The organism is Kosakonia sp. R1.Fl (genome assembly GCF_023516815.1).
GTDB lineage: Bacteria > Pseudomonadota > Gammaproteobacteria > Enterobacterales > Enterobacteriaceae > Kosakonia.
Genome location: NZ_JAMGSQ010000001.1, coordinates 3,329,297 through 3,443,481, shown reverse-complemented (window position 1 = coordinate 3,443,481; position 114,185 = coordinate 3,329,297). Strand labels below are relative to the sequence as shown.

Annotated in this window: 116 protein-coding genes, 3 tRNA genes, 1 pseudogene and 1 riboswitch (2 of these 121 running past the window's edge); of the genes and pseudogenes, 34 read left to right on the top strand and 86 right to left on the bottom strand. The window is 52.8% G+C overall.

The genetic code is table 11. The annotated features are described in order from the left end of the window. The 4 genes from M8Q36_RS16325 to mntP form a co-directional block, all read left to right on the top strand. Positions 1-392, top strand: partial view of a PTS mannose/fructose/sorbose transporter subunit IIC gene (locus M8Q36_RS16325; RefSeq protein ID WP_249881571.1) — the 3' end only. Its footprint begins 409 nt before the window's first position; only the last 392 of its 801 coding nucleotides appear in the window; the start codon falls outside the window, past its left edge; it ends in the stop codon at positions 390-392. A 12-nt stretch (positions 393-404) separates the two neighbouring features. Then, positions 405-1,256 (top strand): PTS mannose transporter subunit IID, encoded by an 852-nt coding sequence (locus tag M8Q36_RS16320; protein ID WP_249881570.1) that lies wholly within the window; start codon positions 405-407, stop codon positions 1,254-1,256. A gap of 55 nt (positions 1,257-1,311) precedes the next feature. After that, entirely contained in the window at positions 1,312-1,770 is a 459-nt protein-coding gene (locus tag M8Q36_RS16315; protein WP_249881569.1) for a DUF986 family protein, read from the top strand. A gap of 196 nt (positions 1,771-1,966) precedes the next feature. Beyond that, a riboswitch (yybP-ykoY riboswitch) is annotated at positions 1,967-2,141 on the top strand. A 6-nt stretch (positions 2,142-2,147) separates the two neighbouring features. Next, a complete protein-coding gene (gene mntP, locus M8Q36_RS16310; RefSeq protein ID WP_249881568.1) occupies positions 2,148-2,714 on the top strand; it encodes a manganese efflux pump MntP in 567 nt (188 codons plus the stop codon). Here the strand turns inward: mntP and rlmA are convergent. The 6 genes and pseudogenes from rlmA to mgrB all read right to left on the bottom strand — a co-directional run bounded on the left by rlmA (position 2,711) and on the right by mgrB (position 6,055). After that, positions 2,711-3,526 carry a 23S rRNA (guanine(745)-N(1))-methyltransferase gene (gene rlmA / locus M8Q36_RS16305; RefSeq protein WP_249881567.1) on the bottom strand — a complete coding sequence of 272 codons (816 nt, stop codon included), beginning with the start codon at positions 3,524-3,526 and terminating at the stop codon, positions 2,711-2,713. The genes mntP and rlmA overlap by 4 nt on opposite strands. A gap of 140 nt (positions 3,527-3,666) precedes the next feature. Further along, entirely contained in the window at positions 3,667-3,876 is a 210-nt protein-coding gene (gene cspE / locus M8Q36_RS16300) for a transcription antiterminator/RNA stability regulator CspE (RefSeq protein ID WP_001062678.1), read from the bottom strand. Between the two features lie 12 nt (positions 3,877-3,888). Next, positions 3,889-4,030, bottom strand: a pseudogene (locus tag M8Q36_RS16295) (DUF2627 domain-containing protein). Between the two features lie 511 nt (positions 4,031-4,541). Beyond that, positions 4,542-5,531, bottom strand: a complete 990-nt coding sequence (locus tag M8Q36_RS16290) for an MBL fold metallo-hydrolase (protein WP_249881566.1) — start codon at positions 5,529-5,531, stop codon at positions 4,542-4,544. Between the two features lie 18 nt (positions 5,532-5,549). Beyond that, positions 5,550-5,837, bottom strand: coding sequence for a YebO family protein (locus M8Q36_RS16285; protein WP_200550661.1), 288 nt, complete (start codon positions 5,835-5,837; stop codon positions 5,550-5,552). Between the two features lie 74 nt (positions 5,838-5,911). Further along, entirely contained in the window at positions 5,912-6,055 is a 144-nt protein-coding gene (gene mgrB / locus M8Q36_RS16280; RefSeq protein ID WP_017456969.1) for a PhoP/PhoQ regulatory lipoprotein MgrB, read from the bottom strand. Between the two features lie 161 nt (positions 6,056-6,216). On the opposite strand from mgrB, the gene M8Q36_RS16275 reads away from it, so the two are divergent. Next, the gene (locus tag M8Q36_RS16275; RefSeq protein WP_249881565.1) at positions 6,217-6,456 is read left to right on the top strand and encodes a YobH family protein; all 240 of its coding nucleotides are present in this window, start codon (positions 6,217-6,219) and stop codon (positions 6,454-6,456) included. 51 nt (positions 6,457-6,507) lie between these two features. On the opposite strand, the gene kdgR is transcribed toward M8Q36_RS16275, so the two are convergent. Then, positions 6,508-7,299 (bottom strand): DNA-binding transcriptional regulator KdgR, encoded by a 792-nt coding sequence (gene kdgR / locus M8Q36_RS16270; protein WP_017456967.1) that lies wholly within the window; start codon positions 7,297-7,299, stop codon positions 6,508-6,510. A gap of 177 nt (positions 7,300-7,476) precedes the next feature. Here kdgR and M8Q36_RS16265 point away from each other — a divergent pair, with 177 nt between their 5' ends. Next, entirely contained in the window at positions 7,477-8,850 is a 1,374-nt protein-coding gene (locus tag M8Q36_RS16265; RefSeq protein ID WP_249881564.1) for an MFS transporter, read from the top strand. Positions 8,851-9,038: 188 nt separating this feature from the next. Here M8Q36_RS16265 and htpX read toward each other — a convergent pair whose 3' ends face one another. The 4 genes from htpX to msrC all read right to left on the bottom strand — a co-directional run bounded on the left by htpX (position 9,039) and on the right by msrC (position 13,462). Continuing rightward, complete coding sequence (htpX, locus tag M8Q36_RS16260; protein ID WP_044489388.1) at positions 9,039-9,920, bottom strand: protease HtpX; 882 nt, start codon at positions 9,918-9,920, stop codon at positions 9,039-9,041. A gap of 193 nt (positions 9,921-10,113) precedes the next feature. Next, positions 10,114-12,162: a carboxy terminal-processing peptidase gene (gene prc / locus M8Q36_RS16255; RefSeq protein ID WP_249881563.1), complete on the bottom strand. Its 2,049-nt coding sequence runs from the start codon at positions 12,160-12,162 to the stop codon at positions 10,114-10,116. Positions 12,163-12,181: 19 nt separating this feature from the next. Further along, the gene (gene proQ, locus M8Q36_RS16250) at positions 12,182-12,868 is read right to left on the bottom strand and encodes an RNA chaperone ProQ (RefSeq protein ID WP_131409613.1); all 687 of its coding nucleotides are present in this window, start codon (positions 12,866-12,868) and stop codon (positions 12,182-12,184) included. 96 nt (positions 12,869-12,964) lie between these two features. Next, positions 12,965-13,462 carry a free L-methionine (R)-S-oxide reductase MsrC gene (msrC, locus tag M8Q36_RS16245; protein WP_249881562.1) on the bottom strand — a complete coding sequence of 166 codons (498 nt, stop codon included), beginning with the start codon at positions 13,460-13,462 and terminating at the stop codon, positions 12,965-12,967. A 132-nt stretch (positions 13,463-13,594) separates the two neighbouring features. On the opposite strand from msrC, the gene yebS reads away from it, so the two are divergent. The 5 genes from yebS (at position 13,595) to M8Q36_RS16220 (ending at position 19,651) form a co-directional block, all read left to right on the top strand. Beyond that, on the top strand, positions 13,595-14,878 hold the full coding sequence (yebS, locus tag M8Q36_RS16240) for a membrane integrity lipid transport subunit YebS (protein ID WP_249881561.1): 1,284 nt from the start codon (positions 13,595-13,597) through the stop codon (positions 14,876-14,878). Beyond that, positions 14,847-17,480: a PqiB family protein gene (locus tag M8Q36_RS16235; RefSeq protein ID WP_249881560.1), complete on the top strand. Its 2,634-nt coding sequence runs from the start codon at positions 14,847-14,849 to the stop codon at positions 17,478-17,480. The genes yebS and M8Q36_RS16235 overlap by 32 nt, the downstream gene beginning before the upstream one ends. A gap of 78 nt (positions 17,481-17,558) precedes the next feature. After that, positions 17,559-18,998, top strand: a complete 1,440-nt coding sequence (rsmF, locus tag M8Q36_RS16230; protein WP_502825475.1) for a 16S rRNA (cytosine(1407)-C(5))-methyltransferase RsmF — start codon at positions 17,559-17,561, stop codon at positions 18,996-18,998. A gap of 116 nt (positions 18,999-19,114) precedes the next feature. After that, the gene (locus tag M8Q36_RS16225) at positions 19,115-19,354 is read left to right on the top strand and encodes a YebV family protein (protein ID WP_017456958.1); all 240 of its coding nucleotides are present in this window, start codon (positions 19,115-19,117) and stop codon (positions 19,352-19,354) included. 105 nt (positions 19,355-19,459) lie between these two features. Then, a complete protein-coding gene (locus tag M8Q36_RS16220; protein WP_017456957.1) occupies positions 19,460-19,651 on the top strand; it encodes a YdfD/YebW family protein in 192 nt (63 codons plus the stop codon). Here the strand turns inward: M8Q36_RS16220 and pphA are convergent, their stop codons facing one another. Continuing rightward, complete coding sequence (gene pphA, locus M8Q36_RS16215) at positions 19,652-20,296, bottom strand: protein-serine/threonine phosphatase (protein WP_249882790.1); 645 nt, start codon at positions 20,294-20,296, stop codon at positions 19,652-19,654. Between the two features lie 176 nt (positions 20,297-20,472). On the opposite strand from pphA, the gene M8Q36_RS16210 reads away from it, so the two are divergent. Further along, on the top strand, positions 20,473-21,420 hold the full coding sequence (locus M8Q36_RS16210; protein WP_249881558.1) for a VirK/YbjX family protein: 948 nt from the start codon (positions 20,473-20,475) through the stop codon (positions 21,418-21,420). Positions 21,421-21,704: 284 nt separating this feature from the next. On the opposite strand, the gene M8Q36_RS16205 is transcribed toward M8Q36_RS16210, so the two are convergent. The 4 genes from M8Q36_RS16205 to yobA form a co-directional block, all read right to left on the bottom strand. Continuing rightward, the gene (locus M8Q36_RS16205; RefSeq protein WP_249881557.1) at positions 21,705-22,295 is read right to left on the bottom strand and encodes a hypothetical protein; all 591 of its coding nucleotides are present in this window, start codon (positions 22,293-22,295) and stop codon (positions 21,705-21,707) included. Positions 22,296-22,979: 684 nt separating this feature from the next. Next, entirely contained in the window at positions 22,980-23,318 is a 339-nt protein-coding gene (locus tag M8Q36_RS16200) for a YebY family protein (protein WP_175274182.1), read from the bottom strand. Positions 23,319-23,336: 18 nt separating this feature from the next. Beyond that, entirely contained in the window at positions 23,337-24,206 is an 870-nt protein-coding gene (copD, locus tag M8Q36_RS16195) for a copper homeostasis membrane protein CopD (RefSeq protein WP_249881556.1), read from the bottom strand. 3 nt (positions 24,207-24,209) lie between these two features. Further along, the gene (gene yobA / locus M8Q36_RS16190) at positions 24,210-24,584 is read right to left on the bottom strand and encodes a CopC domain-containing protein YobA (protein ID WP_249881555.1); all 375 of its coding nucleotides are present in this window, start codon (positions 24,582-24,584) and stop codon (positions 24,210-24,212) included. A 137-nt stretch (positions 24,585-24,721) separates the two neighbouring features. Here yobA and M8Q36_RS16185 point away from each other — a divergent pair, with 137 nt between their 5' ends. Together M8Q36_RS16185 and exoX are read left to right on the top strand one after the other, a co-directional pair. Further along, complete coding sequence (locus M8Q36_RS16185; protein WP_017456949.1) at positions 24,722-24,952, top strand: DNA polymerase III subunit theta; 231 nt, start codon at positions 24,722-24,724, stop codon at positions 24,950-24,952. Positions 24,953-24,963: 11 nt separating this feature from the next. Next, positions 24,964-25,626 (top strand): exodeoxyribonuclease X, encoded by a 663-nt coding sequence (exoX, locus tag M8Q36_RS16180; RefSeq protein ID WP_249881553.1) that lies wholly within the window; start codon positions 24,964-24,966, stop codon positions 25,624-25,626. On the opposite strand, the gene ptrB is transcribed toward exoX, so the two are convergent. The 4 genes from ptrB to M8Q36_RS16160 form a co-directional block, all read right to left on the bottom strand. Continuing rightward, a complete protein-coding gene (gene ptrB, locus M8Q36_RS16175) occupies positions 25,608-27,683 on the bottom strand; it encodes an oligopeptidase B (protein WP_249881552.1) in 2,076 nt (691 codons plus the stop codon). The genes exoX and ptrB overlap by 19 nt on opposite strands. Before the next feature lie 78 nt (positions 27,684-27,761). Further along, positions 27,762-28,421, bottom strand: a complete 660-nt coding sequence (locus M8Q36_RS16170; protein WP_249881551.1) for a tellurite resistance TerB family protein — start codon at positions 28,419-28,421, stop codon at positions 27,762-27,764. Between the two features lie 94 nt (positions 28,422-28,515). Continuing rightward, entirely contained in the window at positions 28,516-28,866 is a 351-nt protein-coding gene (yebF, locus tag M8Q36_RS16165) for a protein YebF (RefSeq protein ID WP_249881550.1), read from the bottom strand. A gap of 59 nt (positions 28,867-28,925) precedes the next feature. Next, positions 28,926-29,264 (bottom strand): YebG family protein, encoded by a 339-nt coding sequence (locus tag M8Q36_RS16160; RefSeq protein WP_249881549.1) that lies wholly within the window; start codon positions 29,262-29,264, stop codon positions 28,926-28,928. A gap of 131 nt (positions 29,265-29,395) precedes the next feature. Here M8Q36_RS16160 and purT point away from each other — a divergent pair, with 131 nt between their 5' ends. Beyond that, complete coding sequence (gene purT / locus M8Q36_RS16155) at positions 29,396-30,574, top strand: formate-dependent phosphoribosylglycinamide formyltransferase (RefSeq protein WP_249881548.1); 1,179 nt, start codon at positions 29,396-29,398, stop codon at positions 30,572-30,574. Between the two features lie 216 nt (positions 30,575-30,790). On the opposite strand, the gene kdgA is transcribed toward purT, so the two are convergent. The 3 genes from kdgA to zwf all read right to left on the bottom strand — a co-directional run bounded on the left by kdgA (position 30,791) and on the right by zwf (position 34,992). Then, entirely contained in the window at positions 30,791-31,432 is a 642-nt protein-coding gene (kdgA, locus tag M8Q36_RS16150; RefSeq protein WP_007371596.1) for a bifunctional 4-hydroxy-2-oxoglutarate aldolase/2-dehydro-3-deoxy-phosphogluconate aldolase, read from the bottom strand. Between the two features lie 38 nt (positions 31,433-31,470). Continuing rightward, positions 31,471-33,282: a phosphogluconate dehydratase gene (gene edd, locus M8Q36_RS16145; protein ID WP_249881547.1), complete on the bottom strand. Its 1,812-nt coding sequence runs from the start codon at positions 33,280-33,282 to the stop codon at positions 31,471-31,473. Positions 33,283-33,516: 234 nt separating this feature from the next. After that, a complete protein-coding gene (gene zwf, locus M8Q36_RS16140) occupies positions 33,517-34,992 on the bottom strand; it encodes a glucose-6-phosphate dehydrogenase (protein WP_020454115.1) in 1,476 nt (491 codons plus the stop codon). A gap of 342 nt (positions 34,993-35,334) precedes the next feature. Here zwf and M8Q36_RS16135 point away from each other — a divergent pair, with 342 nt between their 5' ends. Continuing rightward, positions 35,335-36,204, top strand: a complete 870-nt coding sequence (locus M8Q36_RS16135) for a MurR/RpiR family transcriptional regulator (RefSeq protein WP_017456940.1) — start codon at positions 35,335-35,337, stop codon at positions 36,202-36,204. Between the two features lie 126 nt (positions 36,205-36,330). Beyond that, entirely contained in the window at positions 36,331-37,773 is a 1,443-nt protein-coding gene (gene pyk, locus M8Q36_RS16130; protein WP_017456939.1) for a pyruvate kinase, read from the top strand. A 50-nt stretch (positions 37,774-37,823) separates the two neighbouring features. Here the strand turns inward: pyk and lpxM are convergent, their stop codons facing one another. The 3 genes from lpxM to znuA all read right to left on the bottom strand — a co-directional run bounded on the left by lpxM (position 37,824) and on the right by znuA (position 41,214). Then, the gene (gene lpxM, locus M8Q36_RS16125; protein ID WP_249881546.1) at positions 37,824-38,795 is read right to left on the bottom strand and encodes a lauroyl-Kdo(2)-lipid IV(A) myristoyltransferase; all 972 of its coding nucleotides are present in this window, start codon (positions 38,793-38,795) and stop codon (positions 37,824-37,826) included. A gap of 130 nt (positions 38,796-38,925) precedes the next feature. Continuing rightward, the gene (gene mepM / locus M8Q36_RS16120; protein ID WP_249881545.1) at positions 38,926-40,254 is read right to left on the bottom strand and encodes a murein DD-endopeptidase MepM; all 1,329 of its coding nucleotides are present in this window, start codon (positions 40,252-40,254) and stop codon (positions 38,926-38,928) included. Positions 40,255-40,269: 15 nt separating this feature from the next. Then, positions 40,270-41,214 carry a zinc ABC transporter substrate-binding protein ZnuA gene (znuA, locus tag M8Q36_RS16115; protein WP_249882788.1) on the bottom strand — a complete coding sequence of 315 codons (945 nt, stop codon included), beginning with the start codon at positions 41,212-41,214 and terminating at the stop codon, positions 40,270-40,272. 78 nt (positions 41,215-41,292) lie between these two features. Between znuA and znuC the strand changes: the two genes are divergently transcribed. Together znuC and znuB are read left to right on the top strand one after the other, a co-directional pair. Next, on the top strand, positions 41,293-42,048 hold the full coding sequence (gene znuC, locus M8Q36_RS16110) for a zinc ABC transporter ATP-binding protein ZnuC (RefSeq protein WP_200550640.1): 756 nt from the start codon (positions 41,293-41,295) through the stop codon (positions 42,046-42,048). Further along, complete coding sequence (znuB, locus tag M8Q36_RS16105; RefSeq protein WP_065368190.1) at positions 42,045-42,830, top strand: zinc ABC transporter permease subunit ZnuB; 786 nt, start codon at positions 42,045-42,047, stop codon at positions 42,828-42,830. Before znuC ends, znuB begins: the two co-directional genes overlap by 4 nt. 39 nt (positions 42,831-42,869) lie before the next feature. Here the strand turns inward: znuB and ruvB are convergent, their stop codons facing one another. The 3 genes from ruvB to M8Q36_RS16090 form a co-directional block, all read right to left on the bottom strand. Then, complete coding sequence (gene ruvB, locus M8Q36_RS16100) at positions 42,870-43,880, bottom strand: Holliday junction branch migration DNA helicase RuvB (protein ID WP_249881544.1); 1,011 nt, start codon at positions 43,878-43,880, stop codon at positions 42,870-42,872. 8 nt (positions 43,881-43,888) lie between these two features. Continuing rightward, positions 43,889-44,500, bottom strand: a complete 612-nt coding sequence (gene ruvA / locus M8Q36_RS16095; protein ID WP_249881543.1) for a Holliday junction branch migration protein RuvA — start codon at positions 44,498-44,500, stop codon at positions 43,889-43,891. Between the two features lie 98 nt (positions 44,501-44,598). Then, a complete protein-coding gene (locus M8Q36_RS16090) occupies positions 44,599-45,480 on the bottom strand; it encodes an SDR family oxidoreductase (RefSeq protein WP_249881542.1) in 882 nt (293 codons plus the stop codon). Between the two features lie 95 nt (positions 45,481-45,575). Between M8Q36_RS16090 and M8Q36_RS16085 the strand changes: the two genes are divergently transcribed. Beyond that, positions 45,576-46,394: a helix-turn-helix transcriptional regulator gene (locus M8Q36_RS16085; protein ID WP_249881541.1), complete on the top strand. Its 819-nt coding sequence runs from the start codon at positions 45,576-45,578 to the stop codon at positions 46,392-46,394. Between the two features lie 26 nt (positions 46,395-46,420). On the opposite strand, the gene ruvC is transcribed toward M8Q36_RS16085, so the two are convergent. The 4 genes from ruvC to aspS all read right to left on the bottom strand — a co-directional run bounded on the left by ruvC (position 46,421) and on the right by aspS (position 50,089). Beyond that, on the bottom strand, positions 46,421-46,942 hold the full coding sequence (ruvC, locus tag M8Q36_RS16080) for a crossover junction endodeoxyribonuclease RuvC (RefSeq protein WP_020454125.1): 522 nt from the start codon (positions 46,940-46,942) through the stop codon (positions 46,421-46,423). 37 nt (positions 46,943-46,979) lie between these two features. Next, positions 46,980-47,720 carry a YebC/PmpR family DNA-binding transcriptional regulator gene (locus tag M8Q36_RS16075; protein ID WP_045511314.1) on the bottom strand — a complete coding sequence of 247 codons (741 nt, stop codon included), beginning with the start codon at positions 47,718-47,720 and terminating at the stop codon, positions 46,980-46,982. A 145-nt stretch (positions 47,721-47,865) separates the two neighbouring features. Continuing rightward, the gene (gene nudB, locus M8Q36_RS16070; RefSeq protein WP_020454127.1) at positions 47,866-48,309 is read right to left on the bottom strand and encodes a dihydroneopterin triphosphate diphosphatase; all 444 of its coding nucleotides are present in this window, start codon (positions 48,307-48,309) and stop codon (positions 47,866-47,868) included. A gap of 1 nt (position 48,310) precedes the next feature. Continuing rightward, positions 48,311-50,089, bottom strand: coding sequence for an aspartate--tRNA ligase (aspS, locus tag M8Q36_RS16065; RefSeq protein ID WP_249881540.1), 1,779 nt, complete (start codon positions 50,087-50,089; stop codon positions 48,311-48,313). A 266-nt stretch (positions 50,090-50,355) separates the two neighbouring features. On the opposite strand from aspS, the gene M8Q36_RS16060 reads away from it, so the two are divergent. The 5 genes from M8Q36_RS16060 to cmoB are packed head-to-tail and all read left to right on the top strand — an operon-like array spanning position 50,356 to position 53,933. Then, positions 50,356-50,922: a hydrolase gene (locus tag M8Q36_RS16060; RefSeq protein WP_249881539.1), complete on the top strand. Its 567-nt coding sequence runs from the start codon at positions 50,356-50,358 to the stop codon at positions 50,920-50,922. After that, positions 50,919-51,737 carry a DUF72 domain-containing protein gene (locus M8Q36_RS16055; protein WP_249881538.1) on the top strand — a complete coding sequence of 273 codons (819 nt, stop codon included), beginning with the start codon at positions 50,919-50,921 and terminating at the stop codon, positions 51,735-51,737. Before M8Q36_RS16060 ends, M8Q36_RS16055 begins: the two co-directional genes overlap by 4 nt. 52 nt (positions 51,738-51,789) lie before the next feature. After that, positions 51,790-52,185 carry an MAPEG family protein gene (locus M8Q36_RS16050; RefSeq protein ID WP_017456923.1) on the top strand — a complete coding sequence of 132 codons (396 nt, stop codon included), beginning with the start codon at positions 51,790-51,792 and terminating at the stop codon, positions 52,183-52,185. A 39-nt stretch (positions 52,186-52,224) separates the two neighbouring features. Next, the gene (gene cmoA, locus M8Q36_RS16045; protein WP_249881537.1) at positions 52,225-52,965 is read left to right on the top strand and encodes a carboxy-S-adenosyl-L-methionine synthase CmoA; all 741 of its coding nucleotides are present in this window, start codon (positions 52,225-52,227) and stop codon (positions 52,963-52,965) included. Then, positions 52,962-53,933, top strand: a complete 972-nt coding sequence (cmoB, locus tag M8Q36_RS16040; protein ID WP_249881536.1) for a tRNA 5-methoxyuridine(34)/uridine 5-oxyacetic acid(34) synthase CmoB — start codon at positions 52,962-52,964, stop codon at positions 53,931-53,933. The genes cmoA and cmoB overlap by 4 nt, the downstream gene beginning before the upstream one ends. Positions 53,934-54,015: 82 nt before the next feature. On the opposite strand, the gene cutC is transcribed toward cmoB, so the two are convergent. Then, a complete protein-coding gene (gene cutC / locus M8Q36_RS16035; RefSeq protein ID WP_249881535.1) occupies positions 54,016-54,759 on the bottom strand; it encodes a copper homeostasis protein CutC in 744 nt (247 codons plus the stop codon). A 43-nt stretch (positions 54,760-54,802) separates the two neighbouring features. Further along, complete coding sequence (locus M8Q36_RS16030) at positions 54,803-55,366, bottom strand: VOC family protein (protein ID WP_249881534.1); 564 nt, start codon at positions 55,364-55,366, stop codon at positions 54,803-54,805. Positions 55,367-55,512: 146 nt separating this feature from the next. Here M8Q36_RS16030 and argS point away from each other — a divergent pair, with 146 nt between their 5' ends. Next, positions 55,513-57,246 carry an arginine--tRNA ligase gene (gene argS / locus M8Q36_RS16025; RefSeq protein WP_160269675.1) on the top strand — a complete coding sequence of 578 codons (1,734 nt, stop codon included), beginning with the start codon at positions 55,513-55,515 and terminating at the stop codon, positions 57,244-57,246. Between the two features lie 60 nt (positions 57,247-57,306). Here argS and bglB read toward each other — a convergent pair whose 3' ends face one another. From bglB to flhB, 5 genes are all read right to left on the bottom strand, one after another. Then, entirely contained in the window at positions 57,307-58,446 is a 1,140-nt protein-coding gene (gene bglB / locus M8Q36_RS16020) for a beta-galactosidase BglB (protein ID WP_249881533.1), read from the bottom strand. A gap of 10 nt (positions 58,447-58,456) precedes the next feature. Then, entirely contained in the window at positions 58,457-60,031 is a 1,575-nt protein-coding gene (locus tag M8Q36_RS16015; RefSeq protein WP_249881532.1) for an MFS transporter, read from the bottom strand. 292 nt (positions 60,032-60,323) lie between these two features. Next, positions 60,324-60,746 (bottom strand): flagellar protein FlhE, encoded by a 423-nt coding sequence (gene flhE, locus M8Q36_RS16010; RefSeq protein ID WP_160269671.1) that lies wholly within the window; start codon positions 60,744-60,746, stop codon positions 60,324-60,326. Next, positions 60,746-62,824 carry a flagellar biosynthesis protein FlhA gene (gene flhA / locus M8Q36_RS16005; RefSeq protein WP_065368177.1) on the bottom strand — a complete coding sequence of 693 codons (2,079 nt, stop codon included), beginning with the start codon at positions 62,822-62,824 and terminating at the stop codon, positions 60,746-60,748. Before flhA ends, flhE begins: the two co-directional genes overlap by 1 nt. Next, on the bottom strand, positions 62,817-63,968 hold the full coding sequence (gene flhB / locus M8Q36_RS16000; RefSeq protein WP_175274196.1) for a flagellar biosynthesis protein FlhB: 1,152 nt from the start codon (positions 63,966-63,968) through the stop codon (positions 62,817-62,819). Before flhB ends, flhA begins: the two co-directional genes overlap by 8 nt. A gap of 289 nt (positions 63,969-64,257) precedes the next feature. On the opposite strand from flhB, the gene M8Q36_RS15995 reads away from it, so the two are divergent. Next, entirely contained in the window at positions 64,258-64,908 is a 651-nt protein-coding gene (locus tag M8Q36_RS15995; RefSeq protein WP_249881531.1) for a CPBP family intramembrane glutamic endopeptidase, read from the top strand. 78 nt (positions 64,909-64,986) lie between these two features. On the opposite strand, the gene cheZ is transcribed toward M8Q36_RS15995, so the two are convergent. The 17 genes from cheZ to flhD all read right to left on the bottom strand — a co-directional run bounded on the left by cheZ (position 64,987) and on the right by flhD (position 82,529). Continuing rightward, positions 64,987-65,631: a protein phosphatase CheZ gene (gene cheZ, locus M8Q36_RS15990; protein WP_017458305.1), complete on the bottom strand. Its 645-nt coding sequence runs from the start codon at positions 65,629-65,631 to the stop codon at positions 64,987-64,989. A gap of 10 nt (positions 65,632-65,641) precedes the next feature. Further along, entirely contained in the window at positions 65,642-66,031 is a 390-nt protein-coding gene (cheY, locus tag M8Q36_RS15985) for a chemotaxis response regulator CheY (protein ID WP_007371559.1), read from the bottom strand. 17 nt (positions 66,032-66,048) lie between these two features. After that, entirely contained in the window at positions 66,049-67,098 is a 1,050-nt protein-coding gene (locus M8Q36_RS15980) for a protein-glutamate methylesterase/protein-glutamine glutaminase (protein WP_017458306.1), read from the bottom strand. Beyond that, positions 67,095-67,964 (bottom strand): protein-glutamate O-methyltransferase CheR, encoded by an 870-nt coding sequence (gene cheR, locus M8Q36_RS15975; RefSeq protein WP_017458307.1) that lies wholly within the window; start codon positions 67,962-67,964, stop codon positions 67,095-67,097. The genes M8Q36_RS15980 and cheR overlap by 4 nt, the downstream gene beginning before the upstream one ends. Positions 67,965-67,983: 19 nt before the next feature. Then, positions 67,984-69,582 carry a methyl-accepting chemotaxis protein IV gene (gene tap / locus M8Q36_RS15970; protein WP_249881530.1) on the bottom strand — a complete coding sequence of 533 codons (1,599 nt, stop codon included), beginning with the start codon at positions 69,580-69,582 and terminating at the stop codon, positions 67,984-67,986. Between the two features lie 41 nt (positions 69,583-69,623). After that, the gene (gene tar, locus M8Q36_RS15965) at positions 69,624-71,288 is read right to left on the bottom strand and encodes a methyl-accepting chemotaxis protein II (protein ID WP_249881529.1); all 1,665 of its coding nucleotides are present in this window, start codon (positions 71,286-71,288) and stop codon (positions 69,624-69,626) included. 86 nt (positions 71,289-71,374) lie between these two features. Further along, on the bottom strand, positions 71,375-72,337 hold the full coding sequence (locus M8Q36_RS15960; RefSeq protein WP_249881528.1) for a Csu type fimbrial protein: 963 nt from the start codon (positions 72,335-72,337) through the stop codon (positions 71,375-71,377). Beyond that, positions 72,337-74,730, bottom strand: a complete 2,394-nt coding sequence (locus M8Q36_RS15955) for a fimbria/pilus outer membrane usher protein (protein ID WP_249881527.1) — start codon at positions 74,728-74,730, stop codon at positions 72,337-72,339. Before M8Q36_RS15955 ends, M8Q36_RS15960 begins: the two co-directional genes overlap by 1 nt. Then, complete coding sequence (locus tag M8Q36_RS15950) at positions 74,706-75,470, bottom strand: fimbrial biogenesis chaperone (protein WP_249881526.1); 765 nt, start codon at positions 75,468-75,470, stop codon at positions 74,706-74,708. Before M8Q36_RS15950 ends, M8Q36_RS15955 begins: the two co-directional genes overlap by 25 nt. 14 nt (positions 75,471-75,484) lie before the next feature. After that, positions 75,485-75,958, bottom strand: coding sequence for a Csu type fimbrial protein (locus tag M8Q36_RS15945; RefSeq protein ID WP_249881525.1), 474 nt, complete (start codon positions 75,956-75,958; stop codon positions 75,485-75,487). A 91-nt stretch (positions 75,959-76,049) separates the two neighbouring features. Continuing rightward, the gene (locus M8Q36_RS15940) at positions 76,050-76,619 is read right to left on the bottom strand and encodes a Csu type fimbrial protein (RefSeq protein WP_249881524.1); all 570 of its coding nucleotides are present in this window, start codon (positions 76,617-76,619) and stop codon (positions 76,050-76,052) included. Between the two features lie 420 nt (positions 76,620-77,039). Then, complete coding sequence (cheW, locus tag M8Q36_RS15935; RefSeq protein ID WP_200550617.1) at positions 77,040-77,543, bottom strand: chemotaxis protein CheW; 504 nt, start codon at positions 77,541-77,543, stop codon at positions 77,040-77,042. A gap of 22 nt (positions 77,544-77,565) precedes the next feature. After that, positions 77,566-79,617 carry a chemotaxis protein CheA gene (cheA, locus tag M8Q36_RS15930; protein WP_249882786.1) on the bottom strand — a complete coding sequence of 684 codons (2,052 nt, stop codon included), beginning with the start codon at positions 79,615-79,617 and terminating at the stop codon, positions 77,566-77,568. Between the two features lie 10 nt (positions 79,618-79,627). Beyond that, positions 79,628-80,587, bottom strand: coding sequence for a flagellar motor protein MotB (motB, locus tag M8Q36_RS15925; RefSeq protein WP_017458317.1), 960 nt, complete (start codon positions 80,585-80,587; stop codon positions 79,628-79,630). Beyond that, a complete protein-coding gene (motA, locus tag M8Q36_RS15920; RefSeq protein WP_017458318.1) occupies positions 80,584-81,471 on the bottom strand; it encodes a flagellar motor stator protein MotA in 888 nt (295 codons plus the stop codon). The genes motB and motA overlap by 4 nt, the downstream gene beginning before the upstream one ends. 126 nt (positions 81,472-81,597) lie before the next feature. Continuing rightward, positions 81,598-82,176: a flagellar transcriptional regulator FlhC gene (flhC, locus tag M8Q36_RS15915; RefSeq protein ID WP_017458319.1), complete on the bottom strand. Its 579-nt coding sequence runs from the start codon at positions 82,174-82,176 to the stop codon at positions 81,598-81,600. A gap of 2 nt (positions 82,177-82,178) precedes the next feature. After that, positions 82,179-82,529: a flagellar transcriptional regulator FlhD gene (flhD, locus tag M8Q36_RS15910; RefSeq protein WP_017458320.1), complete on the bottom strand. Its 351-nt coding sequence runs from the start codon at positions 82,527-82,529 to the stop codon at positions 82,179-82,181. Positions 82,530-83,306: 777 nt separating this feature from the next. Here flhD and uspC point away from each other — a divergent pair. Further along, positions 83,307-83,732 (top strand): universal stress protein UspC, encoded by a 426-nt coding sequence (gene uspC / locus M8Q36_RS15905; protein ID WP_249881523.1) that lies wholly within the window; start codon positions 83,307-83,309, stop codon positions 83,730-83,732. Positions 83,733-83,764: 32 nt separating this feature from the next. Here the strand turns inward: uspC and otsA are convergent, their stop codons facing one another. The 8 genes from otsA to azuC form a co-directional block, all read right to left on the bottom strand. Beyond that, positions 83,765-85,189: an alpha,alpha-trehalose-phosphate synthase gene (gene otsA, locus M8Q36_RS15900; RefSeq protein WP_200550614.1), complete on the bottom strand. Its 1,425-nt coding sequence runs from the start codon at positions 85,187-85,189 to the stop codon at positions 83,765-83,767. Next, complete coding sequence (gene otsB, locus M8Q36_RS15895; protein WP_249881522.1) at positions 85,164-85,970, bottom strand: trehalose-phosphatase; 807 nt, start codon at positions 85,968-85,970, stop codon at positions 85,164-85,166. Before otsB ends, otsA begins: the two co-directional genes overlap by 26 nt. A gap of 186 nt (positions 85,971-86,156) precedes the next feature. Further along, positions 86,157-87,137, bottom strand: a complete 981-nt coding sequence (araH, locus tag M8Q36_RS15890; RefSeq protein ID WP_249881521.1) for an L-arabinose ABC transporter permease AraH — start codon at positions 87,135-87,137, stop codon at positions 86,157-86,159. Between the two features lie 14 nt (positions 87,138-87,151). Continuing rightward, on the bottom strand, positions 87,152-88,666 hold the full coding sequence (araG, locus tag M8Q36_RS15885) for an L-arabinose ABC transporter ATP-binding protein AraG (protein ID WP_249881520.1): 1,515 nt from the start codon (positions 88,664-88,666) through the stop codon (positions 87,152-87,154). A 70-nt stretch (positions 88,667-88,736) separates the two neighbouring features. Then, positions 88,737-89,717 (bottom strand): arabinose ABC transporter substrate-binding protein, encoded by a 981-nt coding sequence (locus M8Q36_RS15880; protein ID WP_020454158.1) that lies wholly within the window; start codon positions 89,715-89,717, stop codon positions 88,737-88,739. Positions 89,718-90,034: 317 nt separating this feature from the next. Then, a complete protein-coding gene (locus M8Q36_RS15875) occupies positions 90,035-90,592 on the bottom strand; it encodes a DJ-1 family glyoxalase III (protein ID WP_249881519.1) in 558 nt (185 codons plus the stop codon). Between the two features lie 117 nt (positions 90,593-90,709). After that, positions 90,710-90,961, bottom strand: a complete 252-nt coding sequence (locus M8Q36_RS15870; protein ID WP_017458328.1) for a DUF2766 family protein — start codon at positions 90,959-90,961, stop codon at positions 90,710-90,712. Positions 90,962-91,083: 122 nt separating this feature from the next. Further along, positions 91,084-91,167 carry a stress response protein AzuC gene (azuC, locus tag M8Q36_RS15865; protein ID WP_017458329.1) on the bottom strand — a complete coding sequence of 28 codons (84 nt, stop codon included), beginning with the start codon at positions 91,165-91,167 and terminating at the stop codon, positions 91,084-91,086. A 213-nt stretch (positions 91,168-91,380) separates the two neighbouring features. On the opposite strand from azuC, the gene M8Q36_RS15860 reads away from it, so the two are divergent. Next, positions 91,381-92,805 (top strand): MFS transporter, encoded by a 1,425-nt coding sequence (locus tag M8Q36_RS15860; protein ID WP_249881518.1) that lies wholly within the window; start codon positions 91,381-91,383, stop codon positions 92,803-92,805. A gap of 52 nt (positions 92,806-92,857) precedes the next feature. On the opposite strand, the gene M8Q36_RS15855 is transcribed toward M8Q36_RS15860, so the two are convergent. Next, positions 92,858-93,496: an RpiB/LacA/LacB family sugar-phosphate isomerase gene (locus tag M8Q36_RS15855; RefSeq protein WP_017458331.1), complete on the bottom strand. Its 639-nt coding sequence runs from the start codon at positions 93,494-93,496 to the stop codon at positions 92,858-92,860. A gap of 237 nt (positions 93,497-93,733) precedes the next feature. On the opposite strand from M8Q36_RS15855, the gene yecR reads away from it, so the two are divergent. Both yecR and ftnA read left to right on the top strand, forming a co-directional pair. Next, positions 93,734-94,066, top strand: coding sequence for a YecR family lipoprotein (gene yecR / locus M8Q36_RS15850; protein WP_044489679.1), 333 nt, complete (start codon positions 93,734-93,736; stop codon positions 94,064-94,066). Positions 94,067-94,272: 206 nt separating this feature from the next. Further along, positions 94,273-94,770, top strand: a complete 498-nt coding sequence (ftnA, locus tag M8Q36_RS15845; RefSeq protein ID WP_017458333.1) for a non-heme ferritin — start codon at positions 94,273-94,275, stop codon at positions 94,768-94,770. A gap of 39 nt (positions 94,771-94,809) precedes the next feature. Here the strand turns inward: ftnA and M8Q36_RS15840 are convergent, their stop codons facing one another. Beyond that, the gene (locus M8Q36_RS15840) at positions 94,810-95,049 is read right to left on the bottom strand and encodes a YecH family metal-binding protein (protein WP_249881517.1); all 240 of its coding nucleotides are present in this window, start codon (positions 95,047-95,049) and stop codon (positions 94,810-94,812) included. 66 nt (positions 95,050-95,115) lie between these two features. Beyond that, positions 95,116-95,457: a PM0253 family protein gene (locus M8Q36_RS15835; protein ID WP_249881516.1), complete on the bottom strand. Its 342-nt coding sequence runs from the start codon at positions 95,455-95,457 to the stop codon at positions 95,116-95,118. Between the two features lie 240 nt (positions 95,458-95,697). Here M8Q36_RS15835 and tyrP point away from each other — a divergent pair, with 240 nt between their 5' ends. Then, complete coding sequence (gene tyrP, locus M8Q36_RS15830) at positions 95,698-96,909, top strand: tyrosine transporter TyrP (RefSeq protein ID WP_249881515.1); 1,212 nt, start codon at positions 95,698-95,700, stop codon at positions 96,907-96,909. A gap of 414 nt (positions 96,910-97,323) precedes the next feature. Here the strand turns inward: tyrP and M8Q36_RS15825 are convergent. The 6 genes from M8Q36_RS15825 to uvrY form a co-directional block, all read right to left on the bottom strand. Continuing rightward, positions 97,324-97,410 (bottom strand) — tRNA-Leu (locus M8Q36_RS15825). Positions 97,411-97,423: 13 nt separating this feature from the next. Further along, positions 97,424-97,497, bottom strand: a tRNA-Cys gene (locus M8Q36_RS15820). A gap of 54 nt (positions 97,498-97,551) precedes the next feature. Continuing rightward, a tRNA-Gly gene (locus tag M8Q36_RS15815) sits at positions 97,552-97,627 on the bottom strand. A 149-nt stretch (positions 97,628-97,776) separates the two neighbouring features. Next, positions 97,777-98,325: a CDP-diacylglycerol--glycerol-3-phosphate 3-phosphatidyltransferase gene (pgsA, locus tag M8Q36_RS15810; RefSeq protein WP_017458337.1), complete on the bottom strand. Its 549-nt coding sequence runs from the start codon at positions 98,323-98,325 to the stop codon at positions 97,777-97,779. A gap of 56 nt (positions 98,326-98,381) precedes the next feature. Beyond that, positions 98,382-100,214 carry an excinuclease ABC subunit UvrC gene (gene uvrC, locus M8Q36_RS15805; protein ID WP_249881514.1) on the bottom strand — a complete coding sequence of 611 codons (1,833 nt, stop codon included), beginning with the start codon at positions 100,212-100,214 and terminating at the stop codon, positions 98,382-98,384. After that, entirely contained in the window at positions 100,211-100,867 is a 657-nt protein-coding gene (gene uvrY / locus M8Q36_RS15800) for a UvrY/SirA/GacA family response regulator transcription factor (protein WP_017458339.1), read from the bottom strand. The genes uvrC and uvrY overlap by 4 nt, the downstream gene beginning before the upstream one ends. 358 nt (positions 100,868-101,225) lie before the next feature. Between uvrY and M8Q36_RS25605 the strand changes: the two genes are divergently transcribed. After that, positions 101,226-101,336, top strand: coding sequence for a hypothetical protein (locus M8Q36_RS25605; RefSeq protein ID WP_435367363.1), 111 nt, complete (start codon positions 101,226-101,228; stop codon positions 101,334-101,336). After that, positions 101,333-101,557, top strand: coding sequence for a DUF2594 family protein (locus M8Q36_RS15795; RefSeq protein ID WP_175274209.1), 225 nt, complete (start codon positions 101,333-101,335; stop codon positions 101,555-101,557). The genes M8Q36_RS25605 and M8Q36_RS15795 overlap by 4 nt, the downstream gene beginning before the upstream one ends. Positions 101,558-101,624: 67 nt before the next feature. Here M8Q36_RS15795 and sdiA read toward each other — a convergent pair whose 3' ends face one another. From sdiA to M8Q36_RS15735, 12 genes are all read right to left on the bottom strand, one after another. Then, entirely contained in the window at positions 101,625-102,347 is a 723-nt protein-coding gene (sdiA, locus tag M8Q36_RS15790; RefSeq protein ID WP_020454170.1) for a quorum-sensing transcriptional regulator SdiA, read from the bottom strand. A gap of 285 nt (positions 102,348-102,632) precedes the next feature. Continuing rightward, positions 102,633-103,385 (bottom strand): L-cystine ABC transporter ATP-binding protein TcyN, encoded by a 753-nt coding sequence (tcyN, locus tag M8Q36_RS15785; RefSeq protein ID WP_249881513.1) that lies wholly within the window; start codon positions 103,383-103,385, stop codon positions 102,633-102,635. Further along, positions 103,382-104,050, bottom strand: coding sequence for a cystine ABC transporter permease (gene tcyL / locus M8Q36_RS15780; protein ID WP_020454172.1), 669 nt, complete (start codon positions 104,048-104,050; stop codon positions 103,382-103,384). Before tcyL ends, tcyN begins: the two co-directional genes overlap by 4 nt. Positions 104,051-104,071: 21 nt before the next feature. Further along, the gene (gene dcyD / locus M8Q36_RS15775; protein WP_249881512.1) at positions 104,072-105,058 is read right to left on the bottom strand and encodes a D-cysteine desulfhydrase; all 987 of its coding nucleotides are present in this window, start codon (positions 105,056-105,058) and stop codon (positions 104,072-104,074) included. 109 nt (positions 105,059-105,167) lie between these two features. Next, entirely contained in the window at positions 105,168-105,968 is an 801-nt protein-coding gene (tcyJ, locus tag M8Q36_RS15770) for a cystine ABC transporter substrate-binding protein (RefSeq protein WP_017458346.1), read from the bottom strand. Between the two features lie 83 nt (positions 105,969-106,051). Beyond that, positions 106,052-106,603 carry a flagella biosynthesis regulatory protein FliZ gene (gene fliZ / locus M8Q36_RS15765; protein ID WP_017458347.1) on the bottom strand — a complete coding sequence of 184 codons (552 nt, stop codon included), beginning with the start codon at positions 106,601-106,603 and terminating at the stop codon, positions 106,052-106,054. A gap of 62 nt (positions 106,604-106,665) precedes the next feature. Further along, on the bottom strand, positions 106,666-107,385 hold the full coding sequence (locus tag M8Q36_RS15760; RefSeq protein WP_007371523.1) for an RNA polymerase sigma factor FliA: 720 nt from the start codon (positions 107,383-107,385) through the stop codon (positions 106,666-106,668). 99 nt (positions 107,386-107,484) lie between these two features. Further along, on the bottom strand, positions 107,485-108,609 hold the full coding sequence (locus M8Q36_RS15755) for an FkbM family methyltransferase (RefSeq protein WP_249881511.1): 1,125 nt from the start codon (positions 108,607-108,609) through the stop codon (positions 107,485-107,487). 40 nt (positions 108,610-108,649) lie between these two features. Beyond that, positions 108,650-109,759 (bottom strand): Gfo/Idh/MocA family protein, encoded by a 1,110-nt coding sequence (locus M8Q36_RS15750; protein ID WP_249881510.1) that lies wholly within the window; start codon positions 109,757-109,759, stop codon positions 108,650-108,652. Positions 109,760-109,769: 10 nt separating this feature from the next. Beyond that, a complete protein-coding gene (locus tag M8Q36_RS15745; protein ID WP_249881509.1) occupies positions 109,770-110,942 on the bottom strand; it encodes an ATP-grasp domain-containing protein in 1,173 nt (390 codons plus the stop codon). Next, positions 110,939-112,093, bottom strand: coding sequence for a DegT/DnrJ/EryC1/StrS family aminotransferase (locus tag M8Q36_RS15740; protein WP_249881508.1), 1,155 nt, complete (start codon positions 112,091-112,093; stop codon positions 110,939-110,941). The genes M8Q36_RS15745 and M8Q36_RS15740 overlap by 4 nt, the downstream gene beginning before the upstream one ends. Positions 112,094-112,318: 225 nt before the next feature. Then, positions 112,319-114,185 carry the 3' portion of a glycosyltransferase family protein gene (locus M8Q36_RS15735; RefSeq protein ID WP_249881507.1) on the bottom strand. The gene runs 1,574 nt beyond the window's last position, so the window shows 1,867 of its 3,441 coding nt (coding positions 1,575-3,441); the start codon falls outside the window, past its right edge — the gene reads right to left on this strand; the stop codon is at positions 112,319-112,321.

The following is a 114,185-nucleotide window of genomic DNA, read 5'->3' as shown; positions in this document are numbered from 1 at the left end:
CCTGGATCCACGTCTCTTCCCTGTTTCTGCAAGCTATGCGTATCGCTATCCCGGCGGTCATTGTTGCTATCTCTGTCGGTACCAGTGAAGTACAGAGCATGCTGAGCGCCATTCCTGAAGTGGTGACCAGTGGTCTGAATATCGCCGGTGGTATGATCGTGGTAGTAGGTTATGCGATGGTCATCAATATGATGCGCGCAGGCTACCTGATGCCGTTCTTCTATCTCGGCTTCGTGACGGCGGCATTCACCAATTTCAACCTCGTCTCGCTGGGTGTTATCGGTGCAGTTATGGCGATCCTCTACATTCAGCTCAGCCCGAAATATAACCGTTCAGCAGGCGGCGCTGCTCCGGCTGCGGGTTCCAACGATCTTGATAACGAACTGGATTAACAGGTGAACGACATGGTTGATATGACAAAAACTCCGACTGAGAAAAAACTCACCCAGAGTGACATTCGTGGCGTGTTCCTGCGTTCTAACTTGTTCCAGGGGTCATGGAACTTCGAACGTATGCAGGCATTGGGCTTCTGCTTCTCAATGGTGCCGGCGATCAAACGCCTGTATCCGGAAAATAACGAAGCGCGCCGTCAGGCCATTAAACGTCATCTGGAATTCTTTAACACTCATCCATACGTTGCAGCGCCGGTACTGGGCGTTACGCTGGCGATGGAAGAGCAGCGTGCAAACGGCGCAGAGATTGACGATGGTGCGATTAACGGTATCAAAGTTGGTCTGATGGGGCCGCTGGCAGGTGTCGGTGACCCGATTTTCTGGGGTACGGTGCGCCCGGTATTTGCAGCGCTCGGGGCGGGTATTGCCATGAGCGGTAGCCTGCTCGGGCCATTGCTGTTCTTCTTATTATTCAATATTGTCCGCCTGGCGACACGTTATTACGGCGTGGCGTACGGCTACCGTAAAGGTATCGATATTGTTAAAGATATGGGCGGTGGTTTCCTGCAAAAACTGACTGAGGGGGCGTCAATTCTCGGCCTGTTTGTGATGGGGGCGCTGGTTAACAAGTGGACGCACGTGAACATTCCACTCGTAGTATCAGAAATTACCGATCAGACCGGTAAAACCAACGTCACGACCGTGCAAACCATTCTCGATCAGTTAATGCCTGGCCTGGTGCCACTGCTGCTGACTTTCGCCTGCATGTGGCTACTGCGTAAGAAAGTTAACCCGCTGTGGATCATCGTTGGCTTCTTCGTCATCGGGATTGTAGGCTACGCCATTGGTCTTCTGGGTCTTTAATATGTGATGTGATGACCGGGGGCTTGCCCCCGGTTTTTTTATGTAAGGAGAAACAATGACGATTACGGATATCGTATTGGTACTGTTTATCGCCGCCCTGCTGGCTTTCGCCATCTATGATGAGTTCATCATGCCGCGCCGCATGGGTACTACGCTGCTGGCGGTCCCCCTGTTACGCAGAAGCCGTACCGATGGGGCTATTTTTGTCGGCTTACTGGCGATACTCATCTATAACAACACCGCCAATGGCGGTTCACCATTAACCTTGTGGTTATTATTTGCACTGGCTTTGCTGGGCATTTATCTATTCTGGATCCGCGCCCCTAAAATCATCTTTAAAATGCGTGGTTTTTTCTTTGCTAATGCGTGGATTGAATATAGCCGTATAAAAGAGATGAATTTATCGGAAGATGGTGTGCTAGTAATGCAATTAGAACAACGACGTTTGCTTATTCGCGTACGAAATATCGACGACCTGGAGAAGATATCTGCCGTTTTACTTAAAAGTCAGTAAGTTAGAATTTTATAACGCGGAAATTGCTCCGCGTAAATAATCATCAGATTTATAGCCTTTGCTATATTGATGGACTAATGTACTTATATTTATTAACGTAATTTTCACCAATAAATCTAAATGCTAATCGTTATCGATAAGTAAACAACATTATATATTGCTGTTGTTGTTTTATATTCTCAAAATATGTTAAGGTGCGTCCGTCGTTGGGGAGTAGCCGATTTCCATTCCTTTGGAAATGTACGTGTCAACATACTCGTTGCAAAACGTGGCGCGTACGGACTGAAATCATCAGTCAGGCGAGACCATTGGCACATCAACTGCTGTTTACTGGGGGCAGAGATGTGTTATATGGAACTCCCGGTCAGGACGCTCACATGAATTTATCTGCCACTCTTCTCCTCGCTTTTGGCATGTCGATGGATGCTTTCGCTGCTTCTATCGGTAAGGGCGCCACCTTACATAAACCAAAATTTTCTGAAGCATTGCGTACCGGTCTTATCTTTGGCGTGATTGAAACCCTGACGCCGTTGATTGGCTGGGGGCTGGGGTTGCTGGCCACGAAATTTGTCCTGGAATGGAATCACTGGATAGCGTTTGTACTGCTGGTATTTCTTGGTGGCCGGATGGTGCTTGAGGGAATACGCGGCGATGACGACAGTGAAGCGGAAACACCGCATCGCCATGGGTTCTGGTTGCTGGTAACCACCGCAATTGCTACCAGTCTCGACGCAATGGCTGTTGGCGTTGGCCTCGCTTTCCTGCAAGTCAATATTCTCGCAACTGCGCTGGCGATTGGTTGCGCCACGCTGATTATGTCGACAGCAGGGATGATGATTGGCCGTTTTATTGGCCCGCTTCTTGGAAAGCGAGCCGAAATTCTCGGTGGCATCGTGCTGATTGGCATTGGCGCGCAGATCCTGTGGAACCACTTTGCCGCTTAGCTTTCCCGCTGTAAGCAGTGGATCGTAAAATCGGTCTGGCAGTGGAATTGTTCCATTGCCGCTAACGTTTCCCACACTTCCGGTTTTGCCCGCCAGGCAAATGGCGTCATTTGCAATAACGCAACGGCTTGCTGACCCGTCAATGTCATCTCATAAGAGAGTGAATGCTGTTCCAGCAGTCTGAACCCTGCGATATCGCCGCTGTTTTCCGCATGCAGATGCACCTCATCATAAATAAGCCCCTTTAATTCCATCAGATGTCGCGGTCCTGGCGATGCGGTGATGACAATACCTTCTGGTTTCATTACACGCGCCAGTTCTTGCGCTTTGCAGGGTGCATAGATACGCACCAGACCGTCAATACAGCCATCGTCAAAAGGCAAGCGGTGGCTGGAGGCAACACAAAACATGATCGCCGAATAGCGCTTTGCCGCCGCCCGGATCGCCGCTTTTGAAACATCCAGCCCTAACATTTGCGCACCATGCTGCTGAGCAATCGCGGCAAATGCCTGGGTGTAATACCCTTCCCCACAGCCAATATCCAGCACCGCATCGGCTAACGGCGGTAGCCGCGCATGCAAAATGTCACCAATTGCATCGCGCAATGGCTGATAATGCCCCGCATCGAGAAAAGCGCGGCGCGCTTGCATCATCTCCGCACTGTCACCAGGATCCTTCGAGCGTTTATGCTGAACAGGCAAGAGATTGACATAACCCTCTTTCGCAATATCAAACTGATGCCGCTGCGCGCAAAAGAAGGATTTATCTCGACGGTGTAAAGGTGCGTGGCAGAGCGGACAACTGAAAGCCATAAAAACTCCGGGGCGTTCTTAAAGGGCGAAAGTTTACCGCCATTTGTTATGCCGTGGAAATTAAAAAGCCCCGCACTAAGGCGAGGCTTTATGTCTGACATTGATGCGCTACATGCGCTTCAAGCTCAGGGGTGTCGAAATCAGATAGCAGTTACGTTAACTGCAGCCGGGCCTTTCTGGCCGTCCTGAATTTCAAACTCAACGTTCTGGCCTTCGGCCAGAGTTTTGAAGCCGTTACCCTGGATTGCAGAGAAGTGTACGAATACATCTTTGCTGCCGTCAGCCGGAGTAATGAAACCAAAACCTTTAGACTCGTTGAACCACTTAACTTGACCTTTAATCTTTGCCATTTGCAAAATTCCTTAATGTATATACTTCGCCCGCAGGCATTGACTGAGAAAACTGAGACATTACTGCTTGAGGCACTAATATAAGGTTCGGCAGAGAAGCTGTATTCAACGAAACGTGTTTACTCAGGACTTCTTTACTGAAAATGCCACACATAAACAGAACTGTACCTCGATTGACCCAAAACGTGTTATCACATAATACGTAAATTATGGCAAGCCATTTTTAAACATGTCTGGATCCGTCGCACAAATTCTATAGTCATCAAGACTTGTTGTGCACGATTATGCATAACGTTGAACGCTATAACAGCCGCTCTGAACACCAATACCAATACTCAAAGCAGCCAATTTATTACTATAGCTCAATAAGTTCCGTTGTTCCATGTCAGTTCCCTCCCCGCTATGCATATAGCGTATATCGTAAGAACTTTTTGCGCATACTTATGCTTTTTTCACAGACTAGGAAGATTCTTAAACAAATATACGCGCCAGAGAAACTATTACCTCAAACCGCTATGGATATTTCTTGTGCAAATAAGCAAAGTAGTGCACCAAAATAATGAAATTATGATGACACTGCCTCATAAAAAGGCAAAGAAAACGTTTCGATAAAAATAAAACAACATGATTATAAAAGAACTCCTCTTTTTGGCGGGCAGTCTGAATTAACAAAGGGGTAAATACTGGCCAATTTTTAAGATCCGAAAGTTATCATTCTCCGCAGCCGTTTCGCTTAATGCCCACTGTAACTCTTTTACAGGTTCATCAAGCGATTCGTCCGCCAGCTCAAAAACGCCCCAATGAATGGGAACAGCAAGTGGTGCACCCAGTTGCTGCCATAGCGCGACAGCGCTTTGCGGATCCATATGGTTCACCGCCATAAACCAGCGTGGCGCATAAGCGCCAATTGGCAACGCGATAGTATCCAGTTGACCTAACCGTTGAGGAATAGTGAGTAATTCTGGCGTGTAACCTGTATCACCGGCAAACCAAAAACGCTGCGTTGATGATTCAATAACCCAGCCGCACCATAATGAGCGATTGCGATCCCATAATGTGCGCATGCTCCAATGTTGTGCAGGCACAGCGGTGTAGGTCATTCCCTGGAATGTAAAACTTTGCCACCAGTCTAACTCAGTAACATGCTGCGCACCGCGACGACGAAGCCAATCGCCCACCCCCAGAGGCACAAAGAAATGCACATCCGGAAAGCGACGCAGCAGCGCACGCACCGTCCACGCGTCCAGGTGATCGTAGTGGTTGTGGGAAATTAAGATCGCGTCCAGTTGCGGAATGTCGGCAATCGCGAGTGCTGGCGGTGTACGCCGCCGAGGCCCCGCAAAACTAACAGGTGAGGCACGGTGGGAAAAGACGGGATCGGTGAGGAGATACTGGCCCTGCAGGCGCAAGAGCATACTGGCATGGCCTAACCACCAGAGGCCATCATCATCACCAGTAATATTGGCTTTTTGCCACCACTGTTCGATAAACCCCGGGTAACCGCTGGAGGGTGGTCTGGGAAGACCGGCGGCTTTGCGCTCTTTTCGCCAGCGCTTAACATCTCCGGCTTGATGGGCGGCAGATGCTGAGTTGCTAAAACCTTCCGGCGTGTGGTGCGAGATTGCAGGATCATACCAGGGGTTTTTCCACACCATCTCGCACTCCCAGGCAAACTAGCGCTCGGCGACCAGGCGAATGAAATCATCATCGCCTTTTTCTTGCACTTTTACTGGCTCAACCGCTTCGTCCTTTTCAGGTTCATTTGACTCGCACAAGCGACGCAGCAAAGCATTTTGTCGTTTTTGCTGATCCAGCAGAGCTTCAAGTAACTCGATTTGTTCATTCGTGCGTGAACTGGCGCGATTGATAAAGAACCACAAAACCAGACCGACAAGCAGAACCACCAAAGAAAGGACTATAGACGCAAGGTTGATCGCGCCTGAATTTAATACTTCGTTCATTTCACCACCTCTATATAGACGCGGCATTCTACCACTGACGTCAAGGAAGGAAATCTCTCACTGAAAAAATGCCATTACCAGGGGATGAATTTATTGATGACGCAGATGCCGCTGAAGAATTGTACATCTTGATCACACATTACGTTAAGCATTTGAGTCCAGAGCAGCAGGCAGACCACCAATACGGCAGCCAGAATCAGCCATCTATATTTTCTCACTCCACTCTCCGATACGTTGCAAGGTGTAACCAGGTTATCATGGCTTCCTTAAACCGCGACTAACTGTATCTCCTTTCGGTATTTTTAGGAATGCTGGACTTGTTTCACCAGGTAAATACCGTAGCCTTATGATACAGTCTACCGATGTGCAAGGAGCAAATATGCGTACACTCATACGAAGCGTTATCATTCTGGCGCTGCTGTGGATTGGGCTCTTGCTGAGCGGTTACGGGGTGTTGATTAACAGTACGGAAAACGCTGCTGGGCTGGGTTTGCAATGTAAATATGCTACTGCACGAGGCACCAGCACCGCACAATATGTGCATTCCAGTAATGGTTTTTTTGGTCTGGCAAACTGCCCGCTGTTGCGTAAAAGCGATACCGTAGTCGATCATGGCTAACCGTTTGCACAAGAAAAAGCCGCCTTTTCAGGCGGCTTTTTTTGTCTTCATTCAGAACGGATAGTCGTTATAACCCATCTGTTCGGAAATTTTCCGCGCGGCATTGTGCAACATTTCAACGTACTCATGCAGACGTTCTTCTGAAAAGCGCAATGTCGGGAACGAAATACTTAAACCTGCGATCACAACACCGAAACGGTCAAAAACCGGTACGCCAATACAGCGTAAGCCTTCTTCCTGTTCTTCATTGTCTTCGCCATAACCCTGCTGACGCACAATATCCAGCATCGGCAACAGATCTTCGGTACTGGTGATAGTACGCTCAGTGCTGCGCTTATACTCAACACCTTCAAGAATCTGCTTCACTTCTTCACGATCGCGCCAGGCCAACAGGACTTTACCAATCGCGGTACTGTACAGTGGGTTACGGCGACCAATGCGCGAATACATGCGCAGATTGTACATTGAATCAATTTTATGGATGTAGACAATGCTGTCTTCATCCAGCGCACCCAAGTGGATGGTCTCTTTCGTCAGACGAGAAAGCTCACGCATTTGGATATCCGCGCTGCGGATCAAATCAACGTTTTGCAATGCGCGCGCGCCAAGCTCAAAAAGCTTCAGCGTCAGGGAATATTTTTCAGATTCCCCTTCCTGCGCGACATAACCTAGTGATTTCATGGTTTGCAAAAAGCGATAAACGGTGCTTTTCGACATCATCACTCGCTGCGAAAGCTCGGTGATGCCGATTTCACGCTCTTCTCCGAGCGCCTGCAGAATGCCAAATACCTTCAATACAGAAGAGACAGAATCTGGCTGCTTGTCCAAATCTGCGATTGCCATTAATCACCTCATCGCCTGTGTTTTATAAAATTCAGAATCGGTTTTTATTATAAATTCGTCATCCGGTCATCGCAATGCGCGTTTGTCAACTTCGTTACAAATCTGCGACATAAAACCGGAATGCCAATGATAGAATCATTATACAAATAACTTTGTGACATTAGCCCTGAAATTTCCATGGATAAATCTTCCCTTGATGGCCTGCCCATTCCGCAGCGTTACGGCGCAATTCTGACAATTATTATTGGCATCGCCATGGCCGTGCTGGACGGGGCAATAGCAAACGTTGCTCTACCGACCATTGCACGAGATCTCAATGCTTCCGCTGCCAGTTCAATCTGGATTGTGAATGCCTATCAAATTGCGATTGTCGTTTCACTACTGACCCTTTCATTCCTTGGCGATATGTTTGGTTATCGCCGGGTTTATCAATGCGGCCTGGTGCTTTTTACACTTACCTCGTTACTTTGCGCGCTTTCCGACTCGTTATTGACCTTAACTTTGGCGCGTGTCGCGCAGGGCTTTGGCGGGGCAGCGCTGATGAGCGTTAATACTGCACTCATTCGGCTGATTTATCCCCATCGAAGCCTGGGGCGCGGCATGGGAATTAACTCATTTGTTGTCGCCGTCTCGTCCGCAGCAGGACCGACCATTGCTGCGGCCATTCTTTCTGTGGCCTCGTGGCAATGGTTATTCCTGATCAATGTGCCTCTGGGTATTCTCGCCTTGCTGTTGGCAATAAAATTTTTGCCGCCCAATGCGACACGCAGTGCAAAACCCAAATTCGACCTGCCCAGCGCGGTGATGAATGCACTGACATTTGGTCTGCTAATCACGGCCCTTAGCAGCTTCGCTCAGGGGCAATCCACGACGTTAGTGTTGGTGGAATTGGTCGCATTGTTGTTCATCGGCTCGCTTTTTGTTCACCGGCAGTTGAAATTACCCGTGCCTTTATTACCTGTAGATTTGCTGCGGATCCCGCTTTTCTCTCTGTCGATTGGTACCTCAGTGTGTTCATTTTGCGCGCAGATGTTGGCACTGGTTTCCCTGCCCTTCTTTTTGCAGACGGTGCTTGGGCGCAGTGAAGTGGAAACGGGTTTGCTGTTAACGCCCTGGCCGCTGGCGACAATGGTAATGGCTCCGCTGGCAGGCTATCTGATTGAGCGCGTTCATGCCGGGCTTCTGGGTGGGTTGGGAATGGTCATGATGGCGGGCGGGTTATTTGCCCTGGCGCTGCTTCCCTCAGCACCGGCAGATATCGATATCATCTGGCGAATGGCGTTATGCGGTGCGGGTTTCGGCCTGTTTCAGTCCCCCAACAACCACACGATTATCACCGCAGCACCACGCCAGCGCAGCGGCGGTGCCAGTGGCATGCTGGGTACCGCGCGTCTGCTGGGACAAAGCTCCGGTGCTGCGCTGGTAGCGTTGATGTTTAATCTCTTCGAAACGAATGGAACGCATATCTCGTTGCTACTGGCGGGAACGCTCGCCACAGTTGCCGCTGTAATCAGCAGCTTACGGATCACACAGCCGCGCGCCAGTGAGTAAAAAAATTGCTTGTATAGCAAGTGATTAAATGCCGTCGCAGAAATTAATTCCCTGACCGTTCTGTAGTTTTAAATCCAGAGGCAATAGGCAACACCAAAACCTGTTGCTTACCGCGTCCACCGAACGTGGTTTTCAATTGGCAATAAAAAACGCGTCATTCGACGCGTTTTTTGATTCCAGATGAGCTGTTATTTCAGATATTCGCCAGAACGCAATGCTTCAATACGTTTGTCCAGCGGCGGGTGAGTCATGAACAGTTCACTCAGCGATTTTGACTTACCGTTGATACAGAAAGCCATCATGCTGCTTGCTTCCTGCGGTTCATAACTGGTTTTCAAACGCTGGAGGGCAGCAATCATCTTCTCACGCCCCACCAGTTTTGCAGATCCGGCATCGGCATGGAATTCGCGGTAACGCGAGAACCACATGGTGATAATGCTCGCCAGAATACCAAATACCAGCTCCAGCACAGTTGCAACAGCGAAGTAGATCAGCGGGTTGCCGTTAGTTTCTTCGCCATCATCGCGATTGCCACTAAGGAAACCTGACGCTATTTGCGCAATGATACGTGAAATGAAGATAACAAAGGTGTTCACGATACCCTGAATCAGCGTCATGGTGACCATGTCGCCATTTGCGATGTGGCTGATTTCATGGGCGATAACGGCTTCGGCCTCATCGCGGCTCATGTTTTGCAGCAGGCCGGTGCTGACAGCAACCAGCGAAGCATCACGGCGCGCACCGGTTGCGAAGGCATTGATATCCGGCGCATGGTAAATAGCCACCTGCGGCATCGCGATACCCGCCTGGCGAGACTGCCGGGCAACGGTGTCAATCAGCCAGCGCTCCATATCGTTACGTGGCTGTTCAATCACTTCACCACCGACAGATTTCAGCGCCATCCATTTCGACATCAACAGCGAAATGAACGAGCCGCCAAAACCAAACAGCAGCGCCATAATTAACAAGCCCTGAACGCTGCTCGACTGAATGCCCGTCAGGCTAAGTACCAGACCGAACACCAACATGACGGCCAGGTTAGTCAACAGGAAGAGCGCGATTCGCATCATAATTTTCTTTTAACCTCGACTTAACAAAACGCACTATGCGATTACCCACATCGTATGGGCATAGCGGTTATTTTCAAGCATCCGGGCGGCGTAAGTCACGAGAAAAACACAACTTTACATTTTGTAGTACATTGCTTACGCCAGAGAGGAGTTGTTAAAAAAAACAGGCACAATTTCTTGTGCCTGTTTTATTTTACTTGGCGGGAGCGGGCTGTTCCGCTGGTTGATCTTTTTCCAGATGCGCCAGATCCAGGGCAATATGAACCGTTTCATCGAGATACGGATCAGGCTCCTGATAGTCCTTTGGCAAATCATCCAGTTTTTTCAGTAACGGTTTGCCTTCGCGTTTGAAGCGATCGTTGAGACGAGAGAGACGAATGGCATCATCTTCCGCATTCTCTTTCTCACGCTGCGCCAGGTTAAGAGAAACGATGTTACGTTTATCTTTCAACGCATCGAAACGCGCAATGTCTTTCATGATGTACTGGAACTCAGGATCTTTGGCGATCCGTTCCTCATGATCTTTGAGCAGCTCCGCGCCAAACGGTTTTAAATCGCCAGACTTCACGAACGTAGCCGCGTTTATGCTGTCCCACGGCAATGCGTTGTCTTCAAATTTTTCACCCGTTTCAGTAACCTGTGTTCCCGTCGGCATAATAATGTCCGGCGTTACGCCTTTGCGCTGCGTGCTCCCACCGTTAACACGATAGAATTTCTGGATGGTGTACTGAACCGATCCCAGCGCCGGCCACTCAGGACGAAGCATCTGATCGTAAATACGGTTGAGCGAGCGATATTGCTGAACAGTGCCTTTACCGAACGTCGGTTCGCCAACGATCAGCGCACGACCATAGTCCTGCATTGCAGCCGCAAAGATTTCTGATGCAGAGGCACTAAAGCGGTCAACCAGCACCACCAGCGGGCCTTTATAATAGACCACGCCATCGGTATCGCTGTCTTCACGCACTTTACCGTTGTTATCACGTACCTGTACCACCGGGCCGGACGGAATAAACAGACCGGAGAGCGATACCGCTTCTGTCAACGCGCCGCCACCGTTAGTACGCAGGTCTATAACCACGCTGCTAACGTTTTGTTTTTCAAGTTTTTGCAACTGGACTTTGACATCGTCAGTCAGACCAACGTAGAAGCCAGGGATGTCGAGAACGCCAACTTTTTCTTTACCGACGCTCTTCACTGACATTTTCACCGCGCGGTCTTCGAGGCGAATCCGTTCACGCGTCAGGGTAACAATGCGTGTTTTGGTGCCCTTACCCGCCGGCAGGATTTCGAGGCGCACTTTACTGCCTTTTGGTCCTTTAATCAGCGCAACCACATCGTCAAGACGCCAGCCGATAACATCAACCATGTTCTGACCGGTTTGCCCAACGCCAACGATACGATCGCCAACGCTGATGGCTTTGCTTTTCGCCGCCGGGCCACCCGCGACCATAGAGTTGATCACGGTATAATCGTCATCTCCCTGCAACACCGCGCCAATCCCCTCAAGAGACAGACTCATCTCGGTATTAAATTGTTCGGTATTACGCGGAGAGAGGTAGTTGGTGTGCGGGTCAATTTCGCGCGCAAAAGAGGTCATGGCTAACGAAAACACGTCTTCGCTATTGGTTTGCGCCAAACGGCGAATCGCAAACTTATAACGACGCGTCAGCGTTTCGCGGATCTCTTTCTCGTCTTTCCCGGTCAGCTTCAGGCTGAGTTCATCGTACTTAACTTTGCTGTCCCAGAGCGCGTTCAGTTCCGCTTCATCTTTCGGCCATGGCGCTTTGCTACGGTCAAGATTAAAGGTGTCATTACCGGAAAAATCCATCGGGCGCTCAAGCACTTTCAGCGCGTACTGGTAGCGCTCAAAACGACGCTTCTGCGCAAGGTTGTACAAGTCGTAAAATACGTCCAGCTTACCAGTGCGTAGCTCGTCGCCAATCAGGCTTTTTTTCTGGGAGAACTGTTCGACATCGCTCGCCAACAGCACATTGTGGCTGTAGTCGAGCAGATTGAGATAGCGATTGAAAATCTTCGCCGAAAAAGCGGCGTCTAAATCAAACTGACGGTAGTGAGAGCGGGTAAAACGCGAGGTTACGCGTTCGCTCACCGTCGCGTGCTGGGTCTCTTCCTTTAATACCGGAATTTGATCGGCACGGGTAATATCTTCCACAGCCAGAGCGTGGCCTGTTACGAATAACAGACCAGCCAATACTGTGCGCTTAAACAAAGTGTTCATGCCAGGCCAGGCCTCCGTTTCAGAACATTAAATGTTCTGCGCGTACAATCATCGACATACCCGAGCTAAGCTGTACGCGAACGCCATCTTTCGTGATTTCCAGCACCGTGGCGTCCATCGCATTGTTTCCTGCTTTCACCTTCAGGTTTTGACCAACGCTCAGCACAGATAAATCTGAAACTGGTGTATGGCGCTCTTCCTGCTGAGGTGCACGCTGGGTTTTCGCGACAGGTTTGTCAGTACGAGGTTTGCGTTCAGCACCCTCTTTACGACGCGGAGCCGGGCGGGCTTTACGCTCACGGCGCGGCGCCTCTTCTTGACCTGCGGCAGCAGCGGCTTCTCGTTTTTTAGCTTGCTGTTCAGCACGTTGTGCCTGAACGCGCGCTTTGGCTTCTTCAAGCTGTTTGCGGGCATGTTCTACGTGTTGCTCATCCAGCACGCCACAAGCGTTGCCATCGAGATCCACACGCGCCGCACCAGCTTTGATACCGTACAGGTAACGCCAGCTTGAAGTATAAAGACGTAAAGCGGAACGAAGTTGGGTTTTGCTGAGATTCATCTCACCCTCAACACGCTCGACGAGATCCTGAAAAATACCGATTTTCAGGGGGCGTGCTTCGCCTTCAGCACTGAAACAGTGAGGGAAACGTTCGGCCAAAAAAGCGATAACTTCTTTACTGCTATTCAACTTAGGTTGATTTTCCATGAAATTTCCTGATTACAACGGACGTTGCCAACAAGCGCAGGCATGAACAGGCGTCATTATAATGACGCTATCGGTAAATGCTACGTTATCCGTTGATTATCCTGCGACGGGTGCAAAGATTTTTTGATAATCGGTCGCCGCAAGAACGTTTTCAAGATGCGAAACCAGTTCGCGCAGCCCCTGTTCATCCTCGGCGGTGAAGCGAGAAAAGACGACGCTGTCGATATCCAACACGCCAATAATCTGTTTATTTACCGTTACCGGCAGTACGATTTCAGAATTACTTGCCGCATCACAGGCGATATGACCATCGAACTGATGCACATCTTCCACACGCTGTACGCGATTTTGCGCAACCGCAGTGCCGCAAACTCCGCGCCCAACCGGAATGCGCACACAGGCAATTTTGCCCTGGAACGGCCCTAACACAAGCGTATCCGCTTCCAGAAGATAAAAGCCGGCCCAGTTCACCCCATCAAGGCGTTCAAATAACAGCGCGCTGGTATTCGCGAGCGTCGCTAAAAAACTGGTTTCACCTGCCATTAACGCCTGAAAATCGCGGTTTAAATCCGCGTAAAATTCTGTTTTGTTCATTATCCAACCACTTTGGTGTCTTACTTCGAAAAACTGCTTAGCCTATTAAAATAAGCATTAAATGCGTTGATGCTCAAGATGTTCCATTCATGAGTTAAGATAGATGCATCTAAACATTTTCTGATACCCGCAATGGCACTAAAGATACAACAAATTACGCCGGGGAAAAAAATCGCCGTTCATCGCGTGGGCGAAGCGCTGCCACGCGCACATTACCAGCGCTGTCCCCAGTGCGATACGCTTTTTGCGTTACCGGTTATGAAATCGCACCAAAGCGCATTTTGCCCCAGTTGTGATGCGAAAGTCCGTGACGGACGGGACTGGTCGTTAACGCGCCTCGGTGCGATGGCGGTGACCATGATCCTCTTGATGCCCTTCGCCTGGGGTGAACCGCTGCTGCATCTCTATTTGCTCGGTGTACGTATTGACGCCAATTTGTTGCAGGGTATCTGGCAAATGACCGCCCAAGGCTCGCCGATAACCGGCGCGATGGTGCTGTTTTGTACGGTTGGCGCGCCGCTGGTGCTGGTTACAGCTATCGCCTATTTATGGCTTGGCAATATCCTCGGCATGAACCTGCGCCCGGTGTTGTTAATGCTGGAAAAACTAAAAGAGTGGGTGATGCTGGATATCTATCTGGTTGGCGTAGGCGTCGCCTCGATTAAAGTGCAGGACTACGCCTACCTACAACCTGGTATCGGGTTGTTTGCATTTGGCGCGCTCGTGATTTTAAGCGTAATGACGCTCATCCATTTGAACGTTGAACAGCTGTGGGAGCGCTTTTATCCGCAACGCCCGGCAAAACGCCCCGATGCCAAATTGCAGGTTTGTCTGGGCTGCCATTTTACCGGTTTTCCAGACGTTCGCGGCCGCTGCCCACGCTGCCATATTCCGTTAACGCATCGCCGTAAACAGAGTTTGCAGAAATGTTGGGCGTCACTTATCGCCTCGTTGATCTTTCTGTTCCCGGCGAACCTGCTGCCGATCTCCGTTATTTATGTCAACGGCACGCGACAAGAAGACACGATTATGTCGGGGATTATTTCGCTGGCGCACAGCAATGTTGCCGTGGCGGGTGTGGTGTTTATTGCCAGTATTCTGGTGCCGTTTACCAAAGTGATCGTGCTGTTTACACTGCTGCTTAGCATCCATTTCAAATTTGAACAGGGGTTACGCACTCGTATTTTACTTTTGCGCTTTGTGACCTGGATTGGGCGTTGGTCGATGCTCGATCTGTTTGTCATTTCATTAATGATGTCACTGATTAACCGCGACCAACTCCTCGCTTTTACTATGGGACCCGCTGCGTTTTATTTCGGTGCAGCGGTAATTTTGACTATTCTTGCTGTGGAATGGCTGGACAGCCGCTTACTTTGGGATGCACATGAGTCAGGAAACCCCCGCTTCGCCGACTGAAGCGCGTATTAAAACAAAACGGCGCATTTCGCCTTTCTGGTTGCTCCCGGTCATCGCCCTGCTCATTGCGGGCTGGCTTATCTGGAGCAGTTATGAAGATCGTGGCAACACCATCACGATTGATTTTATGTCCGCCGATGGCATTGTTGCAGGGCGCACCCCTGTTCGCTATCAGGGCGTTGAAGTTGGCACGGTGCAGGACATCCGCCTGAGTGAAGATCTGAAAAAAATCGAAGTCCGCGCCAGCATCAAATCCAATATGAAAGATGCACTGCGCAGTGAAACGCAGTTCTGGCTGGTTACACCGAAAGCGTCGCTGGCGGGCGTTTCAGGGCTCGATGCGCTGGTGGGCGGTAACTATATTGGCATGATGCCAGGCAAAGGCGAACCGCAGGAGCACTTCACCGCGCTGGATACGCAACCGAAATATCGCCTGAACAACGGCGAATTAATGATCCACCTTCATGCTCCGGACTTAGGCGCGCTGAACAGCGGCTCGCTGGTCTATTTTCGTAAAATCCCGGTCGGTCGCGTATACGACTATGCGATCAACGCCAATAAACAGGGCGTGACCATTGATGTGCTGATCGAGCGCCGTTTTACCAACCTGGTGAAAAAAGGCAGCCGTTTCTGGAACGTTTCCGGTGTGAAAGCCGATGTCGGCTTGAGCGGTGCCAAAGTCGAACTTGAAAGTCTGGCTGCGCTGGTCAACGGCGCCATCGCGTTTGACTCCCCCGACGCCTCGCAACCCGCCGCCCAGGACGACGAATATGGCTTATATGAAGATCTGGCGCACAGCCAGCGCGGCGTGCTGGTGAAACTCGATTTGCCTGGTGGTCAGGGATTAAAAGCCGGTTCCACACCGCTGATGTATCAGGGGCTGGAAGTGGGCCAACTGACGAAAATCGATCTCAACCCTGGCGGCGCTGTCAGCGGCGAATTAACGGTTGATCCGAGTGTGGTGAACCTGTTGCGCGATAACACGCGCATCGAAATGCACAATCCAAAAATCTCCCTGAGTAATACCAATCTCAGCTCCCTGCTGACCGGTAGCACGCTGGAACTGGTGCCGGGTGAAGGTCAACCGCGTAATCAGTTTGTTGTCCTGCCGGCGGACAAGAACTTGTTGCAGGAACCCGGCGTTGTAACCCTGACGCTCACCGCACCGGAAAGTTATGGTATTGACGCCGGACAACCGCTGGTGCTCCACGGCGTACAGGTCGGCCAGGTGCTGGAGCGCAACCTGACGAACCAGGGCGTTACGTTTGCCGTCGCTATTGATCCGCAGTATCGCGATTTAGTGCACGGCGACAGTAAGTTCGTCGTCAACAGTCGTGTTGATGTCAAAGTTGGGCTGGATGGCGTTGAGTTCCTCGCCGCCAGCGCTAACGAGTGGCTCAGCGGCGGCATTCGCATTCTGCCAGGTGCCAAAGGCGAGATGAAAAACAGCTACCCTCTGTTCGCCAATCTTGATAAGGCCCTCGAAAACAGCCTGAGCGACCTGCCAACTACCACGCTGACGCTTACGGCAGATACGCTGCCAGACGTGCAAGCCGGTTCGGTGGTGCTGTACCGCAAGTTTGAAGTCGGCGAAGTGATTACCGTGCGTCCGCACGCCAATGCTTTTGATATTGAGCTGCATATCAAACCGGAATACCGCAACTTATTGACCAGCAATAGCGTTTTCTGGGCTGAAGGTGGTGCGAAAGTACAACTGAACGGTAGCGGTCTCACCGTACAGGCCGCTCCGCTCTCGCGCGCCATAAAAGGTGCTATCAGTTTCGATAACCTTAGCGGCGCCAGTGGCCGTGTGCGCAAAGGCGATAAACGCGTGCTTTACGCTTCGGAAACCGCGGCGCGCGCGGTCGGCGGGCAGATTACGTTACATGCATTCGACGCCGGAAAACTGGCAGCGGGCATGCCTATTCGTTATCTGGGAATTGATATTGGGCAGATTCAGGATCTGCAACTGATTACCGATAAGAACGAAGTCCAGGCCAGCGCGGTACTGTATCCGGAATACGTTCAGACCTTTGCCCGCGCCGGGTCTCGCTTCTCTGTAATCACCCCGCAAATATCCGCTGCGGGCGTCGAACATCTCGATACCTTGTTGCAGCCCTATATTAATGTGGAACCAGGCCGTGGAGACGCGCGGCGCGACTTTGAAATTTCAGAAGCCACCATTACGGATTCCCGCTACCTTGATGGCCTGAATATCGTCGTCGAAGCGCCGGAAGCGGGTTCGATCAACATCGGCACTCCGGTGTTATTCCGCGGTATCGAAGTTGGCACCGTGACCGGCATGATGCTGGGAACGCTCTCCGATCGCGTGATGATTGGCATGCGGATCAGTAAGCGCTATCAGCATCTGGTACGGAATAATTCGGTGTTCTGGCTCGCTTCCGGCTACTCGCTGGACTTTGGTCTGGTCGGCGGCGTGGTGAAAACTGGGACTTTCAACCAGTTCATTCGCGGTGGTATCGCCTTCGCTACACCGCCGGAAACACCGCTGGCACCGAAAGCGCAACCGGGTAAACACTTCCTGCTGCTTGAGAGCGAACCCAAAGAGTGGCGCCAGTGGGGCACCGCCCTGCCGCGTTAAGCCTGCAGGCTCCGGCGTGCTTGCGCCGGAGCCTTTATGTTACACTGCGCGCCTGTTTTTACTCCTGTGGTACGCCTCGTGGCTCAAAACGCTGTCTATCTTCCGGATGAATTTCTGGCGCAAATGCGTCAAGCCATGCCGGAACATCTCTCTTTCGATGAATTTATCGCTGCCTGTCAACGTCCGCTGCGGCGCAGTATTCGCGTCAATACGCTGAAAATTTCCGTTGATGACTTTCTGCAACTGGTCGCGCCTTATGGCTGGCAATTAACGCCAGTGCCGTGGTGTGCGGAAGGTTTCTGGATCGATCGCGACGATGAAGACGCATTGCCACTGGGTAGCACCGCAGAGCACCTGAGCGGCCTGTTTTATATTCAGGAAGCCAGTTCCATGTTGCCCGTCGCGGCGCTGTTTGCCGACGGGGAAATGCCGCAGCGGGTGATGGATGTCGCTGCAGCGCCCGGCTCTAAAACAACACAGATTGCCGCACGGATGGGCAACACTGGCGCGATCCTCGCAAATGAGTTTTCCGCCAGTCGTGTAAAAGTATTGCATGCCAACATCAGTCGCAACGGCATCAGCAACGTGGCGCTGACCCATTTTGACGGACGCGTATTCGGTCCGGCATTACCAGAAATGTTCGATGCCGTTTTGCTTGATGCGCCCTGCTCAGGCGAAGGCGTGGTGCGTAAAGATGCTGACGCGCTAAAAAACTGGTCTGTTGCCAGTAACCTTGAGATTGCCGCCACCCAGCGCGAGTTGATCGACAGCGCATTCCACGCCTTAAAACCCGGGGGAACCCTGGTCTACTCAACCTGCACCCTTAATCGTGACGAAAACGAAGCGATCTGTCACTGGCTGCAGGGGCAATACCCGGATGCCGTGGAATTTCTGCCACTTGGTGAATTGTTCCCGCAGGCACACCAGGCGCTGACCGCAGAAGGTTTTCTGCATGTGTTCCCACAGATTTACGACTGCGAAGGTTTTTTCGTCGCGCGCCTGCGTAAAACCGCCGCGATAGCGCCGATGCCCGCGCCGACTTACAAGGTTGGTAATTTCCCCTTTACCCCTCTGAAACCCAAAGACGCAGCCCATGTAGTAACGGCTGCTGCGCAAGTTGGCCTTCACTGGAGCGACGAGCTGCATTTATGGCAGCGGGATAAAGAGCTTTGGCTGTTTCCGGCACAGATCGAGCCATTGATGGGTAAAGTCCGTTTTTCGCGTATCGGTATTCGTCTTGCTGAGACGTATAACAAAGGGTATCGCTGGCAACATGAAGCCGTTATTGCTCTCGCCAGTCTTAATAATCCGCTGGCGTTTGCGCTGACGCTCGCCGAGGCTGAAGAGTGGTATCGCGGGCGCGATATTTACCCGCAAAATCCCCCCACACGTGATGAAGTGATTGTCACCTTCCAGGGCCAGCCGCTGGGGCTTGCCAAAAAAATTGGTTCGCGTCTGAAAAACAGTTATCCCCGTGAACTGGTACGTGATGGGCGTTTATTCGCCGGTAATGCGTGACGGTGCGCTAAAAAAACGCATTTTTTGACTGGCGACTTGCTCAGTGTTGTACCAGGCTGAAATGTGGGTGATCTTACTGGTCATACCACATTTTTTGACGATCAACGGAGAGCATTATGACGAAAACCAGCGTGCGTATTGGCGCATTTGAAATCGATGATGCCGAGTTGCAGGGTGATAATCAGGGCGAGCGAACGTTACGCATTCCCTGCAGTTCTGACCCGGATTTATGTATGCAGCTTGATGCCTGGGACGCGGACACCAGCATTCCCGCGATCCTGAATGGCGAACACTCGGTGCTTTATCGCGAACATTACGATCAGAAATCTGATACCTGGGTTATGCGTCTTGCCTGACCCAAAGGGAACCCGTCCACAAGACGGGTTATTTACCTGCCTGATTTCCCCTGCCCTCATTCATCCCCTACACTTATCGTTACGTTATACAGCGCCGAGGATGGAATGTTCGCTCTGGTTTTATTTGTTTGCTACCTGGACGGTGGATGTGATGACATCGTGGTCGATGTCTATAACACGGAACAGCAGTGTCTCATCGCAATGAACGATCAGCGGATGCGCCACGGCGGCTGTTTTCCTGTAGAAGAGTTTATCGATGGTTTCTGGCATCCTGCTAACGAGTTCAGCGATTTCTGATCACTGAACCTGTACCAGCGTCAGTTCGCCGCCAAAAACCGCCCCGGTATCGATATAGTGCTGATTGTGTCCATCAAAACGCTGCTTAAGAGGGGTATGACCAAACCAGAAATGATCGGCCCCCGCGATACGATTTCCTTTACCTGCCAGCAGCTGGTTAAGCCGGTCGCGCCGCCAGAGCACGGATTCGCTATCCACCTCCTGCTCCCACAGATACTCCTGTTCGGGGTAGTCTGCATGGGCAATCACATTCACCTCTCCCTTGCAGCGCAATTCCAAAATGTATGGCAATTCAGCGCAAGCACGCAGTGCTTCGAGCGCCTGTTGCTGCTGCGCTTCGTCAAGCGCGCTAAACCAGGTGCCGCCATTAAGCTGCCACATCGCCATCTCGCCGTAACGCAGCGCGTCGATAGCCATCTGCTCATGATTACCGCGCACGGTTCGAAACCAGGGTTTATTTAGTAATTCAAGACATTGCAGGCTCTGCGGGCCGCGATCGATTAAATCCCCGACGCAGATGAGTAAATCCTGATAGGGGTCAAAGTGACGTTCCCGTAAGGCTTGCATTAAGCGCTGGTGGCAGCCGTGAAGATCGCCAACAATCCAAATATGCCGCCAGTGAATGCCGTCAATACGCTGATACATATTCATTCCCCCCCTGTCTCACCAGTATAGGAAAATCCTGCACGAAGCGAAGAGAATCAGTTTTGCCTCTATTTCTAAATAGAACTTAAACAGAACGGAAATAAAGCTGGCAGCAAGGTTAATTTGTATTTCCCTGGCCTCTAAACTAAGCGCTGAACTTTTAGAGGTCTTTCTCCGTGTCAAATCCCAGCCTGCAAACAGAACTTAACTCAAATCATAATGCGCATATTATTTCCGACCTGGTAAGCGGACGTCTTGTGCCAGGCCCCATCTGGAAAAAACGTAATTACCGCATAAAGTTTTTGTTACGTTCGCTGCTGTTCTGGTCTTCCACAAACCGGATGCTTACCGCACTTTCGCAGCGCCCGGATTTTAGCCGCTTACTTGACGCGCAAATAACGCTGCCGAGCAAATCGCATCGCCAATATTTAACGCTCGGGTTAAATGCTTCACAACGTGCGGATGCCATCATCAGCCACTACGCCTGGCTTGATGAAAAAGTCTCACCGAAACTGGCTGAAGCGCTGAGTTCACCCGTACCGGTGCAGATAATTGAATTTACCGGCAAAGACGATGCGCGTTTTAGCGTCTATGCCTCTTGCGCCAGCAAAGCTGAGCGTGAGGGAGAAACCACCCTGTGGATGTATGATGGCGAGCAGACTTTGCTGGCAAGCGTGACCTTTAGTGTGGTTGGTGAAGAAGGCCATCGCGCGCTGGTGATTGGTGGTTTACAAGGCCCACGCCGAAGCGTGAGCCATGAAGTGATTAAAGTTGCCACCCGCGCCTGCCACGGCATCTTCCCCAAAAAGATGTTGCTTGAAGTCTTAAGTCAGATTTCCCAGCTTACTGGCGTTTCGGCAATGTATGGCGTCAGTGATAACGGGCACGTCTTCCGTGCGTTACGTTATCGCCTGAGCAAAGGCCGTCATTTCCACGCCAGCTATGATGAATTTTGGGCGTCAATTGAAGGCGAAAAAGAGAGCGCATGGCGCTGGCGTTTGCCGGTGCAATTCGCACGTAAACCGCTGGAAGCGATAGCCAGTAAAAAACGAGCTGAGTATCGCCGCCGTTTCGAATTACTGGACGATGTGATTGTAAAAATTAACAACTTATTTTCAGCATAACAGCGTTAATCTGTACACCGTCCAGCTATCCTGGTTTGCTGGACGGTTGATATTCGTTAGTGCCAATTCTGGCGTTTTTCTAAATCAAATCCTCAGAGTGCAAGAAGCACTTTCCTGATGCTTTTGCTGCTGGCCTTCCACTTACCGGGAAGTCAGCCCAACTGTACGTTGTTTAGCATTGCCGGAAACACCGTGGAATATTTCTGAGCCGCGACAAATCGCCGTGCAGGATACAAGATACGCGCAGAGAATCTGGTGCTTATTGAGCTTTAATACTCTCAGGCCTAAAGGCAAACCTCGCTATTGAGTTTATTAAATGAATCAATCTCCCGACGGTATTCTCCAGACATAAACGGGTTTTTAGCAATATAGACAATCGGTCGCCGCGAGAACTTGAAACCGATAACGAAATGATTGGGTTCTGCGGTAATAAATCGGATACCCATTCGATGGTCAAGTTCAGTCTCTCCTGAGATGGCACCGCAGATATAAGCATCTCCCGCATATTCATGTTGTGAAATTTCAGAGAAAGATACTGGCTTTGTAAAAGCAATATTGTTATCACAAAACCCTATCAACATTTCCTTTGACTGTTGATTGTTTGGGTCTTTTGCCAGAATTTCCTTTACGGACTGGCACCCTCCCGGGACCAGTTCACTGTTCTTAAAAAAATCGATAACAGCCTGCTCCAGCTCATTGCGCTGTATATCGCCCTGACCATGAGCCATCTGCACCACGGAAGCGAATAACATTACTAATAACATCTTTATTCTCATAATATGTGCATTCCCTTGAAAAGCCGGATCATCTTGTCGGTTATATCGTCGTGATATTGAGGTTTTTTTATAACTTTGCTCTGCACGCTGCAGCCTCATGCGATGAGTTCTGCGAACAGTATTCACTTTGACTTAGCGGGCTGCCAGTACATCAGTGATGTGATGATGTCCGGGAAGTGCATCTTATTCCCGAACCAAAGCAAGCAGGTCAAAACTTTCGTTAAAACTAAAGTACACCAAGTGAAACTATCAATGGATCCCCGGCCAGAGCTCCTACAGAGCAGGTACTTTTTCTTCTGTGCCTCGAAAAACCGTAAGTCCGGGGCACCTGACGGTTTACCCTGGCTTGCTGGCAGGTTATCTGATGCAGCACAGGGCGGACTCACTGTTCAGGTCATAAAAACATCGCAATCACAAAAAAATACCTGGACGCACGCGGTGCAGAATATGTTATGGTTTGTGGCGATGTATGGTTTTGGGAATTTTCAGGACGAGATAAAGAAACCTGCATAACGTAGAGATAAAAAAAGACCGAACACGATTCCTGTATTCGGTCCAGGGAAATGGCTCTTGGGAGAGAGCCGTGCGCTAAAAGTTGGCATTAATGCAGGCTAAGTCGCCTTGCCCTTTAAGAATAGATGACGGCGTCAGGTTTTCCAGTCCGCGACAAAAGTGGTCAGAAAAATCAGGTTACCGTCACGCTTATGAAATGCAAAAAACCGCAAGGCGTGTTTACTCAGGCTTGCGGTTTTTTATTGTAGATCAGCGGATTATCGCTGGATTTTAACAAAGCGTCTCAGCTCGCGTAATAAAAGGCGCAAGACTCATCTTTTCGCCAGGATTGGCAGGATTATCGATCTGGATGATGCTAATCGGCTGAGCAATGGTCTTACCGCTGGCAACTTCTTTTTCAGCAATGTCATTCAACGGGTATTGCACTAGCGTGCTGGGGTTGATGGCATACAATGCATGGCCTGGCCGGCACGTCAGCATGACTTCCTCACGGTTAAATGCCCATTTGTCTTTGCCAATCTCAAAGCGGCTTACCGTAATGACCTGCGGCGAAGCCAGTGCCGTACCTGAACATGCCAGCATTACCAGAACTAATAAACTCTTCTTCATTTTTCCCGCCAGGTTCATTCAAAAAGGTTCCCATGTTGCAAACAAACTTACCGCTGCCAGCACCAGTGCGCCCAGCCCGACTTCGGCCCAGGTCAACGCGATAAAACGTTGCCGCGCGGTGTCGCTTTGCAGATTCAGCCGCGGCACCAGAACATACCGATTCATCACAGCAATTACTACCATCAGCGCCACAAGCGCACATTTCAACAATAACCCCTGACCCCAGAGGCTCTGCCATGGCCAGACCCAACCCTGGATTAAGAGTGTATTGATAACGCCAGTGAGGATCACCCCTGCAACGGCGAAATGACCGAACCAGGAAAAGCGCATCATGGCGGCAATTGCCGCTGCACGCCAGGGACCGTGAGCCAGTTTCATGCAGAATAATACTGGCAACAACCCGCCCAGCCACATCGCGGCACATAATAAATGCAAGGCATGATTACCCCGCTGCACAACACCCATCGCGCCTTCCCGCATCGCGGCATGCCCTGTTCCGGCGGCCAGCACAAACTGCAGGATCACAAGTAGCACTATTTTACGTTGCTGTAGCGGTTGCATAAGCACGACAACAAGCGCCAGACACGCAGCAACAACTTGCCACGCCAGCACGGCTCCGGTTTGCGTGCCAGCAACCGCCAGCCAGATTTCAGTACGCACTACATCAGGCCAGCCATCGCCCATTACACCGCCCTGCACGGCAAACATCGCAGCTGCACTGACTGCGGCAAGCCATAAACAGCCCCGTTGCCAAAAAAGAAAGCGTTGCGCGAGAAGGCGTTGCAGGCTACCCGGCGCGAACCACACGCTAAATAACGTGCAGCCAAATACCAACATCAGGGCCGCAAAATGCACAAAACGCAGTCCAACCAACACTGCAGCTAACATCAGTCACTTCACAGAAAATGCGTACTGGCCACTGGTTTTGTGCCCGTCAACTGAAACGACATGCCAGTTAACGGTATAGTTGCCCGGCGATAGCGGCTCTTCCAGCGGAACAATCATCTGCTTGTTGTCATTCTCATTGCGCTTTACCGCGCCAGTCTTGATAATTTGCTGCTGTGCGTTGGTCACTGCGATACCGCTAAATTTAGGCTCAATGCCTTCAGAAAAATTCAGCGTTAATGCTTGTGGTGCGGCGGTAACAGCGGCGTTGGCGGCAGGATACTGCCCTTTAAGATGGGCATGCGCCAGAACAGCAGGCGTAGCGAACAGGCTGACTATCAATGCGATGGCTCGCCAGTGGCGAGAGATTACAGCAGGCATATTGTTCATTCCTTTTAGTTATGCATATGGCACAAAGAATAACGCTGTACAATAATCGCGTCGAGTATCATCGGCGGCGCGCTTGTCTTTCTACGACAGGCTTAGTAACTTTTGCCGCGTGAACCCAGGAGAACATCATGATTACCAATCTTGCGCAGCTCGAACAACAAGAGATGGACAAGGTCAACGTTGACCTTGCTGCGGCGGGTGTCGCATTTAAAGAGCGTTACAACATGCCAGTGATTGCCGAAGCCGTTGAACGCGAGCAGCCGGAACATCTGCGAAACTGGTTTAGAGAGCGGTTGATAGCCCACCGTCTGGCCTCTGTGTCGCTCTCCCGCCTGCCTTACGAGCCCAAAGTGAAATAATGGAGCAAGGCATGTTACGCGTTATCGATACCGAAACCTGCGATTTACAGGGAGGCATTGTTGAAATTGCCTCCGTTGATGTCGTCGACGGGCAGATTGTCAATCCCATGAGCCATCTGGTGCGTCCGGACAGACCAATCAGTCCGCAGGCCATGGCGATACACCACATCACCGAAGCGATGGTCGCTCATCAGCCGTGGATTGAGGAGATCGTACCGCTCTATTACGGGAGCAACTGGTATGTGGCGCACAACGCCAGTTTTGATCGCCGGGTGCTGCCTGAAATGCCAGGGGAGTGGATTTGTACCATGAAACTGGCGCGCCGCCTGTGGCCCGGTATCAAATACAGCAATATGGCGCTGTATAAATCCCGCAAGCTCAGTGTTCAGACACCTGCGGGGTTGCATCACCACCGCGCGTTATATGATTGCTACATCACCGCTGCACTGCTGATCGATATTATGCAGGTGTCCGGCTGGACACCCGATCAAATGGCCATGGTAACCGGACGCCCTGCTTTGCTGACGACATTTACGTTTGGTAAATACCGGGGGAAAGCCGTCTCTGAAATTGCCGATCGCGATCCGGGCTACCTGCGCTGGCTGTTTAACAACCTGGAGCGCATGAGCCCGGAGCTGCGATTAACCTTAAAACACTACCTCGGCGAAGAGTAACCGTTCCCTTTTCCGGGCAATGTTCCCTGCGCCAGGGCGATTAAGAACGCATATTCCAGCGCAACACCTTCGTAGGATTTAAACCGGCCGGACTTTCCACCGTGCCCGGAATCCATGTCCGTGCACAGCAACAGCAAATTATCATCGGTTTTATATTCACGCAGTTTCGCAACCCATTTTGCGGGTTCCCAGTATTGCACCTGCGAATCGTGAAGACCGGTTGTTACCAGCATATGCGGATAGGCGTGCGCCGCAATGTTGTCATACGGGCTATAGCTTTTAATGTAGTGATAATAGGTTTCGTCCTGCGGATTGCCCCACTCTTCAAACTCCCCGGTGGTCAACGGGATTGACTCATCAAGCATGGTGGTCAGGGCATCGACAAACGGCACCTGGGCAATGACGCCGTGGAACAGCGATGGACGTTGGTTGATTACTGCGCCCATCAGTAATCCACCTGCACTGCCCCCCATGCCGTAGCAAAACAGGGGCGAGCCATAGCCCTGCGCCAGCAAGCTGTCGGTGACATCGATAAAATCATTAAAGCTGTTTTTTTTGTTGAGGAACTTCCCGTCCTCATACCATGAATGGCCCAATTCACCGCCACCGCGAATATGCGCGATGGCGCAGACAAACCCTCGATCCAGCAAGCTTAACCGGCTGCTGCTAAAATCAGCATCCATACTGGCGCCGTAAGAACCATAACCATAAACCAGTAACGGATTCTCTCCTTTGCGGAAATGTTTATGGTTATAAACCAGCGACACTGGCACTTCGACGCCATCTCTGGCGTGGATCCACAGGTGCTCGCTGCGATAATCGCTGGAATCAAACCCCGCCACTTCCATTTGTTTCAGAACACGCCGTTCTCCGGTATCCATATCCAGTTCAAACAACGTATCTGGCATGGTCATGGATGAGTAGCCATAACGCAGGCGTGATGTTTCCGGTTCCGGGTTGTAAGCAAGCCAGGTGACATAGGCGGGATCATCAAACGCGATACCGATAACTTCCCGGGTTTTGCGGTTAATCTGGCGCAAACTGGTCAGGCCGCGCTGGCGTTCTTCCACAACCAGCCAATCAGTAAACAACGTAAATCCTTCAAGCATCACCTGTTCGCGCGCCGGGATCAGCACTTCCCAGCGCCGTTCATCACGCACTTTGGTGCGATACAGACCGAAGTTTTTACCATCCCGATTGGATCGCAGGTAAAAAGTGTGCTGGTAGTGATCAAGGCTATATTCGTGATCTTTGCGCCTTGGCAGAAAACGCAGCGGTTGGGCATCCGGCAGTTCAGCATCAAGCAGGAGCACTTCACTGGTGGTCGCGCTGGCGAGATGAATAGTGATGTAGTGCTGGGAAGTGGTTTTACTCAGGCCAACATAAAAGGTCTCGTCCTGCTCTTCATACACCAGTTCATCCTGTTGCGAAGGCGTGCCAACGGTGTGTCGCCAGACCTGGTACGGCAGTAATGTAGTGGCGTGTTTGCGCACATAATAGAGCGTTTCAGAATCGTTAACCCAGACAAATTCCGGCGAGACATTATCCAGCATTTCCGGATACCAGTTGCCCGTCTCAAGATTGCGAAAACGCAGACCATACTGCCTACGGGAAAGATAATCTTCGGCAATCGCCATAATGGTGTTGTCGGGCGAGACTTCCATACCGCCAAGAGTGTAGAACTCACTGTGTGACGCACGCTGGTTGGCATCCAGTAACACCGACCACTCATCCCACTCGGAACTGAGAACCGACTGACGTTGGTAAATCGCATACTCGCTTCCCGGCTCGTAGATGTGCCGGTAACGGTAGCCGTTTTTGATATAAGGCGCGGAGACTTCGCGCTGCGGTATTCGCGAGATAATTTCTGCGAGCACGTCGTCCTGCAACGCCTGCTGGGAGGCCATCACTTCGCGCCCGTAATCATTTTCCTGATGGAGATAATCCAGAACATCTGACTGCGAGCGCGTATCGTCTCGCAGCCAGTAATAGTTGTCGATACGCGTATCACCATGCATCGTCATGGCGTGCGGGATTTTTTTTGCTTTCGGCGACATAGCACAATTCTTATTTGGTTTTACATACCTATAAGGGTGGCAAAACCCACGCGCGATGCAAGCGAAACGTAATTTAAATCATGAGCTAAGCGCTAATTTCTGCTTTTTGAGATCCGCCTCGATATCTTCTCGCACATCTTGCGGAATTTTTAACGCATCGCCCAGCGCGTTCAGATAGCTGCGTTCCATAAAATGATCGATATCGATAGCGGCGCAACTGAGGAAGTAAACTTCCAGCGCTTCTTCTTCGTTTTGCACTCCCTGCGCCAGACGCGCGGGATCCAGCGGCTGGTCTATAGCTTTCGCTACCAGTTGCTGCCCTTGCGCTTCCACACCTGCTTCACGCAACTGCTGTTCTATCGCCGCACGTTCTTTATCATCAATGTGTCCGTCGCTTTTGGCGGCGAAGACCAGCGCCAGGATAAGCCGCTCAGTGCGGACATCCAGAGGCGTATTTTGCTGACCAAATTGCGGCTCACCTTGATGCGCATCCCGGATGCGATCCTTGTACTTATTCCACAACACGCTGCCCGCAACGGCGCCTCCGCCCACCAGCAAAGCGCCTGTGCCATATTTCGCGAGCAGTTTGCGCGATGATTTACTGGCGACCAGCAGACCCGCCAGGCCACCTAATGCCCCCGGCACCAACAAATTGTTGAGCCCCTGGCCACCGGGAGACGGCGTCTGCGTATCACCTTTTTGACCAAGCAATGACTGCAGTTGATTTAACCAGCTCATAGAACCCTCGCTTATCATGACAGTTGTGCGCACAGAGTAAGCGAGGGGGATGTCAGGAAGTGTCTATATCTGAAAAGAATGGGAAAATGCGGTGTTACAATCGCGGCTGATACTCTGCGGTTCCGCCTTTACAATCGATGGCTACGCGATAGTGAATGTCCGTGCTTTTCCCGCGTACGGTTAACGGCACTACCCATTTATCATCCGTGCCAGTAATCTCTTTCGGATTGACCCAGGCGACCGGATCGGCCTGACCCAGTTTCTTTTGATCGTCAGCCCAACGGACAATGCGATTCTGCAGATAATCCCGCTTAACACTGGCGGCGATGCCGTCTGCCTTGAGTCCCTCGCACGAGGGAAATTTCACCGATTTATCCGTAGCGGCATGCGCCGCGATGCTGCCTGCCAGCAAAAGCAGACCGGTGAAAACTCCTGAAATTTTCATGCTTATCTCCTGGTTTTTTACCCCTTCAAAGCATGGTACAAATTGCTGGCAGTGCAAGATCAGGCGACTTTCACGCGCTTCGCTGCAGTTTTGATATCCACAGTGTCAGCCGTTTCTGAATCAGAAGAGCCAACCGGCGCTACCGCTTCTTCAGCTTCCGTGCCCGGTAATTTACCGGATTTCAGGATGCTGTTAAGCGCCTCTTTTTGCTCGGCAAGCCACAACGCCATCTGATCGCGCGCGTTGTCTTCCAGATCTACCGGCCCTGTTGCAAGCCAGTCACCGAGCACTTCGGCCAGATCGAGCATCTTATCGTAAGCATCGGCTTCCTTTTTGCTGGCAAAAGACATTTTTTCCTCACCTTCACGAATGACTACGTATTTAACTTCTACCGCCATGATGCAGCCTCATTTAACTGTTTATTTATACAGTATGGTAGCGCGTTGAAAAAACCACCGCAAGTGATAAAAGACAGACGCAAACGTTTTCGTTTATACTGCGCGCAAATTTTTTCTAACGGTACAATGCTATGACTCTTTTAGGAACTGCGCTGCGCCCTGCAGCAACCCGCGTGATGTTATTAGGCTCTGGTGAACTGGGCAAGGAAGTTGCCATCGAATGTCAGCGTCTGGGTATTGAAGTGATCGCCGTGGATCGCTATCCCGATGCACCTGCGATGCATGTTGCGCATCGTTCGCATGTTATCAATATGCTTGATGGCGCGGCGCTGAAAGCGCTGGTTGAACAGGAAAAACCTCACTTTATCGTGCCGGAAATCGAAGCTATCGCCACCGATATGCTGATAGAGCTGGAAGCGCAGGGTCAGCATGTCGTTCCCTGCGCACGAGCCACTAAGCTGACGATGAACCGTGAAGGTATCCGCCGCCTGGCGGCTGAAGAGTTACAGTTGCCGACTTCCAGCTACCGCTTTGCCGACAGTGAAGCTGCATTTCAGCAAGCCGTCGCGGAGATAGGCTTGCCCTGTATTGTAAAACCAGTGATGAGTTCTTCCGGTAAAGGCCAGAGCTTTATTAAAAGCGCCGCTCAATTAGCAGACGCCTGGGAATATGCCCAACAAGGCGGCCGCGCCGGTGCCGGGCGGGTAATTGTTGAAGGTGTGGTCAATTTTGATTTTGAAATCACACTGCTGACCATCAGCGCGGTCGACGGCGTACATTTCTGCGCACCAGTCGGCCATCGCCAGGAAGATGGCGACTACCGCGAATCCTGGCAACCGCAGCAGATGTCGCCTCTGGCGCTGGAGCGCGCACAAGCGATCGCCAGTAAAGTGGTGCTGGCGCTTGGTGGTTACGGTCTGTTTGGCGTTGAGCTTTTTGTGTGCGGCGATGACGTTATCTTCAGCGAAGTTTCTCCGCGCCCGCACGATACCGGGATGGTGACGTTAATTTCGCAGGATCTTTCCGAGTTTGCCCTGCATGTCCGCGCGTTTCTCGGCATGCCCATTGGCGCTATTCGCCAGTACGGTCCGTCTGCTTCGGCGGTGATCCTGCCGCACCTGACTAGCCAGAATGTCACCTTTGATAACATAAACAACGCCGTGGGTGCTGGCGTGCAGTTGCGTCTGTTTGGTAAGCCGGAAATTGCGGGTTCCCGCCGTATGGGCGTCGCGCTGGCCGTGGCAGATAACGTTGAAAAAGCGGTGGAATACGCGGTTGCGGCGGCGGCGTCGGTGAAGGTCAACGGGTAATCTGCCTCACCCAGCAAACGGCATTGATTGCTGCCTGGAGGCGTACACAACTCTCTCAGAAGCACCAGCCAGCCCCTTGAGAACTAAATCCGGGGGCAATAAACGGAGTCGCATCTTTTGATGTCCGTAGCCCTGGACGAATCAAAACCATAAAAAAGCCCGGTCGACGTGATGCGACCAGGCTTTTTATCAGGCGGACTTCAGACCCGCCGAAAATTACTGTTTCGCGCCTTCTACTGCTTCGCGAGCCAGTTTAGTGATGCGATCGTAGTCGCCTGCTTCCAGCGCATCGGCCGGTACCAGCCAGGAACCACCGATGCACAGCACGCTTTTCAGCGCCAGGTAATCACGATAGTTCGCCGGAGAAATACCGCCTGTCGGGCAGAAACGTACCTGCGAGAACGGACCCGCAATCGCCTGCAGCGCTTTGGTGCCGCCATTGGCTTCTGCCGGGAAGAATTTAAACTCTTTCAGACCGTAGTCCATACCCAGCATCAGTTCAGAAACGGTACTGATACCCGGGATCAACGGGATAGTGCCTTCGGTCGCGGCTTTCAGCAGCGGCTCGGTCAGACCTGGGCTGATGGCGAACTGCGCGCCAGCGGCAGTCACTTCTGCCAGTTGCTGCGGGTTCAGCACGGTACCTGCACCGATAATTGCGTCCGGCACTTCCTTCGCAATAGCGCGAATAGCGTCGATAGCGCAAGCCGTACGCAGAGTCACTTCCAGAACGCGAACACCACCTGCAACCAGCGCTTTCGCCATCGGTACGGCGTGCTCCAGTTTGTTCACTACGATTACCGGCACTACCGGACCCGTTTTCAGGATTGCTTCTGCACTCGTTTTCCAGTTTTTCATCAGTGTTTTTCTCTCGCCAGAACTAAAATCTTGTCGTCTTAAAAAGTGATACAGGTCGCGCCCTGTTCCGCGCCGGAAAGTTTTTCCCGCAGCGCACCAAACATTTCGCGCCCTGTGCCCACGCGCATCGCGCTAAGGTCAGGAATATGTGGCTGACGTGCGGCAAGTACGTTGTCATCAACCAGCAGCGTTAATTCGCCGGTCTGCCCGTTAACCCGAATCATGTCGCCATCATGCACTTTTGCCAACAACCCACCATCATATGCTTCTGGTGTAACGTGGATTGCCGACGGCACTTTACCTGATGCTCCTGACAGCCGTCCATCAGTAACTAATGCAATTTTGAAACGGCGGTCCAATAATACACCAAGTGGCGGCATGAGTTTATGTAATTCTGGCATACCGTTCGCTTTTGGCCCCTGATGACGAACAACGACCACACAATCGCGATCCAGCAGCCCTGCCTCAAATGCGGGCAGCACGTCATGCTGGCTTTCAAAAATCACCGCCGGTGCTTCAATCACCTGGTTTTCTACCGGTACGGCGGAGGTTTTCATTACCGCGCGTCCGAGGTTGCCGCTCAGTACTTTAGTGCCGCCATGTTTAGAAAACGGTTTATCAATGCTGGCGATTACATTGTCATCCAGCGACGCGGCTGCGCCTTCGCGCCAGTCCAGCTCGCCGTTATTGAGCCACGGCTCATGGGTATAACGCGCCAGACCAAAGCCTGCGACAGTATTAACATCTTCATGCAGCAGACCGCCTTTCAGCAGCTCGCGCAGTAATACCGGCACACCGCCGGCTGCCTGGAAGTGATTAATATCCGCCGGGCCATTCGGGTAGAGGCGCGCCAGCAAAGGAACAACGTCTGAAAGATCAGAGAAATCATCCCAGTTGATGATGATGCCCGCCGCTCGCGCCATCGCCACCAGATGCATGGTGTGGTTTGTGGAACCGCCGGTCGCCAGCAGCGAAACGATACCGTTAACCACCACTTTTTCATCGATCATTTTGCCAAGCGGCATCCATTCGTTGCCATTGCCGGTGAGGCGCGTTACCTGGCGAGCCGCCGCTTCTGTCAACGCTTTGCGCAGCGGTGCATCCGGGTGTACAAACGAGGAACCCGGCAACTGCATGCCCATAAACTCAATCACCATCTGGTTGGTGTTAGCGGTACCGTAGAATGTACAGGTGCCTGGCGCATGATAGGACGCGGCTTCTGATTCCAGCAGCGCCATGCGATCGACTTTGCCCTCAGCATAAAGCTGGCGGATACGCACTTTCTCTTTGTTGGCCAGGCCGCTCGCCATCGGACCTGATGGCACAAACACTGCCGGCAGGTGGCCAAACGACAATGCTGCCATTGCCAGCCCCGGGACGATTTTGTCGCACACGCCCAGATACAGCGCGCCATCGAACATGTTGTGCGACAGGCCGACCGCAGCGGACATAGCAATCACTTCGCGGCTCAGTAAGGACAATTCCATCCCGTCCTGACCTTGCGTTACGCCATCGCACATGGCCGGAACACCACCAGCCACCTGCCCGACTGCATTCACTGAATGCAGTGCTTTACGAATAATATCCGGATAGACCTCGTAAGGCTGGTGCGCAGAGAGCATGTCGTTATATGAGGTGATAATCGCAATGTTGTTGCGCAACATGCTTTTGAGGGAGGCTTTATCGTCGGGCTGGCAAGCAGCAAAACCGTGCGCCAGGTTACCGCAGGCGAGAGTGGAACGGCGTACGGTATCGCTTTTCGCTTGTTCAATACGCGCCAGATAGGCTGAGCGGGTTTCGCGCGAACGTTCGATAATACGATTTGTTACGCGTAACATTGTCGGGTTCATAGAGGCTCCTGAAATTTATCTGTCCGGGGAAGCCGCGTTAACAGTGCGATGAGCTTTACGTAACAAGCTGAAAACACCAGAGCGCCGCGCCCCAAAGGCAAAATCGCTTCAGCCAGTGTAATAAAAAAAGCCCCGCTGGTGAATCCAGTCGGGGCCTGAAAGATGAAAAATTGTTCGGATAGCTGAGTTAGATCATGTTACCGGTAAAATTGCGCAACATTAACCGACAGCGAATCACTCAAACTCGTTCCAGGAACGGCCGTCACGGGTGATCATCGCTACCGAGGCCACTGGCCCCCAGGTTCCCGCCTGGTAAGGTTTCGGCGAGTCGTTATCCGCCGCCCAGGCTTCCGTAATGGAATCGACCCATTTCCAGGCTTCTTCCACTTCGTCACGGCGCACAAACAGCGCCTGAATGCCGCGCATCGTTTCCAGCAACAGACGCTCATAGGCATCGGCCAGATGCGTCTGATTGAACGTTTCGGAATAACTCAGATCGAGCTTGGTGATTTGCAGATTGTGTTTGTGATCGAGACCCGGCACTTTGTTCAGCACCTGGATATCCACCCCTTCGTCCGGCTGCAGGCGAATGGTCAATTTGTTCTGCGGCAGATCCTGCCAGGACTCTTTGAACAGGTTCAGTTCCGGTGTTTTAAAGTAAACCACCACTTCAGAACACTTGGTCGGCAGACGTTTACCGGTACGCAGGTAGAACGGCACACCAGCCCAACGCCAGTTATCAATGTCGACACGGATAGCAACGAACGTCTCGGTGTTGCTGGTCTTATTCGCGCCCTCTTCTTCCAGATAACCCGGCACTTTTTTGCCCTGGGCGAAACCGGCGCTGTACTGACCGCGGACGGTTTTTTCACGCACATTGGTGCGATCAATACGGCGCAGCGACTTCAACACTTTTACTTTCTCGTCACGAATGCTGTCGGCGCTTAGATCGGACGGCGGCGACATGGCAATCATGCACAGAATTTGGAGCAGGTGGTTCTGGATCATATCGCGCATTTGTCCGGCCTGGTCAAAATAGCCCCAGCGCCCTTCAATGCCCACCTCTTCCGCCACGGTGATTTCAACGTGATCGATGGTGCGATTGTCCCAGTTATTGACGAAAAGAGAGTTCGCAAAACGCAGCGCCAGCAGGTTGAGCACCGTCTCTTTACCGAGGTAGTGGTCGATACGATACACCTGGCACTCTTCGAAAAACTCGCCCACCTGGTCATTGATTTCCCGCGATGTGGCAAGCGATGTGCCCAGCGGTTTTTCCATCACCACGCGCGCCGGTTTGGCGTTCAGTTTGGCTTCACCCAGGCCTTTGCAGATTGCGCCAAAAGTGCTTGGCGGCATGGCGAAATAGTTGATGGTGGTGCGATTTTTTTGATCCAGCATCTCGCCGAGACGTTTGAATGCCGACGTATCGTTGACGTCCAGATTGCAAAAATCCAGGCGACCACTCAGCTTGTCCCACAGGCTCTCGTCGATCTTCTCCTTCATAAAGGTTTCAAGCGCTTCGCGAACAACCTTGGTATACGCTTCCTTATCCCAATCAGCGCGGCCCACGCCCAGAATTCGTGTCTCCGGGTGAATCTGGCCCGCTTTTTCCAGTTGGTACAGGGAAGGCAGCAATTTCCGACGGGCAAGGTCGCCCTTGGCGCCGAAAATGACCAGGTCACACGCCTGGGCTGTTTGTATTACCGCCATGTCTTTCTCCTCAGTTGGCTATCCTGGAGCTTCAGCCAGGCCTCAGTTGTAATTTTATTACAGTGCACTGTACTGCTTTTACGTAATTCCCGAAACTGTTAAGCCTTGTCAGGACGTGCGTTATATTGTTGTGACGAAAAAACTGTTCTTTCGCCCTGATAAAGCGGGATATTTGCCCAATACACAGCCGGTAAAATCCGACTCTGATCATGTAATGAAAAAAAACAACAACATTTCTCATCACGACTTACCTTTCTGCGCGTCGCAGGGGTAATATCAAGCTAAACCGCATCACGATTCCATCTATTGGTGTAATCGTTTTACCATGAGCGTTTATCACCCATGAATATGCTGGAAAAAATCCAGTCACGGCTGGAACACCTTAGCAAATCCGAACGAAAAGTGGCGGAAGTGATCCTCGCCGCGCCGGACCAGGCCATCCACTCAAGCATTGCCGCACTTGCGCAAGAAGCGGATGTTAGCGAACCAACAGTGAACCGTTTCTGCCGCAGCCTCGATACCCGGGGTTTCCCCGATTTCAAACTGCATCTGGCGCAAAGCCTCGCCAACGGCACGCCCTATGTTAATCGAAATGTTGATGAAGATGACAGTGTTGAAGCCTATACCGGCAAAATCTTCGAATCCGCGATGGCCAGTCTCGACCATGTGCGCCAGTCACTGGATATGGCGGCGGTAAACCGCGCCGTAGATTTACTGACGCAGGCGAAAAAAATTGCCTTCTTTGGCCTTGGTTCTTCTGCCGCCGTTGCGCATGATGCGATGAACAAATTTTTCCGCTTCAATGTGCCGGTGGTCTACTCCGATGACATTGTGTTGCAACGCATGAGTTGTATGAATTGTAGCGACGATGACGTCGTTGTGTTGATTTCACATACCGGAAGAACCAAGAATTTAGTAGAACTTGCGCAACTGGCGCGTGAAAACGATGCCATGGTGATAGCCCTTACGTCCGCAGGCACGCCGCTGGCGCGTGAGGCAACGCTTGCTATCACCCTGGATGTTCCGGAAGATACAGATATTTATATGCCAATGGTTTCTCGTCTTGCGCAACTCACGGTGATTGATGTGCTGGCGACAGGCTTCACATTGCGTCGGGGAGCAAAATTCAGGGATAACTTGAAGCGAGTCAAAGAAGCACTGAAAGAATCGCGCTTTGATAAAGAGCTGCTTATTAAAAGCGATAACCACTAATAGTAAATATAAAAGCGGTAACCTCTTACGCTGTCCGATCTGACACATCGCCCTTCACAGCTGGGCGCCAAATGACCGGATTTATGTTCACGCAACACCAAGTTGTTTCAGTCAACGGAGTATTACATGTCCAGAAGGCTTCGCAGAACCAAAATCGTAACCACCTTAGGCCCGGCTACTGACCGCGATAACAACCTTGAGAAGGTGATCGCTGCCGGTGCTAACGTGGTACGTATGAACTTCTCACACGGAACACCTGAAGATCATAAATTACGTGCAGATAAAGTGCGTGAGATTGCGGCAAAACTGGGACGTCATGTTGCTATCCTTGGCGATTTACAGGGGCCAAAAATTCGTGTTTCCACCTTTAAGGAAGGCAAAGTTTTCCTGAACATCGGGGATAAATTCCTGCTCGATGCCAACCTCGGTAAAGGTGAAGGCGACAAAGAAAAAGTGGGCATCGACTACAAAGGTTTGCCTGCTGATGTCGTACCAGGCGATATCCTGCTGCTGGACGACGGTCGCGTACAGCTGAAAGTGCTGGAAGTTCAGGGCATGAAAGTGTTTACCGAAGTGACCGTTGGCGGCCCACTATCGAACAACAAAGGCATCAACAAGCTCGGCGGCGGCCTCTCTGCAGAAGCACTGACTGAAAAAGACAAAGCGGATATCGTGACGGCTGCATTGATCGGTGTTGACTACCTGGCCGTCTCCTTCCCGCGCTGCGGCGAAGATCTTAACTATGCTCGCCGTCTGGCGCGCGATGCCGGTTGCGATGCCAAAATCGTGGCAAAAGTTGAGCGTGCAGAAGCGGTATGCAATCAAGATGCGATGGATGATGTGATCCTCGCCTCCGACGTGGTAATGGTCGCACGCGGCGATCTCGGTGTTGAAATCGGTGACCCGGAACTGGTTGGTATCCAGAAAGCGCTGATCCGCCGCGCGCGCCAGCTGAACCGTGCGGTGATCACCGCGACGCAGATGATGGAATCAATGATCACCAACCCGATGCCAACACGTGCGGAAGTGATGGACGTTGCCAACGCCGTGCTCGATGGCACCGATGCGGTCATGCTCTCTGCCGAAACGGCCGCAGGCCAGTATCCGTCCGAAACCGTTGCTGCAATGGCGCGTGTATGTCTGGGTGCTGAGAAGATTCCAAGCATCAACGTCTCCAAGCACCGCCTGGATATCCAATTCGATAACGTGGAAGAAGCGATTGCCATGTCAGCCATGTATGCGGCAAACCACCTGAAAGGTGTAACCGCTATCATTTCGATGACAGAATCGGGGCGTACCGCGCTGATGACCTCGCGCATCAGTTCCGGGCTGCCGATTTTCGCCCTCTCTCGTCATGAACGTACCCTAAATCTGACAGCTCTGTATCGCGGCGTCACGCCGGTCTATTTCGACAGCGTAAATGATGGCGTGACAGCAGCTCACGACGCAGTAAACCTGCTGCGCGATAAAGGCTATTTGCTCTCTGGTGACCTGGTCATCGTGACTCAGGGTGATGTGATGAGCACCATCGGCACCACCAACACCACGCGCATTCTCACCGTAGAATAAGCGGTTATAGAAAGCAAAAAGGCCTCTCATTGAGAGGCCTTTTTTGTGGGCTATTTTTTCGCAAATAAATCTTTGCGCCTGTAAGGCTCAGTTTCACCCGGTTTGCGCGTTTTAAGCAATTTGAGGATCCAGGTATATTGCTCAGGATGCGGACCGACAAACTTTTCAACTTCTTCGTTCATACGGCGGGCAATCGTATTGTCATCAGCGGTAAGCAGATCGTCCATCGGCGGACGCACCTGAATAATCAGCCGGTGTGTTTTCGCATCATAAACCGGGAACAGCGGCACCACGTGCGCACGGCACACTTTCATCAAACGGCCAATAGCAGGCAGGGTCGCTTTATAGGTTGCAAAGAAATCAACAAATTCGCTGTGCTCCGCACCGTGATCCTGGTCCGGAAGGTAGTACCCCCAGTAGCCCTGGCGAACCGACTGGATAAAGGGTTTGATCCCATCATTACGCGCATGTAAACGCCCGCCAAAACGACGACGCACGCTGTTCCATACATAATCGAACACTTTGTTGCCCTGATTGTGGAACATCGCCGCCATTTTTTGGCCTTGCGATGCCATTAACATCGCCGGGATATCAACGCCCCAACCGTGCGGAACGAGGAAAATCACCTTCTCTTCGTTGCGGTGCATTTCATCAATAATTTCCTGCCCCTGCCATTCCACACGCGGCATGATCTTTTCCGGGCCACGCAGTGCCAGTTCCGCCATCAGAACCATGGCTTGAGGCGCAGTGGCAAACATCTCATCAATGATTACTTCTCTTTCCGCATCGCTTTTTTCAGGGAAGCAGTAGTAGAGATTGATCTGCGCGCGGCGGCGCGCGCTTTTGCCGAACTTTCCGGCCAGACGACCAAGTTTGCCGAGTACAGGATCGCGTACCGAGGGCGGGATCAGCGCTACACCCGCAAAAGCCAGCACTCCCAGCCACGCGCCCCAGTAGCGCGGATGGCGAAATTCTTTTTCAAACTCAGGAATGTATTCAGCGGTATTTTTTTTCGTTTCCATGCATCTTCCGCAGGCGAGAAATCAGTTCACATAAAATAATGAGATAGTGTAGCGAGGCGCCATCCATCGCACAAAAGAAAAAGCCGATGCGGTTTGGACATCGGCTTCGGACGCACATTTATTAAACGAATCAGTCGACTTTTAACTGAGGCAGAATCTCTTTAACCTGTGCCAGATAATCTTTGCGATCCGACCCGCTTAAGCCTTCGGTTCTCGGCAGCTTCGCCGTTAACGGATTAACAGCTTGCTGGTTGATCCACACCTCATAGTGCAAATGCGGTCCGGTAGAACGGCCGGTATTCCCGGAGAGTGCAATACGATCGCCACGTTTCACTTTCTGTCCTGGTTTTACCAACAGTTTGCGCAGGTGCATATAACGCGTGGTATAAGTGCGCCCGTGACGGATAGCGACATAGTTACCTGCCGCTCCGCTGCGTTTCGCCACGACGACTTCGCCATCCCCTACCGCCAGCACAGGCGTGCCCTGTGGTAACGCGAAATCAACGCCTTTATGCGGTGCAACCCGACCAGTAACCGGGTTCAGACGACGGGGGTCAAAATTCGAAGAGACACGGAACTGCTTGGATGTTGGGAAGCGCAAAAATCCTTTTGCCAGGCCTGTACCGTTGCGATCGTAAAATTTGCCGTCTTCCGCGCGAATTGCATAATAATCTTTGCCGTCGGAACGCAGACGCACACCAAGTAACTGGCTTTGCTCTTGCTTGCCTTCCAGCATTTCGCGGGACATGAGTACAGAGAATTCATCGCCTTTTTTCAGCTTGCGAAAATCCATTTGCCACTGCATGGCTTTGATCACCGCGCTGATTTCACCGCTGGTTAGCCCGGCATCGCGCGCGCTGGAAACAAAACTCCCGCCGACAGTCCCTTTCATCACCGAGTTTACCCAATCGCCTTGCTGCGTTTCGCTACTCATTTTGAAGCCGCCATCAACGCGGTCATAAGTGCGGGTCTCGCGGCGGGACATCTCCCAGGTCAACCGCTGTAAATCGCCATCCGCGGTCAGAGTCCAGGAGATCTGTTGGCCGATTTTCAGGTTACGCAGTTCTTTATCCGCAGCGGCAAGCTGGCTGATATCACCCATATCAATGCCGTACTGATTAAGAATGCTGCTCAGCGTATCGCCCGTCGATACGACATATTCATGTACGCCAGCTTCACTGGAGGTTTTCTCATCGAGTTCATCCTGCGGAATAGCGTCAACATCGTCATCCGATGCAGTCTGGTCGATAGGTTCGCTGGCTTCCGGCAGCAAAGAACGGATTTCGCTCTTCGGCAGCTCGATAGCTTTAACAATGGGTGTAACGGATTCGGGGTGGTAAACATACGGACGCCAAACGGCGACCGTGAGAGTGAGAACTGTAAGTGACCCCAGCATAACGCGGTGGGGTCGTGGCAGATTATTAAATGCCAGGGCGACAGAGCGGGCTATCTGTTGCACGTATTCACTTCCTCGTTATTCTCCTTTCAGGCAGCTCGCATACTGATGTGAAAGTTGGGCAAGGAACTGCGGATAGCTCTTTTTGCCTAACTTGATGCCGATACCGAGCGGATCCAACGTTCCCATTCGAACGGATGTCCCTCTGGCAACAGCTTCTACGACCGCTGGCCTGAACTGTGGCTCAGCAAAAACGCAGGTTGCTTTTTGCTCAACCAACTGTGTTCTGATTTCATGTAAACGCTGCGCACCAGGCTGAATTTCGGGGTTGACGGTAAAGTGACCCAGCGGAGTCAGTCCGTAGTGTTTTTCAAAGTAGCCGTAGGCGTCATGAAAAACGAAATACCCTTTCCCTTTCAGCGGTGCCAGCTCGTTACCGACCTGCTTATCGGACTGGGCTAATGATGCCTCAAATGCTTGCAGGTTGGCGTCCAGCTTGGCTCGACTTTGCGGCATAACTTCCACTAATTTATCGTGGATTGCAACCGCCGACAGCCGCGCAATCTCTGGGGAGAGCCACAGATGCATGTTGTACTCACCGTGATGGTGATGCTCGTCACTATTTTCGTCCTGATGATGTCCATCATCATGGTCGTGCTCATCCTCGTCCGACCCTTTCATGAGTAGCGTTTTCACACCATTCAGTTCCGCCATCGTCACTAATTTTTTCGCCGGGATTTGCTGCGCGGAACGCACCATAAAGGCTTCCATTTCAGGCCCGACCCAAAATACTAAGTCCGCGTTCTGTAAGCGTTTTACATCCGATGGACGCAGGGAATAATCGTGCTCTGAAGCGCCATCCGGCAGTAATACTTCTGTCGGCGTCACCCCATCAGCGATTGCTGACGCGATAAATCCCAGCGGCTTTAATGACGTTACAACGGCGGCATTAGCAGTTTGTGCTGCTCCACCGAGAAGCGCAGCGGATAACGCTGCGCAAAGAAGCGTATTTTTATGTAACATAATGCGACTATTAATCGTAATGAATAAATGGAATGTGATATTATAACATTCGACAACTTGTGCAACCCCATAAATGCTATGACGAATCTTGTAACGCTCGAAAAAATCACTGTCGCATTCGGCCAACGTCGCGTCCTGTCTGATATTTCGCTGAATTTACGCGCGGGTAAAATTTTAACCCTGCTGGGCCCTAATGGCGCGGGCAAATCAACGCTGGTGCGCGTTGTGCTTGGGCTGGTAGCACCCGACTCCGGGTTGATCAAGCGTGACAAAACGCTGCGCATCGGATATGTGCCGCAGAAATTACACCTGGACGCTACTCTGCCGCTCACCGTTGGCCGTTTTATGCGCCTGCGTCCTGGCACCAGCAAAGGCGATATTATTCCCGCACTAAAACGAGTGCAGGCCGCACACCTGGTCGATGCGCCAATGCAAAAACTGTCTGGTGGCGAAACCCAACGTGTATTGCTGGCGCGAGCACTGCTTAATCGCCCGCAATTGCTGGTTCTTGATGAGCCAACCCAGGGCGTTGATGTGAATGGCCAGGTGGCGCTGTACAACCTGATTGACCAGTTGCGTAAAGAGCTGGACTGCGCTGTATTGATGGTTTCTCACGATCTGCATCTGGTTATGGCAAAAACCGATGAAGTGCTCTGCCTGAATCACCATATTTGCTGTTCTGGCACGCCGGAAGTGGTTTCGATGCACCCGGAATTTATCTCCATGTTTGGCCAGCGTGGCGCGGAACAGTTGGGGATTTATCGCCACAATCACAACCACCGCCACGATTTACAGGGCCGCATTGTGCTGCGCCAGGGTAATGGACACTCATGATCGAATTATTACTGCCCGGCTGGCTTGCCGGGGTTATGCTCGCCTGCGCGGCGGGTCCGTTGGGCTCATTTGTTGTCTGGCGCAGAATGTCATATTTCGGCGACACGCTCGCGCATGCTTCTCTGCTGGGTGTGGCTTTCGGTTTGTTACTGGACGTCAATCCATTTTATGCAGTGATCGCCGTTACGCTGCTGCTGGCCGCCGGGCTGGTATGGCTGGAAAAACGACCTCATCTGGCCATTGATACCCTGCTGGGGATCATGGCGCACAGCGCACTGTCGCTGGGTCTGGTTGTTGTCAGCCTGATGTCAAATATCCGTGTCGATTTAATGGCCTATCTGTTCGGGGACTTGCTGGCGGTCACTCCAGCCGACCTGGTGGCGATTGCTCTGGGTGTTGTCGTGGTGCTGGGAATTTTGTTCTGGCAATGGCGCAATCTGCTGTCGATGACCATCAGCCCCGAGCTGGCCTTTGTCGATGGCGTGAAGTTGCAGCGTGTGAAGCTGCTGCTGATGCTGGTCACTGCGTTAACGATTGGCGTTGCCATGAAATTCGTCGGCGCACTGATCATCACCTCCCTGTTGATTATCCCTGCCGCGACATCGCGACGCTTCGCACGTACACCGGAGCAAATGGCGGGCATCGCAGTCGGGATCGGCATGATCGCCGTCACCGGCGGGCTGACATTTTCGGCTTTTTATGACACGCCCGCGGGCCCATCCGTGGTGTTGTGCGCGGCGCTGCTGTTTATCTTCAGCATGATGAAGAAACCCGCCAGCTAAAGCGAAAGGCCGGAAGCAAATGCTCTCCGGCCTTTAACGTTATGGCATTTGCGGCGGCGTTATACCAAAGTGATTCCACGCTCTGACTGTTGCCATCCGGCCTCGTGGCGTACGCTGCAAAAAGCCCTGCTGGATAAGATACGGCTCCAGCACATCCTCAATCGTTTCGCGCTCTTCACCAATGGCTGCCGCCAGGTTGTCCAGCCCGACCGGGCCACCGAAGAACTTATCGATTACGGCTAACAGCAGCTTACGATCCATATAGTCGAAGCCTTCGGCATCGACATTCAGCATGTCGAGCGCCTGGGCCGCGATATCAGCGGTAATGTCGCCATCGTGCTTCACTTCAGCGAAATCGCGCACACGCCGCAGCAGACGATTCGCAATACGCGGCGTACCGCGTGAGCGTCGCGCCACTTCCAGCGCACCCTCGTCGCTCATCTCCAGCCCCATATAGCGCGCGCTGCGCCCGACAATGTGCTGTAAATCTGCCACCTGATAGAACTCCAGACGCTGCACAATGCCGAAACGATCGCGCAGCGGCGAAGTGAGCGAACCCGCGCGCGTTGTCGCGCCGATCAAGGTAAACGGGGGTAAATCGATTTTGATTGAGCGCGCCGCTGGCCCTTCACCGATCATGATATCCAGCTGATAATCCTCCATCGCCGGATAAAGCACCTCTTCGACAACCGGCGAGAGGCGGTGAATCTCATCAATAAACAACACATCATGCGGCTCGAGATTAGTGAGCATCGCGGCGAGATCGCCCGCTTTTTCCAGCACCGGGCCTGAGGTCGTGCGCAGATTGACACCCATCTCGTTTGCCACGATATTCGCTAGCGTCGTTTTACCTAAGCCCGGCGGGCCGAAGATAAGCAGATGGTCCAGCGCGTCACCGCGCAGCTTTGCCGCCTGGATAAAGATCTCCATTTGCGAGCGCACCTGCGGCTGACCGATATACTCGTCGAGCATTTTCGGACGAATAGCGCGGTCTGCAACTTCCTCTATATTGGTGCTGGCGGGCGTTACCAGACGGTCTGCTTCAATCATCCTCTACCTCACAACGCCGCGCGCAGCGCTTCGCGGATCAGGGTTTCACTGTTGGCGTCCGGACGCGCAATCTTGCTTACCATCCGGCTGGCTTCCTGAGGTTTATAGCCCAACGCCACCAGCGCAGCAACGGCTTCTTGTTCCGCATCATCCGTCGCCGGGCTCGCCGGAGAGGACAGCACCAAATCAGCAGCCGGGGTGAAGAGATCGCCGTGCAGACCTTTAAAGCGATCTTTCATCTCGACAATCAAACGCTCGGCGGTTTTCTTCCCGATTCCCGGCAATTTGACCAGCGCCGCAGGATCTTCGCGTTCAACGGCGTTAACAAACTGCTGCGCCGACATGCCGGACAAAATCGCCAGTGCTAGCTTAGGCCCTACACCATTGGTTTTGATGAGCTCACGAAACAGCGTCCGTTCCTGCTTGTTATTAAAGCCGTATAACAGCTGAGCGTCTTCACGTACCACGAACTGTGTAAAAACAACCGCCTCTTTTCCGGCGTCCGGGAGCTCATAAAAGCAGGTCATCGGCATATGGACTTCATATCCCACGCCCCCCACTTCCAGCAGAACCAACGGGGGTTGTTTTTCTACAATAATGCCTCTGAGTCTGCCTATCACGTGACGCTCCTGCGTTAACGGCTGAAAGTGTAATGCCGTATGATAAAAAAAGGCTGGATAGATATCCAGCCGAATATACAGGAAAACGCGAGCGCGGTTCAGGAATTCGCGTAATAGGCCGCATCCGCAAGATCGGTGAGTAAATCGCGTTGCTCAGGGTGCCAGCCTAAGACCTCACGGGTTCGCTCGCTGGATGCCGACATATCCGCGGCAGCAAAGGTGGCAAACCAGCCAAAATGGTCGGCACCGCGTGATTCAGCGGGCAGGCCCAGCATGTTGCCAATGGCGATGGCAATCTCCCGCATCGCGATCCCTTCTTCCGCTACCGCATGATATACCGTTTCCGTTACGCCACTTTCCAGCGCCAGCCGGTATACCTTCGCCGCATCAAGACGATGTACCGCCGCCCAGTGATTATTGCCCTCGCCCGGCCAGGCGGATACACCGGTTTTCTTCGCCAGCGCGATCAAAATCGGGATAAAACCGTGATCGCCTACACCATGAACAGTTGGAGCCAGACGCACACTGGCAGCCCGGACACCTTTTTCGACCAGAGCCTGTGCCGCCAGTTCGGAACGGCGCAGATAGTCCGGCGCGCTGACAGGCTGATCCTTTTCTGTTGCTGGCCGCCCCTGAACCAGCCTTGCCAGCCCCGAGGTCACCAGCAACGGACGATCGCTACCGATCAGCGCCTCCCCCATCACTTCAATGGCGCGACGGTCCTGTTCGCAATTTTCCGCAAAGCGGGAAAAGTCGTGATTAAAGGCGGTATGGATCACCGCATCCGCACGCGACGCTGCGTCAAACAAGATGGTGTGATCATCCAGCGTTCCGGAAACAACCTGCCCCCCAGCGGCCAGCAATGTCTGTGCTTTATCCGTGTTTCTTGCCAGGCCGCTCACCTGGTGCCCGGCAGCAATCAACTCTGCCGCCACTTTAGCGCCGACCCAACCGGTCGCGCCCGTTAGAAAAACATGCATGTGTGTGTCTCCTGATATTGACTCGCGCCGTTATCCTTATAAATATCCTTTGTAGTGAAAAGTAGTGACGTTATCGGGGTATAAGGACTAACAGGATGCAAAGCGTTACTCAGCCTAAAGATCTGGGCAGTTACCTGAAATCGCGCCGGGCACAGCTTGATCCTGTGGCGCTGGGTTTTCATACCGCGCGGCGACGTACGCCGGGGCTGCGCCGTGAAGAAGTGGCGCATCTGGCCTGTATTAGCGCCACCTGGTATACCTGGCTTGAGCAAGGTCGAGGAGGTACGCCTTCGGCGGAAGTGCTGGAGCGCATTTGCCAGGCGCTGCGTCTTTCTGAGCGCGAACGCGAACACGTTTTTCATCTGGCATTAGGCCGTGCTCCGGGCATGCATTCCATGACCAGAGGAACCGTGACAGAAAGGCTGCAAAAAGTGCTGGACTGTATGCACCTGAGCCCGGCGATGATCCGCAATGCGACCTGGGATGTGCTCGCCTGGAACAAAGCCGCCACGGTGGTGTTATCCGATTACCCCAGCCAGCCCGCACATGAACGTAACATTCTGCGGCGCATTTTTCTTAATCCCCAGGCGCGCGCCGCACAGGCAGACTGGCACTCGCTCGCCCGCTTTCTGGTGGCCGCTTTTCGTGCGGACGCAACCCGCGCGGGTGCGTCGATTGAAATTCGTCCTCTGGTTGAAGAACTCAGCGCAGCTTCTGCAGAATTTGCAGAGCTTTGGCAAAATAATGATATAGACGTAATGGAAGAAGGCACCAAAATCCTGCTGCATGGCGCTGTCGGTAGGTTGTCGCTGGAGTTCTCGAGTTTTTCAGTGGAAGGCCAACCGGATCTGACAATGGTGGTCTATAACCCATCAACCGAAGAGGACGCGCGCAAAATAAGTTCGCTATTGTAAAAAAAGCGCCGGTAAACCGGCGCTTTTTAGCGTAATCGTCCGCGAGCCAGATTGAGCCTTGTGCTGCTCACCTGCAATGCATTCTGGCTGACATGACAATGCGTGATGGCGATAGCCAGCGCATCTGCCGCATCCGCCTGCGGGTTAGCGGGCAGTTTCAGCAGCGTGCGCACCATATGTTGCACCTGGCTTTTTTCCGCGCTGCCAATCCCCACCACCGTCTGTTTTACCTGCCGTGCGGCATATTCAAACACCGGCAAATCCTGATTCACGGCGGCGACAATCGCCACACCGCGCGCCTGCCCCAGCTTGAGTGCCGAATCGGCGTTTTTCGCCATAAACACTTGTTCGATAGCGAAGAAATCCGGCTGGAACTGGGTAATGATCTCCGTCACGCCTGCATAAATCAGCTTCAGACGCGACGGTAAATCATCCACTTTGGTACGGATACAACCGCTGCCGAGATAGGTCAGTTGTCGTCCCGTCTGGCGGATCACGCCGTAACCGGTGACGCGCGAACCCGGATCGATACCGAGAATGATCGCCATTATGCGTCTCCGGTGACAGGCGAGTTAATCAGCGACATTAGAGTGTCGCCGCAACCTCATCAGAGATCTCACCGTTGTGGTAAACCTCCTGCACGTCGTCGCAATCTTCCAGCATATCGATCAGACGCAGCAGCTTCGGCGCGGTTTCCGCGTCCATGTCGGCTTTGGTCGACGGGATCATGGAGACTTCAGCGTTGTCTGCTTTCAGGCCCGCAGCTTCCAGTGCGTCACGTACCGCGCCCATCTCTTCCCATGCGGTATAAACGTCAATTGCGCCATCATCAAATGTCACCACGTCTTCAGCACCGGCTTCCAGCGCCGCTTCCATAATGGTGTCTTCGTCGCCAGCGTCGAAGGAGATAACCCCTTTTTTGCTGAACAGATAGGCAACAGAACCGTCAGTACCGAGGTTGCCACCACATTTGCTGAAAGCATGACGCACTTCCGCCACGGTACGGTTGCGGTTGTCACTCAGACACTCCACCATCACCGCCGTGCCGCCAGGACCATAACCTTCATAAATGATGGTTTCCATGTTCGCGTCATCATCCCCCCCCACACCACGCGCGATAGCACGGTTTAAGGTGTCGCGGGTCATGTTGTTAGACAGCGCTTTATCAACCGCCGCACGCAGGCGCGGGTTAGAACCGATATCACCGCCGCCCAGACGCGCAGCCGTTACCAGTTCACGGATGATTTTGGTAAAGATCTTACCGCGTTTAGCATCCTGTGCCGCTTTGCGGTGTTTGGTGTTGGCCCATTTACTATGACCTGCCATAAAAACTCTCCAATAAAGCCTTTTCCCGGCGGTTTTAAGCCCTCTGGCGCGTTGGCTGCTCCCGTTCGCACCCGTTGCTTACCACAGTAAGCATCTGGCGACGCGGGGGTTGCCACCTTCCTGAGAACTGAAATTCCAGGGGAAATTAGTCGGCGTTAATAACAAATTCTTCAATCGCCTGCCGGTTGCTCCACGACTTGGTTAATGCCGCCGCTGCCGGGGCATCAAGCCAGCGGTACGCCAGATGTTCACTAAAAACAATCTGGCGTTCATGGGGCAGCGCAAGACAAAACCAGGATTCGGTATTGTGCGTAACGCCCGGCGCATAGCGATGACGTAAATGACTAAATATTTCAAACTCCACCGTGCGCTGACAGTCGACTAAGGTCAGTTGCTCGCAAGCAATATCGATGTCGACCTCTTCCTTTACTTCACGCATGGCGGCTTGCGACGCTACCTCTCCTGCTTCAAGGCTGCCGGTAACCGACTGCCAGAAATCAGGATCGTCGCGTCGCTGCAACATCAGCACCCGTTTCGTGTCCTCGGCGTAAATCACCACCAGTACAGAAACAGGGTGCTTAAAGGCCATCTTATTTATTCTCCGGCGTCTCTTTTTTGACGACGGAAATACCCAGCTCAGCCAGCGATGCCGGGTTGGCGAAACTTGGCGCTTCGGTCAGCAGACAGGCCGCCGCCGTGGTTTTCGGGAACGCAATCACGTCACGGATGTTATCGGTGCCGGTCAGTAACATGGTCAGACGATCCAGACCAAACGCCAGGCCCGCGTGCGGCGGCGTACCATACTTCAGCGCATCCAGCAAGAAGCCGAACTTCTCACGCTGTTCCTGCTCATTGATGCCCAGAATGCCGAATACAGTCTGCTGCATTTCGCCGTTATGGATACGTACAGAACCGCCGCCCACTTCATAACCGTTGATAACCATATCGTAAGCGTTCGCTACGGCCTCTTCCGGTGCCGCTTTCAGCTCGGCCGCAGTCATATCTTTCGGCGAGGTGAACGGGTGATGCATCGCGGTCAGTCCGCCTTCGCCGTCATCTTCAAACATCGGGAAGTCGATCACCCACAGCGGCGCCCATTTGGCTTCGTCGGTCAGATTCAGGTCTTTACCCAGCTTCAGACGCAGTGCGCCCAGCGCATCAGCCACCACTTTTTTGTGGTCCGCACCGAAGAAAATCATGTCGCCATCTTGTGCGCCAGTGCGCTCAAGGATCGCGCTAACGATTTCCGCGTTCAGGAATTTCGCGACCGGGCTGGTGATCCCCTCCAGTCCTTTTGCCGCTTCGTTGACCTTAATGTAAGCAAGGCCTTTCGCCCCGTAGATTTCGATAAACTTACCGTAGTCGTCAATCTGTTTACGGCTAAGTTGTGCGCCACCTGGCACACGCAGCGCAGCAACGCGGCCTTTCGGGTCGTTTGCCGGGCCGGAGAAGACTTTAAACTCGACCGCTTTCAGCAAGTCGGCAACATCTATCAGCTCCATCGGGTTACGCAAATCAGGTTTATCAGAACCGTAACGGCGCTCGGCTTCGGCGAAGGTCATAATCGGGAAGTCGCCCAGATCCACACCACGAATTTCCTGCCACAGTTCGCGTACCAGCGCTTCCATTACTTCTCGCACCTGCGGCGCAGTCATAAAGGAGGTTTCCACATCGATCTGGGTGAATTCCGGCTGGCGGTCAGCACGCAGGTCTTCATCACGGAAACATTTGACGATCTGATAGTAACGGTCGAAGCCGGACATCATCAGCAGCTGTTTAAACAGCTGTGGGGATTGCGGCAGCGCGTAGAATTTGCCTTTATGCACGCGCGACGGCACGAGATAGTCACGCGCGCCTTCCGGCGTCGCTTTGGTCAGCATCGGGGTTTCAATATCGAGGAAACCGTGGTCATCCATAAAGCGACGCACGAAGCTGGTGATCTTCGCGCGGGTTTTCAGGCGCTGGGCCATTTCCGGGCGGCGCAGATCGAGGTAGCGGTATTTCAGACGCGCTTCTTCGGTATTAACGTGGTTGGAGTCCAGCGGCAGCACGTCAGAACGGTTGATAATGTTCAGCTCGGTGGCAAACACTTCCACTTCACCGGTTGCCATATCTTTGTTGACGTTTTTGCCGTCGCGCGCACGCACGGTACCGGTAACCTGAATGCAGAACTCATTACGCAGTTCAGAGGCGAGCTGGAACGCATCCTGACGGTCCGGGTCGAAAAACACCTGCACGATGCCTTCACGATCGCGCATATCAATAAAGATAAGGCTACCGAGGTCACGACGACGATTGACCCACCCACAAAGCGTTACTTGCTGTCCCACATGGGACTGATTGAGCTGCCCGCAATATACTGTACGCATGAGATATCCCTTAATTAGCTGCGCGCGACCCGCCGCCTGCGGGGCAGGCACTCTGGTGGCAGCTATTTTCGTATGTCACAACTGGATGAAAAAAGGGGGCTATTATACTGGAAATTCTGACTGACGATAAGCCCGCGACCGACTGTACGCGCGTTTGCTGCGCGCTTATTGCGCATTCTCACAAAATTTAACAAAATTTGTAAACCGTCCGCACCTGCATAACGCGTAAGGTATCCGCCGACGTCATTCATTTTTCAGGAGTTATTATGCTGGAACTCAATGCTGAGAAAACCGCACTGGTGGTGATCGATTTACAGGAAGGTATTTTACCTTTCGCCGGTGGCCCGCACACAGCGCAGGACGTGGTTCAACGTGCCGCAACGCTCGCGGAAAAATTCCGTGCCAACGGTTCGCCGGTTGTATTAGTACGCGTTGGCTGGTCAGAGGGTTTCGCCGAAGCGCTGAAACAGCCGGTTGACGCGGCAACAGGCGGTCATACCCTGCCAGACAACTGGTGGGTTTACCCGCAGGCCCTGGGTAAAAAAGAGAGCGATATTGAAGTGATCAAACGCCAGTGGGGCGCGTTCTACGGTACCGATCTTGAGTTGCAACTGCGCCGCCGTGGCATCGACACCATTGTGCTGTGTGGCATTTCCACCAATATCGGCGTGGAATCCACCGCGCGCAACGCCTGGGAGTTGGGTTTTTCGCTGGTGATTGCAGAAGATGCTTGCAGCGCTGGCAGCAACGAGCAACATCAGGGCAGCCTGAAGTATATCTTCCCGCGCATTAGCCGTGTTCGCAGCACGGACGAGATCCTCAGCGCGTTATGATGTATGTCGGCCTGCCACAATGGTCGCACCCCAAGTGGGTGCGCCTTGGCATTACCAGCCTTGAGGAATACGCCAGTTACTTTAACTGCGTCGAAGGCAACACCACGCTTTATGCGCTGCCAAAAGCCGAGATCGTGGCGCGCTGGCGCGAACAAACCACCGATGATTTTCGCTTCTGCTTTAAATTTCCCGCCACCATTTCGCACCAGGCGGCGCTGCGTAACTGCCGCGATCTGACAGACGAGTTTTTTGAGCGAATGTCGCCGCTCGCCAACCGGATAGGCCAGTACTGGTTACAGCTTCCGGCAACCTTTGGCCCACGCGATCTCCCCGCGTTGTGGGCATTTCTGGACGCGCTGCCGGCTGATTTCACCTATGGCGTTGAAGTGCGCCACCCAGGCTTTTTCGCCAAAGGCGAAGAGGAAAAAGCGCTCAATCAGGGCTTACATGCGCGTGGGGTGAATCGTGTGATCCTTGATAGCCGACCGGTGCATAGCGCCATTCCCCACAGTGAAGCGATCATTGAAGCGCAGCGCAAAAAGCCGAAAGTCCCGGTGCATGCACTGATTACCGCCAGCCATCCGATGGTGCGTTTTATTGGTAGCGACAATATGGAACAAAATCGCCAGTTGTTTGCCGTGTGGCTGCAAAAACTGCCGGTGTGGGAACAGACCACCACGCCGTATTTATTTTTGCACACGCCGGATATCGCCCAGGCACCAGAACTGGTGGAAACCCTGTGGCAGGGTTTGCAGGCCGCTGTCCCGAGTGTTGGCGACGCCCCTTCTCTTCCGCTCCAATCTTCTCTTTTCTGAACGAACCACCTATCATTGTTTAGCGGTCACCAGAGCCTTAAAGGGAGTTAGTATGGTTAGCGCGCTTTACGCCGTGCTGGGTGCATTGTTACTCATAAAATTTTCTTTTGACGTTATTCGCCTGCGCACGCAATACCGTGTTAGCTACGGCGACGGCGGGTTTAGCGAGCTGCAAAGTGCGATACGCATTCACGGCAATGCGGTCGAGTACATTCCCGTCGCCCTGATCCTGCTTCTTTTTATGGAGATGGACGGTGCGCAAACCTGGTTAGTGCACGTTTGTGGGCTGCTGCTGATCGCCGGTCGCCTGATGCATTATTACGGCTTTCACCACCGTCTGATCCGCTGGCGTCGTTCCGGTATGGGCGCAACCTTTTGCTCCCTGCTGCTGATGGTGCTGGCAAATCTGTGGTACATGCCCTGGGAGTTGGTTTTCTCATTGCATTAGCGCACAATACGCCCCTTTGTTTTCCCGGATATTTACACTATGTCTCACCGCGACACGCTTTTTTCTGCGCCTATCGCCAGCCTGGGCGACTGGACTTTTGACGAACGGGTAGCCGAAGTCTTCCCGGACATGATCCAGCGTTCCGTACCGGGTTACTCCAATATTATCTCGATGATCGGCATGCTGGCGGAGCGCTTTGTCCAGCCTGCCACGCAGGTTTACGATCTCGGCTGCTCACTGGGCGCGGCAACGCTCTCAGTGCGTCGCAACATTCACCACGCTGATTGCAAAATTATCGCCGTCGACAACTCACCTGCCATGGTGGAGCGCTGCCGTCGTCATATCGATGCCTATAAAGCGCCAACGCCTGTTGAAGTGATTGAAGGCGACATTCGCGATATTCAGATTGAAAACGCCTCGATGGTGGTACTCAACTTCACCTTGCAATTTCTGGAGCCAGACGACCGACTGAAACTACTGCAGAAGGTTTACCAGGGGCTCAATCCTGGCGGCGCGTTAGTGTTGTCGGAAAAATTCAGTTTTGAAGACCATACTGTCGGCGAACTGTTGTTCAATATGCACCACGATTTTAAACGTGCTAACGGCTACAGCGAACTGGAGATCAGCCAGAAGCGCAGCATGCTGGAGAATGTCATGCTGACGGATTCTGTTGAAGCGCATAAAACCCGCCTGCGCACTGCCGGGTTTGAACACAGCGAACTGTGGTTCCAGTGTTTTAATTTTGGTTCGCTGGTGGCTCTGAAGGCGGTTGCAGCATGATTGAGTTTGGCCGTTTTTATCAGCAAATCGCCACCGGTACGCTCGCGCACTGGCTGGAAACGTTACCCGCCCAGATCGCCGCCTGGCAGCGTGAAGCATTGCACGGGCAGTTTAAGCAGTGGAACAACGCGGTGGAGTTTCTGCCGACCATCACGCCTGCAAAGCTGGATCTGCTGCACAGTGTCAGCGCGCAAAGCGCCGAACCGCTCAGCGCCGGGCAGCTTAAAGGTATGGAAACGCTGCTGCGTAATCTGATGCCGTGGCGCAAAGGGCCGTTTTCTCTGTATGGCATTGATATCGACACCGAATGGCGTTCCGACTGGAAATGGGAGCGCGTCCTGCCGCACCTTTCCGATCTGAAAGGCCGCACAATTTTAGATGTCGGCTGCGGCAGCGGTTACCACCTGTGGCGCATGGTCGGCGCGGGTGCGCAGCTTGCCGTTGGTATCGATCCGACGCAGTTGTTTTTATGCCAGTTTGAAGCCGTGCGTAAATTGTTGGGCGACGATCGTCGCGCGCATCTCTTACCGCTTGGCATTGAGCAGCTTCCAGCGCTGAACGCTTTCGATACTGTGTTTTCCATGGGCGTGCTCTATCACCGCCGTTCACCGCTTGAACATCTGTGGCAGTTGAAAGATCAACTGGTGAAAGATGGCGAGCTGGTACTGGAAACACTGGTGGTGGAAGGCGATGAAAATACCGTGCTGGTGCCCGGTGACCGCTACGCGCAAATGCGAAATGTCTATTTTATCCCTTCTGCGCTGGCGCTGAAAAACTGGCTGGAGAAGTGCGGTTTTGTCGATGTACGCATTGCAGATACCAGCGTAACCAGCACCGAAGAGCAACGTAGCACGTCGTGGATGGTCACAGAATCACTGGCCGATTTTCTGAACCCGGCGGATAACAGTAAAACCGTTGAAGGCTACCCGGCCCCGGTTCGCGCGGTGTTGATTGCCCGCAAACCGTAAGATAAAAAAAGGCCCCTGTTAATGGCAGGGGCCTGGTACAAGCAAGCATCATATTGGGCGACATGATGCGCGGTAAAAACTGTTACGGGCGATGGTGCAAAATCATCTCTTTCATTACTGCCACCGCATCGCCATCCACACCGTAGCGGGCATATTCATCCGCACTGGCATCTGACGACATCGATAATCCTGGATTGCGATAGCGCATCGGCGACGCTGTCCAGCGACCTGCCGAACTATGCACCTCTTTGATACCCGCATGGAGAAAGGTTTCGAGGTTATCCGGACGCACCCCTGCGCCGGCCATAATGATTGGAACACCAGACCTGGCATTTAGTTCCCTGATTAATGAAAGTCCTTTTGCTGCCGAGGGCTGCTGACCAGACGTGAGAATACGCGCAATGCCTAATTCGGCTAAGTTATCAAACACCTGAAGCGGATTAGCACACATATCGAACGCGCGATGAAAAGTTACCGCCATCCCCTGTGCGGCCTGCATAATTTCCCGCATGCGCACAATATCGACATCTCCCTCTTCCGTCAGCACACCGGTGACAAGGCCAGGAAAACCCAGCTCACGGAGCATCGCAATATCGCTCAGCATGGAGGCAAACTCATCGGCCCGGTAGCAAAAATCCCCACCGCGCGGGCGCACGATCGGATGTACGGGAATAGTCACCGCCTGTCGAATCGCTTTTAACGCGCCAAAGGAAGGGGTTAAACCGCCCTCTTTCGGCGCGGCGCAAAATTCAATGCGATCGGCGCCACGTTGCTCAGCAATCACCGCGTCATCGACGCCATAACAACAGATTTCCAGTAAGGTCATTTCCTCTCCCCCGGTTCAGCATGGCTCGCTTTCGTAAGCGCTTTCACCCCTGCTCGCTCGCGACAATCTCTTCAATGGTCCACGGATGAAATTTCACGGTGACTTTGCCATCCGTCACCGCCAGCGTTGGATTGGACAGTCGTTCGCGCTCGCCTTTTGGTGAACTGGTTTTCACCGAAATACCCGGCTGGCTTAGGCCCTCATCAGCCAGCAGCGCCAGCGCACGCGCGTTGAGCGTGGCGATATCGCCCGGCAGCACGATTTCTACATGCTCCCACCCTTCGTGCGGGTAGCGCTTTTCACCCGGCCACGGCAACTCAATCACCGTAAACTGCCAGTGGGCGACGCACACGGGTTCACGCAGTTTGAACAGGCAAATCGGCCGACCATTAATGATGTTTTCCGACAGCAATTCGCCGCATTGCTCAAAGCCACGCCGCCAGCGCTCCGCCGTGGTGTTCTGGTGGCAGCGCAACGAGATGTGATCGGCATTTAAGGGTGCGATATCCAGCCCCAGACGGGTAGTTAAATTTTGCAAATCTTGGGTAAACCGTGGCAAATCTTCCACGATATCCTGCAACTCTTCGATGGTTTGCCAGGTACGCATAACAGTGCTCGCAAGTCATAACAAAGCGCATAATCTACCGTGTTATGCAGTGCTGACGCCACCGGGCATTTGCAGTATACTCCCGCCTTTATTAAACACCCGGACGCCGCCTCAGCGACGCGGTGTCCTAAAAGTAAGGTATCCCGGTGAATATTCAGGCTCTTCTCTCAGAAAAAGTCAGTCAGGCCATGATTGCAGCAGGCGCGCCAGTCGATTGTGAAGCGCAGGTTCGTCAGTCAGCAAAAATTCAGTTTGGCGACTATCAGGCTAATGGCGTGATGGCAGTAGCGAAAAAACTGGGCATGGCACCGCGACAACTGGCCGAGCAGGTTCTGTCTCACCTTTCACTCGACGGGATTGCCAATAAAGTTGAAATCGCCGGTCCTGGCTTTATCAATATTTTCCTCGCGCCTGAGTTTCTCGCCTCGCAGGTAGATGCGGCGCTGAAATCCGATCGACTGGGTGTAACAACACCGCAGCCGCAAACCGTGGTTATCGACTACTCCGCGCCGAACGTGGCGAAAGAGATGCATGTCGGCCATCTGCGTTCCACCATCATTGGCGATGCATCAGTCCGTACGCTGGAATTCCTCGGTCATAACGTGATTCGCGCCAACCACGTCGGCGACTGGGGCACCCAGTTCGGTATGTTGATTGCCTACCTTGAGCTGCAACAGCAAGAGAATGCTGGTGAAATGGCGCTGGCCGATCTCGAAGGTTTTTACCGTGAAGCCAAAAAACATTATGACGAAGACGCGGCATTCGCTGAACGCGCACGCGCTTACGTGGTGAAACTGCAAGGCGGCGATGAATATTGCCGCGAGATGTGGCGCAAGCTGGTCGATATCACCATGAGTCAGAACCAGAAAACCTACGAACGCCTGAACGTGACGCTGACCCGCAAAGATGTAATGGGCGAAAGCCTGTATAACCCGATGTTACCGGGCATCGTTGCGGATCTGAAAGCCAAAGGTCTGGCGGTCGAGAGCGAAGGCGCTACCGTGGTGTTCCTGGATGAATATAAGAACAAAGAAGGCGAACCGATGGGCGTCATCATCCAGAAAAAGGATGGCGGCTACCTGTACACCACAACCGACATCGCCTGTGCGAAGTACCGTTATGAAACGCTGCATGCCGATCGCGTGCTCTACTACATCGATTCCCGCCAGCATCAGCACCTGATGCAGGCCTGGACCATCGTACGCAAAGCCGGGTATGTGCCGGATTCCGTGCCGCTTGAGCACCACATGTTCGGCATGATGCTTGGCAAAGACGGCAAGCCGTTCAAAACCCGCGCGGGCGGTACGGTGAAACTTTCCGATCTGCTGGATGAAGCGCTGGAACGCGCGCGCCGTCTGGTGGCAGAAAAGAACCCGGATATGCCTGCCGACGAGCTGGAAAAACTGGCCAACGCGGTCGGTATCGGCGCGGTGAAATATGCGGATCTGTCGAAAAACCGCACCACCGATTACGTTTTCGACTGGGACAACATGCTGGCCTTCGAAGGCAACACCGCCCCGTACATGCAGTACGCTTACACCCGCGTACTCTCCGTATTCCGCAAGGCGGGTATTGAAGAGAGCGTGCTGGAAAACGCACCGGTGGTGATTGGCGAAGAGCGTGAATCCCAGCTGGCAGCGCGTCTGTTGCAGTTCGAAGAAACCCTGTCCGTCGTTGCCCGTGAAGGTACGCCGCATGTGATGTGCGCCTATCTGTACGATCTGGCGGGTCTGTTCTCCGGCTTCTACGAGCACTGCCCGATCCTCAGCGCGGAAAACGACGAAACCCGTTTAAGCCGCCTGAAACTGGCTCTGCTGACGGCAAAAACGCTGAAACTCGGTCTGGATACGCTGGGTATTGAAACCGTAGAGCGTATGTAATTGCTTCATTTTTTAGCCATAAAAAACCCCGGTCAGCCGGGGTTTTTCATTTATCGCCTTTCAGAAATATTTGCGCAGATACTCCGTCAAACAGAGCATCGCCATCGCCTGGCCGTATGGCATTGAGGTCAGCGGGATCTGGCGATAAAACGCCAGATTACTGCCCATCCCGGTGCCGAACGACACCTGCAATAACTCCCCTTCCGGCGAAATATTTCCCACAATCGCCTTCACCGCTTTTTCCGCCACATCCGTGTAATCGGCGCTGATATAACGCTTACGCAGCGCTTTCAGAATGCCATAGGCAAATCCGGCGGTTGCCGAGGCTTCCAGATAAGAATCTGGATCGTCGAGCAGCGTATGCCATAACCCGCTTTCATGCTGGCACTTCGCCAGCGCGGCGATTTGCGCATTCAGCACCTGGACCAGATAACGGCGCACCGCATTGTTTTCCGGCAGATCGACAAGCTCAAGGAAATCCGGGATAACGATGGTCAGCCAGCTATTCCCGCGCGCCCAGCGGGCGTTGGCAAAATTGTGGTGACCGTCGTAATTCCAGCCGTGGAACCACAGCCCGGTTTCTCTGTCCATCAGGTTCTGCACATGCAACAGAAACTGATACACCGCCTCTTCCACATAGTCTGGCCGGTTGAGCAATTTGCCGATTTTCGCCAGCGGCAGCACGGTCATCATCAGCGTGTCGTCCCACATCTGCTGGTGGTTCTCCTCCGCCAGCGTAATGTGCTGCATGCCGCCGCAGTCGGTGCGCGGCATCTCGTTCATCGCCCATTCGGCCCAGCTTTCCAGCCACGGGAGATAAGTCGGGTTACCGGTTTCTTCATAGCGATACGCCAGCGTCAGGAACGGTGCCATGGTATTGACGTTTTTGGTGGTCGCGCCTTCGGCAAAACGGTCGGCGAACCAGTTATCAATCACCTCACGCACACCCTCTTCGCCGGTCTGACGGTAATACTGATACATCCCGTACAGACCCACGCCGTGCGTCCACTCCCAGCCAGCCCAGCCTTTGGTATCAATCACGCGCCCATCGTCGAGACGGAGTAAAAACTCGCCGGTGTTGTCGTGAATATTGACCAGGTTATGCGTCACCTTGCGGATCAACGCTTTCAGTTCATCACGGGCGATAAAACGCTCTGGCTGACGCAGTAACGGGCTGTGTTTGACAGGCCAAACCTTCATATTCTTAACCTCAGTTATAAGTCGATTTCAGTGACGCGTCTTTCAGCGATGGCGCGGCAGGTTTATTGCGATTCAGATAGCCAATGTTGTTGTTGCCCCACAAGGATTCGTAAGGCATGCCCGCCAGCATTTCGACGGTTTCGCGCGCTTGCGGAGTGATACTTTCTGGCATTGCGCGGCCGCTCTGGCGCATTTTGGCCGTTTCTTCACGCAGCACGCTGTGGGTTTTCAGGTTCAGCTTGAAGCGTAAGGAGACGAGGAAGCCGCAGCACAGTACCGCAATGGTGCCAAAGCACATGATCATCAAAATGGTGTGGCTCACTTCTGGCACCTGGGTTTTCTGCCCGGAGACAAAGCCAGAAGCCTGCATCACAATCCCCACCAGCATCACCGCACCGGCCTGCGAGGCTTTACGGGTCAGCGTCATGATCCCGGCGAAGATCCCTTCGCGGCGCTGGCCGGTGACCACTTCGTCAATATCCGCAATGTAGGTGTAGGTGTTCCACGGTACGTAGTTGATACCACCGCGTCCCAGACCGGCAACGGCGGACACCAGCAACAGCAGCGAATAAACATCGCTTAAACCGGCGTAGTAGAGCACGGCATAAGAGGCGGCGCTCAGACCGAACAGCACCACCACCATGCGGTATGACGGCGCAGGTCCGAAGCGGATGCACAGCGGTATCATGGCAATCACCGCGATGAACTGGAAAATCGCCATCGTGCCCAGCAAGTTGGAGGCCAGCGATGCTTCCTGCATCAGCACGAACACCACGTAATAGGTGAACACTGCGTTAAATACGTCCTGCGCGATATAACCGCCGAGGTACATCCCCAGGTGCTGGCGGAAAATCTTGATACGCAGCGTGGAGCTGAGTTCAACAAACAGGCGGCGCAAACTTTGCCCAAGCGTGAGGCTCTTTTTCTCTTCTTCCGCGCGCAGCGCCGCTTCGGTCCACTCTTCGCGCGGTCGTTCCCAGGTAAAGCACCAGACAAATGTCAGCATCAGCGCACAGAGCAGCGAGAACACCAGGCTTGCGTAGAAAAAGGAGACCGGGTTGTCCTTACCAAAGTGTGACAGCAGAACGCCCGGCAGGAACGAGGCCAGAATCGCCGACATCTGCGCCATGGAGATACGCGCGCCGGAGAATTTGGTTTTCTGTTTAAAGTCGTCAGTCATTTCCGGCACCAGCGTTTCGTACGGCACCAGAATCATGGTGTAGACCACATCAAACAGCAGATACGTCAGCAGGTAATACCAGAAACTCATGTCCCCTACCCACATTATTGAGTAGCTGAACACGCAAGGGATACCTAACAAAATAAAGAACTTACGTCGACCGAAGCGTTTACCAAGCCAGGTCGATCCGAAATTATCGGTTAAAAAGCCCATCAGCGGACTGACCACCGCATCCAGCACCCTTGCTGTCGCGAAGATAAATGTCGCTTCAATCGGCGTCAGGCCGCAAAAGGTCGTATAGAAATAGAGTAACCATGCTGCGGTTAACGCGGTTGTGCCCGCACCCAGAAAATCGCCCGAGCCATAGGCGAGATAATTAGCCAATCCAATTTTTCGTGTTTTCATTGCCGTCAACCCTATTCATTTTGGGGGACCTTTGACGATCCGGCTTAGCCAAAGGAATTTCTTACACGGCTAAAGTAAGAGGATGTGCAACGGGAAACCTTTCTGTTTCTGCCATCAAAATTACGCGGCTGGCAAAAATGCAAAGAGTGTCGATACGCGCTTCACTGATTTATAAAACAGCGTTTCTTTTGCATCAAAAGGAGCGGTCAAAAATGCGGGGCAGATAGCAAAATCCCGCCATTGCGGCGGGATTTTCGGGTGAAAAACGAGCTAACTCATTGAAGCGAAGCGGTTAGTTTTGCTGAGTGGGTTGACGGTAGTTGACCAGCACTTTGTTACTACGGACGTCCAGCGGCGGCCATAACCGTCCACCGCCGGGCACTTCCCAGACAAAACGCAGCGATTCGAGTGCCGGAACATCGGTAAAGCCGCGCGTGGTGCCGCTCTGCCCATCCAGCTCGACACAACGCGCCTGAGAACAGAGCCGAACAATTAACCCGGCAGGCGTCGGGCCATTTAATTCATAGCGCCAGGAGACATCCGTCATCAGCCCGTTTACCGGCTGCGACGGGCCCAGCGGTCGTGATGAAGAGACCACGCCACGGTTATCCAGCCGGATACCGATACTGCTGGCCTGCCACATGCCTTCGCCAATGCCGTTTCCGGCCGCGTGGGCAAACAGCGGCAAAGCCACCAACCAGGCCAGATAACGCATTATTTGCCTCCGATAGTCGCAGTCATACGGATGCTGCGGTTATCCGACATTTCCATGTTCGACAACACCACCAGTTGCGGCAGGCTGCGGCGCAGGAAGCGCGCCAGCAACGGACGCAGCGCATGGTTAACCAGCAACACCGGCGGCGCACCCAACATCTCCTGCCGCGTTAACGCTTCCTGAGTTTGTTCCAGTAAGCGATCGGCAAGACCCGGTTCCAGACCGCCACCGCCCTGCAATGCCTGCAACAGCAAACGTTCAAGCGGCGTATCAAGACCAATCACCTGCACTTCATCATTACCCGGGAACCACTGCTGTGTAATGGCGCGACCCAACGCGACACGCACCACCGCCGTGAGTTCGTGCGGATCGGTTTGCAGCGGCGCATGCTCGGCCAGCGTTTCCAGAATGGTGCGCATATCGCGGATGGGCACTTTTTCGGCCAACAGGTTTTGCAGCACTTTATGCAGCGTAGTCAGCGTGACGACGCCCGGCACCAGATCTTCGGTCAGCTTCGGCATCTCCTGGCTCACCCGGTCAAGCAGTTGCTGCGCTTCCTGGCGACCAAACAGCTCCGCCGAGAATTGACCAATCAGGTGGTTAAGATGGGTTGCCACCACGGTACTGGCTTCCACAACGGTGTAGCCCTGGATCTGCGCCTGTTCTTTCAACGCGCTCTCAATCCAGATAGCGGCCAGGCCAAAAGCCGGATCCACGGTTTGCTCACCCGGCAGCGTGCCCGCCGCCGTGCCTGGGTTAATCGCCAGCCAGCGCCCTGGGTAAGCCTCGCCGCTGCCAATTTCCACCCCTTTCATCAGGATGCGGTAACGCGCCGGCGGCAGATCCATATTGTCGCGGATGTGCACAACAGGCGGCAGGAAGCCCATATCCTGCGCGAATTTCTTACGAATACTGCGGATACGGCCTAACAGCTCGCCATCCTGCTGGAAGTCCACCATCGGGATCAGGCGATAGCCCACTTCCATACCGAGGGAATCTTCCAGCTGCACATCGTTCCAGGTGGCTTCTACCGCCTGGGTATTTTCCGGCAGCTTCATCGGCGCGGCTTCAGCAGGTGCGGCCTGGTCTTTACCACGCAACCACCAGGCAAGACCCAGCAGCGCGGCGGTAAATAGCAGGAACACAAAGTTCGGCATCCCCGGCACCAGCCCCAGCAGGCCGAGTACGCCGGCGCTGAGCATCATCACGCGCGGGTTGCTGAACAACTGGCCAACCATCTGCTGGCCAACATCCTGATCGGTGCTAACGCGGGTGACGATAACACCCGCCGCAGTAGAGATAACCAGCGCCGGGATCTGCGCAACCAGACCGTCACCAATGGTCAGCAGGGTGTAGCTTGATGCCGCATCGCCCATCGACAGGCCATGTTGCAAAACGCCCACCAGCAAACCGCCGATGACGTTGATAACCATGATCAGAATACCGGCGATGGCGTCACCACGAACGAACTTACTCGCGCCGTCCATCGAACCGTAGAAGTCCGCTTCTTGCGTTACTTCAGAACGGCGGCGTTTCGCTTCGTCTTCACCGATGATCCCGGCGTTGAGATCGGCGTCAATCGCCATCTGTTTACCGGGCATCCCATCGAGTACGAAACGCGCGCCCACTTCGGCGATACGTCCCGCACCTTTGGTGATAACCATAAAGTTGATGATAACGAGGATGACGAACACCACGATACCGATGGCGAAGTTACCGCCAACGAGGAAGTGACCGAAGGCTTCAACCACCCGCCCTGCCGCCGCCGATCCCGTATGCCCTTCCATCAGGATAATACGCGTCGAGGCGACGTTCAGCGCCAGGCGCAACAAGGTGGTAAACAGCAGAATGGTCGGGAATGCGGCAAATTCCAGCGTGCGCTGGGTGAACATCGCCACCAACAGCACCATGATGGAAAGTGCGATGTTAAAGGTAAACAACAGGTCGAGGACAAACGCCGGTAGCGGCAGCACCATCATCGACAAAATAAGCAAAATGAGCACCGGCCCGGCGAGAACTTGCCATTGGGTCGATTTCAGATTGCCGGGTAGACGCAGCATTGCTACCAGATTAGCCATCAGTGTCCTTCTCGTTCAAAAAGTCCAGTGCCTCAGGCACCGGGAGATTCTCAGGTTTAACAGGTCGTTGCCCGCCGGACAGACGCCAGCGTTTCAACTGCCATACCCACGCCAGCACTTCGGCAACGGCCGCATACAGCTGGCCCGGGATTTGCTGACCAATTTCAGAATGGCGATAGAGCGCACGCGCCAGCGGCGGCGCTTCGAGGATCGGCACACGGTTCTCCGTCCCCAGCTCACGAATACGCAGCGCAATCATTCCCGCGCCTTTGGCCACCACTTTCGGCGCACTCATTTTATTCTCGTCATATTGCAGTGCGACGGAGTAGTGCGTCGGGTTGGTGACAATGACATCCGCTTTTGGCACATCGGCCATCATGCGACGGCGCGCCGCTGCACGCTGCATCTGGCGGATGCGGCCTTTAATGTGCGGGTCGCCTTCGCTCTGTTTAAATTCGTCACGGATGTCCTGGCGGGACATGCGCAGTTTTTTCAGATGGCTGTAGATCTGCCAGAAAACGTCAAACCCCACCATCGGGATAATGCTCAGTGCCACCAGCATCGCGCACAGCCCGGCCAGATTGAGGGCGCTCGCCATGGCGGTCAGCGGCGATTCGCTCATCAGGCGCATCATATCCGGCCAGTGGTGCCATAAAAAAAAGCCCGCGACGCTGCCCATCAGCAGCGCTTTCATCAGCGCTTTCACCAGTTCCGCGCCCACTTGCGCGGAGAACAAACGCCCCAACCCGCTGAGCGGGTTGAGTTTGGAAAATTTAAACTCCAGCGATTTGGTGCTAAACACCAGTCCGCCCAGCATCACCGGCGCGATAAGCGCGATGATCACCACGCCCGTCAGCAGCGGCAACATGCCGATCAGCACGTTTTTTAACATCACGATGATCTGCCCGAGGATCAGGTTCTGGTCACTGATAATCTTGTGGTCAAAACGCAGCCCGGATGAGAGCGCCATCGATAACCTGCGACCAAACGCTTCACCGCCAAACCACAGAATGCCGATACCGACCAACATGATCAGTAGCGATGTCAGTTCTTTGGATCGGGGGACTTGCCCTTCTTCGCGCGCTTTCTCTAGTCGGTGCGCGGTGGGGGCTTCTGTTTTGTCGTCGTTGTCTTCAGAGGCCACGGCCAACACATCCACGGGTTACAGGTTTGATGACATATTGCCAGAGTCAAGCCTGTCCAATGGGCAGAGTAAGGCATAAAAACAGAGGGTTTTCGCCATTTGAGTTGTCGCGTCATGTTCAACCTCGCATGCTGAAACGCAGACCAAACGGCAACGTTATCGCGAAAATCCTGCCTAAAGGCCATTTTTTATCGATAGATCCTGATTATTAACCGCAGAACAGAAATGCCAGCGCGCTCCTTTATAATGGTCGGCTTCGCGTATTTATCGGCACGGACGTTATTTTTTTATGCCACGACATCTGGACAGAATCTCGCACACGGCAATTTGCATCGCGGCGTTTGTTATCTATTACAGCCTCTTTTATTTAGCCTTTTTCATTCCCGGTTTTATGACGCTTTATCGAAATGGTCTTGCCGCGCCGTTTCTCGGCACCGCGCTGTTATTGCCTTGCTCGTTGTTGCTCTGGCGCTATTACGCGCGCCATTTTGACGGGCTGTTGCCCTTTGGCACACTGGCGCTGCGCAACGTAACGGTGCCGCTGCTGGCGCTGGTGGTGATGCTGGTGATGGAAAAACTGTTTCAGCAGCCTGAACCCTGGCTTGATTCGCTGCGCGATTACACCGGGCTGACCCGCTGGGCGTGGATTTTAACGGCGTGCCTGGCAGCACCCGTGAGTGAAGAGATTATCTTTCGTGGCTTTTTACTCAATGCAAGCCTTGGGTGGGGAAAAGTACCGCAGCAAGTGGGGATTGTGCTGACCTCATTGCTGTTCTCCGTCATCCATATGCAGTATCACGCGCCCATTACCTTTATTCAGCTCTTTATTTTTTCTGCGGTGTTGTGTGTGGTCAGGCTCGGCACGGGCGGCTTGATTGTCCCGATTGTGCTGCATGCGCTGGCAAACGCCTTCTCAATTGGGGATATTTTCCTGCAATAAAAAAGGGAAGGTTTCCCCTTCCCTTTTCATTGTCAGACCTGCACCTTCAGACGGGCTGAAGGTGCAGGTACAGACAGATCAGAAGCCCAGGCTGTCGAGCAGATCGTCGACCTGATCCTGGCTTGCCACCACGCCCGCTTTGGTCGCGTCGAGTTGTGGGCCATTGAGCAGGCTGTCGTTTTCACGCTTCGGCCGCGCGGACTGATCCGGGATATTCTCCAGCAGCACCATCAGCAGCTGACGCTCGATCTCCTGGATAACATCCATCATGCGTTTGATAACCTGACCGGTGAGGTCCTGGAAATCCTGCGCCATCATGATGTCCAGCAATTGGGCGTTGGTGAAGCTGGTGTGCCCCGGAATTTCGCCAAGGAATTTGCGCGTATCGGTCACCAGTTCACGCGCATCCGCCAGTTCGATCGGGTTTTCAAACCACTCGTCCCAACGTTTGCTCAGCGCTTTCGAACCTTTTTCCATCTCATCCTGGTGCGGCTGAGAAGCTTCAACGCTGTTAAGCGCGCGTTCTGCCGCTTGCGCGGTCATCTGTACTACATAATCCAGACGGTCACGCGCATCCGGAATCGCTTCCGCAGCTTCGGCAATCGCCTGGTCAAGACCTAATTCGCGCAGGCTATCACGCAACATACGCGTCAGGCTGCCGATCCGGGCAATGATGTCGCTGGGTGAATGTTCGTCCGCTGGTTTAATTGAAGGTTGAATCATTAGCCAGTCCTCACATGCCAAGTTTCTCGAAGATCTTACCGAGTTTCTCTTCCAGGGTTGCAGCGGTAAACGGTTTCACCACATAACCGCTCGCACCGGCCTGCGCCGCCGCGATGATGTTCTCTTTTTTCGCTTCTGCTGTAACCATCAGCACTGGCATAGAAGCCATATTGCTGTCGGCACGAATCGTTTTCAGCAGTTCCAGACCGTCCATGTTTGGCATGTTCCAGTCAGAGATAACAAAACCGAAGCCACCCGTCTGCAATTTGTTTAACGCATCAACACCGTCTTCTGCTTCTTCAACGTTGTTAAATCCCAGCTCTTTTAGCAGGTTACGTACAATTCGACGCATGGTGGAAAAGTCATCCACGACCAAAAACTTAAGCTCTTTATCCGCCATAAAAAATTACTCCTGGTTCAAATACGTATTGCCTGTCCGGCACTGATTTTCGCCAGCATCTGCTGGCTTACCTGGCTAAGATCGACCACTTCGCTGACGCCACCCATATTGATGGCCTCACGCGGCATGCCGAACACCACACAACTTGCTTCATTTTGCGCAATCGTCCAGGCGCCAGCCTGGTGCATTGCTAACATTCCGGCCGCGCCATCGTTGCCCATCCCCGTGAGAATAACTCCCACGGCGTTACGCCCCGCGTGTTTCGCCACCGAATTAAACAGCACGTCCACCGACGGGCGGTGCCGGTTAACCGGCGGTCCGTCATGGATCTTAATTTGATAGTTCGCCCCGCTACGCGCCAGCTCCATATGCCGATCGCCAGGTGCAATATACGCGTGTCCTGGCAATACGCGCTCGCCATCTTCCGCTTCTTTGACGCTGATCTGACAGAGCTTATTCAAACGCTCAGCAAATGAGCGGGTAAAGCCCGGCGGCATATGCTGAGTGATAAGAATACCCGGACTTGAGAGCGGCAATGGCTGGAGTACATGCCTAATTGCCTCTGTTCCTCCGGTTGACGCGCCAATTACCAGCAGTTTTTCCGAGCTGAGTAACGGCCCGGCTTTCAACATAGCCGGTGCTTCCATCGGTTTATGTGCCGCGATACGCGCGCGTGACGCGGTGCGTACTTTTTCGGCAATCATCTCGCTGTAAGCCAGCATGCCTTCGCGAATGCCAATCTGCGGTTTGGTGACAAAATCAATTGCCCCCAGTTCCAGCGCGCGCAGCGTCACTTCAGACCCTTTCCCGGTCAGTGAAGAAACCATCACCACCGGCATTGGACGCAAACGCATTAATTTTTCAAGGAAATCCAGCCCGTCCATGCGCGGCATTTCCACATCCAGCGTTAACACGTCCGGGTTGAATTTTTTAATTAAATCCCGGGCAACCAATGGGTCTGGCGCCGTCGCCACCATTTCCATATCGCTGTGGCTATTGATAATTTCTGTCATGATCTGGCGCATCAATGCGGAATCATCGACGGACAACACCCTGATTTTACTCATGCTTTATCCTTACTCAGCGCATAAACGGTTTGCCCACGAAGGGTAAACTCACGCACGAGGTTGCTGAAGTTCTCCGAATGCCCGGCAAACAGTAATCCGTCTGGCTTAAGCAGCGGAGCGAAACGATGCAGAATGTCCTGTTGCGTCGTTTTATCAAAATAAATCATTACGTTACGGCAAAAAATTGCGTCGAAAGGCCCCGGAACGTTGTACTGCTTATCCAGCAGATTAACCGTGGTGAAATCGACGTAGTTCGCCAGTTCCTGCCGTACACGCACCAGCCCGGCATGCGGGCCAGTGCCGCGCATAAAGTAGCGTTGCATCTGCTGGGGCGAGAGGGTTTTCAACTCGTCCTGGCGGTAGATGCCACTACGTGCTTTTTCCAGCACTTCTGTATCGATGTCGCTGGCGAAAACTTTCCAGCGACCCGGTGCCATACCCAGCGCATCAGCGAGGGTAATGGCAAGAGAGTACGGCTCTTCGCCTGTCGACGCCGCCGCGCTCCATACCCGGTATTCCCCCGTGCGCTTGCGCGCATGGTCCGCGAGAACCGGGAAGTGGTGTGCTTCCCGGAAAAACGCGGTGAGATTGGTGGTCAGCGAGTTAATAAACGCTTGCCACTCGGCGCTGTTCTGGTTCGCTTCCAGCATGCTCAGATAGCGGCCAAAATCATCTAGACCAAGCGTGCGTAAACGGCGGACAAGGCGGTTGTAAACCATGTCGCGTTTATGATCCGCGAGGACAATCCCCGCACGCTGGTAGATCAATTGACATATCCGACGGAAGTGCGCGTCGGACAGCGCCAGGCGCTGTGTCATCTGTTGCAATATTGATGACGTTTGCCCGTTAGGCATGGATGATGTCATAGCGCCTTCTCAACTAGGTTCAGGATGCAACGGGCACTGCCTTAGGCGGTGCCACTTCGGGTATTGCGACATGCTCTTCAATCTTAAATATGGCCACCAGCGCGGTAAGGTTATCAGCCTGGTTAGCCAGCTGGTCGGTGGCGGAAGCTGCCTCTTCTACCAGCGCAGCGTTCTGTTGTGTCACCTGATCCATCTGTGTTACTGCCTGAGCCACCTGCTCTATCCCGCGCCGTTGTTCATCGGACGCGGAGGCGATCTCGCCCATGATGTCGTTGACCTGAGTGACAGAGCGGACGATTTCCGTCATCGTCTGCGCGGCGGTATCCACCAGGGTGGATCCCTGCTGAACGCGGGAAACCGACTCTTCAATCAGGCCTTTAATCTCTTTTGCCGCCTGCGCGCTGCGGCTTGCCAGGTTACGCACCTCACCGGCGACCACCGCGAAACCACGCCCCTGTTCACCGGCGCGGGCCGCTTCCACGGCGGCGTTCAGCGCCAGAATATTGGTCTGAAACGCGATGCCATCAATCACACTGATGATGTCGCCAATTTTCTGCGAGCTGCCGGCAATCTGCTGCATGGTACTTGCCACGCTCGATGTCTGCTGCCCACCTTTTCTCGCCGTTTCCGCCGCACTCTGCGCAAGTACGGAAGCCTGACGGGCGTTATCGGCGTTCTGGCTTACCGTCGACGTTAACTGCTCCATGCTGGCCGCGGTTTGCGCCAGCGACGCCGCTTGTTGCTCCGTTCGCGACGATAAATCATTGTTGCCCGCCGCGATTTCCGAGATGCCGGTATGCATCGCGTAGCTGCCCTGACGGACATCGCTCACCGTGGTGCGTAACGCGGTTTGCATCTTTTTCAGGCTGGTAAAAATCGCCGAAATCTCGTTACGCCCGTCAACAGCAATCGGTCGTGCCAGATTGCCTTCGGAGATGCTGTCAAAGTGGCTGCTGACCACCGCCAGCGGCTGGACAATCATCTTGCGCGACCAGAACAACGCGGCGCTGGTCAATAACGCGGCAAGAATAACCACCACGACAAAAATCACCGCCGAGCGATGATAATTACTTTCACCATCCGCTCTCGCCTGTTCAGTAAAGTGGTTAATGTGTTTCTCCCACGCACTGAAACTGGCATCAAACTTATCCTGCGACTCCTGCACCGGCGCGGTCATAAAGTCCGACAGCTGGTTGTTTTCAAGCCAGGTCGCCTGATGCTCCAGGTCACCGCGCCAGGCGGTGTAACTGGCCTGCGTGATTTCCTGTAATTTTTTGCCTTCTGGTGTCATCACCTTCAGGCCAAGAAACTCTTTTTCTACCTCTGCCGACTGCTTGAGGCTGGCTTTCGCCTGTGTCATCAGCGCTTTGATGTCATCCGGCGGATAACTCAGCGCCGTTAACGTCCCGGCTTTGTTTAACGCGGTGCTGGCCTGAAGCAGCGTGGCCCGCATCTGCATTAATGCGCTGCGCTGGTGTGTACTGTTTTCTACTTCTTGTAAATGTGAAGTGCTCTCTTTAAATGCCCAGAAAGACAACCCGTTACTGCCAACCTGTAAAATGCCACACACGATCAAAATCAAAAAAAGTGTTGTCGAGATGCGAATACGATTTAACATTAACGCCCCATCTGGCGGAAAAAGTCCGCGGTTAAGACCTGCTAAAATGTTTCCCAGTTATCCTCTTGTCCGGTTACAAGTTGGCGACTCCGCGCCGGGGTCTGAGCGCTGCCTGCTGCCGGAGTTGTAGCACGCGACGCCGGTTTGCCGGATACAGAAGAAAGGCGGAAAGCAGATACCGCCTGCGTCAACAAACTGGCTTGTTCTTCTAAGGCAGCCGCTGCGGCTGCCGATTGTTGTACCAGTGACGCGTTTTGCTGCGTGACGCGATCCATTTCGGATACTGCCAGCGCAACCTGATCGATGCCGCGGCTCTGTTCATCAGAAGCCGAGGCGATCTCACCCATAATGTCGTTCACCCGTGTTACCGCGTTTACGATGTCCGACATCGTCTCCCCTGCACTCTCCACCAGCACAGAACCGGTATCGACACGGGAGACAGAATCTTCAATTAAGCCTTTAATTTCTTTCGCCGCCTGCGCACTGCGGCTGGCAAGATTGCGCACTTCTCCGGCGACCACGGCGAAACCACGCCCCTGCTCGCCTGCTCGTGCCGCTTCAACCGCGGCGTTCAGCGCCAGAATATTGGTCTGGAAAGCAATACCATCAATCACACTAATAATATCGGCAATTTTTTGCGAACTGCCCGCAATTTCGTGCATGGTTTTTACCACGCTGTTCACCACTTTGCCGCCGCGCTCTGCCGTTTCCGACGCGCTCTGCGCCAGCAGTGAGGCCTGACGGGCGTTATCGGCGTTCTGTTTCACCGTGGCGGTCAGCTCTTCCATACTGGCGGCGGTCTGCTCAAGTGCGGAGGCCTGCTCTTCCGTACGGGACGAGAGATCGTTGTTCCCGGCGGCGATTTCGCTGGTGCCGGAGTAAATGGCATCAGAACCCTGACGAACGTTGGTCACCGTTTCGATCAGCGCGTTCTGCATATGGTCAACGCTCTGCGCCAGTTCCGTCATTTCACTGCGACCAGCAATGGTCAGCGAATGCGTCAGGTTGCCACCGGCGATTTCACGGATGTGGGCAATGACCGACGATAACGGCGACAGCAGAATACGGCGAATGCCATACCAGACCCCGGCCAGCACGATCACCAGCGCCAGCGCCAGGATCGCCATCTGCCATTTGGCGAAGTTGTAATCACTGACGCTCTGTTCCCAGGCATTGCGATACAGGCCTTCACTCAAATCCGCGTATTTCTTCATCGCGTCGCCAAGGGCGTTTTGCATGCCTTGCGTTGGCTGCGCCATAAAGCCGTTAATATTGCCGCCTTCGAGGAACTGCACCAGTTCCGCCAGCGCGGCATTATAAGTGCGGTATTTTTCATCCAGCGTCTGGCGCGCGGCGTCAGTTTCCGGCAGCGATGGCAGCGCGCGGAAGGCATCGTAATGTTTTGCCGCATCGGCAAGCGAGGCTTTGGCGCTGTTCAACAAATCGGTTTTCGCACTGCTCTGCTGGTTGCTCGGATCCAGCAACATCCGCGCTGAAGAACGGCTCAGGTTGATACGCGTTTGCAGCATCAACTCCCAGGCTTTACCTAATTCCGTCTGTTGCATGCGCAGGTCATTGGAGACCGCAAAACTTTGCTGGTTTTGCTTAAGCGACGAAAAAAACAGGCCACCAGAGACAAGCTGTAACAAGGCAAAGACCACCAGCACGCTCATAAGCAGAGTAACGACGCGGATACGGTTCAACATGCAACACCTTCTTGATAAGTTCTTAACGGTGTTATCGGCATGCGGCCACGGAACTTTACATTTGCGAAAGGGAATTAAATTCTGACTTAAAACGCGATATCCACAGTTAAGGTATCACTATATGTTCCCCCCGGCGGCGTGGTCTGCGACGTCAAAATTTGCGCGGTGTAATTGTAGGTTCGCAGCAGGCCATCGCTGCTCACCTGCGATGACACACCGCTCGACCAGCGCTCCGCACCAGCGCTACCCCAGCGGTTGGTGGTTGCCCCTTTGTAAATTTCATAACTGAGCCGGTTGCTGCCGCTGGCCATATTTCTCGCGCTGCCGTTGTAGTAACCGCCGTTGTTAATTCCGACGGTGTACACCATGCCTTTCGTGCAGGTGATGGCAACAGATTGCGAAATGGTCGGGAAGTTGCGCACCAGCGGCGCGCTACCGAAATTGACGTTCGGCGCGCTGATGGTGGTGCAGTCGTTGGTGATGGTGCCGTTGACCTGCAGGCTGGTGGTCGCCGTGCCCGTTTGGGCTGTCGAACATAATCCTAAAACCCCCACCGAACAGACGTTGTACGCGACGCTAAAATTGAGCGTCACTGTATAAGGCCCGGCGCTGACGTTTTGCCCCGGAACAGTGAGGAAATAGAGCGGCAAGGTATAGGTTCGGGTACCCAGCAACGCCAGCAAGACGGCACCGCTCCAGGTGTAGCTGTTACCACTGATAGTCGCTTCGCTATTATTGGCACAGTTGGCCTGACCGCAGACGCGGATCGGGATCGCATCCGTCACGGCGGCGTTATCGGAACGTTTCATCACGCCCCGGTTCGAGGCGGTGGCGCTCGCCCCGGTCAGCGTCAGAGTAATTGAGTCGTTGGTGAGCAAGTTGAGCGCCGCGTCGCAGCGCACAATCAGGCTGGCGGTGGTGTTTTGCGCCGTGGCGTTAAGCACAAACGAGGTCACCGTGCCGAACGCGCCATTGGTGGTGCTGACCGTACAGGCCGACCACGCTGGCCCGCAACTCAGGAGTAATAACAGAAGAAGTAGCCGACGCATTAAGGGTTCCTCCGGCAGGTCAGTGGCCCGTAGGTTTGCAATTTATGGTCAGGATTGGCGAGCAGCGTGAAGTGGGTGTCGCAGGTTTTGCCATCTGGCAAACGGACATGCAGCGCATTGGCCTCATCCAGGTTTTCCAGCCATGCAATGCCGTCATAGCCGACAATCGCCGTGGCTTTACCCGCCCGGTCAACTTCGCTGGCAAGCGGAATCGCTTCGCCGTTTTCATCATGCAGGATCACGCTGGCGACGCGCTCCTGTACCATCGGGAACTCCACCAGATAGCCACTGCGCCGACGTAGCGAGATTTTGCGCTCGGTATCTTTCAGCTGCGTATCCGCCGGTAAGTTCAGCGTATTAATGCTGTAACTGGCCGGGTAATAAGCAGATACCCCGCTCACCAGCAGATAGCCGTCACGGTTGGTTTCACCCACCGGCTGATTTTCATAGTTCACCGGCACACCGCCATGACCGCCGGAGCTGATCACCGCAAACGCGTCATTGATGCGGTTGGCGGCAAATAGCTGGCCATCCATCAGCACCAGCGACCCCAGCGCTTCGCCCCACCATGTCATCATGTCGCTTTCACCGTAACCACCACCCTGCAACTCGACATTGTTATTGCGCCAGCCCAGCGTGCCCTGCTGATAATTTTTTGCCTGCGACTGGTGCGCAAAAGCCATGTTCCAGCTAAATCCGCCATCGGTCGGCATGGCGTGGTTATAGTTGATACGCGCAGTGGAGCCGTTATCGGGGGTTCGCTCCATACTCACTGCCGCACTATCCATGTCGCCTATCGGGATTTGCAGCGACAAGGCAAATGTCCAGTCGCCTTGCTGGTTATCGCGGCTCGCTGCCAGATAAAGGCTACTGCCGCCCCAAAGATTGCGGCTCCAGGAGAGGTTGAGCAGTTCCGTCTTTTTATTATCAAAGCTGCGCACACCGATCCATGCCGCGCCCACGTTGCCGAAATCGCCCATATTCACCGTCAGCGCATATTGATCCGTGTTGCGGCTCAGGCTGGCGACAGGCCGTTGTCCGTTGCTTTGCTCATTGTTGTAAAGGTTGCGCTGGTCGTAGAGCGCCAGATTGCCAAAGCCGCGATCGCGTCGGCTGTGCTGCGTGTTAACACTAAACAGACGGGTGTTGTACTGATAACCCCAGGCAAGCTGGCTGCCGTTATCGCCAGACATGCGGCTTTGCGTCCATGCCCCGTTCACCACGCCAAGCCGCCCGAGTTTCAGCACCGCGCCCGCGCCGCCCAGCGTCAATGACTGTGCCGCCTCACCGTGCCCTTCGAGGGTTAAATAATCGCTCACTCCATAGCGATACGATCCGCTGCCCACCAGCGTCCCATAGTCAACATTCTCAATACCGTAATTGCGCCGCAGCGCCCCCACGGTAATCGCTCCGTCGCTTAAACCTGATTTGAGCAAATCGCTGGCGACATAAAAAGGCAACGTTGTGCTGACCTGCCTCCCCAGCGCGTCCGTGGTAACCAGTACGGCATCTCCCGCGCCATTGATATAGGGCATATTGGTCAGCGTGAAGGGGCCGGGTTGTAGCTGGGTGTTCCCGGCGCGATAGCCGTTAATAAACACATCCACCGAAGTCGGCACAGCCGCTTCGCCGGAAAACGCGGGCAGTGGCCAGGTCACCAGATCCGGGCGCAGGGAGAAGTCGCGCCCGTAACTGACGCCGCCGATACGCACACTGCTGCTCCAGGTTAATGCATCGGAAATAACATCGCCCACGCTCCACTGCGTGGCGTCATCTTCATCGGTAAACGTGAGGGTGGTGTCATAACGCATATACCCTTCCTGCTGTCTGAGGCTGCCGGAAAGTGTCTTACGCAGTGAACCGGTTGAAGAGAGCACGCCATTGCCGTTGAAGTAGCGAAACTCATGCCACAGCGCCGCCTGCCCGCCGATGTGTTCGGTGGTGCTGGTATAGACATCGTAATTGAGTAACGCGCCCTGACCATATTTCGGCGTCGTGCGCCGCAGACCCGAATTAAACGCCGTCACACGCTCCGGCACCCACTCGCCGGGCACCGAAAGCAGCAGACGCTGACCCGCACTGTCATAGTCGGCGCGCACATTCTCCAGCGCCGACACATTGACCTCCCCTTGTGGTACATGCTCAGCGGGAAGCCCGGCCTGCAGAAGATCGGCGCTGGAGACAAAAAAGGCGTTCTGTTGCCGCGTCACGGGCACCACCCGCTGGGTATCGTAATGGTTAATCACCAGGCTTAAATGGAACACAGCGTGACCATTGATGGCGTGCGCATCGGGCGGCGGCGGGAGCATATCATCGCCCTGCTGCGCCCATGCTGAACTCGCCAGCAGCATGAAAGTGACCGGTAAAATCAGTTGCCGGCGGACGACTGCCATTCGCTTTCCCTGGCATTGATAGTCGCCTTCATTTCCACTGGATTACTGATACCCGCGGGTAGCGGCCAGCTACGTACGCTGTGCGGCAAAACATAACCGAGTAGTCCCTCGGCAACCTGCCGCGTTTGCCCGCCTTGCCGCACGCTGACTTTGCTTAAGCGGACATGGACATCGCCATTATTGCGCACTTCCAGTGCCGGTTTGCCGTTGTCGCGGCTTATGCGCCAGCGTAGATCTTTAGTATCCACCAATGCATGATGCGCGCCGCTGGTGTGGGTTTCGATGCCGGTGCCATAGACAAAGAGCGGAATCGAGTAGCGCATTTGCAGCTTGAGGCCAATCTGCGGTTTGTCGCTGTTTTCCGGCTGCGGGATCTCATCAACGATGATGCGATAAGCCTGTTCGACACCCGCCGGGATTGACGCCTGCTTGATCAGGCGAATCAGTTGTTTACTCTCTTTTTCGATTCTCACAATCGGTGGGCTGGCAACGATCTCGTTTTGTTGCTGGTAGCGTTCAAGCCCCTTTTCCTGCTGCCAGCGGACAATGCGCACCTGCATGGTGGTTGGCGCTTCACCCTGGTTCTGGATCCATAATTCGGTCGCGTTGCTGGTAGCGCTGAGCCACGGATCGATGGGCCAGAGCAGAATAGTGGCCGCCGCAAAAACGTTGCCCGCGCTAAACGTCAGCGCACAGGTACAGAGCACGCCCGCCGCGCGACCCGTCGAAATGACCTTCATCGCCTTCTCCCTTGTTACCATGACAATGTCACAGTGAGTTGATCGGTATAAGTGCCTGCCGGGCTGAACCCGGTTAGCTGCGCCGCACCGAAAATCGCCAGCGAGATAGTGTTGCTATTGCTGTAAGCGACGGAGACGGCCTGGTTAACGCCAATCTCGGTATTTGCCGCCAGCGTGCTGCTGGTATAGAGGCGATAAGGCACGCGATCGGTACCACCGCTGCGTTGCAGGTTGCGCACGTTGGCGTAGTTCTGCCCGCCGTTGATACTCATACTCAGCGCCACACCGGGCGTGCAGCCCAGCGAGAACGACGCGCCAGGCACGAAGCTGGCGGTGACCTGTCCGCTCTGCACGCCGCTGCGGGTGCCAAAATTGAGTGAGCCGAGTGCCCCGCCGCTGCCGCTCACCACTGAACAGCCAGGCGCGATGGTCGCGCCCACGGTGAAGGTTTGCGTCGTCACCGCAAAGGCACCCTGCGGGGCCATCATCGCGAACAAGAGCAGCCCAGAAATGACGCGCAGAGATCCCCGGTTCCCCCGCAGGGAAACGCGCATGCCGCCTGGCATCATCTGGGGAGGTTTAGTACGTCACACTCACATTGATCGTATCGGTATAGGTACCCGGTACGACGCTAACGCTGTTGCCACCGCCGGAGATCCGCCCATAGAGCGTGTAGTTATCGACACCACCGGTCGTTGAAGCGCGAGGAATGTTGGTGTTGTTAGTGATGACGTTGCTGAAGCCGCTATCGCTATAAAGGCTGTAGGCAACGCCTTGCGTGGTATTGGCCGCATTGACCAAATAACGGGCAGGCGTTCCCGGTGTGCCGACCACGGTGCCCGGCGCGGTAGAGTTGGTGTTGCCGGTTACCTGCACGGTGTAATCGGTTGTCGTACATTGAATACCGAAGCTGTTACCGCCGCCTGCGTTGGTGAGCTGGGTGGTGAGCTCTGAAAATGTTGCCGGATGCGTACCAAAATCGAGCGAACCAAAATTGATACCGTTCTGGCTTGGCGAGCCGTTAATCAGGCAGCCGTTAGTCAACGTCAGGGTCGCGCCAATCGTCCCGCTACTGGTGACCGCACGCGCATTTTGCGCGGCCATTACCAGAGCACCGCTTGCCAGCACATAAAGTAATTTTCTGTTCATGTTTCCACCTCCGAAAATACCGCGTGCTGTTTATTTCACCGCGCAATTAATTAGCCACCGAAATAAGAAAAACACGCAAACGATTAAAGCAGGAATAACAGAAATTTAGTTTACGCTGTACGCTTCAACCACTTAAACGCAACGGCGTAAGACCCATAAACCGGTGATGATTTTATGATTTTAAATCATTGAGTTAGCGAATAATTAATGCCTAATTCATTAATTTCCCGAAAGATATATACCTTGAATTGTGATAAACATCACAATATATGACCAGCTGTAACGAGAAGTAAGAGAACTTTATGAAATAGAAATTAAGCGGGGGTGAAGGATATATATTATAGCGACAGAAAAAAGACAAAAATAAAGGCGGATGAAGCAACTTCACCCACCTTTATTATTTCGCAACTGGCGTGATTATTACGCTACGTGTGAGGCTGCAATGTCCAGCAGCGCCATTTCATCGCTGTTGAGCAATTTTTCAATGTTTACCAGAATCAGCATACGGTCGCCGAGCGCGCCAAGGCCGGTCAGGTATTCGGTCGACAGCGTGACCGCGAATTCCGGTGCCGGGCGGATCTGGTCAGATGCCAGCGACAGGACGTCGGAAACACCATCAACCACAATCCCCACCACGCGCTGACCGAGATTCAGCACGATAACGACCGTGTTTTCATCATACTCGACATCGCCCTGGCTGAACTTCACACGCAGGTCGACAATCGGCACAATCACACCGCGCAGGTTGGTGACGCCTTTGATAAAGTCGGGGGTATTGGCGATTCGGGTCACCTGATCATAGCCACGAATTTCCTGCACTTTGAGAATATCGATTCCGTATTCTTCATCGCCCAGAGTGAAAACCAGGAACTCCTGACCTGATGGCTCGCCCGCCAGTTTTGCTACATTACTCATACCGGTCATGTTTTATACCTTCTTAACTAAATCAGGCGGCTGTGTGCGCCATACGATGTTCACGATTCAATCCCTGCAACGCTGATACGTCAACGATCAGCGCAACGCTACCATCCCCAAGGATAGTGGCAGCAGAAATACCCGGCACTTTGCGATAGTTGCTTTCCAGGTTTTTCACCACCACTTGATGCTGACCAATCAGTTGATCAACCAGCAATGCATAGCGACGACCCGCGCTTTGCAGAATAACGACAATCCCCTGCGTGGCTTCGGTTTTCGCGCCCATAACGTCAAAGACTTTCCACAGTTCAACCAGCGGCAGGTATTCACCGCGCACTTCCAGCACACGCTCACCACCGGCCAGCGGATGCAGATCTTCTTCACGCGGTTGCAGCGATTCCATTACCGCGTTCAACGGCAGGATAAAGACTTCGTTGTTCACTTTTACTGACATGCCGTCGAGGATCGCCAGCGTCAGCGGCAGCAGGATACGAATGGTCGTCCCGGTGCCCTGTTTCGATTTGATTTCAACGTGGCCACCCATCTCCTGGATGTTACGTTTCACCACATCCATGCCCACGCCGCGTCCGGAAACGTCAGTTACCTGTTCAGCGGTGGAGAAGCCCGGCGCGAAAATCAGCATGCCCACTTCTTCATCGGTCATGTTCTCGTGTACGGCCATCCCCTGCGAAATCGCTTTCGCCAGAATACGTTCACGGTTCAGGCCTGCGCCATCGTCGGTTACTTCAATACAGATGTTCCCGCCCTGGTGTTCCGCCGAAAGGATCAGGTTGCCGATAGGCGACTTCCCTGCTTCCACACGTTTTTGCGGTGTTTCAATACCGTGGTCGAGGCTGTTACGCACCAGGTGCGTTAACGGGTCAATAATGCGTTCGATCAAGCTTTTATCAAGTTCGGTTGAGCTACCCTGCAGCGTCAGCTCCACTTGTTTATCAAGCTTGCTCGCCAGATCGCGCACCAGGCGCGGGAAGCGGCTGAAGACATATTCCATCGGCATCATACGGATGGACATCACCGATTCCTGCAGGTCGCGGGCGTTGCGCTGCAGCTGGCTCATGCTGGTTATTAAATCACCGTGCGTCACCGGATCCAGCTCGTTAGAGCGCTGGGCCAGCATGGACTGGGTGATAACCAGTTCGCCTACCAGGTTGATCAACTGGTCAACTTTTTCGACCGCAACACGGATACTGGTCGATTCACTGGCGCGGGCTGCCGGTTTTTCACGGCCTGCCGGTTGCTCTTTCGCTACTGCTTTCAGCGCAGGTGCCGCAGCCGGGGCCGCTTGCACCGCCGGGACAGCCGCTGCTGCCGGCGCTTCAGCCACTTCAGACGGGGCTTCAACAGCCGTTTCTGCTGCCGCGGGCGCGGGTGCCGCTTTTTCGAAAGCGATTTGATCCGCTTCGATAACAAAGCACAGCACCGCGATAATGTCGTCTTCGCCCACGCCACCGTCGATCGTCACGCTCAGGGTATCTTTCCCCTTCACGACATCGCTCAGCGTGCCGAGGTTGCCCAGCTCTTCTTCGAGTAAGTCAACTTCACTCTCTTTCAGGCGAGAAAGGACAATTCGCAGTTTGCCGTCGTTTTCAGCGGCGGGCGCGGTCGCTTCAGATGCCAGTGCGGTCTCTACAACAGAGAGTTTTGCACCATTCGCAGCGGCAGGAACGACCTCTCCTTTTGCCTCCAGCGCCAGCTGGCGCAGGGCATTGCAGATGTATTCGAAGCTTGCGGCATCTGGCTCTGACGAGCTTTTATAGGCATCGAGCTGTTCCTGCATAATATCTTTGGTTTCCAAAAACAGGTTGATAATGTCGGTGTTGAGCTGCATCTCGCCACGCCGAGCCTCATCAAGCAGGTTCTCCATCAGGTGAGTTGTTTCCTGCAAGATGGTAAAGCCAAATGTACCCGCACCGCCTTTAATAGAGTGAGCAGCACGGAAGATGGCGTTGAGCTGTTCTGAATCCGGCGCTTCCGGCACCAGATCCAATAAATGTTGTTCCATATCGGCCAACAGTTCGTCGGCCTCATCAAAGAATGTTTGGTAAAAATCACTAATATCCATGCTCACGCTATCACCTCGGATTGGCTTGTGGCGACGTAGGAACTGCTGCCGGAGACGAGGCTGCTGGCGCGGGTGCTGCCGCTGCCGCTGGCTCTGGCTGTGTAATCGCGCTTATTGGCGCACTCTGACTTTCGGCGTTCTCATGCAGAATGGCCGCTTCTGCTTGTTTGTTCAGCACCAAAAGACTAATTCGGCGGTTGATGGCTTCATCCGGGCCGCGGTTGACCAGGCGCATGGTTGCCGCCATGCCAACAACGCGCATCACTTTGCCATCATCCAGGCCACCGGCAACCAGCTCGCGACGCGACGCGTTGGCGCGATCGGCGGAAAGCTCCCAGTTGCTGTACCCTTTATCGCCGTTAGCGTAAGGGGCATCGTCGGTGTGACCGGAGAGGCTCACTTTGTTCGGGATCCCATTCAGTACTGGCGCAATCGCCCGTAAAATATCGCGCATATAAGGTTCGACTTCCGCGCTGCCGGTTTTAAACATCGGCCGGTTCTGGCTATCGATAATCTGTATACGCAACCCTTCCTGTACCAGGTCGATTTTCAAATGCGGGCGCAATGCGCGCAGTTTGGGATCGGCCTCAATTAACTGGTCCAGGTCGCCGCGCAATTTACTCAAGCGCGACTGCTCCATGCGTTTTTTCAGGTCGTCAATATTGGGCTGTTTTTGTACTTCGCCCTGTTGCTGTGTGTAGTCATCGCCACCGCCCGGAATCGGGCTGTCGCTATTCGAAATTCTCGGCCCACCCGTGACCGCAGTTGCCAGCGGCGTGCGGAAATACTCCGCAATCTGGATAAGCTCTTTCGGGCTGGAGATGGAGATAAGCCACATCACCAGGAAAAACGCCATCATCGCCGTCATAAAGTCGGCATAGGCTATTTTCCAGGAGCCGTGTCCGCCGCCACCGTGGCCTTTATGTTTTTTTCGTCTAACTACGACGATCGGATGGGACTGGTTTTTCATGCGTCCTCAGTCGTCGTCTGTTGGTTAGGATTTCTGACCGCACGAACATGTTCGTCCAGTTCGATAAACGACGGACGCTCGCTGGAGTAAAGTGTTTTACGACCAAACTCAACCGCGATCGGCGGCGCATAACCGTTCAGGTTCGACAGCAGGGTTATCTTCACGCACTGCATCATTTTGGCGGTTTCCGCACTCTTCTGGCGAAGTACGCTTGCCAGCGGAGAGATAAAACCGTATGCCAACAAAATACCGAGGAAAGTTCCCACCATCGCATGCGCAATCAGCGCACCCAACTCCGCCGCCGGACGATCCGCCGAGGCCAGCGCATGGACCACACCCATTACTGCCGCCACGATACCGAACGCCGGAAGTGAGTCACCGACCATCGCCAGCGCGTTCGCCGGGACTTCAGCTTCACTTTCGTGGGTCTCAATCTCTTCATCCATCAGCGCTTCAATTTCGAAGGTATTCATGTTGCCGCTGATGATAAGACGCAGATAATCCACGATAAATTCAAGCATCGTCGCATCCGCGAGAATACGCGGGTAGCTGGCGAAAATTTCGCTCTCTTTCGGGTTTTCAATATCCCGTTCCAGCGAGAACATCCCTTGCTGACGTGATTTCGCCATCAGGCGATACAGCAGCGCCAGCAAGTCCATATACATACTTTTGGTGTACTTCGAACGGCGAAACAGCAAAGGCATCGCTTTCAGCGTTCCTTTGATGGCTTTACCGTTGTTGCCAACGATGAATGCACCTACCCCCGCGCCCCCGATGATGATCAGTTCAGACGGTTGATAAAGTGCCCCAAGTTCTCCGCCGGTCATCATATAACCGCCAAAGACTGCACCAAGAACAACCAGGTAACCTAATACGATAAGCACGACATCATCCTTCTGCTAATGACTAAGGCTCGGGATAAACATTTCAAAGGGTTAACACGAGTGACAGGTAAAAAAAAAGCAGCGGCATAACTGCACCGCTGCTGGAGTGTTTCCACCTGTATTCGGTTAAACAGCCTGATCGATCTGTTCATCCAGCAGTTGTGGAATAATATCGGCAGCATCCTGGGAAAGTTTACGTCTTTTTACCGCGCGGGACGGCGGCTGGCATAAACTGCAGGCAAAGCTACCAACAGGCTGATGCGCGTGAGTAATAAAATTACCACCACAGCAATTGCAGCGAGACAACTCCAGCATTCCGCTTTCCACGAAACGAACCAGCGTCCAGGCGCGGGTCAGCGCCAGCAGCGGTCCTTCCTCAGCATGAGGGCATTGTTCGAGGTAAAGTCGGTATGCTTTGATGACTGCGTCAACGCCGCTGCAAAGGCCTGTTTTTAACAAAAATTGCCATGCGTTACAGAACATAGACGCGTGGATGTTTTGTTCCCAGGTCATAAACCAGTCGGTGGAGAATGGCAGCATACCTTTTGGCGGCGGGCTACCACGCAACTCTTTGTAGAGTTTGATAAGACGACCACGGCTAAGCTGGGTCTCACTCTCCAACATTTGTAAACGCGCACCCAGCGTAATCAGTTCCATTGCTAACTGAATATCGCGTGCTTCCTGAACAATGCTTTTTTCGCTCATCGTTATGCCCTTTTCTTCCGGGCCGCGTCGCCAGTCTGTGAAGACTCATTCAGCAGGCGGGTTGAAAGTAAAATCCCGGTGTGAACTTGCTGTAAATCGTCCACGCGTGATTCTTGGGTCAGACGAGTGATGGTCTGATGATTGTCAAAACGGAACTGGCAAATCAGCTGATTGGTTTCAGCCAACTTCACCATTTGTGGAAGGGTTAACTCAACCAGTGTCGTCGCCATCTCTTCATTAATACCAAGACGGAACATGGCGGACGCTTTGTCCTGGCTGATCAAACGCTGAGCAAGAAGTAAATACGACAAATTAATGTCATAAACATGTTTCAGCAACTCGGATGTATGCATTTTTCCCATCCCGAATAACCAACTTGTATCTTATGCGGCTAAGCCGCACCCCGTGATGTCGCCGGGAAAAAACCCGGTATAAAAAAGAAAGGCTAAATGCATAACTGACTAGGATCTTGCGATAAGGCGCTTCGCTCAAATGTTAATTGCCTTACAACGTTCTTAATCATTTCTTACAAAGAACTAAGATTTTTCCTAATTCGACGCAACTGTACTCGTAGGTGCTGCCACATACAATCTGACCAGTGCGGAAATTTGAAATTTTTGTGATCCACGTCACATAATTTACGTGAATATGGACAAGAAATCTATCAGTCTCGCTTGTGAATTGATGTTTTTTTGCGCGATCGGCCCCCTTTTCTATTCCAATTGTCCGAATAGGCATGCAAAACGCGCTCTTACCCACGCTAACTGGTCGGAGGATTAGGATGCTGCCCTATTTACATTTGACAATATGTGTCTACTGAAGAAACAAAAATAAAAAATCTTATAAAACAACACATTATGTTTTAAGCGATCTTAATTAATCACCCGAAGTAACCATTGCATTTTTGTTAATCTTTATGATTGATAATTTAACAATTCGATCTTAAATTCTCTTAATTTTAGTTAAGCTTTTAAAATCGGTTAAGGTGATTAAAGCGCGACCATACCGTTACGTAAGAATAATTAATGAATATTTATGATAACCTTCACATCCCTGCCATATTCACAGGTTGCGCTGGTTTAAGAATCGGAGTAATGGTGAGAAAAATTTGATTCAATCGGGGAGTAAAAATGGCTTATGCACATCTTTTGGTCGCCGTAGCCGTTACGCCAGAAAGCCAACAACTACTGGCAAAAGCGGTCGATATTGCCCGCCCTTCCAGTGCCCGTATCACACTGATTACCTTAGCCGCTGACCCGGAACTCTATAACCAGCTTGCAGCGCCGATGATGGAAAACGTTCGTGATGTATTGCAGGAAGAGACGCAGCAGTTTCTGGATGAGCTGGTGCGCAACGCGAATTATCCTATCGAACAGGCGCTGATCGCCTCCGGCGAGCTGAGCAAGCATATTCTGCATACTTGTCGCACCCAGGATGTCGATTTAGTGGTGTGTGGTAATCACAATCAGACGTTCTTCTCGCGCGCCGTCTGCTCGGCTAAAAGCATTGTCCAGGCCAGTGAAGTTGATGTGCTGTTAGTGCCGTTAAGTGCGTAAAACGCCCCCGCATGAGCGGGAGCGTTGTTACCTCAGGCTAACTTCTGAAAGGTCGCCACTTTGCTTTGTAGCTGGCTTTGTGCGCTACGTGGCGTGATGCGCTTTAAATCGCTGATAAACCTCTGCTGCCAGTGATGGATATCATTCTCCTTGATAACTTTGAGCATCTCCGCATGACGCGAAATACGCTCCGCCAGCGGCATCCTTAATGCCCTGTCCATCGCCGCCGCGACATCATCGCGATCGTAAGGGTTAACGATCAGCGCCGACGTCAGCTCATTCGCCGCACCGGCAAACTGCGAAAGAATTAGCACCCCCGGGTTTTCAGGATCCTGGGCCGCTACATACTCTTTCGCCACCAGGTTCATCCCGTCACGCAGCGGCGTCACCAGCCCGACTTCCGCATAGCGGAATACCTTCATCAACACTTTGCGATCAAAATGCTGGTTGAGGTAATAGAGCGGCGTCCAGCCAAGCTGACCGTATTTACCGTTGATACGCCCGGCTTCGGTTTCCAGTTGATGACGAATATCCTGGTAGGCCTGTACTTCGCCACGCGAGGTGGGCGCAATCTGCGTATAACGAATTTTACCGTGGTGCTGAGGGAACTTCTCCAGCAGGGTTTCATAGGCCAGGAAGCGTTCCGGCAAGCCTTTGGAGTAATCCAGACGCTCTACCGAGAAGATGTTTTTCACATTCTTCAGCTCATTTTTCAACTGCGCCAGTTTGGGCGGCAGCGGCCCTGCGGCCTGCTGCGCGATTTCTTGCGGCTCAATACCGATAGGATAGACTTCAGTGCGGAAGTTTTTGCCCCAGGCAACATGCTCTTTGCCACCACGCGTGGTGAGCCTTGTTTGCATCGACAAACTATCGAGGAAGGCCAGACGATCGCTTTCGGTCTGGAAGCCCAGCAAGTCGTAATCACACAGTTGCTCAAGCAACTCGGCGTGCGGCGGCAAGGCATTGAAAATTTCCGGCGTCGGGAAAGGAATATGCAGGAAGAAGCCGATTTGGTTGTTGACGCCGCGCTTACGCAGTTCGCTGGCAAACGGCAACAGGTGGTAATCATGGATCCACAGAATGTCGTCATCTTTAATCAGCGGCAGCAGCTTGTCTGCCAGCAGCGCGTTGACATCCTGGTAGCCTTCCCAGGCCTCGCGCTGGAACTTAACCAAATCCAGACGATAGTGGAAAGCGGGCCACAGCACCGCGTTGGAAAATTGCGAATAATACTGCTCGTAATGATCTTCGCTGAGGTTAAAAGAGGCCCAGGTAATATTCCCTTTCGTGACCTTTTTTAGCGGTTGATCCTCGTCACCGATCTCCCCGCTCCAGCCAAACCACAGCCCACCGGTCGCTTTCAGCGCCCCGAGGATCCCTACAGCCAGCCCGCCAGCGCTGGATTTTTTATCATCAGGCGGAGCAATACGATTAGATACTACGACTAAGCGACTCATAGCCATCTCTCCTGTTTGTTAGCGCCCGTTGTTCTTGTTGTTGATGGTCGACAAGTTGTTCAAGCCATTGATAGACATCATTCACGCCAGCCAGACGCCACTTTGCCTGTGTTGCGCCCGGGCCAACTTTTATCGATATGCCGCCAAGTTTATTAACGGTTTTAAACCCATGTTCGTCAGTCAAATCGTCGCCAAGAAACACCGGTTTCTTGCCGAGAAAGGGTGGCGTTTGCATAAACGCGTCAATAGCGGCGCCTTTATGAATGCCAGAGGGTTTCAGCTCGACCACACATTTTCCCGGCTGCATTGCCAGCTGCGGGTAGTGTGCGATGAGTGTTTTTGCCAGGGCAAAGACCGCCTCTTCATGCTGCGGTGCCTGGCGATAATGCAGTGCAAATGCCATCCCTTTAGTTTCAAGTTCAACGCCGGTTAGCGGCGCAATGCCATGCCGTAATTCACGTTCCAGCGGCTGCAAAACCGCTTCCGGTAAGGTCATTCGTTCGGTTCGACCATTGATATCGCGGCGCTCCGCCCCATGTACCCCGGCCAGCGGGAAACGATATGGTTTGGCGAGCTGTTCCAGCTCAGCAATCGAACGCCCTGAAATCAATGCCAACGCCCTGTCATTTAGCTCAGCAAGCAATGAAAGTCTGGTCAGCACATCTTCAGGGATAAAAACATCATCCGGGTGCGGTTTGATGTCCGCAAGGGTGCCATCCAAATCGAAAAAAAAGGCAAAATTTCCGGAAATGAGAGGCGGTATAGATAGTGCGTCTTCCACCCTGGTTTCCTCCTTACAGTGTCAGATGAGAGCCGTTTTTCATTAACGTCTCATTATCATTAGCCATGTAAGTATAGACAGTGTGACGCTGCTCGCCATTTTAAACATGACTTACCAGCCGGATTAGCGGCTGGTAAGGTCTGGAGTTACACTATAAGGTTGTGTGCAAATTTTAAGCAAAAAGCATCAAATCGTGCGTTTGGCCTTTTGTTTGTAGCGGTCGAAAATCACCGCCGCCAGCAGGATCAAGCCGCGCACAACGTATTGCGAGAAAGGAGAGATATTCAGCAGGTTCATGGCGTTTTCCACGGTCCCCAGAATCAAAATCCCGGCCACAACGTAGGAAATTTTACCGATGCCACCTTTCAGCGACACACCTCCCAGCACGCAGGCTGAAATGACAATCAGCTCATAACCGATCGAGGTCATTGGCTGTCCGCTGGTCATACGTGAAGCAAGAATAATCCCCGCCGCCGCTGACACAAGGCCTGAGAGCACAAAGATAATAATCTTGGTTCTGACTACCGGCACCCCCGCCAGTCTCGCCGCCTCTTCGTTACCGCCAATCGCCAGCGTATTGCGACCAAAGGTGGTTTTATTAAGCAGGAAACCAAAAATAATCAGGCATCCGACCGTCAGCCAGATAGGCGCAGGCAGGCCAAGCCAGTTCGCATAACCGAGCGTAAAGAAGCGCTCATCTTCGATCCCGACCGCTTTACCATCAGAGATAATATAGGCCAAACCGCGCACAATCTGCATTGTCGCAAGTGTGGTTATCAGGGCGTTGATTTTCAAACGTGCGATGACAAAGCCGTTAATAAAGCCGCTCACCACACCGAGCAGCAACCCGGCAAATACGCCAATCCACAGGCTTTCGCTTAGGTTAATCACCACCGCCGTGGTCACCCCGGCGCAGGCAATCACAGACGCGACGGAAAGGTCGAAATCACCGGAGGCCAGGCAAAAAAGCATGCCGCAAGCCACCATGCCGGACATAGATATCGCCAGCCCCAGCCCTTTCATATTGACGAAAGAGGCAAAGTTCGGCACGAAAACAGCGCAACCAATGAACAGTACGGCGAACACCACCAGCATGCCGAACTGATCCCAGATGCGCCCGAAGCTGAACGCCGATTTCGGCGCGCGGGACGTAGTTAAAGATGACATCGTATTCTCCTCACTCAGGCGACAGCCTGGCTCACTTTCGGCATCGCAAGGCTCAGCGCCTGCTGTTCATCGCCCTGACCGTGTAACAACTCACCGGCTATTTCGCCTTCCCGCATCACCACAATACGGTCGGCGACACCGAGGACTTCCGGCAAATCACTGGAAGCAAACAGCACCGCCACGCCACGTGCCGCCAGCGCATAAATCACGTTGTAAATTTCATGTTTCGCCCCGACGTCAATCCCACGCGTAGGCTCGTCGAGCAGGATCACCTTCATCTCTTCCGATAACCAGCGGCCAAGAATGGCTTTCTGCTGGTTACCGCCGGAGAGATTCATAATCAGCTGATCCGCGCCCGGCGTTTTGATATTGAGCGAGCGAATGTGGTGCTCGGCGTTTTCGCTCTCCCAACCATTGTTGATGAGACATCCTGCGCGAATGTATTTACGCCGGGCGCTGATGTTGATGTTCTCCTGCACCGAGTGCACCGGAATAATGCCTTCGGCTTTGCGATCCTCCGGGCACAACATCATGCCAGCACGAATCGCGTGAGCGGGTTTGTGAATATTGACCTGCTCACCGTCAATAAACACCTGCCCTTCGGTGATCTGTGTGCCACCAAACAGCCCTTTCATCAACTCGCTGCGCCCGGCACCGACCAGCCCGAACAGGCCGACGATTTCCCCGCTGCGCACGCTCAGGCTAATCGGCGTGCGAACTCCCGGCGCTTTCACCTGCTCCAGGCGCAGACGCTGCTCGCCATATTCGCGCGGCTGCCAGCCGTAAATATCGCCCAGCTCGCGCCCGACCATCGCCTTAACCAGTTGGTCATGATTGACCTGCTGCATATCGGTAAATGTGCGCACATAGCGGCCATCTTTAAACACCGTAATGGCGTCGCTCAGGGCAAATATCTCCTCCATGCGATGCGAGACATAAAGGATGACGCGCCCCTCTTTACGCAGCTCACGGATCACGCGAAACAGGTTGTCGATTTCACGCGCTGAAAGGGAACTGGTTGGTTCATCAAAGGCAATAACTTTAGCGTTACGCGCCAGCGCCTTGGCTATTTCCACCATCTGCCACTGGCCGATGGAGAGATATTTCAGCGGCGTTTGTGGGTCGATATCCAGCCCCAGATGTTGAAGCTGCAAACCCGCTTCGTAGTTGAGCAGGGAGCGGTTCACAATGCCGCTTTTATGCGGCAACTGACCCAGGTAGATGTTCTCGGCGACGGTCATTTCCGGCACCAGATGCAGCTCCTGGTAAATAATGGCCACCCCGGCGTTGAGCGCGGCGGTGGTATCGGCAAAGGAGACTTCTTCTCCTTTTATTGCCAGCGTACCGGTTGTCGGCGCGTAGTTGCCGCTGAGGATTTTTAGTAGCGTTGATTTACCGGCACCGTTCTCACCCATCAAGGCGTGAACCTGCCCGGCATAACAATCAAAACTGATCTCGCTGAGCGCTTTCACACCGGGGAAGGTCTTACCGATGCCGCGAAACGAGAGGTAAGGAGTAGACTGTTGCATAACGTCTCCGCAAAACAGTTCATTGTACGTCTGGCTCCCCGCTTAGGCGGGGAGCGCAACCAACAGAGAATTACAGTCCTTTTTTCGCCAGCTCTTCTTTGAAGTTATCGCGGGTGATCAACACCACATCCGTAACGGCGGTGAATTTCGGCGGTTCCACGCCTTTGGTCACCCAGTTGTACAACAGCTCACTGGTTTTGTAGCCGTGAACGTCCGGGCTTGGCAGCAGAGAACCGAAGAAGCCCGTCGCCTGTGCTTTGGACAGTTCGCTCACCGCATCCACGCCGTTAATGCCGATACCAATCACGTCCGCCGCTTTAAAGCCCTGTCCTTCCGTGGCACGCACACCGCCAAGTACGGTGTTGTCATTCATACCCAGCACCAGCCAGTGTTTCACTTCCGGATGCTGTACCAGCAGGGAGTTACCGGCATCAAATGCACCGGGGATATCGTTCGATTTTGTCGGCACCTGGTAGATCTGTTTTTCCGGGAAACCGGCTTTTTTCAGCGCATCCATGGAGCCAGTGGTACGGCGGCGAGCGGTATCCAGTTCGTTAGCCGTAATCGCCATCACGCCGGTCTGTTTCACATCCCAGCCGCGTTTTTGCATCTCTTTGTACAACTCATCGCCCTGACGTGCGCCAATTTCACTCGCCGCCATCATCACTAACGGCACCGATTTCATCGGCTCACCTTTGGCGTTGACGAACTGGTCATCGACGGTAATGACTTTCATGTCGTAACCGCGCGCTTTGGCAACAATTGCCGAACCCAGCTTCGGATCGGGAGTACAGATAACAAACCCTTTCGCGCCGCTGGCCGCCAGGCTATCAATGGCGTTCAGGGTTTTTTCGCCATCGGGGACGGCGATTTTGATCACTTCGAAACCTAAATCTTTGCCTGCCTTGTCGGCGAATCTCCACTCCGTCTGGAACCATGGCTCTTCCGGTTGTTTAACCAGAAATCCGAGCTTCATGGTTTCAGCGATAGCGGATTGTGACATAACGGCAGCCAGGCCGATGGCCGCCAACGCTTTAGTGAATTTGTGCATGGTAAACTCCAGCTTTAGCATTCTTTTATGTAGGGAAAACAACTCATCAGGTCTTTTAAAAGTTCATAAAACAAGGCATTAGAGTCCATACGTCACTGGAGCTCTGTGCTGGAAATAGTTTTAGCGGGAAATTGATTCTCCATAGGAGAGCGGCATCACACGGCTGAATTACAGTAATTCCGTACATAAATTCAGCGATTTATCACATAAAATCAGCCGTTTTTGTCTGACAAATAAGAAGGGTAAAAGCAGGATAATCCATAACATCAGCCAGCTTATCCTTGTGCCCGGATACAGGACGCATCCGGGCGGAAAAATCACCAGCTATAGTAGATATGCTCGGCGTGATCTCGCGCCGCGATTTCGTTCCCTTGCAGGCGCGCGGCTATGGTTAAGGCAAAATCAAAAGCCCGTCCCAGACCTTTGCCGCTGATCAGGTTGCCATCTTCGACCACTGGCGCATCAACATATTCGCCGTCGCGCACGTTTTCATATAAATCACCGGAGCAAACATAGCGGCGACCTTTCAGTAAGCCGTTTGCACCCAGCACGCGCGCAGCGGCCGAACAGATTGGGCAAATGAATTTGCCCGCCGCGTCATGATGTTCAACAAATTGCAGCACCGCCGGGTTGGCGGCGAGGTTGACACTGCCCTGCGGACCGCCGGGCAGCACGATGGCGTCATACAGCGTTTGCTGCCGCTCGGCCAGCGTGCTGTCTGCCACCATGGGGATATTGTGATAACTGACCACCGCGCGGGATCCCGCACAGGCCAGCGTTTCGACCTCTATCTGCAAGCGGCGCAAAATATCAATGGTGATAATCGCTTCCGCTTCTTCAAAACCGGGCGCCAACAACACCGCCACTTTTTTCATTCCCGACTCCTTTTGTGCAAGGTTGGTTGAATTCAGTGGCGTTATTGTTGATCAAAACAACGTTTCAAAATCCCCGCTGTGTCACAGACCCGCAGGCGCAACACAGCAAGTATAAAATCAGTGTGCTTCGCCCTGCGGGGTGAATTTCAGTTCAATTAAAGCGATGGCTTTTTGAATAGCACGGCGCGTTACCGGATCGGCAGCTGCCGGATGGGTGGAAAAATCAATGCTTTTTAACTGGTTCGCCATTTTCTCACGCACTTCAACCGGCGCGATGACGTCAATAACATCAAGGATTTGTTTAATGACCAGCTGGCAGGCGACGACATCAGAGACCAGTTCCTGGTCAGCAGAAAGATTTTGCGACATATGAGGCTCCTTTACTAAAGGGCGTCATAGTAGCGGGAAATATCAGGCAAGAGTAGTTTTGTCCCCTTCAGTAGCCGAATTACGGGCATAAAAAAACCTGCTCGCGGCAGGTTTTTTTATCATCAGAACATAGCGCCTGGCGGTACGTCTTTGAAAGTCTTGCAATAGGTTTCAAACATATGCTTCAGGATCTTACGCAGTTTCATTTGTTACTCCGGCGATGTGTTATGCAGGTGTTACGTCTCAATGCGCATATAATATGACCTACATCACAAAAAGCAAGTTCAATGTGATGGAAATCACGTTTCAAAAATCAAAAATGCGGTAACTTTGTTAAAAATCCAATTATAAATCCTGCGGTTAGCGCGCTAAAATATTTTTTAGCCTTTTCAATTATTCTTGCAAATGGCAGCCCCACAATGAGTGAAAGCACCCTTTCGCGAAAGACAGGAGGTCTTTCTCCCGCCGCGCTACTGGTAGCCGGCGCTTTTTTTATGGAGTTTATCGACGGCACGGTGATCGCCACGGCGTTGCCGGATATGGCAAAAACCTTTGGCGTAGAAGCCGTCGCGCTCAATATTGGTATCAGTGCCTATTTGATAACGCTTGCGGTGCTAATCCCCGCCAGCGGCTGGATTGCCGACCGCTTTGGCGCGCGCAATGTCTTCTCGCTGGCGCTGGCTATCTTTACTCTCGCCTCGGTGCTTTGCGGGCTGTCGACCAGCGTTAATATGTTTGTTTCGATGCGGGTTTTACAAGGCATCGGCGGTGCGTTAATGGTGCCGGTCGGCCGCCTCGCGGTGTTGCGTACCACACCGAAACACCAGCTCATTACCGCTATTGCCACGCTGACCTGGCCCGCGCTGGTCGCGCCTATTATTGGTCCACCGCTCGGCGGTTTTATTACCCACTACGCCAACTGGCGCTGGATCTTCTTTATTAATGTGCCGCTGGGCCTGCTGGCGATTGCGCTGGCGTTACGCATTATCCCCAATATCCGCGAGGAGGAGCGCCGTCCATTCGACTTGCCGGGTTTTATTGCCACTTCTGTGTCGATGCTCAGCCTGGTGTACGCCATGGAGGCGTTGGGTTCTGAACATCCGCAAGGCGCGCTAACCGTTGGTTTGCTGGTACTCGGCGCGCTAACCCTTGCTTTTACCCTGCGCCATTTCCAGCGGGCAACGTGGCCGATGATCCGCCTCGACGCCATGAAAGTGCCGACATTTCGCGTAACCATGTACGGCGGTTCACTGTTTCGCGCCTCAATTAGCGCCGTGCCGTTTCTGTTGCCACTGCTGTTTCAGGTCGGATTTGGCATGGATCCGTTCCACGCCGGGTTGTTAGTGCTGGCGGTGTTTGCCGGTAATCTTTCCATCAAACCTGCCACTACGCCGCTTATCCGCTGGCTGGGTTTCAAAAAGCTGCTGTTAATCAATGGCGCGCTCAATGTGTTGGCGCTGCTGGCCTGCGCATTACTGACTTCCCACACACCGGTGTGGCTGACATTTGTGATCCTTTATCTCGGCGGCGTGTTCCGTTCGGTGCAGTTCACCGGCGTCAGCACGCTGGCATTTGCCGATGTACCGTCGCCGCAAATGAGTTATGCCAACACGTTATTCAGCACGGCAACACAATTAGCGGTGGGCTTAGGCATTACGCTGGGCGCCATTGGTATTCGCATTGGCGAGCATGTCAGTACGTGGTTGCACATAACCGCCGTTGAGGGGATCAGCTTTCGACTGGCGTTTGTGTTTATTGCGCTGATTTGTCTGGTGGGCATGATTGATACGCTGCGGCTCACGAAGGATGCGGGTAGCGCCGTGTCGCGTAAACAGAAAGCCTGATGCAGGAAAGGAAAAAGAAGAAAGCCGCAACAGACGTTGCGGCTTTTTATTATCAGGCAAGGACTTCGCGAACGAAGGCTTCAATCTCTTTATTCTGGCAGTTTTCAAAGAAACATTTCTGGAAACGTTCACCAGAAACGGCGGTTTTCACCAGCTCACGGTCGATAGCGCGCAGCGTATCGAGATAGTTCTCTTTTACCACCGCCGCTTTGACCTGGTTCAGAATTCCCGCGTTGCGCACCTGCGGTTCTTTGCGCTCCGGCGGGTAACCTTCCCCTTTACGACCAGTAAAGGCTTTCTCAAAGATAAAGCGCACGTTCAGTTCTGCGCCCCAGCCAAAACCTTTGGCGAACGGCAGTGCCAGTGCGTTACCGTTGTTGATCTGTGCGAACAGGAAAGCATCTGCCGGATCGATACAGTAACCGCACACCACACCCGGGTGGATATTCAGTGACATCAGCGCGCCCTGGCCAGTGCCACAACCGGTTACCACGAAATCCACTGCTTTGGCATTCAACAAAATACTGGCCATAATACCAAGGTGGATATAGGTCAGATGGTGGTCGTTCTCATCGCTCATCCCGACGTTAAATACCGGGAAATCTTTCTCATCGGCAACCGTCTTCAGCTCTTTGAGGATGATGGCGTTTTTCGCCGCCTGGCTGTTTTCCATCATCAGTGCAATTTTCATTTTAGATCTCCTGTGACATGCTTCAGATAGCAAAGGTTGGGTAAACCTTACTACCTGACAAACATACTTTCAAATTTAATGAAAAATGGTTTTAAAAATCAGAAGCAGGCTCACAGTTTTTGCTCTTCGCGCATTGCCGTCGCGATTAGTAGAGGCTGTTCGGCGGGTTATTCTGTCGATTGCCTGCAAATCAACGCGATAAGATGAGATCATGCCAAAATGAAACAGAGTGATTTCATGAAGAGAATAGTTGTAGCCGCCTCGCTGCTCCTGCTCGCGGGATGCACGATGACGAAAGAAGCGGAAGTCAGTAGCGTGGATACCATTAGCGGTCTGGTACGCCTGAGCTATAACCAGTCGATGATGCAAACTGCAAAATACGACACCTATACCGCGCAGGGGACTGCTAATAAACAGTGCCAGCAGATGGGTTATGCTACCGCGGTACCTTACGGTCAGCCAGTGCAAACCTGCAGCCTGATTAGCGGGTCGGTCTGTATGAATACGAAAGTGACCATTCAATACCAGTGCCGTGGCGTGGCGTTTACACAAACCAAACCGACCTGGTAAATTCTTAAGCCAGTATAATTCTACTGGCTTATTTTTTATTAAAAATAAAAACAATTCTCATTTATTTAATTAATTTTCGCCAATGCGTGTTATTCTCATTCTCTTCTTAAAACATTTATTTTTTATTTTACCTTTTGCAAATAATTAAATAACAAATTATAGTGAGCGCTCCTTACGCCTGATAATTATATTTATGGAGCCGCGCCATGTTAAAAGCAGAGATGATCGAAAAATTAAATGAACAAATGAATCTGGAACTGTTTTCTTCCCTGCTTTATCAGCAGATGAGCGCCTGGTGCAGCTACCATAGTTTTGAAGGTGCGGCCGCGTTCCTGCGCCGCCATGCGCAGGAAGAGATGACGCATATGCAACGCCTGTTTGATTATCTGACTGACACCGGCAGCCTGCCACGTATTAATACCATTGAATCGCCGGTGGCTGATTATGCTTCGCTCGACGTTCTGTTCCGCGCAACGTACGAACATGAACAACTGATCACGCAGAAAATTAACGAACTGGCTCATGTCGCGATGACCACTCAGGATTATCCAACATTTAATTTCCTGCAATGGTATGTGGCGGAACAACATGAAGAAGAAAAACTGTTTAAATCAGTGATTGATAAACTAACACTGGCAGGTAAAAGCGGCGAAGGTCTCTATTTCATCGATAAAGAACTGGCGACGCTGGACACACAAAACTAATATTACGGGCGGTAAAGAAAATTCTTTACCGCCTTTTTATTAATGCCTGCAGATTTTACTTTCGTGAGTAGAAAAACCCTCTTCCGCCGGAATAAACTTTCCGCGTGATGCCAGAAATGCGACCAGTTCAGCCGCCATCATTCCTTCCGCTGAGCAGGTATGAAAACGCGTCGCTTCGCCAAACCGATGAATAATTGCCGCCGTCAGACTCTCGTTTGAGTAGCGCTCGCCTGTTTCAATCATCATATTCAACACTTCATGGCCGTGAATGGATGTCATAGATCCTCCCCGAAAAAGATGCATTATAAACTCAACATTTCAAGCGGGTGTTGCGCTAAAACAGGTTTACATGCATCCGGCACAGCTTGTACAACGCCAGTCGTGCTTATTCACGGCATGGTAAAAGTAGCGATAATTTACCGTTTCCAGCGGGATGCCGTTTGCGTAAAACAGATCGGTCAGCCAGTCGACGTTGTCAATAATCCACTCATCTTCCGGCAAGCCCTGAGCGAAGGTTTCATCATCCGGGTCAATGATCGAATAGATTGCCCACGTCCCCATATCCTTTTCCTGTCGAGGCTCTGGCAATGTTATCTCTGCCCCTTGCCAACTAATTTCCCAGTGACCGTGACAAAGCAGGTTGCCGCTGCGCGACCATCGTGCTGTAAAGGGATTAGTACCCGGCATTGCCAGCCCGCAATATTTTTGAAAATTTATAATATTTTTTAAGTTACGCCGGATTGTCCCTTAAAAACATCCTTCTGATAAAGTAGGCAAATCCGGCAATTTTTCTGTGCAGATGCCCCACGAACCCTCCTCGTAAAGAAATAAATACAGTGTATGTAACGGTTGTTTGACGAAATCACTGAATTATCTTACTCTGCGCCGCATCTTGAGCTGGCAGTGTGTTTTATTACAGAGGAAAGCGTGAAGAATCGAACACTGGGTAGTGTTTTTATCGTCGCCGGAACAACCATCGGCGCGGGAATGCTGGCAATGCCGCTGGCAGCGGCAGGCGTAGGTTTTGCGACCACTTTAGTTTTACTTTTCGCCTTATGGGCAATGATGTGTTACACCGCCCTTCTTCTGCTGGAGGTTTATCAGCATGTTCCGGCAGATACCGGGCTTGGATCACTGGCCCGGCGTTATCTGGGGAAATATGGCCAGTGGGTGACAGGCTTTAGCATGATGTTTTTGATGTATGCGCTGACGGCGGCATATATTAGCGGCGCAGGCGAATTGCTGGCAGCAAGCATCAGTGCGTGGCTTAACTTGTCGCTTTCGCCCATTGCCGGCGTGTTGCTGTTCACTCTCGTTGCCGGTGGCGTAGTGTGCGCAGGAACCTCCCTGGTCGACCTGTTTAACCGTTTTCTGTTCAGCGCCAAGCTCTTGTTCCTGGTAGTGATGCTGGCGCTGCTAATGCCGCATATCCATAAGGCTAATTTGCTGACCATGCCGCTGGAAAAAGGTCTGGCGCTGTCTGCCATTCCGGTCATTTTTACCTCGTTTGGTTTTCACGGCAGCGTGCCAAGCATCGTCAGTTATATGGGCGGAAATATTCGTAAACTGCGCGGGGTGTTTATCACCGGCAGCGCCATCCCGCTGGTGGCCTATATTTTCTGGCAACTGGCAACGCTTGGCAGTATTGATTCTTCGACCTTTATCGGGCTGCTGGCCAGCCAGGCCGGGCTTAACGGTCTGTTGCAGGCATTACGCGAAGTGGTGGCGTCGCCACATGTTGAGTTAGCGGTACATCTGTTTGCCGACCTGGCGCTTGCAACCTCTTTCCTTGGGGTATCGCTCGGTCTGTTTGATTACCTTGCCGATTTGTTCCAACGTCGCAACACTGTCGCAGGGCGTTTACAGACAGGTGCTATCACGTTTCTGCCACCGCTGGCGTTTGCACTGTTTTATCCGCGTGGCTTTGTAATGGCGTTGGGCTATGCCGGTGTTGCACTTTCCGTGCTGGCGCTGTTATTGCCTTCAACGCTGGCATGGCAAAGCCGCAAGCATCATCCGCAAAGCGGTTATCGCGTGCTCGGCGGCAAACCGGCACTGTGTCTGATTTTTGCCTGCGGTATCGCGATTATTGTTATTCAGTTCTCTATCGTCGCCGGGTTGCTCCCGGAAGTCGGTTAATCACCGCCATCAGGTGTGAGTGCTGGCATGTTCAATGTACATGCTCACACCGCTCTTCCCTTCGTTAAGGGGTCAGCATTTTGTTCGCTCTCTACAACGTTCCAGGCAGATGATTGCCAGCGCGCAAGCACAGGTAAGCTTACACGCGTCAGCAAATGCATGAGTTATGACACCGCCATGCAGGGAACGTGAAATGAAAGAAGGAAATTTCAGGACATAAAAACGTATAACCAATGGCGAGATCCAAGCGCACGATTTCAGTAGGTTCGGTGATTTATAGGGCAGTAGTGCCCTCTTGATATGGCGAAACCGAATGGCGAAAGTTTGGCAAAAGAGGAAAGCAGGCATAAAAAAACCGCCTTTAAGGGCGGTTTCACGACACTGCTTATCATTGATTTTATTCTTGTTTTCCCATGGTACCCGGAGCGGGACTTGAACCCGCACAGCGCGAACGCCGAGGGATTTTAAATCCCTTGTGTCTACCGATTCCACCATCCGGGCTCGGGAAGGAAATTGGAGGCGCGTTCCGGAGTCGAACCGGACTAGACGGATTTGCAATCCGCTACATAACCGCTTTGCTAACGCGCCTGAATACTACAGGTTTTTCAACCCGCACCCGCTAATATAGCCGATGCGTTAAACTGGAGCGGGAAACGAGACTCGAACTCGCGACCCCGACCTTGGCAAGGTCGTGCTCTACCAACTGAGCTATTCCCGCATTATCAAGATTTGTTGTAATCTCTTGATTTTACAATCATCTGGCGAGCTACGCTGCCTTCCGATGCGTTGCATTCTACTTACCTGACGCACTGAGTCAACGATATTTTTCAAAACCCGGATCGTTTGCTGAAAATTGCGACGAAACGATCACGGTTCAAGCAGATCGCCACGCGCAGCGTTGAGGTATTGCAGCATTGACCACAGCGTTAACACTGCGGCAACGAAAAACAGCGCAATGCCGGCATATTCAACCCAGATATTCGGACGCCAGAGGAGCCATACCAGGGCTACCATCTGCGACGTGGTTTTGACCTTACCAATCCACGAAACGGCCACACGACTGCGCTTGCCCATTTCCGCCATCCATTCACGCAACGCAGAAATAATGATCTCACGCGCGATCATCGTTGCGGCAGGCAGCGTCACCCACCAGCTGTGATAGTGTTCTGCGACCAGCACCATCGCAATCGCGACCAGCACTTTGTCAGCAACAGGATCGAGGAAAGCACCGAAACGGGTACTTTGATTCCAGCGACGCGCCAGAAAACCGTCAAACCAGTCGGTTACCGCAGCACAACAGAAAATCAGCGCACAAACAAACGGCGCCCACGGAAAGGGAAGATAAAACGCCAGCACGAAAAACGGGATCAGGATGACGCGAAATAGGGTGAGCAACGTAGGGATATTAAATCGCATAGTGGCGTTAACTGTCTGTTGTCCGTAAATATTCGCTCTATGGTGCTACAGAGCCCTTAATGTTTCAACGAGTAGTAGATCTTTTCTGCCAGTCCTTGCGAGATCCCCGGTACTTTTGAGATTTCATCAATACTGGCATTGAGTAAACCTTGTAAACCGCCCATATATTTTAACAACATCTGACGTCGCTTCGGTCCGACACCTTCAATGGTTTCCAGTGAACTTGTGTTTTTCACCTTTGCGCGTTTTTTGCGGTGTCCGCTGATCGCGTGATCGTGCGACTCATCGCGAATATGCTGGATAACGTGCAACGCTGGCGAGTCAGGCGGCAGACTAAAACCCTCCCCTTCCGGCTCGAAGAACAACGTTTCCAGACCCGCTTTACGATCGGCCCCTTTCGCCACACCCAGCAGCAAAGGTTTATTTTTATCCCACGCCACATCCAGTTCGGCAAAAACAGCTTTCGCCTGCCCTAACTGCCCTTTACCGCCATCGATGAGGATCACATCAGGGATTTTGCTCTCTTCAATCGCTTTACCGTAACGGCGACGCAGCACCTGATTCATCGCCGCGTAATCATCACCCGGCGTGATGCCACTGATGTTGTAGCGTCGATACTCCGCCCGCAACGGCCCATTGGCATCAAACACGACGCATGAGGCCACGGTTTGTTCACCCATCGTGTGGCTGATATCGAAACACTCCATGCGTTTCACTTCCGGCAACTCCAGCACGCTGGCCAGCGCAGCAAGCCGCTGGTGAACAGTCGCTTGCTGAGAGAGTTTGGTTGCCAGCGCCGTGGCGGCGTTGGTACGCGCCAGCTTAAGGTAACGCGCACGGTCACCGCGCGGTTTGGTTTGCACATTCACCCGCCGGCCAGCGAGTTCGGACAGCGAGTCGCTCAGCAGCGTTTTATCGCTCAAGTTGAAATCGAGCAAAATTTCACCCGGCAAGGTACGCATCTGGCTACCCTGCAAGTAGAACTGACCAACAAAGGTTTCCACTACTTCGCCAAGCTCGGTGCCACCCGGCACTTTCGGGAAATAGCTGCGACTGCCAAGCACTTTTCCCTGACGGATAAACAGCACATGCACACAGGCCATTCCGGCATCGAAAGCCACGCCGATAACGTCCAAATCGTCGCCAGTATTAGAAACAAACTGTTTTTCCGTCACGCGGCGTACGGCCTGAATTTGGTCGCGGACACGCGCCGCTTCTTCAAACTCCAGCGCCTGACTGGCTTTTTCCATGCGAGCGATAAGCTGAGTCAGTACCTGATCATCTTTACCGGCAAGAAAGAGGCGCACATAGTCAACCTGTTGCGCATACTCCTCTTCGCTGACCAACCCGGCGACACACGGCCCAAGGCAGCGGCCAATCTGGTATTGCAGGCAGGGGCGTGAGCGGTTGCGATAAACGCTGTTCTCACACTGGCGAACAGGGAAAATTTTCTGCAGTAGCGCCAGCGTCTCGCGCACGGCATAGCCGTTCGGAAAAGGCCCGAAGTACTCACCTTTCGCATGCTTAGCGCCGCGATGCATAGAAAGACGAGGATGCGTATCACCGCTAAGAAAAATAAACGGGTAGGATTTATCGTCACGCAGCAGCACGTTATACCGGGGCTGGTAGAGCTTGATGTAGTTATGCTCAAGCAACAGCGCTTCGGTTTCCGTATGGGTAACGGTGACATCAATCTGCTGGATCTGTGCAACCAGCGCTTCCGTTTTGCGCGAGGCAAGGTTGCTGCGAAAATAGCTGGAAAGCCGCTTTTTCAGGTCTTTCGCTTTACCGACATAGATAACAGTGCCACCGGCATCATACATACGATAGACGCCGGGTTTACTGGTAACCGTTTTGAGAAATGCTTTCGAATCAAAAACTTCAGTCACTGACTTATTAACGTCTCCGCATTGCACAACCCGTGGCGAATAGCGAGGTGCGTCAGTTCGACGTCGCCGTGAATGTTCAATTTGCTGAACATCCTGTAGCGGTAGCTATTCACCGTTTTTGGGCTCAGATGTAGCTGTTCTGAGATCTCATTGACCTTCTGGCCTTTGGTGATCATCAGCATAATCTGCAATTCACGTTCAGACAAACTGTCGAACGGCGAGTCCGTTTTTTCGGGTTCGATTTGGCTAAGCGCCATTTGCTGAGCAATGTCGGAAGCGATATAGCGCTGACCAGACTGCACCGAGCGGATAGCGTTCACCATTTCCTGCGGCGCGGCGCCTTTGCTGAGATATCCTGCTGCGCCCGCCTGCATCACTTTCGCGGGCAGTGGGTTTTCAGTGTGGACTGTAAGCATAATCACTTTGGTATCAGCACTACCACGCGCGATTTTCCGCGTCGCTTCGAGGCCGCCGATACCGGGCATATTCATATCCATCAGGACGACATCAACCGTATTGGCCCGACACCATTTAATGGCATCTTCCCCACAGTTGACCTCGCCGATAACTTTTATGCCCTTAATGTCTTCAAGAATGCGTCGTATCCCTGCGCGCACCAGTTCATGGTCATCAACAAGTAGTACGTTGATCAATGGAGTATCTCCGGAATAGGGATAACGCGACAAAAGCCTAATTCAACGTATATTAACTTTTTTTCATCTAACAGTGAAAGGTTAAAAAACCAGTAACTTTCGATTTTGTTCGCGTTTTTGGAAATTAAGTTATACAGCGTGTGGAAAGTTTAGCGATCTTTTCAAACGCAGCGCTAAAAAATTTTTAGCGCCGTTTTTCAAAAAGTTACTAAAAATTGTGTTTGCAGATATGACTATTAGCACGCTTCGCATGTAACAACAATTAACTGCCTCTAAACCTTGCTTAAACATATATTCTTCGATAATTAAAAACAGCACGGCTTATTACCGTCAGGTTTAATTTAATAAACTGAAAACAATGATCAAAAAACAACCACTGCTTTCTTTTGCCAGCATTATGGTATACTCCGCCGCTTTGACAGTGTTCGTCGCGCAGGTGCGCGACACCGTAACGAGGAAAATAAATTGAGCACACCTGATTTTTCCACTGCTGATGATGCAAAGGAACTGGCGCTGGAAGTCTCCTGCCTGAAATCAATGATTACGCTGATGCTGCAGGCCATGGGCCAGGCAGACGCCGGACGCGTTATCCTTAAAATGGAAAAGCAAATCGAACAAATGGAAGACGACGCTCAGGCGGCGGTATTTTCCGGTACTGTTAAGCAAATTAAACAAGCCTATCGCCAGTAAATAATAACCAGCTGCCAAAATAACGTTGTCAGCTAGCTATCTTTGCCGGGCAAAACATAAGGGATAATTAAATCATCCCTGTCGCCGCTGCGTAGCATGCGATCTGTGTTTTGTTCGGCGCATTAAATTTCTTCTGCATATTTTTTTGATGAAAATTAACGGTGTTTTCGGAGATGGATAAAATCATCGCGATCTCTGCCGATGTTTTACCTTCCGCCGTCCACTTGAGAATTTCACGTTCACGCTTGCTGAATTTCATTTCAGGCGCCAGCACCATCTGATCTTCCAGACGCGTTAATGCCAGCAGGCTTAACTGCACCAGCGTCTGCAGGCGCAATTCAATTTCATCATCCGACATCATTTTGCCAAACAGGCTGGTGCGCGACACGGACAAAAACCCCATCGCATGATTGGGCAACATCAGACACTGCGAAATACCTTTGCGCAATCCATGATCCCGGGCTGCATCCCACAATACCGTGGCATCGCGAAAGAGTTTGTCATTCCAGGGAAGATGTCCCTGAATGAAGTTTTCAGCCTTCAGCACCGGGTCAATAGCAAAGTAATTCTCTGCCTGATAATGCTGCATCCACGCTTGCGGATAAGAGGTTTCAACGCTCAACTTCGGCCGGGTAAAAGGCACCGGGTGACGAACGCAAAGCGAAAAATAATCAAATTCCAGCAGCTGTGTCTGCCGCTGTAATTCGGAATAAACATCCTGGGATGTTGTCATCTCCTGGAACCGCGACATCATGTCACGACGCCAGGTAAAGAATTCTGTATCCTGCATACCGACCGGTAATACCCCTGGTTTTAATAATCATTATTTTGTATACAATAAGCTAACACATAAAACTTAATTATAAATATAAAATATCGATACATCTGGAAATAAGTTGCGTTTAACGCCAGCGTTAACGGCATCTTCAGGAGGGAATAACTGGCTGATGTTTCAGGCACACAGCATAAAGTCGGGAAATATCCCTGCAAAATTTGTATGTAATAAAACCAATGAACTTTAACTTAAGTAAAATTAACGCGATTCAGCCGCAATGGGTGCTGAACCGCGAAGGCATTACTGCATGAGGAATTTTTCCAGAAACTGGCGCGTACGCGGTTGTTGCGGGTCAGCAAACAACGCTTTCGCGGGTCCTTGTTCCACAATGCGCCCCTGATCCATAAATATTGCCCTGTCCGCCACGTCACGTGCAAAGCTCATCTCATGCGTGACAATCACCATTGTGCGCTTTTCCTGCGCCAGCTGGCGAATGGCATTAAGCACTTCTCCCACCAGCTCAGGATCGAGCGCGGATGTCGGCTCGTCGAAAAGGATCACATCCGGACGCATCGCCAGCGCGCGGGCTATCGCCACACGCTGCTGCTGCCCACCCGACAAGCGACGTGGGTAGCTATTCTCTTTGCCGCTCAGCCCCACTTTTACCAGCAGTTCGCGCGCCCGCGCGACCGCCTCGTCTTTGGGCTCGCCTTTCACGATCACCGGCCCTTCAATAATGTTCTCCAGCACTGTCCGGTGCGGGAACAGATTGAAGTTCTGAAAGACAAACCCGACATGCTGGCGTAACTGGCGGATAGCACTTTTCTGCTGGCTCAGAGAACGCGCGGTATCAATGGTGATATCACCCACGCGAATAGTGCCGTTCTCCGGCTGTTCAAGCAGGTTAATGCTGCGCAACAAGGTGGTTTTACCGGAGCCGCTCGGGCCAATAATTGCCACCACTTCGCCCTGCTGCACCTCCAGATCGATACCGTGCAACACCGTCTGGCCGTGGAATTTTTTCACCAGATTTTTCACGTCGATAGCACTCATTTCGGATCACGCTCCTGACGATTAAGCTGGTTTTCGAAATAGTTTTGCAGCGAAGAAAGCACCGTCGCCATTACCCAGTAAATCAGCGACGCCGCAAGGTACATAGTGAACACTTCCAGCGTACGGGAGGTGATTAACTGCGCCTGACGGAACAGTTCCGGCACCTGGATAGTGGCTGCCAGTGACGTATCTTTCACCAGGCTAATAAAACTGTTGCTCAACGGTGGCAGCGCGACACGCGCGGCCTGCGGCAGAATCGCGCGACGCAGCGTTTGCCACGGCGTCATGCCTATACTGGCCGCCGCTTCCCACTGCCCTTTATCGATAGACGAAATCGCCGCGCGCAGCGTCTCCGCTGCGTAGGCCGCCGTATTAAGTGACAGACCAATCATCGCCGACGGAATAGGATCCAGCTCAATACCAAACTGCGGCAGACCGTAGTAGATCATAAATAACTGGGCGATAAGCGGCGTACCGCGAAAAATCGAAATGTAAAAACGCGCCAGCCAGCGCACAGGTAAGAACGACGACATGCGCATAAGCGCCAGCAGAAAGCCCAGCAGTAAACCAAAAAACATCCCGCCAATACTGAGTTGCAGTGTAAATACCGCGCCCTTTAACAGGTAAGGCGCGGAGTCGATAACCAGTTGTAGACTCTCTTGCATTATGTTTGCTCTGCCTGGGAATTAAATATGGGGGTGATAGGCAAACAGCGCCGGTGCGCCGCCCGTATGGATAAACAAAATTGGCCCGTTATCTTTAAAGCGATTCTGCTCAATGCCATCCAGTAATCCGGCCATCGCTTTGCCGGTATAAACCGGATCGAGCAAAATGCCTTCCAGGCGGGCCAGCAATTTCACCGCTTCCATTCCTTCATCATTTGGCGTGCCGTAGCCTGGCGCGAAGTAATCATCCCACAACAGAATATCGGCGTTGGCCTGCAAGTCGAGTTCCCGCGCGATAGCCTGTTGCAGCGTCACCACTTTCGGTTTTTGATCCGCAACGCTACGCGAAACCGTCACGCCAATCAGTTCCACATCCGGCATCAGTTGCTCAAGCCCGACCGCCAGCCCGGCATGCGTACCGGCACTGCCGGAAGCGACCACTACCGACGAAAGGCCAACCGCACCTTCACATTGCTGGGCAATTTCCAGCGCGCTTTCCACATACCCCATGGCACCTAACGCGTTGGAGCCGCCAACCGGGATCACATAAGGGTGAAAACCCTGCGCTTCTACGCGCGTCGCCAGTTCCTCCAGTTGCGCAGTGGGATCCGTCAACGCATCGCACATTTCAATCTGCGCATTGAACAGATCCAGCAGCAAGCGGTTGCCGTTAGTCAGGTAGTTTTCAGCGGTGGTGCCAATCGGGTTTTCCAGTAGCGCCACGCAGTGCAGACCTAATTTGGCCGCTACCGCCGCCGTCTGACGCACGTGATTGGACTGGATCGCCCCGGCGGTAATCAGCGTATCAGCGCCCTCACGCAGCGCATCTGCCGCCAGAAACTCGAGTTTACGCAGCTTATTGCCGCCCATCGCCACCGGCGTGACATCATCGCGTTTAATAAAAATTTCGCGTCCCAGGTAATCGGAAAGCCGTGGTAAATATTCCAGCGGCGTGGGTGCGCCAATCAACTCCAGGCGCGGAAAGCGGGTCACATTGTGCAAGGGCATAAAACCTCCGAAGACCGGGTAACGTTAGCAACTGCTTTTTATTATGCACACTAAAGTCGATGAAATAAAAAAGGCGCTTGATTAAGCGCCTTTTTTTAGCGGGTAACGATTACTTCGTCACATCCGCGCCAAACCATTTTTCCGACAGCGTTTTCATGGTGCCGTCTTTTTGCATCTCGGCAATGGCTGCGTCGATAGCTTTCAGCAAATCGTCATTACCTTTACGCAGCGCAACGCCGGATTCCTGACGCGAGAACGCATCCCCCGCTACCGCCAGCGTATCTTTGGTTTTCTTCACCAGATCCAGCGCGGCCAGACGATCGACCAGGATGGCGTCAATACGACCAACGCGTAAATCCTGATATTTAGTCGGGTCATCATCATAGGTGCGAATATCCACGCCCTGCACGTTCTTACGCAACCATTCTTCATAGTTAGTGCCAAGACCCACGCCCACTTTCTTACCTTTCAGATCCGCCGCGGATTTGATCCCCGCTTCGTTTCCTTTTTTCACCAGCGCCTGGATGCCGGAAACGGTATAGGGCGTGGAGAAATCATACTTTTTCTTGCGCTCATCGGAGATGGTGACCTGATTAATCACCACGTCGATGCGTTTAGAATCCAGCGATGCCAGCATGCCGTCCCATTTGGTGGGTTTCAGGGATGCTTTTACACCAAGATGCTGCGCCAACGCTTCGGCGAACTCCACTTCAAAACCAGTAAGCTTGCCGTCGTCGCCCTGGAAACTAAACGGCGGATACGTGCCTTCCAGACCCACCAACAGCGTGCCACGCTCTTTGACTTTATTGAGCAGGTTTTCCGCCGCGAATGTTTTCACGCTCATCCCTGCTACCAGCGCGACGGCCATCACACCCATCAGCGCCTGACGTCCCAAAAGTGCTAGTTTCATAGTTACCCCGATAAAGAAATTGGCTGTAGTGTAAGGTGCCTGACGCTAAGTACAAGCACAACTCGGCTACATCTTATTCCTTTTTAATATAAATCAGATGTTGCACCTACAGCGATTTTTTGCACGGAAGCAAAACGCATCTGGGTTTTAAACTGCGCATATTTGCGCAAGGCAATCCGATAATTATTGGTGCTGGTCGCAGGTAACCACGGTTCCAGATTTTCGTCGAGGAACCCTTCTTCAAGCAGTTGTCGGGAAATATTCAGTTCAGTGAGATGGTTGCCGAGGCGGCGCAAACGCACGACATACTCGCGCACCGTACCGTGGCTCATTTCGGTTTGTTCGAAGAGATATTGTTTAAAACCGATGATATCGAAGAAATCGCTCTGCTCTTTGCAGTGCAGATCGCCGCAAAAACGACAGAGTGCGACCCACTCTTTCTGCTCTTGTTGCCAGGCCGCTTCATCCAACAGCATATCCAGACGCGAAATCGCGATTTTATTCACGATCTCGCCCCGGCGTACCAGTGTGATGCGATCAAGCAGCTTGTGGCAGTGTGCGCAATGCGTCTGGCTGTGTTTAAAGTCTTTAAGGTAGCGGCTTAGAGGCCGTCTTTTAGGTTGCTGCACCGTCATGATAACTCCTGGTTGTCAATGCGTTGTACAGCATTTACCAGGAGTGATGCAGAATCACCGACCTATAACTTACCCAGCTTGGTACGTAAGCGCTTAATGGCCTGGCTATGGAGCTGGCTGACTCGCGATTCCCCGACTTCCAGAACGGCGCCAATCTCTTTCAGATTGAGTTCTTCCTGGTAGTACAGTGTCAGGACAAGTTGTTCACGTTCCGGCAGCGACTCAATCGCTTCCATGACCCGGTGACGTAAATTACTTTCCATTAACTGGAATAACGGGTTTTCCTGTTGATGATCGTCAGTGACCAGCTCGATACTGTCGCCATGCTCTTCCCGCCATTCATCATAGGAGAAAAGCTGGCTGTTATTGGTATCGAGCAGCATCTGACGGTATTCCTCTACAGGAATTCCAAGACGCTGCGACACTTCGGTTTCCGTCGCGTTACGTCCCAGTTCTTGCTCAAGTTGCCCCATTGCCTGCGCCACTTCGCGGGCATTACGCCGAACGCTGCGCGGCACCCAATCGCGGCTGCGCAATTCGTCCAGCATCGCCCCACGAATACGCTGTACTGCGTAAGTGGTAAATGCCGTTCCTTGCAGAGCGTCATATCGGTCTACTGCATTCAGTAAACCGATACCGCCCGCCTGTAGCAGGTCGTCCAGTTCCACACTCGCCGGCAAACGCACCTGCAGGCGCAATGCTTCGTGACGCACAAGAGGTACATAACGCTGCCACAGCGAGTGTTTATCCATTACACCTTCAGCGGTATAGAGTGAATTCACGATAAACAGCCCTGCGTTAATTGAGTTATCGGCACGATTATCCGATTCTGGAGTGGTTTTAATCGGATGAATAGTGGGTGAAATGGGGGTTATTTGACTTTATTGAACCGTTCTCCCGGCCGGTAATGCATATAACACCAGCTCAAAAGCCAACGCCGGATGATGCCCGCGCAAATAAAAACGATAATTATCCGACAGTTCACGAATGTATTGCGGGATCGTCAGCAAATCTTCCGGCTTGTGATACAAGCTAATAGTCAAAACAGGCAAAGATGCACGAATGGTATGTTGCGCACCTTTTAGCGCTTCCAGTTCCGCCCCCTCAATATCCATTTTAATAAATGTAGCGTAATTCGTGCCTTCGAGGGCATTATCGATGCTGACCACATCGATGGAAGTGTTGCCTTCCCCTTCGCTTAAACGAGACGAGGTATCCATTCCGGAATCAAAGCGTAATGTGGTATTTTCCGACCAGACACCTTTATTGATGGCTTTCAGTTCTACATCGCCAATATCGGCACGCTGTAATAAAGCGAAGTTTTTCGCTTCCGGTTCAAAAGCAAGGATTTTTGCCGGTTTCTTCACGCCCTGCTTCTGCGCAGCTTTCAGGAATGCTACCACGCTGTCGCCATCGTAAGCGCCGCAATCGACATACACTTCGTTATCCTGTAAACGCACCAGGTCTTCTGCCAGATAGTGGTTAGGATCGAAATATTTACCGTAATACAAGCTGCGCGCACAAATACGTTGGTTAATAAACGCCACCAGCGTTTCTTTTGAGCGTTCATCGCCTAAAGAGTTATAAAACTCCGTCAAAACGGCTTCATTTTCCTGGCAAAATTCGGCGGTATAAAGCGTGTCCGTATTTACACCAATAAAAGAGTGGTCGAAGATCAATATGCTTTCGGCGTTGTTTGCGAGCATCGCTTCTAATTCAGCGCTCACATACTGGATGGCCAGAATGTAATTATAGGTGCCTTCTTGTCGGGTCAACTGGTCTAAATTGACGATATCGTAGCCGTAAAAGGTTGAACCTTCGGTAAAATATTTCTCATTGACCGCAACATAATCAACCTTCACATTCTGGCTGGTCAAAAATTCCCACGTTTTTTGCCCTAAATAACCGGCACCGCATAATACCAACGGACGACCATTCTTCTGCATTTCGTCGATCGTATCGAGAAAATGGTTTCTGGACTCGCTAATTTTTTCAAGAATAGACATATCTACCTCAGAGACTCATTCAGTACACAATAAGTGGCTATCACAGTATGATTTTTTGTTGCGCTAATGCGCTTTTGTTGGCGCTTTCAAGGAAAGCTAATCCTTTCAAAGCCACCTGCGAGCCAATAGCATAACTATTCGCTTCGCCGCGTAATGCTGCTGCGATATCACAGTAATAGTTCGCAAAGGCTTCAATAAACCCGGCGGGATGGCCTGCTTTAAAACGGCAGTACCGCTCCTGGTTCGCCACCGTGTTGTCACTCGCCGTGCGGTCAATAATGCTGACGTTGCCGTGAATATCCGCAATACGTAAATACTCGGGCTCCATTTGCAGCCATTCCGCGCTGCCTTCTGTGCCGTACACCCTGATCCGCAAACCGTTGCGATAACCCAGCGCTGCCTTGCCATACCAGTAGTTGCACACCACATCATCGCTATAACGTGAGACGATATTCACCGTGTCCACAACGCCCGGCACACGGGCAAAGGTACTGTTAACGGCATAGACATCCAGCGCATGTTTCTCAGTGAGGAACTCCACCAGTTGATGGACATGTACGCCAAGATCCAGCGATACCGTCGGGATCGCATTATCTGTGCGTCGCCAGGTCTGCGGCAATGCGATGCTACCGTCGCTGCGACAGCGGCTGAAACCCTCTTGCGGCATCTCAACCATCACGTGCTGAATTCGGCCCAGCGCGCCGCTTTGCAAACGCTGGCGTAATTCGCGCACCATCGGATAACCGGTATAGTTGAACGTCACGTAGAGCTGGCTATTCACCTCGTCAACGCGCTGCTGAATATCTTCAGCGTCCTTGACGCTCGCCACTAAGGCTTTTTCGCAAATGATCGGCAGCGGATATTCCAGACATGCCATCAGAATTTCGCGGTGCGCGGGCGTGGGCGTTAGCACCACCACCGCATCAAGATGCGCGTGCTCTTTCTCAAGCAGTGTCAACGCATCCTGGTAAATCTTGCGCTCATCAAGCCCCCAGGCCATGCCGGTTTGCCGATTAAGTGCGTCATCCCGGCTGAAACAGCCGGCGGATAACTGGAAATGTCCATCCATCTGGCTGGCGATTTTATGGGTCATACCGATGGCGGAATTAAGGCCGCCGCCGATAAATGCCAGGGATAAGGGCTTAGCCATAATCCGGTCCTTACGTCGTTTTAAAGGAAAAATAGTTTTTAAGCTGCGGCGTCAGACGCGCCAGTTCAGCAACATCATCAAATTCGGCGAATACCAACCCTGCCCTGTCACGCGGCGCGGGCTCCAGCCGATCGCCTGGCAATTTCAGCGGAATAGTTTCGATAATGCGTGCTGCCAGCGGCGCAAAAAGGTAGCCGGTAAAATGGGTATCGACATCGCTGGAAATAGTGTGCCGTGCAATGGCGCGAAGGTGCGCAGGTCGCCGCGCTGAAAACGCGGTAGCTTGCTGGCAACCGAGGAACGGGGCGACAAACTCGCTGGAATAATCAACGCCGGTTGAAAGCTCAATTAAACGGGAATAGAGATCGCCCGGGCAGCGCCGGGTAAGTTCGATAAGCCAGAAATCATCGTCATTGGCGATAAACTGGGTGTGCAGCAAACCGTCGACCAGTTGCAGCTGGCGCACCAGGGTTTGCATACATTCACTGACGCGATCACGCATGCTTTCCGTCAGGGAAAGGCTCAAGCTGCTGCTGTTGACCTGCCAGGGATAAACGGTGCAGAACTCATCGACGAAAAATTCGCAGACAATCTCCCCGCCACGGATAAACGCGGAGTGGCTGTACAGCGCGCCCTGGCAAAAGGTTTCAATCACGCACTCGCCGTTTTGCGAAGCGCTACGAGCTTTTGCCACCGCATCGTCAAGTTCTGCGGCCTGCTGCACCAGCGTAATCCCGATGCCGCTATAAGCATCAATCGGTTTTACCAGCAACGGAAACGGGAGATGACGCGCTTCTTCAGCACGTCTTACCGCACGCGGGATCGGATAACCCTGCTGCTCTGCCCAGGCGCGGAAGCGATCTTTAAGAAAAAGCGTGTCGCTGACATCCGGCGTGTCAAAACCAGGCAACCCCAGTTCGGCGGCAACGCGGCTTCCCGTCAGGTACGAGACATCAGTAACGCCAGGCGTAATGGCCGCAATATTGTGTTCGCGGGCAATCGCTAACACCGCATCGCAATCGGCATAATTCTGGACTTTGGCAATATCGGCAGATTTCATTCCCGCATCGTGCGGCTTACCGCTGCACACCAGCGTGGTAAAGCCCGCCGTTTTGATCGCCCGTTGTAAAGGCAGTGAGGCAAATCCTGCATCGAGGATCATCGCCGTGCGCGTGGCTGTCATGCCCCCTCCAGAGAAATAACCGCCGCAGCGGGTGTTGCGGTTGCGGCGACACCACGAATGATGTCAGTGATACGCTGTTGATCTTCGCGCGCCAGCCCCGGATAAATCGGCAAGCACAGCACTTTGTCAGCGATAACATTTGCGCACGGCAAGTTCTCTTTCTGCGAGGAAGCAAGCCCACGATACATACTGAAGGAGCTAATCAGCGGGTAGAAATAGCGCCGCGTTAAAATACCGGCATTTTTCAGCACGTCATAAAGCGAGTCGCGATCGATACCGAATTCCGGTTCAATCAAAATCGGGAAGTAGGCATGGTTCCAGGTCACATCAGCAGGTACATCCAGCAGACGAACGCCGTCGATTCCCTGCAGTAATTCCACATAATGCTGGTAAAGCGCCTGGCGATCGGCCAGTGCCTGATCGATATGTTTAAGCTGCAACAAGCCGAACGCCGCTTCAACTTCGTTCATTTTGGCGTTGATACCAGGGGCGACAACGCGCGTTTCCCCGGCAAAACCGAAGTTTTTCAAATAATCAATGCGCTGCTTGGTACGCGCATCGTGGCAAATAATCGCGCCGCCTTCGAAGGTGTTAAACACTTTCGTTGCGTGGAAGCTAAGCACCGACAAATCCCCGTGATTCAAAATACTGACGCCATTTTTCTTCACGCCAAACGCGTGCGCCGCGTCATAAATCACTTTCAGGCCGTAGATATCCGCGACCTGCTGGATTTTGTCCACATCACAGGGAATGCCGTAGCAGTGAACCGGCATAATCGCCGTAGTCTGCGGAGTGATCAGCTCTTCGACACGTTCAGGATTGATATTGTAAGTTTGCGGATCGATGTCGGCGAAAACCGGCGTCAGGCCATTCCATAACAGGGTATGGGAGGTGGCAACAAAGGAGTAAGGCGTGGTGATGACCTCGCCGGTAACGCGGAGCGCCTGCAGTGCGGTGAGCAGCGCCAGCGTGCCGTTTGCGAACAAGCAGACATGTTTCACGCCCAGGTAACTTGCCAGCGCCTCTTCAAGTTCCTGATGGAAAACACCGCCATTCGTGAGGATCCGGTTGTTCCAGATCTTCTCAAGGTAAGGAATAAACTCTTCCAGCGGTGGCAAAAGAGGGCTGGTTACAAAGATATTATTGTCCATAGACAAACCTGCGCGCGTAGGAATTATCTGTTCATCATAACGACGCGCCTGGCGAGCTATCGGTGAAACAGGGGGCATTTTGTTATGCTTTTCCCCTCAGTGCTAAAGGTAAACTGGCGGGGTCTGCGCAGGTGGTGGAAAAATGGCAGGGCTTGCTTAATCAGCTCTTCAGCGAAAAACCCGGTAATGTCACATCACCGGGTTTCATCGCCGCAAAATTACGCATTATTTCAGCATGGCGAGCAGCGCTTGTTGGCGCGGCTCATCAAAGAGATAGCGATGTTTTAGCAGCGAATTGATTTGCTCTTGATTCTCGCAGGCGGCGTTGCCTGTAGTGGCAAAATCCTCGATGGCCTGCGTCCACAGTGCCATTTTGGGTTTCAGTTTCGTCGCGAAGTCATACTCGCTGAAACAAGGGAAATCGCTGCACATAACGGTGATATTTCGTGCGGCGTACTGCAACACGGCATAACTATCCGCAAACCGATGCTCATGATTATTATCACGGAACAACATCACCGCATCCGGGCTCAGCGCATCCAGTGTCTCAACCGAGACAGGATTAGCATGGTATCTGAAGGTGCCCTTCACCAGCGGGTACCAGCTGGCTGGGCACTCGCCAAAAATATACCAGTCAACAATGTGATGCGTTTTTTCGATCAACTGCCAGATGAAATCCCGCTCTTTCCCGGTGAGAGAAAAAACAGGGCATAACACGCGGCGTGGAGCATTCACCGCAACGGCATTCCCCTGTAAAAACCATTCTTGCGGGAGGTAATCAGGGATTCGCAGAACGTTTAGCCCTTTGCCGCGTCCCCATTTTTCCAGCGCGGAATTTAATACCAGCCAGCGATCAAACGGCAGAGGTTGGCTATTCTGGCATGCAATCAGCGGCTCGGCATTTTCATCGAAAAGACAGTGCACAACCTTCCCCGCCAGCGCGCGAAATTGCGTAACGGTGCTGATATCACGTTCACTAAACTGAGCATCCAAAAGGGTGATGGCGGGACGCATTCTGAGTAACGCCGGTAGCGCAGGCAAGGCATCGTTGATAACGAGTGCGATCTCACCGGCTTCTTCCATCATGCGGAAATAGTGCGTTAAGCGTTTTGTATAAACGGTCTGCGAACGCAATACCAGCAATACCACCGGCGTGTGCGCCGGGCTTACACATACGCGGTGTTGTGTAACGCTGGCGTCCAGCGTAAAGAGTGGCGAACTCAATGATAAAGAGTTGCTATACGCGGGATCGCCTGCAAATACCTCGCTGAACTCTTCCATCAGCGCGGTCATTTGCGATAACAGGGATTGCTGATACTCGCTCTGCATGAAGTGGTAATTGTCCGAAGCAATAATGCTATACGGCGTCCAGACTGAAACGTAGCCCTTTTTTTGCACAGCAAGGCAAAACGCGGCTGAACTCACTTCTAGCGACGTGTATTTTTCATCCAGCCCGCCGACCTGCGTGAAACATTCTCTTTTGATAAGCAGACACAGGCTATTAAGCACGGAATAGTTTTGTTCACACTGATAACGTGCCTGATAGCCGAAAGATTGCCAGTCTTCTCCGGCACCGACATTCGCGATGCCGTTATCCGCGCCAACAATCATTCCTGCGCTGATAAGCTTTTTATCAAAGCTAATGATCTTCGGCCCGCTACACGCCACTTCCGGGCGCACCATCGGATTGAGTAAGGTGTTTAACCAGCTTTTTAAGACGAAAACCGATCTTACGTCTAATAACAACAAAGACGCGCCCGCAGCATGTGACGCAGCAATATTTACCGCCTGCACCTCACTGCAGTTATTCAGCTCAAGCACCTGAACCTTGCCGGGTAACAGTTTTTCAACTTCCCGCGCGGTCTGCAAAACAATCGCGTCGGTGGTATTTATCACGGGGATAATAATGTCGTAATCATGCCAGTCGGTGTTATCCACCAGCGACGCGATACAGCGCGTCATTAAATTAGCATCATGATTATGGGTTAAGATAATACTCACCCGCCCCATATTATTCAGCGGGTAATGGATCCGCCACGCGACACCGTCGCTATACTCCACATGATCTATTGGCAAATTACGCTGCGCGGCG

Coding starts and splice junctions, on each gene's coding strand:
- bglB (WP_249881533.1), bottom strand. CDS start 58,446: ATGAAGGTTTGGCCTGTCAAACACAGCCCGTTACTGCGTCAGCCAGAG.
- cutC (WP_249881535.1), bottom strand. CDS start 54,759: ATGACCTTACTGGAAATCTGTTGTTATGGCGTCGATGACGCGGTGATT.
- M8Q36_RS15880 (WP_020454158.1), bottom strand. CDS start 89,717: ATGCACAAATTCACTAAAGCGTTGGCGGCCATCGGCCTGGCTGCCGTT.
- M8Q36_RS16235 (WP_249881560.1), top strand. CDS start 14,847: ATGAGTCAGGAAACCCCCGCTTCGCCGACTGAAGCGCGTATTAAAACA.
- M8Q36_RS16220 (WP_017456957.1), top strand. CDS start 19,460: ATGTTCGCTCTGGTTTTATTTGTTTGCTACCTGGACGGTGGATGTGAT.
- motB (WP_017458317.1), bottom strand. CDS start 80,587: ATGAAAAACCAGTCCCATCCGATCGTCGTAGTTAGACGAAAAAAACAT.
- M8Q36_RS16285 (WP_200550661.1), bottom strand. CDS start 5,837: ATGAACGAAGTATTAAATTCAGGCGCGATCAACCTTGCGTCTATAGTC.
- tap (WP_249881530.1), bottom strand. CDS start 69,582: ATGTTAAATCGTATTCGCATCTCGACAACACTTTTTTTGATTTTGATC.
- cheZ (WP_017458305.1), bottom strand. CDS start 65,631: ATGATTCAACCTTCAATTAAACCAGCGGACGAACATTCACCCAGCGAC.
- sdiA (WP_020454170.1), bottom strand. CDS start 102,347: ATGCAGGATACAGAATTCTTTACCTGGCGTCGTGACATGATGTCGCGG.
- ruvC (WP_020454125.1), bottom strand. CDS start 46,942: ATGGCGATCATTCTCGGTATCGATCCGGGTTCGCGCGTCACCGGTTAC.
- M8Q36_RS15950 (WP_249881526.1), bottom strand. CDS start 75,470: ATGAAGGTCATTTCGACGGGTCGCGCGGCGGGCGTGCTCTGTACCTGT.
- flhD (WP_017458320.1), bottom strand. CDS start 82,529: ATGCATACATCCGAGTTGCTGAAACATGTTTATGACATTAATTTGTCG.
- htpX (WP_044489388.1), bottom strand. CDS start 9,920: ATGATGCGAATCGCGCTCTTCCTGTTGACTAACCTGGCCGTCATGTTG.
- M8Q36_RS15960 (WP_249881528.1), bottom strand. CDS start 72,337: ATGCGTCGGCTACTTCTTCTGTTATTACTCCTGAGTTGCGGGCCAGCG.
- M8Q36_RS16160 (WP_249881549.1), bottom strand. CDS start 29,264: ATGGCGGTAGAAGTTAAATACGTAGTCATTCGTGAAGGTGAGGAAAAA.
- M8Q36_RS15745 (WP_249881509.1), bottom strand. CDS start 110,942: ATGACAGCCACGCGCACGGCGATGATCCTCGATGCAGGATTTGCCTCA.
- M8Q36_RS16060 (WP_249881539.1), top strand. CDS start 50,356: ATGCTGGAACTCAATGCTGAGAAAACCGCACTGGTGGTGATCGATTTA.
- znuB (WP_065368190.1), top strand. CDS start 42,045: ATGATCGAATTATTACTGCCCGGCTGGCTTGCCGGGGTTATGCTCGCC.
- yebS (WP_249881561.1), top strand. CDS start 13,595: ATGGCACTAAAGATACAACAAATTACGCCGGGGAAAAAAATCGCCGTT.
- M8Q36_RS16290 (WP_249881566.1), bottom strand. CDS start 5,531: ATGGTGTGGAAAAACCCCTGGTATGATCCTGCAATCTCGCACCACACG.
- znuA (WP_249882788.1), bottom strand. CDS start 41,214: ATGTTACATAAAAATACGCTTCTTTGCGCAGCGTTATCCGCTGCGCTT.
- ptrB (WP_249881552.1), bottom strand. CDS start 27,683: ATGTCGCCGAAAGCAAAAAAAATCCCGCACGCCATGACGATGCATGGT.
- ftnA (WP_017458333.1), top strand. CDS start 94,273: ATGTTAAAAGCAGAGATGATCGAAAAATTAAATGAACAAATGAATCTG.
- M8Q36_RS16225 (WP_017456958.1), top strand. CDS start 19,115: ATGACGAAAACCAGCGTGCGTATTGGCGCATTTGAAATCGATGATGCC.
- M8Q36_RS15750 (WP_249881510.1), bottom strand. CDS start 109,759: ATGGCTAAGCCCTTATCCCTGGCATTTATCGGCGGCGGCCTTAATTCC.
- M8Q36_RS16135 (WP_017456940.1), top strand. CDS start 35,335: ATGAATATGCTGGAAAAAATCCAGTCACGGCTGGAACACCTTAGCAAA.
- M8Q36_RS16315 (WP_249881569.1), top strand. CDS start 1,312: ATGACGATTACGGATATCGTATTGGTACTGTTTATCGCCGCCCTGCTG.
- flhE (WP_160269671.1), bottom strand. CDS start 60,746: ATGCGTTATCTGGCCTGGTTGGTGGCTTTGCCGCTGTTTGCCCACGCG.
- M8Q36_RS16320 (WP_249881570.1), top strand. CDS start 405: ATGGTTGATATGACAAAAACTCCGACTGAGAAAAAACTCACCCAGAGT.
- cheW (WP_200550617.1), bottom strand. CDS start 77,543: ATGACCGGTATGAGTAATGTAGCAAAACTGGCGGGCGAGCCATCAGGT.
- pyk (WP_017456939.1), top strand. CDS start 36,331: ATGTCCAGAAGGCTTCGCAGAACCAAAATCGTAACCACCTTAGGCCCG.
- M8Q36_RS15840 (WP_249881517.1), bottom strand. CDS start 95,049: ATGACATCCATTCACGGCCATGAAGTGTTGAATATGATGATTGAAACA.
- pphA (WP_249882790.1), bottom strand. CDS start 20,296: ATGTATCAGCGTATTGACGGCATTCACTGGCGGCATATTTGGATTGTT.
- M8Q36_RS16185 (WP_017456949.1), top strand. CDS start 24,722: ATGATTACCAATCTTGCGCAGCTCGAACAACAAGAGATGGACAAGGTC.
- kdgR (WP_017456967.1), bottom strand. CDS start 7,299: ATGGCAATCGCAGATTTGGACAAGCAGCCAGATTCTGTCTCTTCTGTA.
- kdgA (WP_007371596.1), bottom strand. CDS start 31,432: ATGAAAAACTGGAAAACGAGTGCAGAAGCAATCCTGAAAACGGGTCCG.
- M8Q36_RS15755 (WP_249881511.1), bottom strand. CDS start 108,609: ATGTCTATTCTTGAAAAAATTAGCGAGTCCAGAAACCATTTTCTCGAT.
- msrC (WP_249881562.1), bottom strand. CDS start 13,462: ATGAACAAAACAGAATTTTACGCGGATTTAAACCGCGATTTTCAGGCG.
- M8Q36_RS16015 (WP_249881532.1), bottom strand. CDS start 60,031: ATGAAAACACGAAAAATTGGATTGGCTAATTATCTCGCCTATGGCTCG.
- pgsA (WP_017458337.1), bottom strand. CDS start 98,325: ATGCGATTTAATATCCCTACGTTGCTCACCCTATTTCGCGTCATCCTG.
- M8Q36_RS15870 (WP_017458328.1), bottom strand. CDS start 90,961: ATGTCGCAAAATCTTTCTGCTGACCAGGAACTGGTCTCTGATGTCGTC.
- yebF (WP_249881550.1), bottom strand. CDS start 28,866: ATGAAAATTTCAGGAGTTTTCACCGGTCTGCTTTTGCTGGCAGGCAGC.
- M8Q36_RS15980 (WP_017458306.1), bottom strand. CDS start 67,098: ATGAGTAAAATCAGGGTGTTGTCCGTCGATGATTCCGCATTGATGCGC.
- tcyJ (WP_017458346.1), bottom strand. CDS start 105,968: ATGAAACTAGCACTTTTGGGACGTCAGGCGCTGATGGGTGTGATGGCC.
- M8Q36_RS15940 (WP_249881524.1), bottom strand. CDS start 76,619: ATGAACAGAAAATTACTTTATGTGCTGGCAAGCGGTGCTCTGGTAATG.
- dcyD (WP_249881512.1), bottom strand. CDS start 105,058: ATGCCCTTGCACAATGTGACCCGCTTTCCGCGCCTGGAGTTGATTGGC.
- tcyL (WP_020454172.1), bottom strand. CDS start 104,050: ATGCAAGAGAGTCTACAACTGGTTATCGACTCCGCGCCTTACCTGTTA.
- flhC (WP_017458319.1), bottom strand. CDS start 82,176: ATGAGCGAAAAAAGCATTGTTCAGGAAGCACGCGATATTCAGTTAGCA.
- M8Q36_RS15855 (WP_017458331.1), bottom strand. CDS start 93,496: ATGAAAATTGCACTGATGATGGAAAACAGCCAGGCGGCGAAAAACGCC.
- M8Q36_RS16075 (WP_045511314.1), bottom strand. CDS start 47,720: ATGGCAGGTCATAGTAAATGGGCCAACACCAAACACCGCAAAGCGGCA.
- araH (WP_249881521.1), bottom strand. CDS start 87,137: ATGTCATCTTTAACTACGTCCCGCGCGCCGAAATCGGCGTTCAGCTTC.
- proQ (WP_131409613.1), bottom strand. CDS start 12,868: ATGGAAAATCAACCTAAGTTGAATAGCAGTAAAGAAGTTATCGCTTTT.
- cmoA (WP_249881537.1), top strand. CDS start 52,225: ATGTCTCACCGCGACACGCTTTTTTCTGCGCCTATCGCCAGCCTGGGC.
- cheA (WP_249882786.1), bottom strand. CDS start 79,617: ATGGATATTAGTGATTTTTACCAAACATTCTTTGATGAGGCCGACGAA.
- mntP (WP_249881568.1), top strand. CDS start 2,148: ATGAATTTATCTGCCACTCTTCTCCTCGCTTTTGGCATGTCGATGGAT.
- cheR (WP_017458307.1), bottom strand. CDS start 67,964: ATGACATCATCCATGCCTAACGGGCAAACGTCATCAATATTGCAACAG.
- lpxM (WP_249881546.1), bottom strand. CDS start 38,795: ATGGAAACGAAAAAAAATACCGCTGAATACATTCCTGAGTTTGAAAAA.
- flhA (WP_065368177.1), bottom strand. CDS start 62,824: ATGGCTAATCTGGTAGCAATGCTGCGTCTACCCGGCAATCTGAAATCG.
- uspC (WP_249881523.1), top strand. CDS start 83,307: ATGGCTTATGCACATCTTTTGGTCGCCGTAGCCGTTACGCCAGAAAGC.
- M8Q36_RS16170 (WP_249881551.1), bottom strand. CDS start 28,421: ATGAGCTGGTTAAATCAACTGCAGTCATTGCTTGGTCAAAAAGGTGAT.
- M8Q36_RS15740 (WP_249881508.1), bottom strand. CDS start 112,093: ATGGACAATAATATCTTTGTAACCAGCCCTCTTTTGCCACCGCTGGAA.
- M8Q36_RS16090 (WP_249881542.1), bottom strand. CDS start 45,480: ATGCATGTTTTTCTAACGGGCGCGACCGGTTGGGTCGGCGCTAAAGTG.
- M8Q36_RS16055 (WP_249881538.1), top strand. CDS start 50,919: ATGATGTATGTCGGCCTGCCACAATGGTCGCACCCCAAGTGGGTGCGC.
- aspS (WP_249881540.1), bottom strand. CDS start 50,089: ATGCGTACAGTATATTGCGGGCAGCTCAATCAGTCCCATGTGGGACAG.
- M8Q36_RS16200 (WP_175274182.1), bottom strand. CDS start 23,318: ATGAAGAAGAGTTTATTAGTTCTGGTAATGCTGGCATGTTCAGGTACG.
- M8Q36_RS15835 (WP_249881516.1), bottom strand. CDS start 95,457: ATGCCGGGTACTAATCCCTTTACAGCACGATGGTCGCGCAGCGGCAAC.
- M8Q36_RS16275 (WP_249881565.1), top strand. CDS start 6,217: ATGCGTACACTCATACGAAGCGTTATCATTCTGGCGCTGCTGTGGATT.
- M8Q36_RS16085 (WP_249881541.1), top strand. CDS start 45,576: ATGCAAAGCGTTACTCAGCCTAAAGATCTGGGCAGTTACCTGAAATCG.
- nudB (WP_020454127.1), bottom strand. CDS start 48,309: ATGGCCTTTAAGCACCCTGTTTCTGTACTGGTGGTGATTTACGCCGAG.
- cheY (WP_007371559.1), bottom strand. CDS start 66,031: ATGGCGGATAAAGAGCTTAAGTTTTTGGTCGTGGATGACTTTTCCACC.
- yecR (WP_044489679.1), top strand. CDS start 93,734: ATGAAGAGAATAGTTGTAGCCGCCTCGCTGCTCCTGCTCGCGGGATGC.
- zwf (WP_020454115.1), bottom strand. CDS start 34,992: ATGGCGGTAATACAAACAGCCCAGGCGTGTGACCTGGTCATTTTCGGC.
- M8Q36_RS15945 (WP_249881525.1), bottom strand. CDS start 75,958: ATGATGGCCCCGCAGGGTGCCTTTGCGGTGACGACGCAAACCTTCACC.
- edd (WP_249881547.1), bottom strand. CDS start 33,282: ATGAACCCGACAATGTTACGCGTAACAAATCGTATTATCGAACGTTCG.
- cspE (WP_001062678.1), bottom strand. CDS start 3,876: ATGGCAAAGATTAAAGGTCAAGTTAAGTGGTTCAACGAGTCTAAAGGT.
- purT (WP_249881548.1), top strand. CDS start 29,396: ATGACTCTTTTAGGAACTGCGCTGCGCCCTGCAGCAACCCGCGTGATG.
- otsA (WP_200550614.1), bottom strand. CDS start 85,189: ATGAGTCGCTTAGTCGTAGTATCTAATCGTATTGCTCCGCCTGATGAT.
- M8Q36_RS15995 (WP_249881531.1), top strand. CDS start 64,258: ATGCCACGACATCTGGACAGAATCTCGCACACGGCAATTTGCATCGCG.
- prc (WP_249881563.1), bottom strand. CDS start 12,162: ATGAACACTTTGTTTAAGCGCACAGTATTGGCTGGTCTGTTATTCGTA.
- M8Q36_RS16265 (WP_249881564.1), top strand. CDS start 7,477: ATGGATAAATCTTCCCTTGATGGCCTGCCCATTCCGCAGCGTTACGGC.
- araG (WP_249881520.1), bottom strand. CDS start 88,666: ATGCAACAGTCTACTCCTTACCTCTCGTTTCGCGGCATCGGTAAGACC.
- M8Q36_RS16205 (WP_249881557.1), bottom strand. CDS start 22,295: ATGAGGCTGCAGCGTGCAGAGCAAAGTTATAAAAAAACCTCAATATCA.
- tar (WP_249881529.1), bottom strand. CDS start 71,288: ATGTTGAACCGTATCCGCGTCGTTACTCTGCTTATGAGCGTGCTGGTG.
- M8Q36_RS15875 (WP_249881519.1), bottom strand. CDS start 90,592: ATGAAAAAAGTGGCGGTGTTGTTGGCGCCCGGTTTTGAAGAAGCGGAA.
- ruvB (WP_249881544.1), bottom strand. CDS start 43,880: ATGATTGAAGCAGACCGTCTGGTAACGCCCGCCAGCACCAATATAGAG.
- fliZ (WP_017458347.1), bottom strand. CDS start 106,603: ATGACGGTGCAGCAACCTAAAAGACGGCCTCTAAGCCGCTACCTTAAA.
- azuC (WP_017458329.1), bottom strand. CDS start 91,167: ATGAAACTGCGTAAGATCCTGAAGCATATGTTTGAAACCTATTGCAAG.
- cmoB (WP_249881536.1), top strand. CDS start 52,962: ATGATTGAGTTTGGCCGTTTTTATCAGCAAATCGCCACCGGTACGCTC.
- copD (WP_249881556.1), bottom strand. CDS start 24,206: ATGTTAGCTGCAGTGTTGGTTGGACTGCGTTTTGTGCATTTTGCGGCC.
- M8Q36_RS15955 (WP_249881527.1), bottom strand. CDS start 74,730: ATGGCAGTCGTCCGCCGGCAACTGATTTTACCGGTCACTTTCATGCTG.
- rlmA (WP_249881567.1), bottom strand. CDS start 3,526: ATGGCTTTCAGTTGTCCGCTCTGCCACGCACCTTTACACCGTCGAGAT.
- yobA (WP_249881555.1), bottom strand. CDS start 24,584: ATGCCTGCTGTAATCTCTCGCCACTGGCGAGCCATCGCATTGATAGTC.
- M8Q36_RS16050 (WP_017456923.1), top strand. CDS start 51,790: ATGGTTAGCGCGCTTTACGCCGTGCTGGGTGCATTGTTACTCATAAAA.
- znuC (WP_200550640.1), top strand. CDS start 41,293: ATGACGAATCTTGTAACGCTCGAAAAAATCACTGTCGCATTCGGCCAA.
- M8Q36_RS16030 (WP_249881534.1), bottom strand. CDS start 55,366: ATGCGTACCTGGCAAACCATCGAAGAGTTGCAGGATATCGTGGAAGAT.
- M8Q36_RS15860 (WP_249881518.1), top strand. CDS start 91,381: ATGAGTGAAAGCACCCTTTCGCGAAAGACAGGAGGTCTTTCTCCCGCC.
- M8Q36_RS25605 (WP_435367363.1), top strand. CDS start 101,226: ATGATCAAAAAACAACCACTGCTTTCTTTTGCCAGCATTATGGTATAC.
- tcyN (WP_249881513.1), bottom strand. CDS start 103,385: ATGAGTGCTATCGACGTGAAAAATCTGGTGAAAAAATTCCACGGCCAG.
- exoX (WP_249881553.1), top strand. CDS start 24,964: ATGTTACGCGTTATCGATACCGAAACCTGCGATTTACAGGGAGGCATT.